The following is a 109,218-nucleotide window of genomic DNA, read 5'->3' on the forward strand; positions in this document are numbered from 1 at the left end:
ATTGCCGGGCCTCGGCGGCAGCGCCGCGACGCCGCCCTCGGCCCTGCCGGCGATGAGCGGCAGCACGCAGGACAGTATCGAGCTTTCGGTGCAGGCGCGGCTGCTGCTCGGATTGATCCAGACGCTGAATGGCGGACAGCCACCGGGGACGGGGCCGCAGATCTATGGGCCGCCGGGGATCCGGCTGACCGCGCCGGGGGCGGGCAGCCTGACCGGACCGGGCAATCTCGTCGCCGTCTCGGGCCCTGACGGATCGCCCGCTGTCGCCGGGGTGGAGGTCGATCCGGACTCCACCGGCACGGCCAGCGCGACCACCGCCATCACCCCATCGGGCGGGGCGAGCACGGAGGTCAGCGCGGCAACGGGGGACAACCGGATCAACGCCTATGCGCTGGTTGCCGACCGGGCGCGCTCGGCCTCGCTGCGCGTCGCGACGGGCGGGGGCCGGGACCTGATCGCGGCGGAGACCACGGGGCGGCTCAGCCTGGAGGCCGGGGCGGGGGATGACCAGGTTGCCGCCCGCTTCGGTGATGCCAGCGAGATCGATCTCGGCGAGGGCGACAACCTGGCCACCCTGACCGGGCATTTCGGCACGGTGCGCAGCGGCAAGGGCCATGACGTGATCGCGGTGCAGGGCATGGGGACCACGGTCGATGCCGGCGCCGGGAACGACACGGTCAGCGGCGCGCAATGGGTGAATGCGGGAGCGGGCCGGGACAGCATCACCCTCGGCAATGCCGATCTCTCGATGCTGGTTTATCGGCGCGGCGACGGGGCGGACGAAATCACCCTCGCCCCGGTCGAGAGCGGGGTGCGGCCGGGGAGCGCGCGGCCGGTGATCGGTGACGAGTCAGGCGCGATCGAGGCTCGGGCGATCGGGATGGGATCCTGGGACGGCTTCCGCATGGACCTGCCCGCGCCGGACGAGCCGGGCCATGGCAGCGCGCATGCGGCGCTGGTGCTGCGGGACGTGACGGAGGCGGAGGTCACCGCCCGGCTGGATGGAACCGACCTCACCCTCACCCTGCCGACCAAGGGGGATTCGATCACCATCCACAACTACACGCCGGGCCGGGTGAGCTTCATCTTCGATGACCGCGCGAATGGCGGCGGGATCACCGGCCGGCGGATGCTTGCGGGGATCGGCTAAAGTGGACGGCAGGCCCCTTCCAGCCAGGACCGCGTCGCCGGGTCGCAATCCGGCCCGACCTCCGCCAGCACCCGCGCCTGATAGGCATCCACCCAGTCCCGTTCGGCGGGCGTCAGCAGCGCCGGTTCGATCAGGGCGCGGTCATAGGGGGCGAGCGTCAGCGTTTCGAATTCCAGGAAAGGCTTCACCCCATCCGGCTGCGGCTCCGCCTCCCGCACCAGCAACAGGTTCTCGATGCGGATGCCGTATTGGCCGGGCAGGTAGTAGCCGGGCTCGTCCGAGAGGATCATGCCCGGCGCCAGCGGCACCGGCTTGGCGGCGCGGCTGATCGAGACCGGCCCCTCATGCACCGAGAGGAAGCTGCCGACGCCATGCCCGGTCCCATGGTCGAAATCGAGCCCCGCCTGCCACAGCGCCCGCCGGGCGATGGCATCGATATGCGGACCGGCAACGCCCTTCGGGAAGCGCAGCGTGGCGAGGCCGATATGGCCCTGCAGTACCCGGGTGTAGCGGGCGCGCAGCCCCTCCGGTGCCGGGCCGGGCCCGGTCCAGAGGGTGCGGGTCACGTCGGTGGTGCCGTTGAGGAATTGGCCGCCGCTATCGACCAGGTAGCACTCATCGGCACGGATCGGCCGGTTGCTCTCCGGCGTCACGCGGTAATGGACGATGGCGCCATTCTCACCCGCGCCGCTGATGGCGGGGAAGCTCTCCGCCTGGAAGAGCGGGACTTCGCGGCGGAAGGCGAGCAGGCGCTCGGCGGCGCTGAGCTCGCTCTCCCGCCCCGTCGGCGCCGCGGCGGCGAACCAGGCCAGGAAGCGGGCGAGCGCCACCGCATCGCGGCGATGCGCGGACCGTGCCCCCTCCTGCTCCACGGCATTCTTGCAGGCGCGCGGCAGGCGGCAGGGATCCTCGCCGGGGACAAGGGTGGCGCCGCCCTCGCGCAGCCGGGCGGCGAACCAGGCGGGCGTCGCCTCCGGGTCGAGCCGGACGCGGCGGCCGGCGAGCCCGGCCAGCGCCGCCGGCAGCTCGGCCCGCGGCCGCACCACCACATCATTGCCGAGATGGGCGCGGGTCTCGGACGGAACCTTGCCCGGCTCCATATAGAGCTCGGCCGAGGCATCGGCGCGCAGCAGGGCGAAGCCGAGGGCGAGCGGAGTATGGCCGAGGTCGCCGCCGCGGATGTTCAGCAGCCAGGCGAGCGAATGCGGGTCGGCCAGCACGGCGGCATCCTCGCCGGCGGCGCGCAGCGCCTCGGCCGCCTTGGCGCGTTTCTCGGCGGCAGAGAGGCCGGCATAGCGGAGCGGGTGCGGCCGGGCCGGGGCCATGGGCGGGGCCGGCCGGTCGGCCCAGACGGCATCCAGCGGATTGGCCGGGAGCGGCACGAAGGTGAGGCCGGGCTTCTCCAGCCGGCCCAGCGCCGCCTCGGAATGCAGCCAGGGGTCGTAGCCGATCCGCTTGCCCGCGGCATGCTCGGCCAGCCAGTCGGCGGCCGGCTGTTCGGTGATATGCCGCTGTTCCCACAGCGCCGGGTCGGTCTGCTGCGCCGCCTGGGTGGTGTAGCGGCCATCGGTGAAGAGGGCGGCGCGGTCCATCAGCACCACGGCCAGACCGGCGCTGCCGGTGAAGCCCGTCAGCCAAGCCAGCCGCTCGCCGGAAGGTGGGACATATTCGCCCAGGTATTCGTCGGCGCGGGGGATCAGGAAGCCATCCACCCCGGCTCGGGCGAGTTCGGCACGCAGGGCGGAGAGGCGTTCGGCGGGGGTCATCGGCTGATCTCGCGAAGTGGTAAACCAAAAATGCAGGGGCTCACGAAAAGCCCCGCGCTGAATGCATAGCAAGCCCGTAAGCTTCGCACGGGAAACAATGCTGATGCGGGCCTAATTGCTGCACTGCGAAGCGCGACGGCCAAACTCGCCGCGCAAGAACAGATTGGAACCCAGAACATGGATGCCCGCATGACCAAGGCGGAGGCCGCGCTGCTCCTCCCCCTTCCCCGCAACCCCGCCGCCGAGCAGATCGCCGCGCTGCGTGAGGCGGCCGGTCGCGCGAACCAGGCGAAGCTGCTGCAGGGCCTGGCCCGCATCGCCGATGTCGTCTTCGGCTGGCCCGCCCGCGCCCGGGTGCGCGCCGAGCTGGCCTCGCTCTCCGACCGTGAGCTGACCGATATCGGCCTGACCCGCGGCGATCTCGACGCCGTCTCCAAGGGCGACCTGGCCCGCTAACCGCGGCGGCGCAGGACCAGCGTGGTCCAGGCGCCGATATTGATCCGCCGCTCCAGCACCAGCCCCTGGCGGCGATGCGCCGCCAGCACCATCCTCGCTTGGCTGCCCAGCAGCCCGGCGAGGATGGCGGTGCCGCCCGGCGCCAGATGCCCCGCCAGCTGATGCGCCATGGCGCAGAGCGGCCGGGCCAGGATATTGGCGAAGATCAGGTCGTAGCACTGGCCGCGTAGCGCCCGGCTGCGCCAGCCATTCGCCAGCAGCGGCCGGACCAGGCGCTGCACCGCATTCAGCGCCGCATTCTCCCGCGCCACCCGCACCGACCAGGGGTCGATATCACTCGCCAGCACCGGCCGCTTCAGCCCGCGGGCCGCGGCCAGCGCCAGGATGGCCGAGCCGGTGCCGAGATCGAGGATCCGGCCCGGATGTCGATGCGCCATCCCCTCGAAAGCCATCAGGCAGCCCTGGGTCGAGGCATGCTCGCCGCTGCCGAAGGCCATGCCGGCATCCAGCCGCAGCACGATCCGGCCGTATTCCGGCGGGTTCGGCAGATGGGTCGGGCGGATCAGGAAGCGCCGGCCGATCGGCGTCTCGGGGAAGCTCTCGATGGTCCGGGCCAGCCAGCCCTCGGCCTCGATCGGGCCGGCCTGCACCGCCGGCTGGTCGATGCCGGAGATCAGGGCGGCGAGCGCAAGGGCGCCGGCCAGTTCCTCCTCGCCCGCCCCCATCTCGCGGATACCTTCGATCCGCCAAGTCTCGGCCGGCTCCTCACGGAAATAGGCGACGGTGGCGCAGACGGTCTGCAAAGCCGATTCGAAGGCGGGCACGGCCTCCTCGGGCAGGCCCTCGATCGCCAGGACCTCCAGCGGCTCGGTGCGGCGGCGGGAAAGCATCAGACGCGCTCCAGGAAGCTGTCGAGCACCCGCTTCGGGTCCGATTTCTCGAAATCCACCTCCACCCGGTTGTCCTCCACCGCCGTGACCCGGCCATAGCCGAATTTCTTGTGGAAGACCCGCTCGCCCACCTTTAGCGGCTGGGCATGGGCGGGACGGGCCTGCACTTCCCAGGCGCCGGCCTCGATGACGCGGGGCTTGCGCGATTGCAGCCCGCCGGTGCCGGTGAAGACCGAGGGCATCTCGGCCATCCGCTGGCGCGCCATGCTGGCGCTGCCCTCGCGCTGGATATGCGCTGCCGGCAATTCCTCGAGGAAGCGGCTGGGGACGGAGGCGGACCAATTGCCATAGATCCGGCGATTGGCGGCGCAGGAGATGATGGCCAGCTTCCGCGCCCTTGTGATGCCGACATAGGCAAGGCGCCGCTCCTCCTCGAGCCCTTTCTCGCCACCTTCCTCCATGGCGCGGGCATGGGGGAAGAGGCCTTCCTCCCAGCCGGGCAGGAAGACGGTGTCGAATTCCAGCCCTTTCGCGGCATGCAGCGTCATCAGCGAGAGCCGGTCGCCCTCGGCGCTCTCGTCATTCTCCATCACCAGCGCGACATGTTCGAGGAAGCCGGTAAGGCTTTCGAATTCCCCGAGGGCGCGGATGAACTCCTTCAGGTTCTCCAGCCGGCCCGGTGCTTCGGGCGACTTGTCCTGCTTCCACATCTCCGTATAGCCGCTCTCGTCGAGCAGCGTGGCAGCCATGACCACATGGCCCTCCCGCGCCAGCCCCTCGCGCCAGCGAGCGAAGCCCTGCAGCAGCTCGCCCAGCGCGCCGCGTGGCCGGGCGGTGAGCGTCGGCAGCAGGCGCCCGGCGGCGACGACCAGCGGGATGCTCTCGGCCCGGGCGATCTCGTGCATGCGGCGCATGGCGGTATCGCCCAGGCCCCGCTTCGGGGTGTTCACGATCCGCTCGAAAGCCAAGTCATCGGCCGGCTGAGCGAGGACGCGGAGATAGGCGAGCGCGTCGCGGATTTCCGCCCGCTCGTAGAATTTCAGCCCGCCGACGACGCGATAGGGCAGGCCGAGGGTGATCATCCGCTCCTCGAAGGCGCGGGTCTGGAAGCCGGCGCGGACCAGGATGGCGATCTCGGCCAGCTTGTGGCCGCTGCGGCGGAAGGCCTCGATCCGCTCGCCCACCATCCGCGCCTCCTCGTCGGAGTCCCAGAGGGAGACGACACGGACCTTCTCGCCATCCGCATCGTTGCGGCCGGCGCGCAGCGTCTTGCCGAGCCGGCCGCTGTTATGCGCGATCAGATGCGAGGCGGCGGCGAGGATCGGCTTGGTGGAGCGGTAGTTGCTCTCGAGCCGGACCACCTTGGCGTTCGGGAAATCCTTCTCAAAGCGGAGGATGTTCTCGATCTCGGCGCCGCGCCAGGAATAGATCGACTGGTCGTCGTCGCCGACGCAGCAGATGTTGCGATGCGTCTGCGCCAGCAGCCGCAGCCAATAATACTGAACCAGGTTGGTATCCTGATACTCGTCCACCAGGATGTAGCGTAGCCGCCGGTGCCAATCCGCCAACACCTCGGGATGGGTGCGGAAGATCTCCGTCATGTGCAGCATCAGGTCGCCGAAGTCGCAGCAATTCAGGTCGCGCAGCCGCGCCTGATAGGCGGCATAGAGGGCGCGCGCCTTGCCGCCGGCATAATCGGTGTCCTCCACCGGCGTGATGCGCCCGGGCGCGAGGCCGCGATCCTTCCAGCGCTGGATCTGGCCCATCAGCCCCTGGGCCGGCCAGCGCTTGAGGTCAATCCCCCCGGCTTCCATCAGCTGCTTCAGCAGCCGCATCTGGTCGTCCGAATCGAGGATGGTGAAGCCGCTCGTCAGCCCGACCAGCTCGGCATGGCGGCGCAGCATCCGGGCGCAGAGCGCATGGAAGGTGCCGAGCCAGAGCCCTTCGGCCGGCTGGCCGAGGATGGCGGAGACGCGTTCTCGCATCTCCCGCGCCGCCTTGTTGGTAAAGGTCACGGCCAGGACCTGGCCGGGCCAGGCGCGGCCGCTCTTCAGCAGATGCGCGAAGCGGGTCGTCAGCACCCGGGTCTTGCCGGTGCCGGCGCCCGCCAGGATCAGGACGGGACCGTCGAGCGTCTCGACCGCCTCGCGCTGCTCGGGGTTGAGGCGCGCGAGGTAGTCGTCGCCCGAGGGAGAGCCAGGAGGGGTGGGGAGTGGTGCGGACACCCCCCTGCCTATAGAACTTCTGGCGAACCTCTCCAACCGGCTGGACGGCCTGTCCCTCCCCTTGGCCCTTCTTCGCTTCCTCGACTGGTCGGCCCGGCATGGCACAGCGCTGCTGGCGGCCAGCATCTTCGCCGGCGTCGCCTATGCTCCGCTCGCCGCCGCGACCCGGGGGCTGGTGAGCCCGGCGGTCGCGCTGCTGATGACGCTGGTGCTGCTGCGGATCGACCCCGCGCAGATCCTCGCCTGGATTCGGCGACCGCTGCTGGTGGCGGGGCTCTCGGCCTGGGTGCTGCTGGCCTGCCCGCTGATCGCCTGGGGCGCGGCGCGGGCGGCGGGGCTCGACGGGCCGCTCGGCGCCGGGCTGGTGCTGATGGCGGCGAGTTGTTCGGCGACCACGGCGCCGGCCATCGCCCGGCTGAACGGGCTGGATGCCGAGATCAGCCTGCTGGTCGCGCTGGTGACGACGGCGCTGGTGCCGCTGACCGCGCCGCCGCTGGCGCTTGGCCTGCTCGGGCTCGACCTCGCCATTTCCATCCCTGGGCTGATGCTCCGGCTGGGGCTGGTGGTGGGGGTGCCGGCACTGCTGGCGCTGCTGCTGCGGCGCTGGATCGGCCCGGCGCGGCTGGAAGCGGCGGGACGCGGGGTGGATGGGCTGGTCGTGCTGGTGCTGGTGGTCTTCGGCTTCGGGGTGATGGATGGCGTGCAGGCCCGGCTGCTGGCCGAGCCGCTTTGGGTGCTGGGCGGAACGATCCTCGCCCTGGCCGGCAATCTTGGCCTCAATGCGCTGACCGCACTGCTATGGCGGCCCGGAGGGCTGCGGCTGGCCCTGGCGGCAGGGCTGCTGGCCGGCAACCGCAACCAGGCGCTGCTCCTGGCGGTGCTGCCGGCCGCGGCCGATCCGGGCGTGCTGATGTTCTTTGCGCTCGGCCAGGTGCCGATCTTCGTCAGCCCCTTCCTGCTGCGGCCGGCCTATCGGCGGCTGATGCGAGACGCCTAGAGGTCCGGGTCGCCCCGGCCGCTCGGGTCCATGTTCGGGTCATGGGCGATGCCGCCGCCGCTGCCCTGGCTATGCGCGGCCGTGCCCCCTGCCCCGCCGCCGCTCGGCGCCATGCTGCCGCCGCCATGGATATTGCCGCTGGCGCCGCCCTCCATGGGCGAGATGCCGGTGCGGTCGGGGCGGGCGATGCCCTCATCGCTCTGCGCGCTGCCCTCCTCCATCGCCTCCGGCGACATCCCGCCCACCGCCATGGCGCGGGCCTGCTGCGCCGGGACGGTGAGCCAGACCCGGTCGCCCTCAATCATGCGGATGGCCGAGAGCGGGATGTGGTGATGGTGCCTCCCGCTGCCGTCGGGATCGTCGCGGCGGGTCAGCTTGATCGCGCCGCGATCCATGCCGTCCACCGTGCCGACATGCTCGCCATCGGCGCCGACCACTTCCATATGCGGGCGAATCTCACCGGACCCGGACATCGCTGCCTCCTCTGTCGATGGAAGCAGCAACGGCCGAGCGCCCGGACGGATGCCTATTCGGCCGCCTGCTTCCAGCGGCGGGCGTAGTCGGTCAGCGCCTCGGCCGGCACCGGGTCGATCGGGGTGAAGTCCCGATGCGCGATCCAGTCCGGCCGGGTCGGGCTGCGGATGTGGTTCGAGACCGCGTTGAGCGTCAGATAGACGATCTTCCGCGGATAGGGGGTGATGTTCGGCGCCGAGCCATGCACGAGGTTGCCGTGGAACATCAGCACCCCGCCCGGCTTGCCGGTCGGGGCGACGATCCCGCCCTCCTGCACGAGCCGCGTCACCGTCGCATCATCGAGGGTCCAGAGCGGGTAGGAAGTGGTGCTGGTGTCGTGCCCGGCCTCCAGCGTGCCGTGCTGCTGGCTGCGCGGGATCAGCATCAGCGGGCCGTTGATCGGCATCACCTCATCGAGGAAGACGGCGATGTTCATGGCGCGCGGCTCCGGCATGCCGTCGTCGCGGGCCCAGGTGCCGTAATCCTGGTGCCACTGCCAGACATCGCCGGTGAAGGCGGCCTTCGCGTTGATCTTGTACTGATGCATGTAGAGCCGTTCGCCGAAGATCTGCTCCACCGGGCCGATCAGCCGCGGATGGGCGCCGAGCAGGCGGAAGGCCTCATTGAAGGTATGGGCGGCGAAGGCGGTGCGCGGGGCGCCGGATTTCTCGCGCCAGATCTCGGGACGGTTCTCGGCATAGATCGCCTCCGCCTCGCGGGCCAGGACGGCGACTTCCTCGGCGCTGAAGGTCTCGGGGAGGAAGAGCCAGCCCTCCTCCTCGAATTGGCGGAGCTGTTCCGCCCTCAGCGGGCCCTGCTGCTGCATCGCCGTTTCCTCCCTGGCGTTGCGCCAAGTCTAGGCCTGCCGCCAGGCCCGCCTCAAAGCCTTTCCGACCGGGTCCGGATAGCGGCAGGATGGCGGCAAACGTCCCAGGGAGATACGCCATGCCGCACCGCATCCCCCGCCGCCCCCTCCTGGCCGCGGCGCTCGCCCTGCCCGGCCTGGCCCGCGCCGAGGCCTGGCCGACGCGGCCGGTGCGCGTCGTCATCTCCTGGCCGCCCGGCGGCGGGGCCGATATCCCGATGCGGCTGGCGGCACCCGCCATGCAGGCGGTGCTCGGCCAGCCCCTGGTGCTGGAGAACCGGGCCGGGGCCAGCGGCTCGGTCGGGGCGGGCGTCGTCGCCCAGGCGGCGCCGGATGGCTACACCACCCTCGCCGATACCGCGGCCGGGGCGGTGAACAACCTGCTGATCCCGGGCCTGCCCTATGATTTCGCCGCGACCCTGGCGCCGGTGAGCCAGATGGTGAAGTCGCCCCTGCTCTGCGTGGTCCGGCCGGATCATCCGGCGAAGGATCTGCAAGGTCTGCTGGCGCGGATCAAGGCGGCGCCGGGGCAGATCCCCTACGCCTCCTCGGGCACCGGGACGGCGACGCATCTGGCGCCGGCCCTGCTGCTGCGCCAGGCGGGGGTGACGGCGAACCATGTCTCCTACCGGGGCGGGGCGGCCTCGGTAGCGGGCATCCTGGCCGGCGATGCCGAATTCGTCTTCTCCACCCTGCCCCAGGCGGCCCCGCTGGTGATGGAGGGGCGGCTGCGCGGCATCGCCGTCACCACCAAGGAACGGCTCGGCAACCTGCCCGCCGTGCCCACCGTGGCCGAGCAGGGCTTCCCCGGCTTCGATGTCTATGACTGGCTCGGCTTCTATGTCCCGCGCGGCACGCCGGAGCCGGTGATCGCCCGGCTGGCCGAGGCGGCCGCGGCCGGGATGCGCGACCCGCAGGCGGTGAAGCGGCTGGGCGAGATCGGCATGATCCCGGTCGGCAGCAGCCCGGCCGAATTCGCCGCCTTCTTCGCCGATCAACGCCAGCGGATGGGCGAGCTGATCAAGGCGGAGGGGATCAGGGTGGAGTGACCGGGGCCGGCCGGGCGCCCAGGATATGAGCGATGGCATAGACCAGGTCCGGCCGGTTCAGCGTGTAGAAGTGGAATTCATCCACGCCATTGGCCTGGAGCAGCCGCACCTGCTCGGCCGCCAGCACGACCGAGACCATCCGCCGCGTCTCCGGGTCGTCATCCAGCCCCTCGAACAGCCGGCCCATCCAATCCGGCACGCCGGCGCCGCACATGGCCGAGAATTTCTTCATCTGGTTGAAATTTGAGACCGGCATGATGCCGGGGACGATCGGCAGGGTGATGCCGGCCGCGGCGCAGCGGTCGAGGAAGCGGAGGAAGACCTCGCTGTCGAAGAAATACTGGGTGATGGCACGGGTCGCCCCGGCATCGATCTTCCGCTTCAGGTTGTCGAGGTCGTGGTCATGGGAGAGCGCGGTCGGATGCGTCTCCGGATAGGCGGCGACGCTGATCTCGAAGGGGGCGATCCGGGCGAGGCCGGCGACCAGATCGGCCGCATAGGCATAGCCATCCGGATGCGGCTCGTAGCGTTCGGCGCCGCTCGGCGCATCGCCGCGCAGCGCGACGATGTGGCGAACGCCTGCCTCCCAATAGCCGCGCGCGACCTCATCCACCTCGGCGCGGGAGGCGCCGACGCAGGTGAGATGCGCGGCCGGGGTCAGGCTCGTCTCCTTGACGATCCGGGCGACGGTCGCATGGGTGCGGGCCTGGGTGGTGCCGCCGGCGCCATAGGTGACGGAGACGAAGCGCGGCCGCAGCGGCTCCAGCCGGCGGATGCAGGACCAGAGCTGCGTCTCCAGCGCCTCGGTCTTCGGCGGGAAGAACTCGAAGGAGAGTTGCGGCGGCGGCAATTCCGCGAGGTTCGGCAGGCCGCCGAACCGGGGGCTGGTCAGCCAGCGTTGCAGGGTCCCCTGCGGCGGCGTTTCGGGAAGAGCATGATCCATGCGCCCTATCTGCCCATCCGGGGTCACGATCGCAAGCGTTCCAGGGGCCTAGGGTTTCGGACGTTATCAATTACAGCGAATCAATGCTATGGCGCCATCAACCAGGGGTGACGAAATGCGGCCAGGCAGTGACAGCCGGCGCAGCCTGCCCCACTTAAGCGTCGACGTGATCGCAGAGGGCCATGCAGTGATGCGCCAGGCAAGGATACCCCTCACTCCCTTGGGCAGGCTTTGGGCCGTGCCGTTGCTGGCCGGGCTGTTGCTCGCGGGCTGCGCCACGAGGCCGCCTGCCTCCGACCCGGATTCGGTGGCGGAATACCAGCAGAACAACGACCCGGCGGAGCCGACCAACCGCCGGCTCTATGCCGTGCATCAGGTGATCGACCAGTACGCGCTGCGCCCGGTGGCGGTTGGCTACCGCGCGGTGGTGCCGCAGCCGGTCCGCTCCGGCATCCGCAACGTGCTCGGCAATCTGCGCACGCCGGTGATCCTGGTGAATGACATGCTCCAGGGCGAGCCGCGGCGGGCGGGCGATACGCTTGGCCGCTTCGTCATCAACAGCACGCTCGGCGTCGGCGGCATCTTCGATGTGGCGCGCAGCCAGTTCGGCGTCGCCGGCCATGCCGAGGATTACGGCCAGACCCTGGCACGCTGGGGCGTGGGCGAGGGTCCCTACCTGTTCATCCCGGTGCTCGGCCCGTCCAACCCGCGCGACCTGGTCGGCTTCGGCCTCGGCATCCTCTCCGACCCGCTGACCTGGTTCGGGCAGGGTGCGGTGGTGAATGGGCTGACCTGGGGCCGTTCCGGCGCCACCGTCGTCGATACGCGGGAGAGCCTGATCGAGGCGATCGACAACGTGAACGCCACCTCGCTCGATAGCTATTCCACCCTGCGCAGCGCCTATCGTCAGCGCCGCAATGCCGAAATCAGGAACGAGGGAGATGTCGGCTCCCCAGCCGCCGGTGGGACCGGCTTCGGCGTTGGAACCGGCGCCTACGAACGGCGCTAAGCGTGATCGTCGGAGGCCGGAACGGCCGGAGGCGTGAATCACGCGCAAGACCAATTTGCCGGGCCGGACGCCGCGTTGGCTGACGCGCGGCGTCCGGCCCGGCCGGCGATCCCGGAGAATTACAGAATGAACGCGATCGAACGCCGCGGCCTGATCGGGGCCGCCCTCACCCTCACCGCCATCGCCGGCCTGGCGCGCCCCGCCCTGGCCCAGGCCGATATCGGCCGCGCCGCCAATTTCATCCAGACCACCGGCCAGGAAATGGTGGCGGCCGTCAACGACCAGAGCCGCGACGTCGCGGCGCGCCGGCAGCGGGTGGCGGCCATCCTGCGCCGGGCGGTGGATGTGGACGGCGTCGGCCGCTTCATCATCGGCCGCTGGTGGCGCCAGGCCTCCGCGCAGGAGCAGCAGGAATACCAGAAGCTCTTCGAGGAGACGCTGATCCGCAATCTCTCCTCCCGCTTCGGGGAATATCAGGGCGTGCGCTTCTCGCTCGGCCGGAGCCAGCAGCGGACCGAGGATGACGTGCTGGTGAACACCGTCATCGAGCGGCCGAACATGGCGCCCTTCTCGCTCGACTGGCGCGTCGCCGAGATCGGCGGCCAGCCGAAGATCGTGGACGTGATCGCCGAGGGCACCTCGCTGCGGCTGACCCAGCGCAGCGAGTATTCCAGCGTGATCCAGCGCAACAACGGCTCGGTCGGCGCGCTGCTGCAGGCGATGCGCGGGCAGATCCAGCAGATGGCGGCGCGCGAGGGCCGCTAGAAGCCCGGCGGCGGCGGGCCCGGCTGGTCCGGCGGGGCCTCTCCCGCCGGCAGCAACAGGTCGGCGATGGCGGTGCGGACCGCGTCCAGACCTTGGGTGTTCCGCATCAGCGCGATCTCGCCGCGCTGGCCATGGCGGATGGCATGGGCCATCAGCCGCAACCGCGGATCCGCGGCGCGCAGCAGCGCCTCATCCGCCATGGCGACCGCGCCCTGATGGTGGTGGCTCATTGCGGCCATGAAGGCGGCATCGAACCCCTCGACCGGGGTGGCGCGCACGGCCGCCATGGTCGCGGGCGGCAGCATGCCAGGCATCATCGCATGGTCCTCCGCGCTGGCCGGCGGCAACTCGCCCGGGAACCAGCTCCGCCACCATTGGGCGAAGATGGCGATCTCGCCCCTCTGCTCGGCCGCCATCAGCCCGGCCAGGGCGCGCAGCCGCCGATCCTGCGCCCGTTCTGCGCCGAGCAGCGCCAACTCCACCCCCTGGGCGTGATGCGCAGCCATCCGCCGCATATAGGGCGCATCGAATTCGGCCCCGCCCCAATGCGGCAGCTCCCGGCCCTGGCTGCCGAGGAAGGCCAGGAGGCCGAGCCCGGCCAACCCCACCACCGCCGCCCCGCCCCAGAGCCGGGCGAAACGCCGGCGGCCGGGCGATGAGCGCCGCCCCGCCACCCGGTCCCGCAGCCAGGGAAAGAGCGGATAGAGCGAGGCGGAGCTGAGATGCACCAGCAGGCCGATCCACCAGGCCTGGTTCAACGGGAAGACCGGCTGCCAGAAGGGAAAAAGCGGCACCAGAACCAGCCATTCCAGGGCTGAGGTGAAAACCGCCCAGGGCAGGCAGAGCAGCAGGATCGCCCCCGGCCCGAGCCGCGCCGTCCAGCGCCCGAACAGGCCGAAAAACACCAGCGCCCAGGAAAAATCCGCCCATTGGTGGAACAGGATGCCGCCAAGGATGGTGCCCCAGCCCGGCTCCGGCTGCAGCACGCCGTCGCGCAGCGGGATCGCCGCAACGACCATCCAGTCAATGACCGCATCCCGCCCGATCCGGGTGGCGAAGAGCTGCGCCGCCAGCGTCGAGAAGCTGCTGGTGAGAAGGCCAAGCAGCGCCGCGGCGCCCCAATCCGATTTGGCGGCGCCGAGGAAGCGCATCAGGTCTCCATGCGGCTCTCATAGACCAGCATCCGCCGGCCGCGATTGTCGAAGGCGTCGCATTCCGCCATGCCGATATCGCGCAACACCTGGCGCGAGGCATGGTTCTCCTCCCAGGCGACGGCGATGATGCGCGCGAGGCCGGCGCGGTGACCGAATTCCAACCCGGCCCGTGCCGCCTCCCGCGCATAGCCATGGCCGCGGCATTCCGGCCAGAGGGCGAAGCGCAGCGCCGTGCCGCGCCCGTCCGGCCGTTCCATCAGCCCGGCGATGCCGAGGAACTCGCCGGTCTCGGTCAGGAAGACGCACCAGGTGCCGTAGCCGCGCACGGCCCAGAAATCGATATCGTCCTCCAGCTCCTCGCGCGTGCGCTCCGGGCTGCGGATGCCATGCAGCATCAGCTCGAAGACGCGCGGATCCGATTTCAGCCGGATCAGGTCGGGCAGGTTCTCCCGCCCCGGCGGCACCAAGGTCAGCCGGGGGGTACGGACCAGCCGCGCCGGTAGCGGCACGGGATGCGCATGGCCCATGCGCTACCTCGTCAGCGGGCGGTACTTGATCCGGTGCGGCTGGTCGGCCGCGGCGCCGAGGCGGCGTCGCTTGTCGGCCTCATAGGCCTGGAAGTTGCCCTCGAACCACTCGACATGGCTGTCGCCCTCGAAGGCGAGGATGTGCGTCGCGAGACGGTCGAGGAACCAGCGGTCGTGGCTGATGATGACGGCGCAGCCGGCGAAGTCGGCCAGCGCCTCCTCCAGCGCGCGGAGCGTGTCGACGTCGAGGTCGTTGGTCGGCTCGTCGAGCAGCAGCACGTTGTGCGGGTTCTTCAGCATCTTCGCCAGATGCACGCGGTTGCGCTCGCCGCCCGAGAGCACGCCGACCGGCTTCTGCTGGTCGCCACCCTTGAAGTTGAAGGCGGCGCAATAGGCCCGGCTCGGCACCGTGCGCTTGCCCATGGTGATCTGGTCCTGGCCGTTCGAGATCTCCTGCCAGACGGTCTTCTTGTCGTCGAGGCTGTCGCGGCTCTGGTCGACATAGCCGAGCTGGACGCTCTCGCCGACGGTCATCGTGCCGCTGTCGGGCTTGTCGACGCCGGTGATCATCTTGAACAGCGTGGTCTTGCCGGCGCCGTTCGGGCCGATGACGCCGACGATGCCGCCCGGCGGCAGCTTGAAGGACAGGTCGTCGATCAGCAGCCGGTTGCCGAAGCCCTTGCGGATGGCGTCCGCCACGATGACGGTGTTGCCGAGGCGCGGGGCGGGCGGGATCTGGATCTCGGTCGGGTCCGGCGCGCGATCCTGGCTGCGGAGCAGCAGCTCCTCATAGGCCTGGATGCGGGCCTTCGACTTGGCCTGCCGGGCGGAGGGGCTACGGCCGATCCATTCCTGCTCCTCAGCGAGCTGGCGCTGGCGGGTGCTCTCCTCCTTCTCCTCCTGGGCGAGGCGCTTGCGCTTCTGCTCCAGATAGGCGGAGTAGTTGCCCTGGTAGGGGATACCCCGGCCGCGATCGACCTCGAGAATCCAGTTGGTGACGTTGTCGAGGAAGTAGCGGTCGTGGGTGACGATCAGCACGGCGCCGGTATAGTCGCGCAGCGTCTTCTCAAGCCAGGAGACGCTCTCGGCATCGAGGTGGTTGGTCGGCTCGTCGAGCAGCAGCATCTCCGGCTTCTCGAGCAGCAGCTTGCAGAGCGCGACGCGGCGGCGCTCGCCGCCCGAGAGGGTGGTCACCGGGCTCTCGGCGGGGGGGCAGCGCAGCGCGTCGAGGGCGATCTCGACGGTGCGGTCGATCTCCCAGCCGCCGCCGGCGTCGATCTTCTCCTGCAGGTCGGCCTGCTCGGCCAGCAGGTTGTTCATCTTCTCCTCCGACATCTCCTCGCCGAAGGCGAGGGAGATCTCGTTGAAGCGGTCGAGATGGGCCTTCATCTCCTTGAAGGCGAGCATGACGTTCTCGCCGACGGTGAGGTCCGGGTCGAGATGCGGCTCCTGCGGCAGGTAGCCGACGCGGACGCCCTCGGCCGCCCAGGCCTCGCCGCCGAATTCCTTGTCCTGCCCGGCCATGATGCGCATCAGGGTCGACTTGCCGGCGCCGTTCGGGCCGAGCACGCCGATCTTCACATCCGGCAGGAAGGAGAGGGTGATGCCTTTGAAGACCTCGCGCCCGCCCGGATAGGACTTGGTCAGGTCTTTCATCACATAGGCGTACTGGTAGGAGGCCATGGCTTCGGTCCTGACGGGGGGGGCTGTTGGCCCGGTTTCTAGCGCCCGGGGCCGCCGAGGGAAAGCGGCGGGCTGGCATCGCTACGGTGCGGCCCGCGTTCACCGCGCTTCCAGCAGAAAGGAACCCCCGCATGCGCCTTCCCCTGATCAAGCCCGAGGCCCTGAGCGAGGAGCAGCGCCCGCTCTATGACGATATGCGGGCCGGAATCGAAAAGAACTTCAAGGGCTTCGCCACCATCGACCGGAATGGCGCCCTGCTCGGCCCGTGGAATCCCTGGCTGCACGAGCCGAAATTCGGCGGCCCGATCTGGGAGCTCACCAAGGCCATGTCGGTGGCGCCCAGCCTGCCGAAGCCGGTGCGGGAGGTCGCCATCCTCGTCACCGGTGCGCATTTCCGCTCGGCCTATGAACTCTATGCCCATGTCATCGCCGCAGAGCAGCGCGGCCTCTCGGACGATACGCTGGCGACCATCGTCGCCGGGCAGCGGCCGGGCGACCTGCCGCGCGACCAAGCCATCGCCTATGACATCGCCTCGGCGCTGGTGAATGGCGGCGTGCTGCCGGAGCTGAGCTATCGCCAGGCGGTGAAGGAATTCGGGGCCCATGGCGCGGCGGAGCTGATCTACCTGGTCGGTCTCTACTGCATGGTCTCGGTCACGCTGAACGGCTTCGACGTGCCGATCCCGGAGGAAGAGCGAGGGTAGCGCCAGGAACGGCCCCTCACCCCCGGCGTTGCGGCGCGGTCTGGGCGGAGGGGTGCATGGCAAGATGGCTGCCGGGCCGGCGGGAATGGGCTTTCTCCGCCGTTACCTTCGCGGCTGCCACCCTCGCCCTCCTCATCGCCTTCTGGACCGGGCTGGAACGACCCTATTGGGCCGCGGCCACCGTCTATATCACCGCCCAGCCCTCGGCCGGGGCGCTGCGGGCCAAGGGCATCGGGCGGCTCTGCGGCACCTTCGCCGGTGCCGCCTTCGCCGTGCTGGCGGTGCCGAACCTGGTCGCCGCGCCGCCGCTGCTGGTGCTTGTCATGGCGCTCTGGGTCGGGCTCTGCCTGACCTGCGCCCTGCTCGACCCGACGCCGCGCAGCTACGGCTTCATGCTGGCCGGCTATACCGCCGCGATCATCGGCTTCCCGGCCGTCGATGCGCCGGAGGAGATCTTCACCACCGCCATCCTGCGGGTGGAGGAGATCGGCCTCGGCATCGCCTGCACCTGGGTGCTGCACGGCATCCTGCTGCCCCGCCCGGCCGCGCCCGACCTGCTGCGCCGGCTGGAAGCCTGGACGGCCGATATCGCCCGCCTCGCCGCCGATGCGCTGGGCGGCGGGATGGAGGGGCTGGCCGAGGACCGGCGCCGGCTGGCGCGCGATGGCAGCGCGCTCGATGCATTGTTCCAGCAGGCCCGTTACGAAGCCGGCAGCCGCGCCGCGCTGCGCCGCCTGCCGGTGCTGCGCGGCCAGGCGCGGCGGATGCCGGTGCTGGCCAGCGCCGCGGCCGACCGGATCCTTGCCCTCCGCGCCGCCGACCCGGCAGCCGCGACTGCCCTCGCCCCACTGCTCGACGCCATCGCCGCGCGGATCGGCGGCAGCCCGGGCGATGATCCGGGGCTGGAAGCCAGGCTCGCCGCCGCGGAAGCCGAGGCCTCGGCGGCCGGCGGCTGGTCCGGCCTGATGCGGGAGGGGCTGCTGGCCCGCCTGCGCGAGCTGCTGAGTACCGCCGAGGCCTGCCGCGGCCAGGCCGGGCGCATTGCCGGCGCGGCCCGGGGCGATCTCGGCGCCGGGCCGATGCCGGGCCATGTCGATCCGCTGCTGGTCGGGCTTTCCGGGCTTTCGGCCGTGGTCTCGGTCTGCCTCTGCTGCGCCTTCTGGATCCTGGCCGGCTGGCCGGGCGGGGCGACAGCGGCGATGATGTCGGCAGTCGGCGCCAGCCTCTTTGCCGCGCTCGACGACCCCACGCCGGCCATCCTCCGCTTTATGGAGGGCACCGTCCTCGCCGCCGCCGCGGCCGCGCTCTACCTCTTCGCCATCCTGCCGGCGTTGGACGGCTTCATCCCACTCATCATCGCGCTCGGCCTGCTCTATCTGCCGCTCGGGGCGCTGCTGGCGGTGCCGGCGCTGACGCCACGGATGGCGCCCATTGCCCTCAACGCCCTCGCCCTCATGGCCATCCAGGCCAGCTACGGCGCCGATCCGGCCGGCTTCCTCGAAAGCGCGATCGGCATGCTGGTCGGCTTCGCCATGGCGCTGGTGGTGACACGGGTGCTGCGCGGCGCCGGCGTCGCCTGGCGGGTGGCGCGGCTGGTCGAGGCCGATCGCCGCGACCTGGCGCGGCTGGCCGAGGGTCGGCGGCCAGCCGATCTCCGCCGCATCGCCGCCGCCATGCTCGACCGGTTCGAGGCGCTCTCGGCCCGGCTCGGCGCCGCCGATGCCGCGACGCTGGGCCGGCGCGAGCTGGCGGAGCTGCGCGCCGCCTTCAACCTGCTGCGGCTGCGGGAGGTGGCGGCCGGCCTGCCCGCCGCGCTCCGCCCCGCGATCGAGGCGGCGGTGGCCGCGACCGGCGCACTGGCCCGTGGGCGGCTGGCGCCGGAGGCGGCGCTCGCCCGGATCGATGCCGCCCTCGCCGCCGCATTGCCGGAGCCGGCAGCGCGGCCGGCGGCGCTGGCACTCTCGGGGCTCCGCATGGCGCTCTTCCCCGGCATCCAGGCCCCGCCCCCGGCGCTCGCGGCATGATCGCCGAGATCGACATCTTCGGCATCTTCGTCCCGGCGCTGTTGGTCTGGGTGCTGATCGCCCTGCTGCTGAAGGGGCTGGTCTGGCGTCTGGCCGGGCGGCTCGGCCTGCCGCGCCATGTCTGGCATCCGCCGCTCTTCGAGGCAGCCCTCTTCCTCCTGCTGCTCGGCGGCGTGGTCGCCGTCGCCCATTGGATCGCGCCATGAAACGCCTGGCCCTGACCGCCCTTGCCCTCCTCGTCGCCGGTTTCGTCGGCTGGCGGCTCTGGGACTACTACATGCTGGCCCCCTGGACGCGGGATGGGCGGGTGCGGGCGGATGTGGTCGGCATCGCGCCGGATGTCTCCGGCCTCGTCGCCAGCATCGCCGTGCGCGACAACCAGGAGGTGCAGCGCGGCGACCTGCTCTTCGAGATCGACCGCGCCCGCTTCGACCTGGCGCTGCGCCAGGCCGAGGCCGCGGCGCAATCCCGCTGGGAGGCGCTGCAACAGGCCCAGCGCGATGCGGTGCGGGTGACGCGGCTGGACCAGAGCGCAGTTTCGGTCCAGGCGCAGGAACGTGCCGTCTCCGAGGCGAACCAGGCGGCGGCGGCCTATAGCCAGGCGCTGGCCGACCGCGACCTGGCGCGGCTGAACCTGGAGCGGACGCGCGTGACGGCGCCGGTCGGCGGCACCGTCACCAATTTCGACCTGCGGCCGGGCGACTATGTGACCGGCGGCCATGCGGTCTTCGCCCTGGTGGACCGGGACACGCTGCGGGTGGAGGGGTATTTCGAGGAGACCCGCCTGCCCCGCATCACCCCCGGTGCCCCGGTGCGCATCCGGCTGATGGGCGAATCCGCCATCCTGCGCGGCCATGTCGAAAGCATCGCCGCCGGCATCGAGGACCGCGACCGCGCCGCCGGGCCGAACCTGCTGGCCAATGTGAACCCGACCTTCAGCTGGGTGCGGCTGGCGCAGCGGGTGCCGGTGCGGATCACCCTCGATGACCGGCCGCCGGCGCTGCGGCTGCTGCCGGGGCGGACGGCGACGGTCAGCATCGGCGATTAGCAGGGCGTGCTGGTGGGCCCGGCAGGACTCGAACCTGCAACCAAACCGTTATGAGCGGTCCGCTCTGACCATTGAGCTACAGGCCCGCCAGCGCCGCAGGAATGCCGGGGGCGCGAGCGGAAGTCCAGCGCCGCCGCAGCGAGGACCAGCGCCGCAGCCGCCCAGGCCAGGGATTGCAGGTTGGCCGGCCCCTCCAGCCCGGCGCCGAGCAGCGCCCCAGCGACGAGGGGCACCGCGAGCCAAGGGCGCCAGCCGGCGCGCGTCCCCGCCAGGACGGCCACCAGCGGCACGGCGAAGGCGGCGGTCGGGAAGTCGCGGTAGCGCGGGTCGAGCACCAGCAGCCATTGCAGCACCAGCGCGGCCAGCAGGAAGGGCAGCAGCAGCGCCCCCGCCGCGCGGGACCGGCGCAGCAGCAGCAGGGCGAGCAGCGCCTGGCCGGGCAGGTTCACCGCCGCCGCCAGCCAGCGCCAGGACCCGTAGAGCGCCGGCCAGGTGCCACACAGGGCGAAGACCAGGGCATTGCCGAGCGCGAAGGCCAGCAGCGGCCGCCCCGAGACGGCCCAGAACAGCAGGCCGAGCAGCGCCGCCGCCGCGGCCTCCAGCCCCCAGGCGGGATCCTCGCGCAGCGGGCCAGCGCGGGGGAATTGCGGCCCCCGCCCGGCATCCCACAGACCCCAGCCGGTGCCGACCGTGCCCTCCAGCCGGTATTTCCAGCCCTGGTCGAAAGCCTCGATCAGGTTGAGGTCCAGCCCCTCCTCCGCCGCCAGGGCGAGGATGCGGCGGGTAAAGACCGCCTGATCGACGCGGGAGGGCACAGCGCCGGCCCGCCAGCGGCCACGGCTCGGCCAGCCGGCCTCGCCGATCGCGATCGGCTTGCCGGGGAAGGCGGCGCGCAGCCGGGCCAGCACGCCCCGGATATGCCCGATCGCCGCCTCGACCGGAATCGGCCGGTCCTCCCAATAAGGGAGGAAGTGGACGGTCACGATATCGACATGCGCGGCCAGTTCCGGGTGGCGCTCCCAGTATTCCCAGACATCGGCATAGGTGACGGGTTGCGCGACCGCGGCGCGCACCCGGTCGAGCGCCGCCATCAGCGCGGCCGGGCGCAGGTCGCGGCGCAGCAGCACCTCATTGCCGACGATCACGCGGGTGATCGTCTCCGGATGGGCGTGGGCCTGGGCGATGAGCGCGGCGAGTTCCGCCTCGTTCTGCCGCGCCTCGCGCCCGAGCCAGGCGCCCGCCTGCAACTTCAATCCGTGCCGCGCCGCCAGCGCCGGCAGATCGTACTCGCCGCCCAGCGCAGCATAGCTGCGGATCGCCCGGACCTGCGGCGCCAGCAGCGCCAGGTCGGCCTCGACCTCCGCTGGGCTCGGAAAGCGGTCCTCGAGCGGCGACTGGCCGGGGCGGAAGGGCGCGAAGGAGACGGAGGGGATGGGGCCGGCAGGCGCGGGAACCTCCCCCGCCTGCTCGCGGTTCGGCCACCACCAGAGCAGCGCGGTGAGCGCCAGCAGGACCGGCAGGGCGCGCCAGCCGCGATAGGCGGGGCGGTCCGGCAGGGCTAGCCTCATGCCGAAGGAGACCCAATGCCATGACCGAGGACGCCATCCGCGAGATCCTGCTGAGCACCCGCCGCATCGCGGTGGTGGGCGCCTCGGCCAAGCCCGAACGGCCGAGCTTTGGCGTCGCCGCCTTCCTGGTGGAGCGCGGCTATGCGGTGACGCCGGTCAATCCCGGCCTCGCCGGCCAGCGAATCCATGGCGCCGAGGTGGCACCGGGGCTGGAGGCCGCCGGGCCGCTCGACATGGTCGATGTCTTCCGCCGCAGCGAGGAAGCCGGCGCGGTGGTGGATGAGGCGATCCGCCTCGGCGCCCGGACGGTCTGGCTCCAGCTCGGAGTCCGCGACGATGCGGCCGGCGAGCGGGCGCGGGCGGCCGGGCTGCGCTTCGTGCAGGATCGCTGCCCGGTGATCGAATGGCGGCGGCTCGGCCTGCCGGGGCGCATCGGCTAGCCACCGCCCCCGCTTGAAACGGTTCGGAAGCCGGGCCACTTCGCCAGGGTGGCGCGTCGCCTGCCTTGGGCAGGGGCCGGACCAGCCCGGAAACAGGGCGGCCGGTCGCCGGGACGATGACCAGGGAGACATGAGGACCATGAACGACGAAGAACGCCGGATCATCACCCAGTTCGTGGAGCGGATCGCCGGTGCTTCGCCAGGCGCTCCAAGCTCCGGCCCTTGGGGTGGCAGCGTGCCTGCCACCCAGCCGCGGCCGAACCTGCCGCCGGTGGACCGCGACGCGGATGCGCTGATCAACGACCTCTTCGCCCGCTATCCCGAGGCGCGCTACCGCATCACCCAGACCGCCTTCGTGCAGGAGGCCGCGCTGGTCGAGGCGCAGAACCGCATCCGCCAGCTGGAATGGGAGGTGCAGAACGCCCACAACCAGGCCCAGGCGGCGCAGCAGCCCCGCAGCGGCGGGCTGTTCGGCGGCATGTTCGGTGGCGGCCAGAGCCGCCAGCAGCCCCCGATGGCCCCGCCCCCGCAGCCGGTCTATCCGCCGAACTACAATCCCGGGATGCTTCAGCCGCAACGCGGCGGCTCGGGCTTCCTCGGCACCGCGCTGACCACGGCGGCGGGCGTCGCCGGCGGCATGGTCCTCGGCAACATGCTGATGAACAGCTTCGGCCATCACGGCTCGGCGGCTGCGGCCTCCACGGCCTCCGACGCCTCGGGCGGTGGCGGTGCCTTCGGGCAGGAAGCGGTGCCGGCCAGCTCGCCCTGGACCGATCCGGGCACGGCGGCGGCCGACCAGGGCTGGGGCAGCGGCGGCGGGCAGGACTATGCCTCGTCGACCAGCGATGCCACGGGCGGCGGCTATGACGACAACAACTACGATACCGGCGGCACCGACGATGCCGGCGGCGGCTACGACGAGGAGGTCTAGCGGGCGGCGCATGGCGTAAGGCTGGCCCTGCGCCATGCGCATCCCCGATCTCGACCTCGACCTGCTGCGCTGCTTCGTCACCGTGGCCGAGCGCGGCGGTTTCACCGCTGCCGGCCAGGCGCTGGGGCTCACGCAATCCGCCGTGAGCCTGAAGGTGAAGCGGCTGGAGGAGGTGGTGCAGCGCCGCGTGCTGGACCGCACCAGCCGCGCCGTGGTGCTGACCCGCGACGGCGAGACGCTGCTCGCCTATGCCCGCCGCATCCTGGCGCTGAATGACGAGGCGGTGCGGCGGATGGTCGCGCCGCCGGTCGCAGGGCGGCTGCGACTCGGCGTTGCCGACCATTTCGTGCCGCGCAACCTGGCGCCGCTGCTGGCCCGCTTCGCCCAGACCTATCCCGAGGTGCGGCTGGAGGTGGAGGTCGGGCGCAGCCATGAGCTGCGGGCGGCGCAGGAGCGCGGGGCGCTCGACCTCGTGCTCGGCAAGCGGCGGGATGGCGAGACCGCGGGCCGGCCGATCTGGACGGAAGCGGTGATCTGGGTCGCGGCGCCGGACTGGGTGGCACCGAGCGGCCGGCCCCTGCCCCTGGCGATGCTGCCGCCCGGCTGCATGTTCCGCGACCGGGCGCTGGCGGCCCTGGCCCGGGCGGGGATGGGGTTCGAGGTGGTCTATGTCTCGGCCAGCCTGCTCGGCGTCGCGGCAGCGGCGCAGGCGGGCTTCGCGCTGACTGTGCTCGGCCGCAGCGGGCTGCCGCCGGGCCTCGTGGAGGTGCCGGGTCTGCCGCCGCTCGGGACCGCGGAGATGTGCGTCTTCGGCGATGCGGCGGGGCAGAACCCGCTGGCCGAGCCGCTGATGCGCTTCATTCGCGAGAGCCTGGACGGGCCCGAGCTGGCGAGCGCGGCTTGAGACCGGGCTCCCTCTCCAACGCTTCAGCTCAGGGCGTCATCGCCGCCGCATTCAGCAGCCCGACCGCCACGGCCACCGCCGCCTTCAACACCGCCGTCGCCATCTCGCCGCGCTCGATCGCCGCCCGCCAGTCCGGCAGCAGCCGCGCGGTCAGCAGGAAGGCGCCGAGTTGCGCCAGCAGCGCCACCACCGCCCAAACCACCGCATCCAGCAGCCCCGCCGAATGCGAGACAGCGGAGGCAATGGCGAGCGCCGCGCCGAGCACCGACCCACCCAGCGCCACCGCCGCCGGCAGGTTGCCGGCGCGCACCAGCGCCATCTCGTCATGCGGGGTCATCCGGGTGAAGACCAGGAAGGCCGCCCCCAGCAGGGCCAGGCCCGCCAGGAAATGCGCCAGGAAAGCCGGCAGGGCGGCGAGGCTGGTCATGCAGAACCCTCGGGCTGGAACCAGTGGGGGACGAAGCGGCTGGTGTCGCGGGTGATCGGCGTCGCATCCTCGCGGATGCCGAGCCCGGCCGGGCTGCCCCCGATCACCCAGCTGCCGAGCACGGGGTAGCGGCCGGCGAAGCAGGGCAGCTCGGCATAGCGCTGCCAGACCCTGGGCTGGCCGGCATAGGGGCCGGGCGTCTCGGCCCCCGGCGCGGTGATATTGGCGCCCTCCCGCCCCCAGAAGGGCTTGGCGATCTCCGGCCCGCCGCAGCGCCCGGACTCCAGATAGGCCGGCAACAGGTTCGGGTGGTCGGGGAAGAGCGCCCAGAGCAGGGCGAGGAAGGCCTTGCTGCTGGGCATCAGGCGCCAGGCCGGCTCGATCCAGCGGGTCGGGGCGCCGGCGACATGGGCGCCGAAATCCTCGGCCAGCAACCAGTCCCAGGGATAGAGCTTGAAGATCGCCTCGATCGGCTGCTCCTCCAGGTCGCGGAAACGGCGTCCGTCCCAGCCGATCTGGTCCATGGTCAGCGCCGGCGCCGCCAGCCCGGCCTGCATCGCTGTGTCGCGCAGATAGTCGAGCGTGCCCTGGTCCTCGACCGAATCCCGGGCGCAGGCGAAATGCACCCGGCGCGGCAGGCCGAGCCCAGGCCAGGCGGCGATCAGCGCCTCATGCAGCCCGTTGAATTGGTCGAGCGCCGGGTCGGTGCATTGCAGCCATTCCCACTGCACCACCGCGGCCTCGAACAGGGCAGTTGGGGTATCGGCATTGTATTCCAGCAGCTTGGGTGGACCGCTGCCGTCCCAGCACAGATCCATCCGGCCATAGAGGCTCGGCTCGCCCCGGAGCCAGGATCGCCGGGCCAGGGCCCAGGCCGCCTCCGAGAGGCCGAGTGCCCGGCCGGTATCCTCCCGCACCAGATGCGCACAGGCGAGGCGCGTCAGCCGCTCCAGCTCCGCGGTCGCCGCCTCCAGCACATCGACCTCGGCGGCGGTGAAGGCGTAGCAGGCGGTCTCGTCCCAATAGGGCTCGCCCTCGATCTCGGCGAAGGCGAAGCCCATGCGGCGGGCGCGCTCCAGCCGGTCCGGCCGTGGCGCCTGGGTGATCCGCCGCATCAGCCGCCCCCGCTCATATGGCTGGCGAAGCTGCCGAAGCCGGACCGCGTGCTGGCGCTGGCATGCGAGGAGGAGGAGGACGAGGAGGAAGAGCTGTGCCCGCTGGAGGAAGAGCTTCGGCACAATTGCTCGGCATCCGGCCGCCCCTGGGCCCGGGCCTCGCGGCATTCCTCCGAACCGCCGTCGCAGGTCGAGAGGCCGAAGGCCAGGCCACCGCCGAGCAGGACGAGGCCGATGCCAGTTGCGCGCCGCATCCGGCGAGGCTAACCGGAAGGGGCCGGACACTGCCAGCGCCCAAGGGGGCGCCGCGACCACGATCGAGGCCTCCGCATGTCATTGTCGCCTGCACCTGCCGCCGAGGGCCCTGTCTCGGGCCGGGACATGCGCATCGTCGCGCTGATCGGCACCGGGCATTTCCTGTCGCATTTCTACATGCTTTGCCTGCCGCCGCTCTTCCTGCTCTGGCGGGCGGAATTCGATGTCTCCTACAGCATGCTCGGCCTGTCGGTCGCGCTGATGAGCGGGACGACGGCGGTGCTGCAGACCCCGGTGGGATTCTGGGTGGATCGCTGGGGAGCGCGGCCCTTCCTGGTCGGCGGCACGCTGCTGATGGCCCTCTCGGTCTCTGCCATGGCCGCAGCGCCGGCCTTCTGGATGATCCTGCCGCTGGCGGTGCTGTCCGGCATCGGCAACAGCGTCATCCATCCGGCCGACTACGCGATCATGACCGGCAGCGTGAACAAGTCCTTCATGGGCCGGGCCTTCGCGTTGCACACCTTCACCGGCAATCTCGGCTTCGCCCTGGCGCCGCCGGTCATCGCCCTGCTGGTCGGCGTGATGGGGAGCTGGCGCGGTGCGCTGCTGACCGTCGGGTTGCTCGGCGTGCCGGTCGTCATCGCTATCCTGCTGCAGAGCAGTGTGCTGCGCGACCAGGCCAAGCCTGCCAAGGCAGCGGAGAAGACCTCGAGCCGCGAGGTCCTGCTCTCCCGCCCCATGCTGCTGTTCTTCGCCTTCTTCCTGCTCTCCTCCATGGCCGGCTCCGGCGTGCAGGCCTGGCTCGTGACGGTGCTCGGCAAGCTCTGGGGCACGCCGGTGCTGGTCGCCTCGGGCGTGCTGACCGGCTACATGGTGGGCGCCACCGCCGGCACGCTGGTCGGCGGCTGGATCGCCGACAAGTCGAAGCGCAACCTGCTCGGCATGGTGACGGTCCTGACGCTCGTCGCCATGACGCTGCTGCTTTCGCTCGGCCTGGTGCCGATGCCGGAAGTGCTGCTGCCGGTGGTCGCGGTGGCGGCGGGCCTGGCGCTCGGCACCTCCCGCACCCCGCGCGACGTGATGCTGAAGGATGCCTGCCCGCCGGGGCAGATCGGCAAGGTCTTCGGCTTCGTCTCCGCTGGCCTGCCGCTGGGCTCCGCCATCACCCCGGTGCCAATGGGGATGCTGATCGATTTCGGCCATCCCGGCCTGGTGCTGCCGGTGGTTGCCGGGCTGCTCGGCCTCTCGCTGCTGTGCGCCGGCAGCGCGAAGGAGAGCGCGGCGGCGGCCCGGCGGGTCGACGTGGTCCCCGCCGAGTAGCCGATGCGGCGGCTGCATCGCTGGCTCGGCCTTGGGCTCGGAGCCTGGTTTGCGCTGGTCGGGCTGACCGGCGCGATCATCACCTTCCTCCCCGAGATCGAGACCTGGCGGATGGCCGCGCCGGGACCGGGCGAGGCACGGCCGCTACCGGAGATTCTCGCCGCCGCCCGCGCCGCCAGGCCCGACATCCCGGAAGGGCCGCTGCGGCTCTGGCCTGGCCGGCCCTTGCGGATGGATTTCCGCATCCCCTCCGGCCAGCGCGTCACGCTGTATCTGGACCCGACCTCAGGCGAGGTGCTGGGCGAAGTGGGGCAGGGCACCAAGCTCGTCCATCTGGTGCATGACCTGCATCGCAGCCTGCTGCTCGGCCGGCCGGGCGATGTGCTGGTGGGGCTGCTCGCCCTGCCGACCTTGCTGCTGCTCGGCGCCGGCTTCTGGCTCTGGCGGGAGCCCGGACCGCTGCCCTGGCGGGAAAGGCTGGCCTCGGTGCGCGGCCTGCGCGGCAGGCGGCGGCTGGCGAATTGGCACCGGGTGCTCGGGCTGCGCCTGCTGCCGCTGCTGCTGATCGCCGCGATCACCGGCTTCGGCATGGCCTTTCCGCGCACCGTCGAGCGGGCGCTCTACCGGCTGGTGCCGGCCGGGACACCGCCCACAACCGCGTCCGGGACGGGACCGGTCGATCTGGCCGGTGCCCTAGCCCTGGCCCAGGCGCAGCGGCCGGACTGGGCAATCCGCTGGATCGACCTGCCGCAACCGGGCGGCCCGGCACGCTACCGCATCGCCCTCGCCCCCACGGATGGCTGGCCAGGGCACGAGGCGGGCGTCACCGTCGATGCCACGACCGGCGCCCTGAGCGAGATTGCCGATACCGATCCGGTCACCCGCATCTCCGCCTGGATCGAGGCGCTGCATTACGGCACCGCCTTCGGCCTGCCGCACCGGCTGCTGGTGCTGGCGACCGGGCTGGGGCCGGTGGCGCTCGGCCTGCTCGGCTTCTTGCTCTGGCGGCGCGGGCGGGGGCGTGTCCGGCGGCGGCGCCCTGACGAGGTCTTGAGCCGGTCCTGAAGCTCGGCCACTCTTCCCGCCAAGAAAGATGGAGGACATGTCATGCGACGCCGCAGCCTGCCTGCGCTCGGAGCCGCCCTGCTGGCCGCACCTGCCCTCGCCCAGACCAGCTATCCCGACCGGCCGATCCGCTTCGTGGTGCCCTTCCCGGCCGGCGGCGCCACCGATGTCTGGGCCCGGCTGATCGCCGAGGCGATGAGCGCCGATCTCGGCCAGCCCATCGTCATCGAGAATCGCAGCGGCGCCGGCGGCATGCTGGGCTCGGACTATGTCGCCAAGGGTCCGGCCGATGGCTACACGCTGCTCTACACGATCAGCCCACTGATCCAGTCGCCGGTGGTGTTCCGCCGCTGGCCCTACCAGCCGCTCGAGGATTTCGCGCCGATCGGCAAGGTCGGCACGACGCCCCTGCCCTTCTGCATCCGGCCGGAGATTCCGGCGAAGACGCTCGCCGAATTCGTCGCCTATGCGCGCGGGCGGGACCTCTCCTTCGGTTCCTACGCCACCGGCTCCTCCGGCCACGCCTTCGCCCAGCTTTTCTCGGACGTCGAGAAGCTGAACATGACGCATATCGCCTATCGCGGCGAAGCGCCGATGCTGACCGACATCCTCGGCGGGCGCATCCAATGCGGCTTCCACAGCATGACCGCGGCGGGGGACTATATCCGCTCCGGCCGGCTGCGGCCGCTGGCGACGCTCGGGAAACGCCGCATCCCCTCCATGCCCGACCTGCCGAACTTCCTGGAGCTCGGCTATCCCGATGCCTTCGGCATGGCCGGCTTCATCGGATTGTTCGCGCCCGTGCGTGTCCCGCCGCCCATCCTGGCGCGGCTGGAGGCGAGCTTCGCCGGCGCCATGCGGAACGAGGCGGTGCTGCGCCGGCTGCAGGATATGGACACCCTGGCCGGCTACCTGCCGCCGGCCGAGTTCAAGGCGGAGATGGCCGTCCAGCTCCGGCAATGGACCGAGCTGGCGGAGTCCATGAACCTGTCGGTGGATGGCTGAGATGCGCCGTCGCTCACTCCTCGCCGGCCTCGCCCTGCCGGCCATCGCCCATGCCCAAAGCGGCTATCCCGATCGGCCGATCCGCTTCCTGGTGCCCTTCCCGCCCGGCGGCGGCACCGATACCTGGGCGCGGATCGCTGCCGAGGGCATGCAGCCGGAGCTCGGCCAGCCGATCGTCATCGAGAATCGCGGCGGCGGCGGCGGGCTGATCGGAACCGAGGCCGCGGCCAAGGTAGCACCCGACGGCTATACGCTGCTCTTCACCATCACCACCCATGTCCAGACGCCGGTGGTGATGCGGCGCTTCCCCTATGACCCGGTCGCGGACTTCGCCCCGATCGGCCGGCTCGGCACCACCTCCATCCTGTTCTGCGTCGGGCCGCGGGTGCCGGCCTCGGTCACCAGCATGCCAGCATTCACCGAATGGGCGCGCGGGCGGGACCTCTCGCTCGGCTCCTATGCGCCGGGCAGCACGGGGCACGCCTTCGCGCTGATGCTGGCCGAGGAGGCGAAGCTGCAGATGACGCATGTCGCCTATCGGGGCGAGACGCCGATGCTGCAGGACATCCTCGGCGGCTCCATCCATGGCGGCTTCCACAGCATGGCCGCGGCCGGGGAGATGATGAAGGCCGGCCGCGTTCGGGCGCTGGCCGCGAGCGGAGACCGGCGCGTACCCTCCATGCCGGATGTGCCGAACCTGCGGGAGCTGGGCTTCTCCGACCGGTTCAGCTTCAGCGGCTTCTCCGGCCTGATGGCCCCGGCGCGGACGCCGCAACCGGTGCTGGACCGGCTGGTCGCCGCCTTCCGCGTCGCCGCGGCGAAGCCGGAGACGCATCAGCGCCTGCTGGCGATCGACACCATCCCGAGCTACCAGGATCCGGCCACCTTCCGCGCCCAGATCGAGCGCAACCTGCGGGAATGGACCGAGATCGCGGAGCGGCTGAACCTCAGCACGGAGGGCTGACTACTCCGCGGCCACCGCCCGCGCCGTCGCCTCGCCCCGCACGGAATCGAGGAAGGCGCGGAGCGCGCTGGAGGCATAGGCATCGCGCCGCCGGACGAAGAGGGTCTCGACCCGGCCCTCCTCGCCCGGCAGCGCCTCCACCGCCAGGCGGCCGGGTGCGACCACCGGCCCGACCAGCGCCCGCGGCAGCAGGGTGATGCCGAGCCCGGCGGCGACGCTGGCGAAGATCGCTTCCAGCGTGCCGAATTCCAGCACCCGCGGCGCCGGGATGCCGCGGCGGACCAGCATCTCCTCCAGCCGCTGGCGATAGGAGCAGCCGGCGCGCAGCACGATGATCCGGCAGGCGCCGCCCGCCGCGCGCAGCTGCTCCAGCGGCCGCGTCCCCGGCGCCGAGAGCAGCACCAGCTCCTCCTCCCAGATCGGCAGCGCCTCCAGTTCCTCATGGGCGAGCGGGCCGCAGAGGAAGGCGCCCTCCACCTCCTGCGCCAGGGCCTGGGCCAGCAGCTCGCAGGTCGTGCCGGTGCGCAGCGTGAGATCCACCGCCGGATGCGCCGCGGCGAAGCCGATCAGCGCCGGGGCGAGGCGGATGGCGGCCGTCGTCTCCAGCGTACCGAGGCAGAGCGCCCCCTGCGGGCGCCCATCATCCAGCACCGCGCGCCGCGCATCCTCCACCACCCGCAACGCCCGCCGCGCATGCGGCAGCAGCCGCGCGCCCGCCGGGGTGAGCTGCACGCCGCGCCCGCCGCGCAGGAAGAGCGCGGTGCCGAGCCGCGCCTCAAGCTGGCGGATATGCGCGGTGACGTTGGACTGCACGGTATGCAGCCCCTCCGCCGCCCGGCTCATGCTGCCGAGCCGCGCCACGGCCTCGAACATCCGGAGATCGGCCAGGTCCATGCGGCGCCCTCCCTTGCTGGCGGCAGTAAGGCGGGTTGCGGGGCCGGCGGCAAGCGACGGCCATCTGTGCGGGCGATGGCCGGGATCACCGATCATCGCTTGCGCCGGCGCCCGGGCGGCGGGAGTCTCGGCGCCGACAACGGCACGGAGATGCCCCATGACCACGGCCCTGGCGCGCAGCGCGGCCTTCTGCGAGCGGTTCGGCCTCCGGCTGCCGATCCTCCTCGCCCCCATGGCGGGGGCCTGTCCGCCCTCGCTCTCCATCGCCGTCGCCAATGCCGGCGGCCTGGGCGCCTGCGGCGCGCTGCTGATGCAGCCGAAGGCGATCCTGGACTGGGCGGCGGAGGTGCGCGGGGCAACCAACGGCCCCTTCAGCCTCAATCTCTGGATTCCCGATTCGTCACCGCGGCGCGACCCGGTGGCGGAGGCGGCGGTGCGGCACTTCCTGGGCGCCTGGGGGCCGGAAGTGCCGGAGGCGGCAGGCGATGCCACCCCACCCGATTTCGCCGCGCAATGCGAGGCATTGCTGGAGGCGGCGCCGGCCGCCGTCTCCTCCGTCATGGGCCTCTTCCCGGCCGAATTCGTGGCGCGGCTGAAGGCCCGCGGCATCGCCTGGATCGCCAATATTTCGACCGTCGCCGAGGCGCGGGCGGCCGAGGCGGCGGGGGCCGATGTGGTCGTCGCACAGGGGATGGAGGCGGGCGGCCATCGCGGCTGCTTCGATGCAGCCCGGGGCGAGGCGGAGATGGTCGGGCTCTTCGCCCTGATCCCCGCGGTGGTGGATGCGGTGCGGATCCCGGTGGTGGCGACGGGCGGCATCGCCGATGCACGTGGCGTGGCGGCAGCGCTGACCCTCGGCGCCTCGGCGGCGCAGATCGGCACCGGGCTGCTGCGCACGCCGGAGGCGAAGCTGGCCCCGGCCTGGGCCGCGGCCCTGGCCCGGACGCCGCCCGAGGGCACGCGGGTCAGCCGCGTCTTCAGCGGCCGGCCAGGGCGCAGCATCGCCACCGCCTATGTGCAGGCGGCGACCGCGCCGGATGCGCCGCTGCCCGCCCCCTATCCGGTGCAGCGCGGGTTGACCGGGCCGATGCGGGACCAGGGTACGAAGGCCGACGATATCGACCGGCTGCAGGCCTGGGCCGGGCAATCCGCGGCCCTGGCGCGCGCCGAGCCGGCGGGCGAGATCGTGCGCAGCGTCTGGGAGGGCGCGCGGGCGCTGCTCGGCTAAAGCGTCGGCGGCTTGCGCAGCTCCGGCTCCACCAGCCGGGCGAAGGCGACATCGCCGGCCGCCTCGATCCGCGCCTCGCCCAGGGCGGCACGCGGGTCCTCGGCGTTGCGCATCGCCTTGTAGCCATCCTCGGCGGCCCAGCCGGCGCTCTCGGCCAACAGGTGGACCCAGTTCAGCACCCGAAGCGGACGGCCACGCTCCAGCGCCACCAGCTCCCGGTGGCAGGAATGGAAGATGGTGCAGAGCGTGTCGGCGCCGGTCTCCGCCATGGCCGCCAGCGTCGCCGCCTCGGCATCGGCCAGGGCGCCCGGCACGGCGGCGAGGGAGGAGCACATATGGCCCGGCACGCGGATCGGGTGCTCCACCAGCTCCAGCCCCGGGACCAGGCGCAGCAGGTCGGAGACCAGCCCGTTCACCGGCACCCGGGTGTTGAAGCCGAGATGTGCATGCAGCAGCACCCGCGCCCGCACCGGCCGCGCCAGCAGCGGGCGGAGCCGGTCCTGGCGGCTGTGCAGGAGTTCGGTCACATGCACCGTCTCGAAATTCGTCGGCGTCACCGGCGCCATGCTGTCCTGCATGTTCATGTGGCAGGAGGGGCACCAGGTGGCGACCACCGGCCGGCCGGTGGCGTTGAATTGCTGGATCGTCCGGCGCGCCATGCCTTCGTTGATCCGGGCATTGGCATCCTTCGGGCTGCCGCAGCAGCTGCCCGGCCCGCCGGTGGTCACGGCATCGATGCCGACCGCTTCCAGCAACCGGGCGGTGGCGCGAATGACCTCGCCATGGCGGGTCATGTTGCAGCCATACCAGAAGACGGCGCGGTCCCCTGCCCCTGCTACAGCCATGCGCGCTGCTCCTCCTCGGTCATGGTCAGGCGGGCGAAGGCCTTCACCCGGGCGGGCAGCTGCGGATCCTCCTTCACCGGGATCAGCGGTGCGGCGCCGAGCGCGCCCTTGGCCCGCCAGGTGGCCAGGCGGAGCATGAAGGCCGGGTCGATCCGCTCCGGGCAGGCGGGGGTGCAGACGCCGCTGCGGGTGCAGGCGGCGATCCAGGCGCGGGCCGCCTCCGTGCCCGGCCCGTCGCGCAGCACATCGACCAGACCAGCCGCCACGGCCTCGGGCCCGGACTCGGCGACGCCCGGGGCATAGGGCACCATCGGGCAGGCGCGCACGCATTCGCCGCAGGCGGTGCAGAGCGCGGCGAGGCGGGCGCTCTCGGTCCGGATATGGTCGGCGAGGCTCATGCGGCCGAGCCTAGCTCTGGAACAAGGCCGGCGGCTACTCCGCCGGCTGCGCATCCTCCAGCGCATGGGTGGTCGGGCCGCGAGCCAGTTCGGCCTGGAGGCGGGCGGTGTCCAGCTCCCCCTCCCAGCGACTGACCGCGACGCAGGCGACGCCATTGCCGACGAGGTTGGTCAGCGCCCGGCACTCGCTCATGAATTTGTCGATGCCGACCAGGACGGCGAGCGCCGTGATCGGGATGTCCGGGATGACCGAGAGCGTCGCCGCCAGCGTCACGAACCCCGCCCCCGTCACGCCCGAGGCGCCCTTCGAGGTCAGCATGGCGACCAGCAGGATCGTCAGCTCCTGCCCCAACGTCAGATGCGTGTTCGTCGCATAGGCGAGGAACATCGTGGACAGCGTCATGTAGATATTGGTGCCGTCGAGGTTGAAGCTGTAGCCGAGCGGCACCGTCAGCCCGACCACATTGGGCGAGCAGCCGAGCCGCCGGAGCTTCTGCATGATCTGCGGCAGCACGCTCTCGCTGCTGGAAGTGCCGAGGACGATCAGCAGCTCCTCGCGGATATAGGCGACGAAACGGATGATGGAGAAGCCGCAGAAGCGGGCGATGCTGCCGAGCACCAGCAGCACGAAGAGGATGGAGGTGAGGTAGAAGGTCGCCACCAGCTCCCCGAGGCGGATCAGCGAGCCGAAGCCATAGGCGCCGATGGTGAAGGCCATGGCGCCGAAAGCCCCGATCGGCGCCGCCCGCACAACGATCTTGACCACGCCGAAGAAGATGGCGCTGAGGCTGTCGACGGCATGGCTCGCCGCGTCCCGCGCGCGCTCGGGCAGGGCATTGATGGCGAAGCCGGTCAGCACGGCGAGGAACAGCACCTGCAGCAGGTCGCCGCCGGCGAAGGCGCCGATGAAGGTGTCCGGGATGATGTGCATGAAGTGGTCGATCACGCTGTCCGACTGCGCGCGCTGGGCGTAGCCTTGCACCGCCTTCGCATCGAGCTGGCTCGGATCGATGTTGAAGCCCGACCCGGTCTGGAAGACCTTGGCGACGATCAGCCCGATGGCGAGGGCGAAGGTGGAGACCACCTCGAAATAGAGGATCGCCTTCACGCCGACGCGGCCGATCCGGCCGGCATCCTTCACGCTGGCGATGCCGTGGACCACGGTGAGGAAGACGACCGGGGCGATGACCATCTTGATCAGCTTGATGAAGCCGTCGCCGAGCGGCTTCAGCGCCGCCCCCGTCTCCGGCCAGAGGGCGCCGAGCGCGACACCTATTACGATGGCGATCAGCACCTGGACATAAAGCAAGGACAGCCAGCGCCGCGCCATACTGAGTATTCCCCGTTCGTCCTACCAGCCGTTGACCCGGTCCCAGACCGCGATCACCTCCTCGCCGCCATCGACCACGTAGTACCGATCATGCGCCGCCGCAGTCAGGCAGCAATGATTGGGCGCCACCCGCAGCCGCGCGCCGACCGGTAACGCGGGCAACGGCGCCCCGTTCTGGACCTCGCCGTGCTCCTGATAGGCACGGGTGATGATGGCCCGGCCGAGGCTCGGGCGGCCGAGCCGGTCCAGCACCAGGCCGAAGCCGTAATCGACCGGCGCCGCCGCCGTGCTGCGATCCTTCGACAAGGCCAGCGCCCCGGCATCCAGCAGCAGCGTGTTGCGCGCCGCGCTCCGCCCGATGACCGAACCGAGCACGGTCAGCGCGATATCCTCCGTCGCATGGGTGCCGAGCTGGGCCTGGAACAGGTCGCCGAACATATAGACGCCGGCCCGGACATCGGTGACGCCATCCATCCGCCGCGCATAGAGCGCGGTGGGGGAGGAACCGAGCGAGACGATCCGCACCGGCAGCCCCGCCGCCCGCAGCCGGGCGGCGGCCGTGGTGATGCCGGCCCGCTCGGCCTCGGCGACCGCGGCCATGTCCTCCGGGCTGCGGCCGTTATAGCTGTGGCCGGAATGGCTGAGCACGCCGGCGAGGCGCGGGCCGAGCGCGGCGCCGATCGCCTCCAGCAGCGGATCCTCGGGCGGGATGCCGCCGCGGCCCTCGCCCACATCCACCTCGATCAGCGCCTCGATCGGGCCGGGATGGAGCGCGATGGCGCGGGCGACGTCGAGATCGTCGGTGATGACCTTCACCGCGGCGCCGGCCTCGTTCAGCGCCGCCACCGCATCGAGCTTCGCGGGGGTGATGCCGACGGCATAGATCTGGTCGCGCCAGCCGGCCTCGGCGAAGTAGCGCGCTTCGGCCAGGGTGCTGACCGTGACCGGGCCGAAATCCGGCGAGGCGAGGCGGGCCACCTCGCGGCTCTTCGCCGTTTTCAGATGCGGTCGCAGCACTAGGCCGGGATGGCGATCCACCGCCGCCTGCATCGCCGCCAGGTTGCGCTTCAGCAGGCCGAGATCGAGGACGAGGCAGGGGGTGGGCAGGTCGTCGAGGGTCACAGCGCCACTCCCATCAGTTCCGCAATGCGCGGCGTCGCCTTCAGCCCTGTGCCGGTCAGCACCACCACCGTCCGTTCCTCGGGGCGGATCGTCCCCGTCTCCAGCAGCTTGGCGAAGGCCGCCGCCGCCTGGGCGCAGGTCGGCTCGACATAGATGCCGGTGCGGGCGAGGTCGAGCGTCGCGGTGACGATGGCCTCCTCGCTCAGCATCACCGCGCCACCCTGGGTCTGACGCAGCACGCCGATGCATTCCGGCAGGCGGAGCGGCTGGGCGATGGCCGTGCCCTCGGCAATGGTGGCGCGCGCTGGCTCCGGGTCGAGGTCCAGGAAGGCGCGGGCGATGGGGGCGCAGTTCGCTGGTTGCGCCGCGAAGATGCGGGGCAGCCGGTCGATGCTGCCGGCGCGCATCAACTCGCTGAATCCGATGGCACAGCCGAGCACGTTGGAGCCGGCGCCGCAGGGGATGATGACGTTGTCCGGTGCCCGGAAGCCGAGATCCTCCCAGAGCTCATAGGCCAGCGTCTTGGTGCCCTGGAGGAAATAGGGGTGCCAGTTGTGGCTGGCATAGAAGATGTTCGCCGCCTCGCGCAGGGCCGCGTCGGCGCAATCCTGCCGGCTGCCTGGCACCAGCTCGATCTCGGCCCCGCTCGCCCGGCTCTGCACGGTCTTCGCCGGGGAGGTGCTGGCCGGCACCATGATCTTCGCCCGCATGCCCCCGGCCGCGGCATAGGCGGCAATGGCGGCGCCGCCATTGCCGCTGCTGTCCTCCAGCACCGCGGTCACGCCCTCGGCCCGCAGCAGGGAGAGCATGACAGAGGCGCCGCGGTCCTTGAAGCTGCCGGTCGGCATGAACCATTCGCATTTCAGCAGCGCGGTCGCCCCGGCGATGCGGCGTGGCACCAGCGGGGTGCAGCCCTCGCCCATGGTGATCGGCTCGCCGGCCAAGGGCGGCAGGGCAGCGCGATACCGCCAGAGGCTACGGGTCGTGCGGTCGATCGCATCCGGGCCGATGCCAGGCTGTTCGGTCAGCAGCAGCGGTTCCTGATTGTCGCCACACCAGCGGGGAGCACCGAGCGGCCAGGTGCGGCCGGTGCGCGGGTCGAGATAGGCCAGCATTTCCATCCGCGGAGACTTGCCCTTTCGCCCGGCCGCGGCAAGGCTTGGCGGCATGAGCCCCGTCCTGACCCTCGCCCGCGACCTGATCGCCATCGACAGCCGCTCCTCCCGCTCCAACCTCCCCGTCGCCGAGCGGATCGAGGCGGAGCTGGCGGGCTTTGAGGTCGAGCGGCTGGACTACACCGATGCGGCCGGGGTGGCGAAGCGGGCGCTGGTCGCGCATCGCGGCCCGCCGGGCGGCTATGCCCTTTCGGGCCATATGGACACGGTGCCGGAGACCGGCTGGACCGAGGATCCCTGGACGCCGCGGCTCGATGCCGAGGGGGGGCTGCACGGGCTCGGCAGCGTCGACATGAAGGGCGCGGTCGCCGCCTGCGTCATGGCCGCGAAATCCGTCCCGGACGGGGTGCCGGCGACCCTCCTCATCACCACTGATGAGGAAACGACCAAGGCGGGCGCCCGGGCGGTAGCCGGCAGCGCGCTCGCGCAGTCCCTCGGCCTGCGTGGGATCGTCGTCGCCGAGCCGACCGGGCTGGTGCCGATCCGCGGCCACCGCTCCTCGGTCAACATCGTCGCCCGCGCGCATGGGGTGCAGGCGCATTCCTCCGGCGCGCTGGGGCGCAATGCCAATTGGGTGCTGATCCCCTTCCTGGCGGAGATGCGCGCCATCCATCTGCGGCTGCGCGAGGATCCGGCGCTGCACGACCCCGCCTATAACCCGCCCTTCACCGATTTCAACCTGGTCATCGACAACCACGGCACGGCGGTGAACGTCACCGTCCCGCTCGCCACCTGCCGCATCAAGTTCCGCGCCAGCCGCAGCCTGGACCGCGCGCCGATCCTCGAGGAGATCCGCGCCGCCGCGGCCCGAGCCGGGGTCGAGCTGGAGATCGCCGCGGAGGGCACGCCGCCGGAGCTGCCGGCCGAGCATCCGCTGATCCGCCATGCGGCGATGCTCTCGGGCCAGGCATCGCGCACCGCGGCCTTCGGCACCGATGCCTCGGAGCTGCAATCCCTCGCACCCTGCGTCATCCTCGGCCCGGGCGGGATCGAGACGGCGCATACGCCGCATGAATGCATCCCCGTTGCGGCGCTGGAGGCGGCGGTGCCGCTCTTTGCCCGGCTGCTGACGGAAGCCTCACGTGCCGCTTAATGGTCTGACATGTAACGATATTGGAAAGGCTGCCGGCGTGCCCCATATCCTCGGCACCCTGGCCACACCGCACAGAGACCGATTCCCGATGCCGACCGCCCGTGCCAGCCTTGCATTGATCCTCCCCTTGGCCCTGGCCGCCTGCGCCGTGGCCCCGCCCACCGGCCCCTCCGTCTTCGCTCTGCCGTCCAAGGGCAAGGACATGGCCCATTTCCAGGGCGAGGACCTGAACTGCCGCAACTACGCCCAGGCGCAGATCGGCGGCACCACGCCGGCCCAGGCCGCGAATCAGTCGGCGGTCGGCAGCGCCGCGGTCGGCACCGCTGTCGGTGCGGCAGCGGGTGCCCTGCTGGGGGCGGCTGGCGGCGCGGCGGGGACGGGCGCCGCGGTCGGCGCCGGGGCGGGGCTGCTGACCGGCTCGGCGATCGGCGCCAACAACGCCAATGCCTCATCCGGGTCGCTGCAGCAGCGCTACGACATGGCCTATGCCCAGTGCATGACCAGCGCGGGGAACACCATCAGCGCGCCGCAGCCACCGGCCTATGCCTATGCGCCACCGGCCTATGCGGTGCCCTATGGCTATCCCTATCCCTATTACTGGGGGCCGAGCGTCTCCTTCGGCGTCTATGGCGGGCGTTACTGGGGCCGCCCCTGGGGACATCCCTATGGCTGGCGCCGTTGGTAGGCAGCGTCACTCCAGCTTCAGGTCCAGTTCCTTCACCTTCCGCGCCCAGAAGGCGCTCTCGCTCCGCACCGCCTCGGCGAAGGCGGCGCGGGGCTGCTCCGGGGCGGGCTCCAGCCCGTCATGCTCCAGCCGCTCGCGGAATTTCGGCGTGGCGGCAGCACGGCGCGCCGTGGCCTCCATCCTGTCCATCAGCTCGGCCGGCACGCCGGCGGGGGCGAACAGCCCATGCCAGCCGGTGATGACCGCGCCGGGCAGCCCGGCCTCGGTCAGGGTCGGCACATCCGGCAGGGCGGCAATACGGTGGTCGCCGGTCACGGCGATGGCGCGCAGCTTCCCCTCTCGCACCAGGGTCAGCGCCGGCGGGGGCGAGGAGAAATTCATCGTCACCCGCCCGGCCACCACATCCAGCAGCGCCGGCGCGGTGCCGCGATAGGGCACATGCTCCATCTCGACCTTCGCGGCTTCGGAGAAGAGCACGCCGGCCAGGTGGTTCGCATTGCCGACGCCGCCCGAGGAATAGGTCAGGTCCCCCTTCGGCCGGCTGCGGATATAGGCGAGCAGCTCCGGCAGGGTCTTCGCCGGGACGTCCGGATGCACCACCAGCACGTATTGGTAGGAGGAGACCTGCGCCACCGGCTGCAGGGCGGTGGCGAGGTCGAGCCGCTCGCTTTTCTGCAGATGCGGGTTGACGATGATATTGGTCGAGACGGCGAAGAGCAGCGTGGTGCCGTCCGGCCGCGACCGCGCCACGCTGACCGAGCCGACCTGCCCCGCCGCGCCGCCGCGATTGTCAACGACGACGGTCTGGCCCAACTCGGGCGCGAAGACCTGGGCGAATTCGCGCCCGGTGATGTCGGTGCCGCCGCCCGCCGCATAGGGCACGACGATGGTCACGGCACGGGCGGATTGCGCCAGGGCCGGGCCGCCCAGCCCGGCGGCGGCAAGGCCGAGCAGCAGGTCGCGGCGGGCGGGATCGGGCCGAGACATCGCATCCTCCATCATCTTGTCCCGAGCGGTATACCCCGGTGGCGGCTACGGCAATGCCGGCGCGTCCTCATTCCCGCTTGAACCTTGGGCCGAAACCGCGTTGACCTAGCGTTGGGAGACTTCAACGGGAGGACGAGCATGGCACGGGTTGCATTGGTCACCGGTGGGCAGCGCGGAATCGGCGCTGCGATCAGTGAGGGGTTGAAGGCCGCCGGCCGGACCGTGGTCGCCAGCTATGCCGGCAACGAGGCCGCTGCGCAGGCCTTCACCGAACAGACTGGCATCCCCTGCTACAAATTCGACGTCTCCAACTTCACCGCCTGCACGGAAGCGGTGGAGCGGATCGAGGCCGAGGTCGGTCCGATCGAGGTGCTGGTGAACAATGCCGGCATCACCCGCGACGCGATGCTGCGCAAGATGAACCGCACCATGTGGGATGAGGTGATCGATACCAACCTCGGCTCCTGCTACAACATGTGCAAGGCGGTCTGGGACGGGATGAATGCCCGGAAATTCGGCCGCATCGTCAATATCGGCTCGATCAACGGCCAGGCCGGCCAGCTCGGCCAGGTGAATTATGCCGCGGCGAAGTCGGGCATCCATGGCTTCACCAAGGCGCTCGCCCAGGAAGGCGCCCGCAACCAGGTGACGGTGAATGCCGTAGCACCCGGCTATGTCGATACCGAGATGGTGCGTGCCGTCCCCCCCGATGTGCTGCAGAAGATCATCGCGCGCATCCCGATCGGCCGGCTCGGTCGCGCCGAGGATATCGCGCGCGGCGTGGTCTTCCTGACCGCTGACGAAGCCGATTTCATCACCGGCTCCACCCTCTCGATCAATGGCGGCCAGCATATGTATTGAGGTTGGCGGCGCGGCGGCGGGAACACCCGCCGCCGCCATCCGTTCTGGCGACTCTCCAACCGGGACAAGGGACGCCATGAGCAACAAGCACAATACCGGCCCCGACAATCGCGGCGATGGCCGCAGCGTCGATACCCCCCGCCCGCCGGACGATCTGGAGCGCAATCCGGGCATCGGCAGCTCGAAGGGCGTCTATTCCCGCACCGGCGTCGATCCGGAGACGATCGAGGGCGACAACACCGCCGAGGGCGATGTCATGAACGACGTCTCGCCTTCCGGCGCCGTCACCGGCAATCAGGGCCGCACCAACAAATAGATCGGCTGGCCTTCGCCCCTTCCGCACGGCATCCTGCGGCGCGGGAGGGCTTTGGCATGGGCTACGCGATCCTGGCATTCGACGGCGAGGATGAGGGCGCCTTGCAGCGCCGCATGGCGGTGCGCGACCGCCACATCGAGGTTCTCAACGCCTGGGCCGCGGATGGGCGGCTGGCGCTCGGCGTGCCGCTGTTTTCCGCCGCGGGGCGAATCCTCGGTTCGCTGATGGTGCTGGAGGTGCCGGACCAGGCGGGGCTCGATGCCTATCTCGCCGCCGAGCCTTTCAATCAGGGCGAGGTGTGGCAGCGGGTCGAGACCTTCCCCTTCCGCATCGCCCCCCTGCCCTACCGGCCGCTGCCACAGCCGGGCGCGCCCATCGCCAGCGCGCCGACGCATACGGTGATCTTCGCCTGGGACGGCACGGATGCCGAAGCCGAGCAGCGGCGGCTCGCGGTCCGCGGCCAGCATATGGCGCGCGTGCGGCCGATGGCGGAGGACGGCACGCTCGCCATGGGCGGCGCAATCCTCGATGCGCCGGGCGGCCGCATGACCGGCTCCATCGCCGTCATCGCCCGGCCGGACGAGGCCGGGGCGCGGGCCTGGCTGGCGGAGGACCCCTATGTGACCGGCGGCGTCTGGCAGCGCACCACGCTCTACCACACCCGCTTCGCGCCGCTGCCCTACCGGCCGCTGCCGGGCGCGACATGACGCACGACCTGCGCTTCTGCTGCGTCGGCGACAGCTTCACCGCCGGCGCCGGCGACGAGACGGCGCTCGGCTGGGTCGGACGCATCACCGCGGCCGCCTGGCATCGCGGCGTCGCGGCCACCGCCTACAATCTCGGCATCCGGCGCGACACCAGCGCCGATATCCGCCGCCGCACGGAAGCGGAAGTGCTGGCCCGGCTGCTCGCCACCGGCGGCGACACCCATGCAGTGATCTTCTGCTTCGGCGCCAATGACACGGTGCTGGAGGATGGGCTGCCGCGGGTGCCGCTGGAGGCGACGCTCGACAATGCGGCGGAGGTGTTGAGCTGGTCGGCCGCGCGCTGGCCGACGCTGATGTTGGGCCCGCCGCCGCTGCTGCATGAGGCGGAGCATGATGCCCGCGTCGCGGCGCTTTCGCCCGAACTGGCGGCGGTGGCGGCGGCGATGCAGGTGCCCTTCCTGCCGCTGCACGCGCCGCTTTCGGCCAGTGCCGCCTGGCGGCATGGCGCCGCGCGCGGCGACGGCATCCATCCGGATGCCGCCGGCTATGCCGCCATGGCAGCGCTGATCGAGGCCTGGGCGCCCTGGCGGGCGCTGTCCGGCGGGTAGCTCAGGGTCCGGTGAAGATCCGATTCGCCGCCCAGCTCACCAGCGAGACGACGATCGCGCCCCAGAAGGCCGGGCCGAAACCCTCGACCGCGAAGCCCGGCAGCAACGCCGCGGTCAGGCCGAGCATCGCCGCATTGATCACCAGCAGGAACAGGCCGAGCGTCACGATCGTCAGCGGGAAGGAGAGCAGGACCAGCACCGGCCGCACCACCGCATTCACCAGGCCGAAGATCAGCGCCGCCAGCAACAGGCTCGGCAGGCCCCGCACCAGGATGCCGGGCACGAGCTGGGTCGCGGCCCAAAGGGCGAAGGCGGTGATGAAGAGGCGGGCAAGGAATCCCATCGAGGCGTCTCCGCAAATGCTGCGCCGCCGCATATGGTGCGGCCTGCGCCTTTGGACCCTATCATTTTGTCGAACACTGCCACCCTGGCCGGATGCGCGGCGCTCGCGCTCTGGGCTTTCCTCGCACCGCTGGCCCGAATGGCGCAGCCCCTTCCGCCGCTGCTGCTGACGGCGCTCGGCTTCGCCGCCGGCGGGCTGCTCGGCCTCGGTGTCGTCGCGGCACGCGGGCGACTCGGGGCGCTGCGGCAAGGGCCGGTGGCCTGGGCGCATGGTGTCGGCGGGCTGGCCGGATTCCATGCCCTCTATTTCGCCGCCCTGGCCCTCGCCCCGCCGGTCGAGGCCAATCTGCTGAACTACACCTGGCCGCTGCTGATCGTGCTGCTCTCGGCGCCGCTGCGCGGATTGCCGCTCGGGCCACGGCGGCTGCTGGGCGTGGCGCTGGGCGCGGCCGGGGCGGCACTGCTGCTGGCCGGTGGCGCGCATTTCCCGGCCGAGGCGCTGGCCGGCTTCGCCTGCGCCATCGGCGCCGCCATGACCTGGGCGCTCTATTCCGTCCTGTCGGGGCGGCTGGCCTCCGTGCCGACCGAGGCGGTGGCCGGCTTCTGCCTCGCTTCCGCCGCGCTGGCCTTCGCCGCACATCTCGGGCTGGAGGCGCCAGCGATGCCGGGGCCACGGCAATGGCTGGCGGTGCTGCTGCTTGGCCTCGGCCCGATGGGGGCGGCCTTCTTCCTCTGGGATATCGGGATGAAGCGGGGCGACCCGCGGCTGCTGGGCACCCTCGGCTATGCGACGCCGGTCGCCTCCACCCTGCTGCTGGTGGCGCTCGGCGAGGGTGCGCTGAGTTGGCAGGTGCTGGCCGCCACCGCCCTGGTCGCGGGCGGCGGCGTGCTGGCGGCGCGAGCCTAGCTGCCGACCTTCAGCGTGCTGGTCAGCCCGCGCAGGCAGGCGAGGATCGAGAGCGGGGTGATCTTGCCGGTGCGGGGGTTCTCCTCGCTCGGCACATTCTCGATCGTCATGGTCAGCCGCGCCGCCGCGGCCTCGACCCGGATGGTATGGGTGTTGCGGGTGACCGTCGGATCGCCCCAGATCTCGACCATGGTGCGCTCCGGCCCGATGCCGGCGAGCGCCAGCGCCGCGGCGACATTCACATTGGCCGGGAAGCCGCGCGCCGCATCGAAGGCATTGCCCTTGAAGACCAGCCGCGGCGTGGTGATGCCGAGCACGTCGATCCCGTTCTCGATCAGATAGGGCGCGCCCTCCAGCCCGCGCGGGGGCTTGCGCGTCTCGATGGTAACGCTGGAGACATCGCCCTCGGCCGCGGCGCGGACCGCATCCAGCCCGAGCAGCGCGCCGGTCGGCACCACGATGCGGGCGCCTGTCTCGCGCGCACGATCCACCAGATGCATCCGCGGCAGCAGCGCGCCGACGCTGGAGGGCACGAAGATGCGGCCGCGGGCGATGGCGGATTCGGCGATGGACTCGAAGACCGCGGCGGGCGCCGCCTCCACCACGACATCCGCCGCCTCGGCGAGTTCGGGCAGAGCGACCAGCGCCGGCGCGCTGCGGAAGCCGGCGATGGTGCGGCGCGCCTTCTCCTGGTCCCGCGCCGCGACGGCGGTGAGGCGAAGGCCCTGCACACCCGCATCCAGGGCCCGGGCCAGATGGGCGCCGATGGCCCCGAGCCCGCCGATCGCCACGCGCAATTCGCCTGCCATGCCTGCCTCCCTCTGGCCGCCCATCACAAGGCTGTAGCCGAATCGACCGCAGCACGGAACCCGCACGGCGTTCGGGCTTTAGGTGGAACGATGCAACCACAAGGAGCCAGTCGAATGACCCGCCACATCCTGCACGGCATCGCCGCCGCTGCCCTGCTGACCGGCCTCGCTGCCTGTGGCGGCCCGCGCGACGGCACGGCCGGCAACCCGCCGAGCACCGCCACGCAGCGCGCCTATGACCGCGCGACCGACAGCCCGCGCACCTCGGCCGATGGCCGCGGCAACAACCCTTCCGGCACCGCCGCCGAGCGGGCCCTGGACCGCGCTGCCGGCACCAACACCTCCGGCGCCTATCCGTCCCAGTCGGATGGCCGTGCGGGCAACCCGCCGGGCACGGCGGCCGAACGCGCCTATGACCGCACGACCGGCTCCAACACCTCCGGCGCCTATCCGCGCAACCGCTAGACTACGGGGCTGCGGCCGCCATCCACGTTGATGGCGGTCCCGGTCACGTAGCCGCCGTATTGGCTGCAGAGATACAGGGCGAGGCCGGCGAATTCCTCCGGCTTCCCCAGCCGGCCAACCGGCACGGGCTTGCCCATCTCCGCCTTCCACTCCTCCCAGGTGATGTTCCGCTGCTCCGAGGCGTGGCGGCGGACCCATTGGTCGCTCTCGATGATGCCGACCAGCATGGCATTCACCAGGATGCCGTGCCTGGCACCCTCATTGGCCTGCACCTTGGTGAGCGCCATGCCGGCGGCGCGCGTCACCGCGGTCGGCGCGCCCTCGGCCGGCGGCGCCTTGGCGCCGATATTCAGCACGTTGATGATCCGCCCCCAATGCCGCGCCTGCATCCCCGGCCAGGCCAGCCGCGCCAGGCGGATGGCGGCGAAGAGCTTGAGGTCGAGGTCACTCTGCCACAGCTCGTCGGTGACGCTGGGGAAAGGGCCACGCTGGCTAGTCCCGGCATTGTTCACCAGGATGTCCACCTGCCCGAGCGCCGCCTCGGCGGCGGAAAAGGCGGCGTTGCAGCCCTCGGCGGTGGCGATATCGGCGGCGATGGCGGCCACCTTGGCCTCCGGCGCGGCGGCGCGGATCTCGGCCTCGGCCTTGGCCAGCGAGTCCTGCCCGCGGGCGACGATCGCCACATGGCCACCCGCCTCGGCGAAAGCCTTGGCCATGGCGAGGCCGAGGCCCTTGGAGCCGCCGGTGATCAGCGCGGCACGGCCATCGAGTCTGAGTTGCATGGATGCTTCCCCCCGGTTTGCGGTCGGGGCGCATCCTGCGCCAGCGGCGGGAGGGGGAAAAGGGATGGGCGACCTACGGGACTCGAACCCGTGACATCCAAGACCACAACCTGGCGCTCTACCAACTGAGCTAAGGCCGCCATCGTGCCGGGGCGGCAAGCCCCGGCGCGGGGGTGATAGGGCTAGCCGGCCACCGCCGTCAACTGCCGGCCGCCACGCGAGGCCAGCCAGGCCCGCATCCGCTCCAGCGCCGCATCGATCACTGCCTCGCCCTTGCAGAAGGCGAAGCGGGCATAGTGGCTGGGCGCGTCCGGGCTGGCATAGAAGGCGGTGACCGGGATGGCGGTCACCTTCGCCTCCTCGGTCAGCAGCCGGCAGAAGGCCACGTCGTCGCCGTTGAAGCCGAGCGGGCGGAAATCCGTGGTGATGAAGTAGCTGCCCTGGGTTGGCAGCACCCCGAAGCCGAGCTCCGCCAGACCCTTCGCCAGCCGGTCGCGCCGCGCCTCGAGGCTGGCCGAGAGGCCCGCGAAATAGGCATCGTCCTTCATCAGCCCGACCGCCACGCCCCGCTGCAGGTTGGGCGGGGTGGTGAAGGTGAGGTTCTGATGCGCCTTCGCCACATTCGGGGCGAGAGTGCGGTCGCAGGTGATGTAGCCCACCTTCCAGCCGGTCAGGCTGAAGGTCTTGCCGGCCGAGCCGATCCGCATGCAGCGCTCCCGCATGCCCGGCAGGGTCATCAGCGGGATATGCTTCCAGCCATCGAAGGTCAGGTGCTCATAGACCTCGTCGCAGATGGCGTAGCAGTCGTGGCGCTGGATCAGATCGGCGATGAAAGCGAGCTCGGCGCTCGTAAAAACCTTGCCGGTCGGGTTCATCGGCGTGTTGAACAGGATGGCCTTGGTCTTCGGCCCGAAGGCGGCGGCCAGCTCGGCCCGCGGCAGCTCCCATTTCGGCGGCGAGAGGCGGACCATTCGGGGGATCGCCCCCAGCATCCGCACCACCGGCAGGTAGGTGTCGTACAGCGGCTCGATCAGGACGCATTCGTCGCCCGGGTTCAGCACCGCCATGAGGCAGGCGGTGATCGCCTCGGTGGCGCCGGAGGTGACGACGACCTCGGCATTGGGATCGACCTCGATCCCGTAGAAGCGCCGGTTATGGGCAGCGACGGCCTCGCGCAGTTCCGGCACGCCGGTCAGCGGCGGGTATTGGTTGCGACCATCCTTCAGCGCCGCCGCCGCGGCCTCGATGACATCCTCCGGCCCGTCATAGTCGGGGAAGCCCTGGCCGAGATTGATGGCGCCGTGCTGGACGGCCAGCGCGGACATCACCGTGAAGATGGTGGTGCCGGTGGCCGATAGCAGATCGTTCTGGGGCTTCATCCGCCCTGCCTTTCCCTGGTCCTGTATGAGGAGGCCCGGCGCCGGGCCAATCCGCCCATCATACGCATCCGGGGCCCGCGGTCACCTGGGGCCGACCACCAGACAGAGTTTGCCGCTTTTATGGGCCATCTGCCGCCTGATGAGGCGCATTCGCCACCGATGGGGCCGGAATCCCTGGACACGCCCGATTGAACGGGTGGCATGCGGCGTGCAAAACAGCGTCGCGCGGCGATGGCGCAACGGGAAACGTCAGGCCGAACAGCTTCGGGATCGGTTCCCGAATTCGGGACCAAACACGCTGGACGCAAAGCGGAGCCGATGAAAAAGATCGAGGCCATCATCAAGCCCTTCAAGCTCGACGAGGTGAAGGATGCCCTGCACGAGATCGGTCTGCAGGGTCTGACCGTCGTCGAAGCCAAGGGCTTCGGGCGCCAGAAAGGCCATACGGAACTCTACCGTGGGGCCGAATACGTCGTGGACTTCCTGCCGAAGGTGAAGATCGAGGTGGTCTGCACCGACGACCTGGTGGACCGCGCCGTCGAGGCGATCTCCCAGGCCGCGCGAACCGGCCGCATCGGCGACGGCAAGATTTTCATCTCCGACATCCAGGAGGTGATCCGCATCCGCACCGGAGAACGGGGCGACGACGCCGTATAGCCCCGGTCGCACCGCCGAATTCCGGATTTTGCGAAATCCCGGAATGGTGCATCAGGGTCAGGGCATCAGCCGCCGCCAGCCTCGCCCGGGGCCGGCAGCGGGCAGACCCGGCCGGCGTGCCGCCCCATAGAGGGCAGGGCGCGGGCCGGTTCGCGGCCGAGGGCTTCAGGCCCCTGCCGCGGCAAAGGGCATCGTGGGCCCCGCAAGGGGTTTCGGGACCAGCTAGGATACAGGACAGAAGCGCATGACGGACAAGGCAGCCGCCGTCTCCAAGGTCATGGAGATGATCAAGGAGCACAGCGTCGAATACGTGGACTTCCGCTTCACGGATCCGCGCGGCAAGTGGCAGCACACCGCCCAGCACGTCTCCACCGTCGAGCCGGAGGTGTTCGAGGACGGCATCATGTTCGACGGCTCCTCGATCGCCGGCTGGAAGGCGATCAACGAGTCCGACATGATCCTCATGCCGGATCCCGAGAATGCCTGCATGGATCCCTTCTCGGCCAAGCCGCAGCTGATCCTGTTCTGCGACATCATCGAGCCTTCGACCGGCCAGATGTACTCCCGCGACCCGCGCTCGACCGCGAAGCGCGCCGAGGCCTACCTGAAGTCGACCGGCATCGGCGACACCGCCTTCTTCGGCCCCGAGGCCGAGTTCTTCGTGTTCGACAGCGTGAAGTTCGGCACGGGCGGCAATTTCGGCCACTTCTCGCTGGAGTCCATCGAAGGCCCCGGCGCCAACATGAAGGACTACCCGGAAGGCAATATGGGCCACCGGCCCGGCGTGAAGGGCGGCTACTTCCCAGTCAACCCGGTCGATAGCGAAGTCGACCTGCGCGCCGAGATGCTCTCGACCATGATCGAGATGGGCGTCCCCGGCGAGAAGCACCACCACGAGGTGGCGCAGTCGCAGCACGAGCTCGGCACCAAGTTCGGCCCGCTGGTGCAGCAGGCCGACTTCATGCAGATCTACAAGTACTGCATCCACAACGTCGCCCACAGCTACGGCAAGACCGCCACCTTCATGCCGAAGCCGGTCTATGGCGACAACGGCTCGGGCATGCATGTCCACCAGTCGATCTGGCGGGATGGCAAGCCGCTCTTCGCCGGCAATGGCTATGCCGACCTGTCGATGGAAGCGCTGTATTACATCGGCGGCATCATCAAGCACGCCAAGGCGCTGAACGCCTTCACCAACCCGCTGACCAACAGCTACAAGCGGCTGATCCCGGGCTTCGAGGCCCCCGTACTGCTGGCCTATTCGGCCCGCAACCGGTCGGCGTCCTGCCGCATCCCCTACGCGACGAGCCCGAAGGCGAAGCGCGTCGAGGTCCGCTTCCCCGATCCGGGCGCGAACCCCTACCTCGCCTTCGCCGCGATGCTGATGGCCGGCCTCGACGGCATCAAGAACAAGATCCATCCGGGCGACCCGATGGACAAGGACCTCTACGACCTGCCGCCGGAGGAGCTGAAGGGCATCCCGACGGTGTGCGGCTCGCTCCGCGAGGCGCTCGGCGCGCTCGAGGCCGACCACGACTTCCTGCTGGCCGGCGATGTCTTCACCAAGGACCAGATCGAGAGCTACATCGAGCTGAAGTGGGGCGAGGTCTACCGCTTCGAGCACACCCCGCATCCGGTCGAGTTCGAGATGTACTACTCGGTCTGATCAGGACCGAAGCCGAAGGGGGCCGCACCGCGAGGTGCGGCCCTTTTCAATTCAGCGCGGCTTGAACACCGGATAAGGCGGGCCGCCCTCCGCGGTCGGCCGCCAGGCGATCTGCACCGCCTGGCCGATCGCCAGGCTGTCGTAGTCGCATTCGACGATGTTGGTCATCATCGTCGGCCCCTCCTCCAGCGTCACATAGGCGACCGCATAGACCTCCGGCGCGCGCTTCATGACGCTGAGGCTGTAGATTGTGCCGCGGCCCGGGCTCTCGACCCATTCCGTCGCCTCGCTCATGCAATGCGGGCAGCAGGCGCGGGGATACCAATGCGCCTTGCCGCATGCGGTGCAGCGCTTGATGAGGAAGCGTCCCTCGCGCGCCGCCGCCCAGAAGGGCTCGGTCTCCGGATTCGCCATCGGCGCTGGGATGCTGCGTTCCTTCGCCATGGCCTCTACTCCCGTTCCATGATGAGCGTCGCCGCGCCGTGCCGGCTGCCGAGCAGCCCGCCGGTGCCATGCGCCAGGGCCAGCCGGCAATCCTTCACCTGCACCGCCGGATGCGCCTCCCCGCGCAGCTGCCGCACCGCCTCGATCACCTTGGTGATGCCGCCACGATTGGCCGGGTGGTTGTTGCAGAGCCCGCCGCCATCGGTGTTCCAGGGCAGCTTGCCGACGCCCGAGATCAGGTTGCCATCGGCGACGAACCTCCCGCCCTGGCCCTTCTCGCAGAAGCCGAGATCCTCCAGCTGCACGACGACGGTGATGGTGAAGCTGTCATAGACCGAGGCGTATTGGATGTCGGCCGGCTTCACCCCGGCCTCGGCGAAGGCCGCCGGCCCGCTGCGGACGCCGGCCGAATAGGTCAGGTCCACATCGCCGCCCATCTGGCCCTTCATGGATTCGCCGGCGCCCAGCACCTTCACCAGCGGCCGCTTGAGGCTGCGGGCGATCTCGGGCGCCACCACCACCAGCGCCCCGCCGCCATCCGAGACGACGCAGCAATCGAGGCGATGCAGCGGCGTCGCGATCAGCGGGCTGCCGACCACCTGCTCCACCGTCACCACATCGCGCAGCATCGCATGCGGGTTGTGCTGTGCGTGGTGGCTGGCCGCGACCTTCACCCAGGCCAGCTGCTCGGGCGTGGTGCCGAACTGGTACATGTGCCGGGCGGCGACCATCGCATAGGCATTCACCGTCGCCACGCCGGTCGGGAATTCCCATTGCGTGTCGGGCGCATCGGCGCCGCGGATGCGGGGCGTCGCGCCCGAATGCCCCTCGGACCGCGGCCGGCCCGCGAGCGTGATCAGCGCGACGGAGCAGCGCCCGGCCGCGATCGCCTCCGCCGCATGGGCGACATGGGCGATGTAGGAACAGCCGCCGAGATCGGTGCTGTCCAGGTGGCGGAGCGTCAGGTTCATGTAGTCGGCCATGGCCAGCGGGCCGAGGCCGGGCGCGTCGCCGGCGCAGAAATACCCGTCCACATCGGCCTTGGTCAGCCCCGCATCCCGCAGCGCGCCGAGCGCCGATTCGGCATGCAGCTGGGCCACCGACTTGTCCTTGGCCAGCCGCGTCGGGTGCTCATAGGCCCCCGCGATATAGGCCTTGCCCTTGATGGTCATTCCGCCCCTCCCTCCGTGGCCGGGACAGTGTCGCGCCGCCGGGCGGCATGGGCAAATCCCCAGACGCCGCCTATCCTGCCGCGGCTTGCCTTGGGGAAACGGTCCATGTCCGAAGCCACCGGCCCGCTGAAGGGCCTCCGCGTGCTCGATCTCACCGCGGTGGTGCTCGGCCCCTTCTGCACCCAGATGCTGGGGGATTGGGGCGCCGACATCATCAAGATCGAACCGCCGAGCGGCGACATCGTCCGCAATTCCGGCGTCTACCGGAACCGCGGCATGGCCTCGGTCTTCCTCGGCATCAACCGCAACAAGCGCGACCTCGCCATCGACCTGAAATCGCCGGAGGGGGCGGAGGTGCTGCGCCGGCTGATCCCCCAGATGGACGTGCTGGTGACCAATATCCGCCCCGCCGGCATGGCCCGCCTCGGCTTCGGGCCGGAGGAGTGCCGGGCGCTCAACCCCCGCCTGGTCTTCGCCGTCGCCACCGGCTTCGGCCAGGACGGCCCCTACCGCGCGCGCCCGGCCTTTGACGAGATCATCCAGGCCTCCTCCGGCTTCGCCGACATCGTCGGCGGGGAGAATGGCAACCCGCCGGCTTTCGTCCCCTCCCTCATCGGCGACAAGGTCACCGGCATGGCGCTGCTCTCGGGCGTGCTCGCCGCCCTCTACCACCGCGAGCGGACCGGCGAGGGCCAGCTGGTGGAGGTGCCTATGCTGGAGACGCTGACCGCCTTCCTCAGCGTCGAGCATCTGGGCGGCCTCGGCTTCGAGCCGCGGAATGGCGATGCTGGCTACAAGCGGCTGCGCTACCGCAAGCCGGCACCGACCAAGGACGGGCACATCACGCTGCTGCCCTATTCCACCGCCAACTGGATCGCCTTCTTCACCATGGCCGGCCGGCCGGAGCTGATCGACAGGCTCTCGGTGCGGGACCCGGTGCAGCGCAACGCCAATATCGACGCGGTCTATGCCGCCATGGCGGAGATCGCCGTGACGCGCACCACCGCCGAATGGCTGGCGCTCTGCGAGGAGCACGACATCCCGGCGACCGGCTTCACCCGGCTGGAGGAGCTGACCGAGCACCCGCACCTGAAGGCCGTCGGCATGTTCGAGATGCATGACCACCCGACGGAGGGGCGCATCCGCATGGCCAAGCCGCCGACCCGGTTCGAGAAGACGCCGGCCAATATCCGCCGCCTCGCCCCGCGCCTCGGCGAGCATACGCGGGAGGTGCTGGGCGAGCTTGGCTTCTCTGAGGCGGAGATCGCGGAGATGGAAGCCCGCAAGGTGGCGCGCCAGGCATGAGCAGCCCCAGCCTCTCCCCCCGCATCCAGGCCACCGCAGCGCCGGCCATCCCCACCGCCCGCGCCTGGGCGGCGCGCTATGCCGGCGCGGCGGGGCCGGTGATCGACCTGACCCAGGCCGTGCCCGGCTATCCGCCGCATGCCGACCTGCTGGCGAAGCTGGCCGAGATGGCCGGCAGCCGCGCTGCGGCCGGCTATGGCCCGATCGATGGCGACCCGGCGCTGCGCGAGGCGCTGGCGGCCGATATGGCCGGCTTCTACGGCGCCCCGATCGGCGCCGGCGACATCGCCATCACCGCCGGCTGCAACCTCGCCTTCGCCATGACCATGGCGGTGCTGGGCGGGCCGGTGATCCTGCCGGTGCCCTGGTATTTCAACCATCGCATGGCGCTGGAGATGGCGGGCATCCCGGCCATTCCCCTGCCCTGCCGCGCCGAGGACGGCTTCGTCCCCGATCCCGACCGCGTTGCCGAGGCGCTGCGCGCCGGCGGGCGCGTGCTGGTCCTCGTCACGCCGAACAATCCGACCGGCGCGGTCTATCCGGCGGCGGTCATCGAGCGCTGCGCCGCGCTCTGCCGGCAGCACGGCGCCTGGCTGGTGCTGGATGAGACCTATCGCGACTTCCTCCCCGCCGAGGCCTCGCCGCCGCACGGCCTGTTCGGCGATCCGTCCTGGCGGGAGGGGCTGGTTCATCTCTACAGCTTCTCGAAATCCTATTGCGTGCCCGGCCACCGGGTCGGCGCCATCGCCGGCGGTCCTGTCTTCCGCACCGCGCTGCTGAAGGCGCTCGACACGCAGCAGATCTGCCCGCCGCGCGCCGCCCAGGCGGCGCTGGCCTGGGCGGTGCCGGCGCTGGCCGAATGGCGGGCGGGCAACCGCGCCATCATGGCGGAGCGCGGCGCGGCCTTCCGCGCCGCCGCGACGCAGCTGCCCGGCTGGCGGCTCGATGCGCTCGGGGCCTATTTCGCCTATCTGCGGGTGCCGGAAGACGGACCGGACTCCATGGCCGCGGCCGAAGCGCTGGCGGCCGAGCGCGGGCTGCTCGGCCTTCCTGGACCCTTCTTCGGCCCTGGCCAGGATCGGCATCTCCGCCTCGCCTTCGCCAATGTCGAATTGGCCGAGATCGGCGCCATTCCCGGCCGGCTCGTGGGTGGCAACGACCCGCTCGCAAGGGCGTGAAGTTTTTGTGTGCGGTCTGAACAGTCGCCTGCCTGCCCCGTTCTCCCGCCACCTCACCGCACAGGGAGACAGGGCGTGGCAGGCAAGCAGGACAACCGGCACGGCGATCATGGCCAGGGCGATGTGAAGCATCCCGAAACCGATCGTCGCCTGAAGGAAAACCGTGGCAGCGAGGCCGGGCAGTCCGGTGGCCAGCAGGCCGACCATACCGGCCAGCGCGGCCAGGTGAAGGACCCGGAGCATGACGGCCGCCTGAAGGAGAACCGCGACCAGGGCATCTCCAAGCACACCACGGATGGGCGCCAGGATGTCCAGCATGGCGGCCAGGGCCGGGTGAAGGACCCCGAGCATGACGGGCGCCTGAAGGAAAACCGCTGAGCCTTGCCGGACCGGCGCCCTGCGGGGCGCCAGTCACCTTCCAGCCGGCCTTCGATGGACTTTCCGCCCCCCTCGGCTAGTCTTTCCCGGCCAGAGAAAAAACATGGGGGAACATCCAATGATTGCACGGCGCAGCTTCGCGGCCCTCGCCGCAATGGCGTCCCTGCTCACCGTCGGCACGGCGCGGGCACAATCGGCCGATCAGGCGGCCCTGACCCAGGCGGTCGACGCCCTGAACAAGGCCATGGTCGATGTCGACCAGGCGAAGCTCGATGCGCTGACCGCGGATGAGCTCAGCTACGGCCACTCCGCCGGCCGCATCGAGACCAAGCGGCAATTCATCGACTACCTGGTGTCCCGCCAAAGCGCCTTCCGCTTCATCAACACCAGCGACCAGACGATCTCGGTCGTCGGGACCGACGCGATCGTGCGCCACATCTTCGTGGCGGAAACCACCGATCCGGCCGGCAAGGTGACGCCCGTGCGCATCGGCATCCTCCAGGTCTGGACCCGGCGCGGCAGCGACTGGCGCCTGCTGGCGCGGCAGGCCTACCGCCTTTAGAGCAAACTCCAATCAGGCGATCCCGCCTGATTGGAGTAATTTGCTCGCCAAAAAAGCTTAGAGCGACTTCCGTGAGCCCCAGGCGAACGGAAGCCGCTCTAATCGGCAGTGATCTTGGCGGCCTGGGCGAGCTGCCGCTGCGCGGTGAGTTCGGTGCGGGTCTGTTCGGCCAGCGCCTCCGGCGTGCCGCCCATCACCTCCAGCCCCTGGCGGCGCAGTTCCGCCAGGGTCGCCGGCGCGGCGAGCGCGGCATTGGTCAGCGCGTTGAGCCGCGCCAGGATCGGTGCCGGCGTCCCGGCCGGGGCATAGATCGCCCACCATCCCTCGACCACCACGCCGGGCTGCCCGGCCTCCGCCATGGTCGGCACATCGGGGAAGAGGAAATGCCGTGCCGCGCCGGTGACGGCGAGCGGCCGGATCGCGCCCGACTGGATATGCGGCAGGAAGCCGAGCGGGTGATAGACCATCGCATCCAGCGTGCCGTTCAGCAGGTCGGTCACCGCCCGGGCGCCGTCGCGGTAGGGCACATGGGTGGTCGGCACGCCGCTCCGCAGTTCGAGCAGCGCCTGGGTCAGATGGCCCGTGGTCCCGGTGCCGGCCGAGCCGACCGAGAGCGGCCGCCGCCGCGCCAGGGCCAGGAATTCACCGAGCGTCGCCACGCCGAGTTGCGGCCGCACGCCGAGCACGACCGAGGTGCGGCAGAAGCTGGCGATGGGCGCGAAATCCCGCAGCGGATCATAGGGAATGCCCGGCATGATGGCCGGATTGGTCGCCATGGTGCCGCTGGTGCCGAAGAGCAGGGTGGTGCCATCCGGCGCCGCCTGGGCCACCGCCGCAGCGCCGACCGTGCCGCCGGCCCCGCTGCGGTTGTCCACCACCACCGGCTGGCCGATCCCCGACGCGATGGCGCTGCCGGCGATGCGGCCGAGGATGTCGGTCGTCGTCCCGGCCGCGAAGGGCACCACCAGCCGGACCGGCCGGTCCGGCCAGGCCTGCGCCCGGGCGGCGGCGGGAAGGGCGAGACCAAGGGCCAGCAGGTGACGGCGCTTCATGGCGCGGGATCCTCCGAGACATAGTTGGCAAAGCCGGGCATCGGTTGCCCGGCCCGCAGCGGCACGCATTCCGCGGGCGGCTCCGCGAGGAAAACCGCACCGCGATCCGCCAGCAGGCCGAGCACCCGGTCGAGATGCCGCATGGCGCCATTCGGCAGGTCGTGCAACACCATCAGCAGGGGCGAGGTCGCGGCCCCGGCCATGGCGAGCGCCGTCTCCGGCCAGCCATCCGGGTCGGCGAAGTCACGCGGCACCGCATTCCACAGCACCACCGTATGGCCGCCGGCCTGGAGATGCGCCGCGGCGGAGGTGTTCAGCAGATGCGGCCCGATCGCGCCGCCGCCGCCATTGGGGCGGAAATACCGCTCCGGCTCCCGCAGCGGGCCGAGCAGCGCATCGGCCTCCGCAATCTCGCGCACCGCCTCCGCCCCGCCGCGGCGGCCGAGCGGCGCGCCATGCGTCAGGGTGTGGTTGCCGACCCGGTGGCCTTCCGCCCGCGCCCGTTCAGCCAGCGCCCGCGCCGCCGGGTCGCGCAGCCGTTCCACCACGACGAAGAAGATCGCGGGGATGCGGCGGCGGGCGAGCACCGCCAGGACCTCCTCCGTCACGCCGGGTGTCGGTCCATTATCGAAGGTCAGTCCGATCGGCTGCATCGCGCTAGGCCAGGGCGAATTTAGCGATGCAGAGCGCGGCAATCAGCCAGACCGCGCCGCTCACTTCGGCCGCCCGCCCGGCCAGCACCTTCAGCGCCGCATGGGTGATGAAGCCGATGCCGATGCCGGTCGCAATGGAGAAGGTGAAGGGCATGGCGAGCGCGGTGATGATCGCCGGGACGTATTCCGTCATCTCGTCCCAGTCCAGAGACCGCAGCGACTGCGCCATCAGGCAGGCGACGAAGACCAGCGCCGGCGCGGTGGCGAAGCCCGGGATGGCGGTGGCGAGCGGCGCGAGAAACAGTGTCAGCAGGAATAGCGCGGCGACGGTCAGCGCCGTCAGCCCCGTCCGCCCGCCGGCCTGGATGCCCGCCGCGCTCTCGATATAGCTGACCGTCGTGCTGGTCCCGAGCACCGCGCCAAGGATGGCGCCGCCGCTATCGGCCGTCAGCGCCCGCCCCAGATTCGGCACCGTGCCATCCGGTCGCATCAGCCCGGCGCGATGCGTGGTGGCGATCAGCGTGCCGGTATTGTCGAGCAGATCGGCGAGGAAGAAGGTGAAGACGATGCCGAGCACGCCGAGCCCGAGCGCGCCGGCGATATCCATCTGCAGGAAGGTCGGCGCGAGCGAAGGCGGCATGCTGGCAATGCCGGCGAAGCGGGTCAGGCCGAAGGGCAGGCCGAGCAGCGCCGTCACCAGGATGCCGATCACCAGCGCCCCCGGCACCCGCCGTGCCGACAGCCCGGCGATCAGGATGAAGCCGAGACAGGCGATCAGGGTCGAGGGCTCCGACAGATTGCCGAGCGTCACCAGCGTCGCCGGATGCGCGACGACCAGCCCCATCCCCTTCAGCCCGATCAGGCCGAGGAAGAAGCCGATGCCCGCGGCGATGCCAAGCTTGAGGCCGAGCGGGATGCCATTCACCAGCCACTCGCGCACCCGCAGCAGCGAGACGGCGAGGAAGATGAGGCCCGAGAGGAAGACCGCACCCAGCGCCACCTGCCAGGAGATGCCCATGCCGCCCACCACAGCGAAGGCGAAATAGGCGTTCAGCCCCATGCCCGGGGCGAGGGCGATCGGGAAATTCGCCAGCAGCCCCATCAGCGCCGAGCCGATGGCGGCGGCAAGGCAGGTGGCGACGAAGGCGGCGCCCGGATCGAGCCCGGCAGCGGCCATGATCTGCGGATTGACGATGGCGATATAGGCCATGGTGAGGAAGGTGGTGGCGCCCGCCAGCACCTCCCGCCGCGGCGTGCTGCCGCGCGCGCCGATCTCGAAGACCCGTTCCAGCATTCCTATCCCTCGTTGGCCTGGATCATCTCCCGCACCCGGGGATAGATCGCCTGGGCATAACGCCGCCCGCTGAAGACGCCGTAATGGCCGACGCCGGTCTGCAGATGGTGCCGCCGCATCGTCACCGGCACGCTGCGGCAAAGATCGAGCGCCGCCATGGTCTGGCCGATGCCGCAGATATCGTCCCGCTCGCCCTCCACCGTCATCACCGCGGTGCGGCGGATCGCCTCCGGCCGCACCGGCCGGCCGCGCCAGGCGAGCCGACCCAGCGGCAACGCATGCTCCTGGAAGATGGTGGCGACGGTTTCGAGGAAGAATTCCGCCGGCAGGTCCATCACTGCGAAATACTCGTCGTAGAAGCGCCGGTGCATCGCCGCCCGGGCGACCTGCCCATCCGCCAGGTTCCAGACCTGCTCGTGATGAGCCTTCATATGGCGGCCGAGATTCATGGTCATGAAGGCCGCGAGTTGCAGCATCCCGGGATAGACCCGCCGCCCGGCGCCACGGTGCCGCCAGGGCACGGTGTCGATCAGGCTCCGCTCGAACCAGGCGATGGGCTGGGTCTGGGCCAGCCGGTTCACCTCGGTCGGGTGCTGGCGGGTGTCGATGGGGCCGGCCATCAGCGTCATCGAACGGGGCGAGGCGCGGTCATGGTCCTCGGCCATCAGCGCGACCGCCGCCAGCACCGCGGCCACCGGCTGGCAGACCGCCAGCACATGCCCGCCGGGACCAATGGCGCGGAGGAAGCCCATCACATGCGCGATGAACTCATCGAGGCCGAAGCGCCCGGCTTCGGGCGGCACGTCGCGGGCATTGTGCCAGTCGGTGATGTAGACATCATGGTCCTGCAGCAGCACCTGCACCGTGCCGCGCAGCAAGGTGGAGAAGTGGCCCGACATCGGCGCCACCACCAGCACCCGCGGCAGGCGGAGCGGCGTGTCCTTGCGGAAATGCAGCAGGCTGGCGAAGGGGGTCCGGGCCACGACCTCCTCCTCCACCTCCACGAGCTGGTTGCCGACGCGCACCGGCCCGATCTCGAATTCCGGCCGGCGATGGGTGATGCCGGCATGGCCGAAGGTCTCGAGCGTGCCGCGCAGCACCCGGATGCCGTCGAGGGCCGGATGTCGCGCCTCCAGCCCCGAGAGGATGCCGGCCCAGCCCCGGGCCTGGAGCCGCGCGGGCGAGAGCAGGTCCTGCCCGGCCTGCAGCATCTGGTAGATCATGCGGTCCCCGTCGCTCAGCACGCCGCCGCGCAGCACGCCCGGCGCATGGTGACAGCAGAGCACGGTTTCGCAACAGCGAAGCCGCTGCTACCCTGCCCCCGCAAGCAAGGAGAGCGCGATGTCGGAATCGAGGCGCCGCCGGCCAGCCACCGCCAAGGCCGCCGCAGCCTCGCCTGTCCTTGCGCATGCGCCCGCCCTGTTGCGGATCAGCAGCCGCAATTACTCCTCCTGGTCGATGCGGGGCTGGCTGATCCTCCGCCTCTCCGGACTGCCCTTCACCACCGAGGTGGTCTCGCCCGATGATCCCGCGACCCGGGCGGAGCTGCTGCTGCAATCCTCCTCCATCCTGCTGCCCTGCCTCGTGCATGATGGCGCCGAGCTCTGGGACACGCTCGCCATCGCCGAATACCTGCATGAGCTGCTGCCGGAGGCAGGGCTGATGCCGGCCGACCGCATTGCCCGCGCCCGCAGCCGCTCCATCTGCGGGGAGATGCATGCCGGCTTCCATGCGCTGCGCTCCTCCCTGCCGATGAACCTCCGGGCGCATGTGCCGGGCTTCACCGTCTGGTCGGCGGCGCGGGCGGATCTGGAACGCATCTTCAACCTCTGGCGCGGCTGCCTTTCGGCCTGGGGCGGGCCATGGCTGTTCGGCGACCGGCCGACGCTCGCCGATGCCATGTATGCCCCGGTGGTGCTGCGCTGCCGCAGCTACGACGTGGCGCTGGACGAGACCTGCGAGGCCTATGCCCGGACCGTGCTCGGCTGGCCGGCGGTGCAGGAATGGATCGCCGCGGCACGGGAGGAGCCGGAGCCGCGGATCACGGAATTGGAGTTTGAATCGGAGTTTTAGGCACTTAGCGCTCGTCATAGCTTGACTGACACCCTGCCGGATCATTACGCCCAATTCCTGGTTGCGAGCAGGCAGGACAGCAGGGGCCATGTCCTTCGGACGGATTCCGGTCATGCCGCCCCAACTCGGGGAAAGCCAGGTGCTCCTCCGCGCCTGGCGCCTGCTCCTGCCCTTGGCGGTCCTCCTGCCGCTGCTGGTGGCCGGTGCCGGGGCCTGGCTGGCCTGGCGCCAGGCCTGGCGGGAGGCCGAGCAGGGTGTCACCCATGCCGCCGATGCCTCGGCCGAATATGCGCGGCGGGTCTTCGACGGCCTCGTCCTCCGGATCGAGCGGGCGAACGACCTGCTGGCCGGATTGCGCGACGAGGAGATCCGGGCCCGGGAGGATGAGCTGCATCAGCTCCTCCGCCATGTCGCCGAGGCTGGGCCGGCGAGCGACGAGCGCCCACCCTACCTCTATGTCTATGACCGGGAGGCGCGGGCCCTGGTCTCCGGCACCATCCTGCCGGTGCCGAGCGCGGTCCCCCTGCCCCAGCGCGACTTCAACCAGGCGCTGCGCGGCCCGAACTCGCCGCCGGTCTTCCTCAGCCGCAGCTATGTCGGGGTGGTAACCGGGAAGGCCTATTTCGCCCTCACCCGGCGTCGGGAGAGGAGCGGCAACGGGGTGCCGCCCGGCGCCTATGACGGCGTGATCAACGCCTCCGTCTATGTCGAGGACGCGACCAAGGCGCTGCGCCGCCTCGCCACCGAGACGACCGGCGACGTCATCTCACTGGTGCGCGCCGATGGCGAGATCCTCGCCCGCTCCCTGCCGATCCCGCCCGGCAGCCGGATTGGGGACAACAGCCCGATCCTGCCGCTGATCCGGCAGGACGTGGAGCGGGCGACCTTCAACGGCCGATCGACCCTCGATGGGGCCGAACGGCTGGTCGCCTATCGGAAGGTGCCCGGCTATCCCGCCTATATCTCGGCGGCGCGTCCGCATACGGCCATCCTGGACCGCTGGAGCAGGGCGCTGGTGCCGCTGTTCGGCACCGGCCTGCCGGCGACCCTGGCGCTGCTGGGGCTGGCCCTGCTGGTCCGCCGCAGCCAGCGGGAACTCGCCGCGGCGAATGCCGGGCTGGAACGCCGCGTCGCCGCCCGCACCCTCGCCCTGAGCGAGAGCGAGGCCCGGTTCCGCGCCGCCATCGAGGGCGCGCCGATTCCGATGATGCTCCATGCCGCGGATGGCGCGGTGCTGGCGCTCAGCCGAAGCTGGAGCAGCTTGACCGGCTATGCGGCGGCGGAGCTGTCGACCCATGCCGAATGGACCCGCCGTGCCTTCCCGCCCGCGGAGGCCGCGTCCCGCGAGGCGCAGCGCATCCTGGCCTTCGCCGCCGGCACGCCGACCGGCCCCGAGGAGCTGGCGGTCCTGACGCGCGATGGCGCCACCCGTATCTGGGAGGTCCATGACGCGCCGGTCGGGGCGCTGCCCGATGGAAGGCGGCTCCGCGTCAGCGCGGCGATCGACGTGACCGAGCGGCGGGCGGCCGAGGAGCGGCAGGCGCTGCTGGCGCGGGAGGTCGATCACCGGGCGAAGAACGCCCTCGCCGTGGTGCAGGCGGCACTGCGGCTGACCCCGCGGGACGATCCCGAGCGCTTCTTCCGCACGGTGGAGGCGCGCATCGCCGCGCTGGCCCGCGCCCAGGGCATGCTGGCCGAGACCCGCTGGCGCGGCGCCGATCTGCGCGCACTGGCCGAGGGGTCGCTCGCCGCCTTCCTTTCGCCGGCGCCAGGCGCGCCGCGGGCCGAATTGTCCGGCCCGCCGGTGATGCTGGCCGCGACCGCGGTGCAGCCGGTCTCGCTCATCCTGCATGAGCTGGCGACCAATGCGGTGAAATACGGCGCGCTCTCGGTGCCGGGCGGGGTGGTGACCCTGGCCTGGGCGGTCGAGCCGGAGGCCGGCCTGCTGCGCCTCCACTGGACCGAACGCGGCGGGCCGTCCCTGGCCACCGCGCCCGGACGGCGCGGCTTCGGCTCCCGCATCATCGAGACAACGGCGCAGGTGCAACTCGGCGGCCGGATCGAGAAGCGCTGGCTGCCGGAGGGATTGAGCTGCGAGCTCGCCATGCCGCTCGACCGTACCATTGCCGCCCCGCGGGTGGCGGCGGAATAGCCAGCCGTCGCGGCAGTTTCGCTATCGGCCGGTCGCTCCCGCTGGCAGTCTCCGCGCCATGCCCCTGCCCCGCGCCTTCGCGCCCTTGCGCCATTCGGTCTTCCGCACCCTCTGGCTGGCGACCCTCGCCAGCAATATCGGCGGCTGGATGCAGAACACCGGCGCCGGCTGGCTGATGACCAGCCTCTCGCCTTCGCCCCTCATGGTTGGGCTGGTACAGGCCGCGACCATGCTGCCGGTCTTCCTGCTCGCCCTGCCGGCGGGGGCGCTGGCGGATATCGTGGACCGGCGGCTCTTCCTGCTCGGCGCCCAGGCCTGGATCCTGCTGATGGCACTGATCCTCTCGGCGCTGACCGCCACGGATTCGATCGGCCCCTGGGGGCTGCTGGCGCTGACCTTCGCCATTGGCGCCGGCAGCGCGATGAATTTCCCCGCCTGGGCCGCCACCACCAACGAACTGGTCCCACGCGAGGATCTGGTCGGCGCCATCGCCCTGAACGGCATCGGCTTCAACCTGGCCCGTGCGGTCGGGCCGGCGCTGGGCGGCTTCGCCATTGCCGCCGCCGGGCCGGAGGCGGCCTTCGCGCTGAACGCGATCGCCTTCCTCATCCTGATCATGGCCCTGATCTTCTGGCGGCGGAGCGAGCCGCCGAACCGGATGCCGAAGGAGCACCTGCTTTCGGCCATGCGGGCCGGGCTGCGCTTCGTCTCGGCCAGCCCGGGGATGCGGGCGGCGATCCTCCGCGCCTGCGCCTTCTTCCTCTTCACCGCCGCGGTCTGGGGGCTGCTGCCGCTGTTCGTCCGGCAGCAATTGGGGCTCGGGCCGCAGGCCTTCGGGATGATGCTCGGCATCATGGGCATCTCTGCCGTCGGTGCCGGCTTCGCCCTGCCGGCGCTCCGCGGGTGGCTGGACCGCAGCGGGACGGTGTTCTGGGCCTCCCTGCTGGCCGCTGCCGCCATGGGCATCCTGGCCGTCTCGCATCACTGGGCGCCGGCGGCGATCGGCATGCTCTGCTATGGCGCCGCCTGGATCGCTGCCGGCAGCACCCTCTCCGCTGCCGCCCAACTTGCCGCGCCGGCCTGGGTGCGGGCGCGGGCGATCGCGATCTACCAGCTCAGCTTCTTCGGCGTCATGGCGCTGGGCTCGGCGCTGGCCGGATGGCTCGGCGGCAGCTTCAGCGTGCCGCTCGCGCTTGGCCTCGCCGCCGCGGGCTGCGCCATCGCCGCCTTCCTGGTCCGCGGCTGGCGGATCGACAGCCTGGCCCTCGCCGAGGCACCGGCCGCCGCAGCCAGCATGCCGCAACCGGAAGCCCCGGCCGATGAGCTGCGGGGCATGCTGGGCGAGGCCTCCGGCCGGGTGATGGAGGTGGTGCGCTACCGGATCGACCCTGCCGAGCGGAGCCGCTTCCTCGCCCTCATGCAGGAGGTGCGGCGGGTCCGGCTGCGCGCCGGCGCCGGGAGCTGGCAGCTCTGGGAGGATGTCGCCCATCCCGATCGCTGGGTCGAGCTCTGGACCATGGGGAGCTGGACCGAGCATCTGCGGGAGGAGACGCGGCTGACCGAGGCCGACCGGGCCGCCCTCGCCCGCGCCGCCGCCCTGCATCGGGGCGAGGCCGAGGCAGGGCCGGAGGCGGCGCGTTTCCTGAACGTCAATCCATGAGCGGGGCTTGGCATCCCGCCGCGCACGGGGTTGTCATGGCGGGTGCGGGCGTCCCGGGCCGGGCTTCTGCGCTGCGGCAGGATGATGCGTGCTGCCGGTGCGCGGGGGGATGACCTCCGGCGCGGACATGCCACATCCTGAGGACCACTGAGGAGAGGAGTAGCCCATGGCGAAAGCCAGCAAGACCCACGCCACCCGCAACGACGTCCCGAGCAATGCCAAGCAGGTCTCGATCGGCGTTCTGCAGGCCTGCATGGTGGATACGATCGACCTCTACAACGCCACCCGCCAGGCGCATTGGAACGTGAAGGGCCCGCATTTCGGCGAGCTGCACAAGCTGTTCGAGGAATTCTACCGGGCGCTGCAGGAATCGACCGACGACTTGGCCGAGCGCATCGTCCAGCTCGGCGGCACGGCGAATGGCATCACCCAGACCCTCGCCGCCAGCACCCGCCTGCCGCCCTACCCGACCGACATCTATGCCGGCATGGACCATGTGGTGCAGCTCGCGGACCGCTATGCCATGGTCGGCAAGGCGCTGCGCGAGGGGATCGACTCCACCGACGAGGCGGGCGATGCCGATACGGCCGACCTGCTGACCGAGCAGTCCCGCGCTGCCGACAAGATGCTCTGGATGATCGAGGCGCATCTGCCCCAGGACAAGGCGCCCTGAGCTTCTTCGGGAATGCGCCTTAGGGCGCATTCCTGTGTGGCGGCACCGGCTCGCCCCCCCCGGCTACCCACGACAGTATGCTGATGGACGGCCGGGTGCGGGCCGGTGCCGGGCCTGATTTCGATACGGGCGGCGGGGCGACTCGCCGCCCGCATTGTATCTGCGGCCCCTGCCCGCTATCTTGGGGGGAACAGGGGAACAAGACATGAACGATCTCTTCGGCGGCCGCCGCCCCCCCGCCCGGGGCGCGGCGCCCGAGGCCTCCTATACCGCCCGCGACATCGAGGTGCTGGAGGGGCTGGAGCCCGTCCGCCGCCGGCCCGGCATGTATATCGGCGGCACCGACGAGAATGCCCTGCACCACTTGGCGGCCGAGATCATCGACAACGCCATGGATGAGGCCGTGGCGGGCCATGCCGACCGGATCGAGGTGACGCTGGAGCCCGGCAATTGGCTGACGGTGCGCGACAACGGGCGCGGCATCCCGACCGACCCGCATCCGAAATTCCCCAAGCTCTCGGCGCTGGAGGTGATCTTCACCACCCTGCATTCGGGCGGCAAATTCTCCGGCAAGGCCTATGACACCTCGGGCGGCCTGCACGGCGTCGGCTCCTCGGTGGTGAATGCCCTGTCGGAGCGGCTGGAGGTGGAGGTGGCGCGCGACCGCACCCTCTTCACCCAGGCCTATGCCCGCGGCAAGCCGCTGGGCAAGCTGAAGAATGCCGGCGCCATCCACAACCGGCGCGGCACCACCATCCGCTTCAGGCCGGACCCCGAGATCTTCGGCAAGCTGGAATTCCAGGCGGCGCGGCTCTACCGGCTCTGCCGGTCCAAGGCCTATCTCTATCGCGGCGTCGAGATCCGCTGGGCCTGCGACCCCGCGCTCGCCACCGGCGACACCCCGGCGAGTGCGACACTGCATTTCCCGGGCGGCCTGGCCGACTTCCTCGCCGCCGCGACCGAAGGCCGCAGCCAGGTCGTCCCCGCCCCCTATGTCGGCGAGGCGAGCTTCCCGGAGGGCGCCGGCCGCTGCGAATGGGCCGTGACCTGGCTGGAACAGGGCGACGGCTTCCTCTCGACCTATGCCAACACCATCCCGACCCCGCAGGGCGGCACGCATGAGGCGGGGCTGCGCGGCGCGCTGGTGAAGGGCCTGCGCGCCTATGGCGACATGAAGAAGGAGAAGCGCGCCGCGACCGTCACCGCCGAGGACCTGTTCGGCGGCCTCGCCGGGATGCTCAGCGTATTTGTCCGAGACCCGCAATTCCAGGGTCAGACCAAGGAGAAGCTGACCAGCCCCGAGGCGACGAGGCTGGTCGAGACGGCGCTGCGCGACCATTTCGACCACTGGCTGGCCGGCGCCCCCGCCACCGCCGACAACCTGCTCGCCTGGGCGATCGAGCGCGCCGAGGAGCGCATCCGCCGGCGCGAGCAGAAGGACACGCCGCGCAAATCGGCGACGCGCAAGCTTCGCCTCCCCGGCAAGCTCGCCGATTGCTCGCGCGAGAGCGCCGAGGGCACGGAGCTTTTTCTGGTCGAGGGCGACAGCGCCGGCGGCTCCGCCAAGCAGGCGCGCGACCGGGAGACCCAGGCGGTGCTGCCGCTGCGCGGCAAGATCCTGAACGTCGCCAGCGCCTCCGCCGACAAGCTGCGGCAGAACCAGGAGCTGCGCGACCTGATCGAGGCCTTGGGCTGCGGCGCCGGCGAGCGCTTCGATATCGGCAAGCTGCGCTACGGCCGCATCGTCATCATGACCGATGCCGATGTGGACGGCGCCCATATCGCCGCCCTGCTGATGACCTTCTTCTACAAGGAGCTGCGGGAACTGGTGGCGCAGGGCCGGGTCCATCTGGCGCAGCCGCCGCTGTATCGGCTGCAGCATGGCGGCAAGTCGGTCTATGCGATGAACGATGCCGACCGCGAGCGCATCCTGAAGCGGGAATTCAAGCCGAGCCAGAAGGTCGAGGTCAGCCGCTTCAAGGGCCTCGGCGAGATGCCGCCGGCGGCGCTGAAGGAGACCACCATGGACCCGAAGCGCCGCACCCTGCTGAAGGTGGTGCTGCCGCCCGAGGATCGCGCCCAGACCGCCGAGCTGATGGAGGCGCTGATGGGCCGCAAGCCGGAGCTGCGCTTCAAATTCATCCAGGAGAATGCCGCGAAGCTCGACGAGGCCGAGGTGGATGTCTGATCCGCTCTGGCCGATACGGGGCCTGCATGGGACAAGGAACGATGCAGCCGATCCCCCGTGCCCTGCTGGGCTTCCTCGCCGCCGTGCTCGCGGTCCTGACCTTCCATCAGGGGATGTGGGGCATCCTGCATCTCCTCGGCATGATGCCGCGGCCGCCCTATCCGATGAACCCGGTGCCGCCCCTCGGCGTGCCGCTGCTGGTCAATCTCTGCTTCTGGGGCGGGCTCTACGGCCTGGTCTATGGGCTGGTCCTGCCGCGGCTGCCGCGGGCGCCAGGCTGGCTGCTGGGCCTCGGTCTCGGCCTGCTGGCGGCGCTGGTCGGCTGGTTCGTGGTGGCGCCGCTGAAGGGCCAGCCGATCGCTGCCGGCTGGGTGCCGGCGCGGATGCTGCTCTCGGTGCTGATCAACGGCGCCTGGGGCATCGGGGTCGGTATCATCCTGCCGATGCTGCTGCCGCGCCCCGGCCTGCTACGCGGCTAGCGGCGCCGAGGCCGGCAGGCTGACCGGCAGTTCGACCCAGAACAGGCTGCCCGGCCGGCCATCCGACCGATCGGCATGGCCGATGCGGCCGCCCAGATGCGCCGCCATCCGGGCCGAAACGGAAAGGCCGAGCCCGACCCCTTCGCTGTCCCGCCCGGTCGGATCGAGATGAACGAAATCCTGGAACAGCCGGCCCCGCAGCGCCGCGGGCGCACCCGGCCCGGTATCCAGCACCTCGGCCCGCAGCACCCCGCCCCCCTGCGCCCCGGGCCGCATCTCGAGCCGCAGGCGCACCTCGCCGGCAGGGGTGAACTTCACAGCATTGTCGAGCAGGTTGATCAGGATCTGCTTCATCCGCGTCCCGTCCAGCCGCAGCCGGGGCGGCAATGGCCCCGGCACGTCCAGGAGGAGCGCGAGCCCCGCCCGTTCCGCCGCCGGCCGCATCAGGGCCACGCAGTCCCGTGCCAGGGCCAAGGGATCGGCCTCGGCCTGTTCCGGCGCGCCGAGCCGACCCGTCTCGATCCGGGCGATATCGAGCAGGCGGGAGACGATGGTCGCCAAGTGCTGGGCGGAGCTGCGGATCGTCTCCACCCCCTCGCGCAACTCGGCCGGCAGGCGGCGGTCGTGCAGCAAGGCCTGGGCCCAGCCCAGCACCCCGTTCAGCGGGGTCCGCAGCTCATGGCTCGCAGCGCCGAGGAACCAGGTTTTGGCCTCGCTCGCCGCCGTCGCCGCATCCCGCGCCTCGATCAGGGCCCGCTCCTCGGCCGCCAGCCGCTCCGCCATCACCGAGACCTGCTCGGCCAGCGCCACCAGCTCCGGCGCGGAGGCCTGGCCGAGCCGGGCCCGCGCCGTGAGATCGCCCTCGGCAAGCTGCCCGATGGTCCGCCGCAACGCCTCGATGGGACGAATCAGCAGCACCTCGCCGCCGATCAGCCCGGCCAGCAGCAGCAGGCTGCCCACCACCGCCAGCAGGATGAAGGAGGAGCGCCGCTCGCTGTCGATGGCATCGAGCAGCCTCGGCACATCGAGCCCGACCAGGATGCGGGCGCCGCTATTGCCGAGCGGGGCATAGCCGAACACCGCCTCGCCGCCATCGAGGCTGGCCGAACGGGTATGGCCGGCGGCCGTGCTGAGCGCGAGCCCTGTCAGCGGGAAATTGAGCAGGCTGCGGCCGATCGCCTCCGGCATCGGCGGATAGCGGGCCATCAGCACGCCGCGGCTGTCGATGATGCCAACACGGCGGTCGGTGCCGAGCCGGTCGACGATGGACAGCAGCAGGGAGACCGGGTCGAGAGCGATGGCGACCACGACCTGCACCCGGCCATCCGGACGCAGCAGCGGCTCCGCCGCATAGATCGATCGGCTGCCGGGCCGGGTGCGCGAGGTGGTGAGGTCCGAGAGGACGAAGCCGTGGGTAACGATGGCCTGGCGGATGTGCGGCCGGTCGCTGATATCGAGGCCCGCGGCCTGCGGGTTGGTGCTGCAGGCCACGATGCCGTCCGGCCGGACGACGGAAATGGTCTCGATCCAGGAGGTGGTGGCGCGGACCCGGCGCAGCGAGACCTCGCACTCCCCACCGCGGCCCTCGACCACCTCCGGCACCAGGGTCAGGGTCCGCATCAGCGTGCGGGACTGCAGGACCAGCGCGTCCAGCTCACGCGCCACGGATTGCGCCTCGGCCCGCGCCTGCTCACCCGCGGCTGCCAGCCGGGCATCGGCGCGCCCGGCGAAGTAGTCCCCGACCAGCACTCCCGGCACGACGATGCAGATCAAGGCCAGGGCGAAGACCCGGGCACGGATGCCATTGAGACGCCAGGAAACGGAGCCTGGGCCTATCCTGTGAGGCACAGTCCTGGGCGAGCCGGAAGCGGCCTCGGCCGTCATGATATCTCCCACGGCAGGAGATCAGGATATTGCCTGCCGTATTGTTACGCTATCGATAAACCAGCCCGGTCCGGCATACTAGCTGAGAACGGCAGCGGCGTCGGCATTATCCGCGCGAGGGTTGTGTTGTAACGGGATCGTCATGCTGACCATGACACCCGCCTCCGACCAGTCACGGGTGATTCGGCCGCCCAGTTGGGTGCCGATGGTGCCGTCCAGCACCCGGGTGCCGAAGCCGCGCCGGGCGGGGCTGCCGGATACCGGCGGCCCGCCGCGCTCAGCCCAGTCCAGCAGCAGCCGTCCCGGCGGCTCGACCTGCCACCGCACCGCGACCTCGCCACCGGGTTGGCCAAGCGCGCCATGCTTCACCGCATTGGTCGCCAGCTCATGCACCGCCATGGCCAGGGCCTGCGCGCCGGCCGGCCAGAGCAAAACCGGCGGGCCGTCCAGCCGCACCCGCGGCGCGCCCTGGCCCTCGGCCAGGAAGGGGGCAAGTTCCTCCTCCAGCAGCGTCCGCAGCGCGGCGCCGGACCATTGGCCGCGGGCCAGCAGGGTCTGCGCCCGGGCCAGTGCCGCAACCCGCCCCTCGACCGCGCGCATATAGGCGGTTGGATCGTCCCGCGCCGTGAGCCGCAGCGCCGCCTGCACGACCGCCAGCGCATTCTTCGCCCGGTGGTCCACCTCCCGCATCAGCAGCCGCTGCCGTTCCTCGGCCTGCTTCCGCTCCGTCACGTCGCTGCTGACGCCGACCAGCCGCAGCGGCAGGCCGGTGGCCGGATCGGGATCGGCCGCGACGCCATGGGATTCGATCCAGCGGTAGCCGCCATCCCGCGCTTGGCTGCGATACTCGATCCGGTAGCTGTCCGCCCGGCCCTCGGCGACCGCTGCGATGCTGGCCTCGACCTGCGCCCGGTCCTCCGGATGGAGCAGCGTGACGAGCTGGTCGAGCGGGCAATCCAGCAGCGGCAGGTCCTGCCGCGCCGGAACCGTCTGGCCCGACCGCCGCACCACCCGCCGGCGCAGGTCGATCTCCCAGGAGCCGAGCCGGGCGGCGCTGATTGCCAGGCGCAACCGTGCCTCGCTCTCGGCCAGCGCCGCCTCGGTGGTGCGCTGGGCGGTGACGTCGGCCAGCCCTTCCAGCACCGCGACCGGGCGCCCGTCTTCCCCACGCCGGAGCACCTTGCGGACGGCGACTACCAGCCGCCGGCCGTCGCGGGCCTGCTGGTGCAGGTCGCCGGTCCATTCGCCATCCTGCTCCAGCACGGCCTCGATCTCGGCCAGGGGTAAGGGGAAGACGGTCCGCAGCAGGGCATGGGCCGGCTGGCCGAGCGCCTCCGCCGCCGTCCAGCCATAGAGAAGGCTGCAGCCCTCCGACCAGAAGCGGATGATACCGTCCATGTCCCGCGTCATGGCGGTGCCGAGGTTGAGCGTCGCCAGCAGGTCGCGCAGCCGCTCCTCGCTGGCCCGCAGTGCCTCCTCCGCCCGATGCTCCGCAGTGCGGTCACGGAAGACGACGCCGAGGCCCTCCGCGGTGGGGAAGACGGTGACCTCGACCCAGCGATGCGGCCGAACCACCCCGGCGATCTCGGTGCGCAGCGGGCGGCGCTGGTCCATCACGCCGCGCAACAGCCGCTCCAGGGGGCTGTCGAGTGCCTGGGGGAAGACCTCCCAGATGGCCCGGCCGAGCACCTCCTCCGGCGGCCGACCGTAGTAGCTTGCACAACCGGTATTGAAATCGGTGAAGCGAAAGGCGCGATCCAGGGAATAGGCATTGTCGCCGAGGGCCCGGAACAGATCCTCGGTGCCCAGGACAGGGGTGACCGGGGCCGGGTCGTCAGCCGTCATGGCCGCATGGTTCCTTACCCTGAGACGCTGCCAGCGATCCTAATCCACCGCAGTGGCCGGCCCCCGCGGCCGGCTCTGGTTCCAGGCCCGGCGGATCGCCTCGCTCACCCCGACCGGATCGGGTACTCCCTTGAGCAACTGCACCTCTTCCGGGCCGCGTCCTTCCACGGCCTTTACCACGATATCGCCAATGCCCAACAATCGTTGCCATAGGGATTGGGTCGAAACCACGTCGCGGATTCGGAATACTTCGATATCGTCCCGCCGCTTGGTCAGGAACCCGGCTTCGATGATCAGCCGCTCATCGGTGATGGTGATGCGCTGCCGGCCGAGGAAGGGCAGGCCGAGCAGCAGCAGGGCCAGCGCCCCGCGCCAGAGCCCATAGGATCGCTTGGTTTCATGCGTGGTCAGCAGGATCGTTTCGGCCATCGCCTCCCCCTTGGCTTGCGCAGGCCGGATGGTGCCGGCAGTGCGGATCGGCGGCAATCGGGGCGATCCCGGTACGGAAGTATACAGAATAAATCACGTTCCCGCGAGAGAGGCCCGGAAAACCCCACATCGCGAAAGTGTCGCTGATAATTCAGGGAACCAACCTGACCCCTTTGACCCGGCACCCTCCTGCCGCCGGGTTCAGGAGCCGCCATGGTCGCCTCGACCACTCGCCCGGTCCCGCCCCTGCATCGCGCCGTCGCCTGGCTGCTGGTGGCGGCCCTCACGCTGCCCGCGGCCGTCCTGGCGGTCGGCGCCTGGCTCGCCTGGGAGGCGACCTGGCGCGAGGCGCGCATCGAATTGTCGCGCGAGGCGGATGCCGCGGCCGAATACGCGGCCCGGCTGGTGCTGGGCTATGGCATGGCCATGCGCCGGATGGAGGATCTGCTGCGCAGCCCCGCCGCGGCCGCAATCGGCGCCGATCCCGCGGGCCTGCATGGCGCGCTGGAGGTGCTGGTGGCCGAGTTGCCGCAGACGGCGGCCGCCTATGTCCTGGCCTCCGATGGCGCGCTCCAGCTCGCGGCCAGGGATTCGATGCCATCGGCCGAGCTGCTGGCGGCGATGCAGGCCGCCGCGGCGGCGGAGCTGCGGCCCGGCCAGGTCCGGCTGAGCCGCATCGGCGGGCAGTTGCTTTTCGCGGCCGGCCGGCGGGATGCCAGCGATCCGCAGGTCTTCCTCTCGATCGATCCCGAGGCGCTGGGCCAGGGGCTGCAGCGGGTGCTGGCCGCACCCGGGGACGGGGTCCGGCTGATCGGCGCCGATGGCAGCCTGCTGGCCCGGTCCGGCGGCTCGCTGGGCCGGCTGCCGGCGTCCAATCACTTCTATGGCGTCGTCGCGAACGGGCTGGATCAGGCGGTGCTGGAGGATCGCGCGCCGGGCGGCGTGGCCCGGCTGATGGCACTGCGCCGGATCGAGGAATTCCCGGGCTATGCCGCCTCGATCCGGCCGCGCGCCGCGATCATCGCTGCCTGGCGCCAGGCGGTGCTGCCGCAAGCGGCGATCGGCCTGCCGGCCCTGCTCGCCATGCTCGCCCTGGCCCTGCTGGTGCGCCAGAGCCAGCGCCGGCTGCTCACCGCCAATGACGGGCTGGAGGCCCGGGTCGCCGAGCGCACCGCCGAGCTGGCGGAGCTGTCGGAGGCGCTGGAGCTGACGCCCTGCATGATCACCGACCTCGACGGCCACATCACCCATTGGTCGGAAGGCTGCGTCCGCCTCTATGGCTATAGCCGGGAGGAGGCGCAGGGCCGCCAGGCGGCGGAGCTGCTGGAGACCGAATTCTGCGGCAGCAGCCGCGAGGAGCTGCATCTCATGCTGCGGCGGGACGGACAGTGGCAGGGCGAGCTGCGCCAGCGCCGCCGCGACGGCAGCATGATCATCGCCAGCGCCTTCTGGACCCTGCGCTGCGACCCGCGCACCGGCGAGCCGCGCTCCATCGTCAGCACCCGCACCGATCTCAGCGCGCTGCGCCAGGCGGAACGCGCGCTGCGCCGCAGCGAGGCGCGGCTGCGCCGGGCGCAGGAAGCGAGCGGCGCCGTGGCCTTCGAGCTGACCGAGGACGGCACCGTGCTGGCCGATCCGGCGCTCGCCGCGCTGTTCGGCCTGCCGAGCAATCTCGAACTCACCCGGCCGCTGCTGGCGGCGCGGGTGCATCCCGATGACCGCCGCGCCGCCGAGGCAGCCTACCGCCAGCTCGGCCGCCAGGGCGGCGCCTTCAGCATCGAGACGCGGGTGGTCCGGCCGGACGGGACCGAGCGCTGGCTGCTGGTCCGCGGCGAGGGCGTGGCGCCGCCCGGCGGCGGCCGGGCGCCGCGGCTGGTCACCGGCATCGTCCTCGACGTCACCCAGCGCCGCGCCGCCGAGGCGGCGCTGGCCGAGAGCGGGGAGCGGCTGCGCCTGGCGCAGGAGGCCGCCGGCTTCGGCATCTACGACCATGATTTCCGCACCGGCGCGGTGACCTGGGACGCCCGGATGCGCGCCTTCTGGGCCCTGCCCGATGGCGAATCGGTGACCGGCCGTTCCTTTCTGGGCGGGCTGCACCCCGAGGACCGGCCGCTGCGGCGCGCTGCCATGCGGCTGGCGATGGACCCCGAAGGTCCTGGCACCTACCAGGTGGAATTCCGGGTCCTCGGCCTCACCGACGGGCAGGAGCGCTGGCTCTCGACCACCGGCCAGGTCTCCTTCTCCCATGGCAGGCCGGTGCGGCTGACCGGCCTCGCCATGGACATCACCGCCCGCAAGCGCGGCGAGCAGCGGAACGAGCTGCTGATGCGCGAGGTGGATCACCGCGCCAAGAACGCGCTCGCGGTGGTGCAGGCGGCGCTGCGGCTCAGCCGGGCCGAAAGCCCGGCCGAGCTGGTGCGGATCATCGAGGGCCGGGTCGCGGCGCTCGCCCGGGCGCAGACCATCCTCGCCAAGCGCCGCTGGGAGGGGGCTGAGCTGCATGCGCTGCTGGAGGGCGAGCTGGCGCCCTTCCTGACGGGCCTCCGGCGCGACGCGCCACGCGCCGAGCTGATCGGCCCGCCGGTGACGGTCGCCGCCCATGCCGCCCAGCCGCTGTCGATGGCGGTGCATGAGCTGGCGACGAATGCGATGAAATACGGCGCGCTGGCGCATCCCGGCGGGCTACTGCAGGTGAGCTGGCGGCTGGACCAGGCGAACCGGGTGCTGGTGCTGGTCTGGCGGGAACGGGGTGCGCCCGAGCTGGGCCCGGTGCCGGCGCGCCGCGGCTTCGGCTCCCGCGTCATCGAGCAGACGGTGCAGGGCCAGCTCGGCGGCACGCTGAACCGGCGCTGGCTGCCGGGTGGGCTGCTCTGCGAGATCACCGTGCCGCTGTCCCGGCGCGAGGGCGGAGCGGGTCCGATGCTGGATGGCGAGGTGCCGCCGAGCGCCGCGGCGGCCTGAGGCGTCGGGACCGCGAATGGGGCGGAAAATCGCGCCTTCGGCTTGATTTTCGCCCTCTTCTGGCGCATATGCGCGGCGGACCTGGAACGGCAGCCTTCGAAAATGGGCGAGCCGGGCGTCGGTTTTCGGCCATGTGGGCCGCCATGCCGCCGCTGTCCCGGCGAAGGAACCGACCGCACTTGACCGAGACCCCTGACCGGCCCGCATCCGACGCGGCCGAGCACATGCATAACACTCAGCCGGGCGAGACCGAGAGCCCGACCGTCGCGGCCATGGCCGCGGAACCGGCGCCCGAGCCGCTGCCCGAGGACGCGCCCGAGGCCACCATGCCAGGCGAGGCCGCCGAAGTCCTCGAAGCCGCCGGCGACGAGGCCCCGGCCGACCTGCCGCCCCCCGCCATCGAGGCTGCGGCCGAATCCGACGAGGACGAGGCCGAGGAGAGCCAGGCGGAGACCGAGGAGGAAGACGACTCCGAGGATGAGGAAGAGGAGGAGGAAGACAGCGCCCCGCGCGTCACCTTCGCCGATCTCGGCCTCTCCGAGCCGATCGTCCAGGCCGTGGCTGAGGCCGGCTATGTCTCCCCCACGCCGATCCAGGAAGCCGCCATCCCCATCGTGCTGATGGGTCGCGACGTGCTGGGCTGCGCCCAGACAGGCACCGGCAAGACCGCCGGCTTCACCCTGCCGATGCTCGACATCCTCGCCTCCGGCCGGGCCAAGGCGCGCATGCCGCGCAGCCTGATCCTGGAGCCGACGCGCGAGCTCGCGCTGCAGGTCGCCGAGAATTTCGTGAAGTACGGCAAGCACCTGAACCTGGTGCATGCCCTGCTGATCGGCGGCGAGAGCATGAACGACCAGCGCGCCGTGCTCGAGAAGGGCGTGGACGTGCTGATCGCGACGCCTGGCCGGCTGCTCGACCTCTTCGACCGCGGCCGCATCCTGCTCGCCGACTGCAAGGTCCTCGTCATCGACGAGGCCGATCGCATGCTCGACATGGGCTTCATCCCGGATGTCGAGCGCATCGTCTCGATGCTCCCGCCGATGCGGCAGACGCTGTTCTTCTCGGCGACCATGGCGCCAGAGATTCGCAAGCTGGCGGATGCCTTCCTGCAGAACCCGAAAGAGATCTCGGTCTCCGCCCCGGCGAGCGTGGCAACGACCATCACCGCCGGGCTGCTCTGGACCCGGGAGCTCGACAAGCGCGAGGCGCTGCGGCGGCTGATCCGGCGCGAGGATGTGCAGAACGCGCTGATCTTCTGCAACCGGAAGATCGATGTCGACATCCTCTACAAGTCGCTCAAGCGCCACGGCTTCTCGGTCGGCGCGCTGCATGGCGACATGGACCAGCCGAGCCGCTTCGCCACGCTGAACAAGTTCAAGGCGAACGAGCTGCAGCTGCTGGTCTGCTCGGATGTCGCGGCGCGCGGCATCGATATCGGCGGGCTCAGCCACGTCTTCAATTTCGACGTGCCCTACCATGCCGAGGATTATGTCCATCGCATCGGCCGCACCGGCCGGGCGGGCAAGCAGGGTGCCGCCTTCACCATCGCCACGCCGGACGAGGCGCGTAATGTCGCGGCGATCGAGACGCTGACCGGCAAGCCGATCCCCCGCATTGAGATCGAGGGGCTCGACCCGATCAGCAATGAGGAGATCGCCGAGGCTGCTGCCCGGCCGCGCAGCGGCCGTGGCCGCGGCGGCGCCCGCAGCGGCGGGCGGGAGCGCGAGCGTGACCGTGGGGGGCGCGACCGCCGCCCCGAGCGCGCGCCGCAGGCCGAGCGCCAGGGCCGTGGCGAGCGGCCCGAGCGGGGCGACCGCCCCGAGCGTCCCGCCCGGGAGCGCGATCGGGACCGTCCGGAGCGTAGCCGCGAGCGTGACCGCGATCGCGCGCCTGTCGCGGCCCGTGAGGAGCAGCGTCCGCCCCGCGAGGAGCGGGCCTCCCGTGACGACCGGCCGCCGCGCGAGGAGCGCCGTTGGGACCGCGAGGCACCGCGCCGGCGCGACCGGGACCGCGACGATCTCGGCCCGTCTGTCGTCGGCTTCGGCGATGCCGTTCCGGCCTTCATGCTGATCCCCATCCCCCGCCCACGGCGCGAGCAGCCGTCGGAGCAGGAAGCCGAGGCGGCCTGAGGCTTTGCCCGCGGGTATCGCCCGCGGGCAGCTCGCCACTGGTTGTTAGACCGCGCCCCAGGCGCCACTTATCCGCGGCAGAACAAGCCCGAGGAGCCCGCCATGAACGTCGTCACCCCCCATCCCAAGCGCATGGCCAGCTTCGCCTGGGAGGACGCCCTGCTCCTCGAGGATCAGCTCACCGAGGATGAGCGGATGATCCGCGAGTCGGCGCACCAGTTCTGCCAGGAGAAGCTGTTCCCCCGCGTCCTCATGGCCAACCGGCACGAGACCTTCGACCGGGAGATCATGAACGAATTCGGCGAGATGGGCTTCCTCGGCGCCACGCTCGATGGCTATGGCTGCGCCGGCGTTTCCTATGTCGCCTATGGGCTGATGGCCCGCGAGGTGGAGCGGGTCGATAGCGGCTACCGCTCGGCCTTCTCGGTGCAGTCCTCGCTGGTGATGTATCCGATCCACGCCTTCGGCTCGGAGGCGCAGCGGGAGAAGTATCTGCCGAAGCTCCGCACCGGCGAATGGGTGGGGTGCTTTGGCCTGACCGAGCCGGATGCCGGCTCCGACCCCTCCTCCATGCGGACGCGGGCGAAGAAGGTCGATGGCGGCTACCTGGTCTCCGGCTCCAAGACCTGGATCACCAACGCGCCGATCGCCGACCTCGCCGTGGTCTGGGCGAAGGACGACGAGGGGATCCTGCGCGGCTTCGTCCTTGAGAAGGGCATGAAGGGCCTCACCTTCCCGAAGATCGAGGGCAAGTTCTCCCTCCGTGCCTCCACCACCGGCATGATCATGATGGACGAGGTCTTCGTCCCCGAGGAGAACCGGCTGCCGGGCGTGAAGTCGCTGGCAGGCCCCTTCTCCTGCCTCAACCGCGCCCGCTACGGCATCGCCTGGGGCGCGCTCGGCGCCGCCGAGTTCTGCTTCCATGCCGCGCGCGACTACACGCTGAACCGCACCATGTTCGGCCGCCCGCTGGCGCAGACCCAGCTGGTGCAGAAGAAGCTCGCGGATATGGAGACCGAGATCAGCCTCGGCCTGCAGGCCGTGCTGCGCGTCGGCCGCCTCTTCGATGAGGGCAAGGTGGCGCCGGAGATGATCTCCCTGGTGAAGCGCAACAATTGCGGCAAGTCGCTCGACATCGCCCGGGTCGCGCGGGACATGCATGGCGGCAACGGGATCGTGGACGAGTACCACGTCATCCGTCACGTCATGAACCTCGAGACGGTCAACACCTATGAGGGCACGCATGACGTGCATGCCCTCATCCTCGGCCGGGCCATCACCGGCCTGAACGCCTTCGGTGGCGGCTGAACCGGCGACCAGCCTGGAACTGGTCGTCGAGGCAGTGGGGGCGGCGGGCGATGGAATCGCCCGCCATGCCGGCGGTCAGGTCTTCCTGCCCCAGACGCTGCCGGGCGAGCGAGTGCGCGCCCGCACGGGCGGCAAGCGGGCCGAGGTCGAGGCCTGGCTGGAGGAAAGTCCGGAGCGCGTCGCGCCACCCTGCCGCCATTTCCCCGCCTGTGGCGGCTGCGTCCTTCAGCACTGGGACCTCGCCGCCTATGCCGAGTGGAAGCGCGGCCGGCTGGTCGAGGCGCTGGCCCGCGCCGGTTATCCGGATGCCCCCGTCGCACCGCTGGTAATGACCCCGCCGGCGAGCCGCCAGCGCGCCGATCTCGGGCTGGAACGCCTGCCGGATGGCAGTGTGCAGATCGGTTTCCATCAGCGCGGCACCACCGCCCTGGTGCCGATGCAGGAATGCCATGTGCTGCTGCCGGCGCTGGTCGCCCTGGTTGCCCCGCTGGCCGAGGCGCTGCGCGGGTTGGAAGGGCTGCGCCGGCTCGGCTCGGCCGTCATCAACATGCTGACCAGCGGGCCTGACATCCTGCTCAGGACCGACGCACCGCTGACCATGCCCGACCGCCGGATGCTGGCCGCCTTCGCCACCCGCCACGGCATCCCGCGCATCGCCTGGGCCGGCAAGGGCGCGGGGGCGGAGGTGGCGGCGCAGCTCGCCCCGGTCCGCCACCTGCTCTCGGGCGCCGAGGTGGTGCCGGCGCCGGGCGCCTTCCTCCAGGCCAGCGCACCGGGCGAGGCAGCGATCGTCGCGGCCATGCTGGAGGCGCTGCCGCGCAAGCTGCCGCCGCGCGCCTCGCTGGCCGATCTTTACGCCGGGCTCGGCACGCTGAGCCTGCCGCTCTCCAGCCGCGGCCGGGTGACCGCCTTCGAGAGCGTGCCAGAGGCGGTCTCCGCCCTCTCCACTGCCGCGGGTAAGGCCGGGGCGCGGGTGAAGGCGGTGCGGCGCGACCTCGACCGCCAGCCCCTGCTGGGGCCGGAGCTCAAGGAGTTCGCCGCGGTGGTGCTCGACCCGCCCTATGCCGGCGCCGCCGACCAGGTCGCGCTGCTGGCCCGCGCGCGGGTACCGAACCTCGTCTATGTCTCCTGCAATCCGGTGGCGCTGGCACGCGATGCCCAGGCCCTGCGCGCGGCCGGCTATCGCGTCACCGCGGCGACGCCGATCGACCAGTTCCTCTGGTCGCCACATCTGGAAGCCGTAGTCGGATTCGGAATGGCTTGATCCCCGGCCCATCCTCCCCACCAATAGAATGATACCCCGGGGAGGGACCGCATCATGATCCTGCCATCCAGCCGCCGCCTGTTGCTCGGCGGCCTCGCCACCACGCTCGCTGCACCGGCCCTGCTGCGCGACGCCGCGGCCCAGACCGCACCCGCCGCCCCGGCCCCGGCCCCGGCCCCGGCCGCCAGCCAAGCGCCGGGCTTCTACCGCTTCAAGGTCGGCAGCTTCACCGTCACCACCGTCCATGACGGCTTCTTCGAGCGCCCGATCCAGGGCTTCGTGCGCAATGCGCCGCTCGAGGAGGTGCAGAAGGTGCTGGCGGACAGCTTCCTGCCGACCAGCAGCATCCGCATCCCCTTCACCGTCACCTTCCTCGATACCGGCAGCCGGCTGGTGGTCTTCGACAGCGGCAATGGCGTGCTGCCGCCCACCGCCACCCAGGGCAAGATGCTGCAGAACATGGCCGCCGCCGGCATCGACCCGGCCAAGGTCGACCTGGTGGTGATGAGCCATTTCCACGGCGACCATGTGAACGGCCTGCTCAACGCCGCCGGCGCCGCCGCCTTCCCGAATGCCGAGGTGGTGGTGCCCGCCACCGAATGGGCCTGGTGGAGCGATACCGGCAACGAGACCCGCAGCCCCGAGGGGCAGCGCGGCAATTTCGCCAACAGCGCCCGCCGCTTCGCGCCCTACAAGGACAAGATCCGTCAGATCCAAGCCGACGCCGAGGTCATCCCCGGCATCCGTGCCGTCGCCGCCCATGGCCATACGCCGGGCCATACCTGCTACCTGATCGCCGATGGCAATGCCCAGGCGATGTTCGTCGCCGATGTCACCAATCGGCCCGAACTGCTGGCCCGCCGGCCCGACTTCCACATCGTCTTCGACTTCGATGCCGAGATGGCCGAGGCGACGCGGCGGAAGATCTACGACCAGGTCGCCACCGACCGCATCCGGATCACCGGCTACCACTTCCCCTTCCCCGCCAATGGCTATCTGGCGAAGGAGGGCAATGGCTACCGCTTCGTTCCGGCCGACTGGTCGAGCGCGGTCTAGAGCAAACCCCGATCAGGTGGAATCACCTGATCGGAGTAATTTGCTCGCTCAAACAAGAAGCTAGAGCGGCTTCCGTGAGCCAAGGCGAACGCAAACGGCTCTAGGCACCGGGCCTCGGCCGGCAGCAGGAACCTCGCCGCGGCGGACCCGTTCGCGCCGCGGCAACCGGACGAGGCCCCGATGGACAAGCAAACCGCCCCGGCCGGGGCCGCCCGCCAGGGCAGCCGCGCGACGCTGGCCGAGGGACCGGTCGCCCGCGGCCTCGCCAGCGCCACCGCGCCGCTGGCCATCGCGCTGGTGGTCATGTTCGCCATCCAGCTCGCCGAGGCCTGGCTGACCGGGCTGCTCGGCCCGCATGCGCTGGCGGCGCTGGGCTTCGCCATGCCTGTGGTCATGACGGCGATGAGCTTCGGCATCGGCCTCGGCGCCGGTGCGACGGCGGTGGTCGCGCGGGCGCTGGGTGCGGGAGAGGCACAACCGGGCCGGCTCTCGCTGCATGCGCTGCTGCTGGCCGCCGCGGTCGCGGCCGGTATCGCCCTGCCCTGCTGGATCGGGGCCGACCATCTGCTCGGCTGGCTGGGGGCGGAGGGTGAGACCCGCGCCCTGGCGCATGCCTATCTCCGGCTCTGGCTGCTCGGCGCGGTGCCGCTGCTCATGGCGATGGTGGCGCTCGGCATCGCCCGGGCAGCGGGCGATATGCGCTTCGGCGGCTCGGCCCTGGCCGGGGCCGGCATCCTCGCCTTCCTCTTCGACTGGCCGCTGGTCTTCGGCCTGCCCGGGCTGGTGCCGGGGCTCGGCATGCCGGGCCTTGCCGCCGCTTCCGACCTAGCCTGGACGGTAATGCTGCTGGCCTCGCTCTGGCGGCTGCGGACGCTGGGCCTGCTGGAGACGGGCGGGCGGTGGTGGGCCGGCTTCCATGCCTCCACCCGACGGGTGCTGGAGGTCGGGCTGCCGGCGGCGGCGACCAATGCCATCATCCCGGTCGCCAACGGCATCTTCACCGCCCTACTGGCGGCCCAGGGCAGCGCGGCGGTGGCGGGCTTCGGCCTCGGCTCCCGCGTCGAGAGCTTGGCGCTGACGGCGCTGTTTGCCCTCTCGGCGGTCGCCAATCCCTTCGCGGCGCAGAATGCCGGGGCGGGACGGCTGGACCGGGTCCATGCGGGGATGCGGGCCTCCATGGCCTTCTGCCTGGCCTATGGGCTCTGCCTCGCCCTGCCGCTGTTCCTGGTGGCGCCCTGGCTGGGGCGGCTCTTCACCGCCGATCCGGCGGTGGCGGCCTCGGTCGCGCTCTACCTGCGCATCCTGCCCTGGGGGTTCGGCGCGATCGGCGCCATTTCCGTGGCGAATGCCGCCTTCAACGGGCTGCACCGACCGATGTCGGCCGTCGCCATCTCCCTGTTGCGGACCTTCCTGCTCGGCGTGCCGCTGGCCTGGCTGGGCGCGCGCTGGGGCGGCGAGGCGGGGACGCTGGCCGGGCTGCTGGCGGGCAATATCGCGGCCGGGCTGCTGGCCGCAGGCTGGGTGCTGCGGGCGACCAGCCCGCGGCCGGCGCGGCGGGCGGCCGAAGCGCCGGCCTAACCGCTAGACGTGGAAGCTCTCGCCGCAGCCGCAGCGGCCCTTCTCGTTCGGGTTGGTGAAGGTGAAGCCGGCCGACATCGCCTTCTGCTCGTAATCCATGGTGGTGCCGATCAGGAACAGGCTGGCCTTGCGGTCCACCAGCACCGTCACCTCCTTGTCCGTCACCCGCTCATCCGTCGGCTCCGGCGCGTCGACCCAGGAGAGGTCGTAGGACAGGCCGGAACAGCCCTTGGTCTTGACCGCGATGCGCAGCAGCCGCCCGCCCTCGCCTGTGGCGTAGAGGGCACGCAGCCGCTCCGCCGCAGCATCGGTCAGCTGCATCAGGGGCGGCAGGGCGCGGCGGGGCCGCTTGGTCTCGGTCGTGGTGCTCATCGCCGTCCTCAGAACATGTTCATGGCTAGGCGGGCGTCTTCACTCATCCGGCCCTGGTCCCAGGGCGGATCCCAGACGACCTCGACCTTCACATCGGTCACGCCGGGGACCATGCGGATCGATTCCTCCACCTGGCTCGGCAATTCCTGCGCCGAGGGGCAGGATGGTGTGGTGAGCGTCATCTCCACCTTCACCTGCCCGTCATCCTCGATCTCGACCGCGTAGATCAGGCCGAGTTCGTAGATATCCACGGGGATTTCCGGGTCGAAGACCGTCTTCAGCATGCTGATGACCGCATCCTCGCTGACCTTCGGCGCCGGCGGCGGAACTTCGCCCTCCGGGGTCCAGGCGCCATGGGTCACGGCGGCTTCCTCACTCACTCGTCGCCTCCTTGCCGCTGCCTTCGAGCGCGGCGTTCAGCGTGTGCCAGGCCAGCGTCGCGCACTTCACCCGGCTCGGGAATTCATGCACGCCGGAGAGGGGCTGCAGCCGCTCCATCTCCTCCTCCAGCGCCCCGCCGCAATCGGGGCAGGTGCCGGTCATGGCGAGGTTGCGGAAATGCTCGCCGAGCTCCCGCGCCGCCGCCGGGGACTTGCCCCGCACCGTCTCCGTCATCAGCGAGGCACTGGCCATGGAGATGGCGCAGCCGCGGCCCTGGAAGGCGGCATCTTCGATCGCACCATCCGGCGTGAGCTTCACGAACAGCTCCATCCGGTCGCCGCACATCGGGTTGTCGCCGCGCGCGGTGCGGTCGGCATCCTCCAGCCGGCGGAAATTCCGCGGCTTGCGGCCATGGTCGAGGATGACCTCCTGATAGAGGTCGCGCAGGTCGTCAAACATCGTGGTTTCTCCACGGCCGATTCACGTCTCCGCGGCCTGCGCCGCTCCGACGATCGGACGTCATGCGAAGAACTCCCTGGCTTTCGTCAGCGCCTCGGCGAGGTAGTCGATCTCCCCCTCGGTCGTGTAGAGGCCGAAGGAGGCGCGGCAGGTTCCGCCATCGAGGCCGAAGCGCGCATGCAGCGGCTCGGCGCAATGCCGCCCCGCCCGCACCGCGATCCCGGCCCGGTCGAGCAGCGTCGCCAGGTCATGCGCATGGGCATTGTCGAGCGCGAAGGCGAAGACGCCGCCGCGATCCTGCGCCCGGCCGAGCAGGGTCAGCCCCTCGACATCCGAGAGCCGCCGCATCGCATGATCCACCAGCGCCCGCTCATGCGCCTCGACCGCCGGCATGCCGATGGCCGAGACATAGTCGATCGCGGCATGCAGCCCGATGGCCTCAATAATCGGCGGCGTGCCGGCTTCGAACTTGGCGGGCGGCTCGGCCCAGGTGCTGCCCTCGAAGGTGACCGAGCTGATCATGTCGCCGCCGCCGAGGAAGGGCGGCATCCGCTCCTGATGCTCCAGCCGCGCCCAGAGCACGCCGATCCCGGTGGGCCCATACAGCTTGTGGCCGGTGAAGGCGTAGAAATCGGCGCCCAGCGCCTGCATGTCGACGCGCCGGTGGACCGCCGCCTGGCTGCCATCGAACAGCACCTTGGCGCCGGCCTCATGCGCCATGGCGACGATCCGCTCGGCCGGCGTCACCGTGCCGAGCACGTTCGACATATGCGTGATGGCGACCAGACCCACCTTGCCATCCGCCAGCTTGGCGGCGAGATCCTCGAGGTCGAGCTCGCCCGCATCGGTGACGCGCGCAACCCGCAGCTCAATCCCCTTGTCGTCCCGGAGTAGCTGCCAGGGGACGATATTGGCGTGGTGCTCCATCTCGGAGATCAGCACCGCCTGGCCGGGCCGCAGCACGCCGCGCCCCCAGCTATGGGCGACGAGGTTGATCGCCGCCGTGCTGTTGCTGGTGAAGATCACCTCGCGCGGGTCGGCCGCGTTGATGAAGCGGGCAACGGCAGCCCGCGCCGCCTCGTAATCGGCGGTCGAGGCCTCGCTCAGCCTGTAGGCGCCGCGATGGACATTGGCATAGCGCTCCTCCATGCAGCGGACCATCGCCTGGATGACCTGGCGCGGCTTCTGCGCCGAGGCCCCGCTGTCGAGGAAGACCAGCGGCTTGCCGCGATGCTGCTGCGCCAGGATCGGGAAATCCTGACGGATACGCTCGATATCGAAAACAGGTGCGCCAGAGGGGTTTACGATGGGGGCGTTCATGCGGCCTTCTCCTGCCACCAGCCGGTCACGGCCTCCTCCAGCGCGGCGCGGGCGGTCGGGTCGCCGACGCCCTCGATCGCCTCGGCCAGAAAGGCCTCCACCAGCATCGCCCGCGCCAACGCCTCGGGGATGCCGCGGGCGCGCAGGTAGAAGAGCTGGTCCGCATCCAGGGCGCCGACCGTCGCGCCATGGCTGCACTTCACGTCGTCCGCATAGATCTCGAGCTGCGGCTTGCTGTCGATCTCGGCTTCCGGGCTCAGCAGCAACGCCTGGTTCATCTGGTAGCCGTCGGTGCGCTGCGCCACCTGGTGGACGTGAATTTTGCCCTGGAAGACGCCGCGCGACTTGCCCTGGAGCACCGTCTTGTAGGTCTGCCGGCTGGCGCAGTCCGGCGCGGCATGGTCCAGCACCGTGGTGGTGTCGGCATGCTGGCCGTCGCGCAGCAGCTGCGCGCCGTTCATGTGGCAGGCCGCATGCGGCCCGGCGAGCACGGCGTGGATCTCGTTCCGCACCAGCTTGCCGCCGGCATTCAGAGTGAAATTGTCATAGACCCCGCCCGCCTCGATCCGGGCATAGATGGTGCCGAGCTGGAAGCCGCGGCCACCTTCCTGCTGCAGCCTCGCATGGGTCAGCCGCGCGCCCCGCTCCAGCACGATCTCAAAGACCGGGTTGTGCAGGTAGCGCGTATTCGCCGGCCCGCTGGCGCTCTCGATGATGGTGAGGCTGGCGCCCGCCTCCAGCCGGATCAGGTGGCGCGGATGGAAGGCCGAAGGGCGTTCGCTGCGGCTGGCGATGGAGCTGAGCTCGATCACCCCGCCATCGATCCCGGCCGGCACGCTCACCACCAGCCCGTCCTCGAACAGCATGGTGTTGAGCGCGACCAGCGGCTCCTCCGCCGGCCGCGCCAGCTCGCCCAGCCGGCTTTCCAGCTGCGGCAGGGCATCCGCCAGGCTGGCGATCGCGAAGGGGCTGCTGGCGAGCTGCGAGAGATCCTCGCGGAACCGGCCATCGACGAAGACGGCGCGGCGGTTGCAGCGCGCGGTCGGCAGGCCCTCCCCGTCATCGAGGGCAGTCAGCGGCTCCTCGAAGCCGGCTTCGGAGACCGGGCGCAGATCGGTGTACTTCCAGGCCTCGACCCGGCGGGTCGGGAAGCCGGCGGCACGGAAGCGCTCGGCCGCCTCGGCCCGCAGCGCCTGCACCCAGGGCAGGCGCTGGCCGGGCAGGCGCGCGCGCAGCCCCTCGAAGCGGTGGAGGAAGCCCTCCGCGCCGCTATGCGTCGCCGCCGTCATGCCGCTGCCTGCACCGAGGCATAGCCGGAGGCTTCGAGCTGCTTCGCCAGCTCCGGCCCGCCCGACTGCACGATCCGCCCGCCCATCAGCACATGCACCCGGTCCGGCACGATGTAGTCGAGCAGCCGCTGGTAGTGGGTGATGACGAGGGCGGCGAAGTCCGGCGCCCGCAGCGCGTTCACGCCATCCGCCACGATCTTCAGCGCATCGATGTCGAGGCCGCTATCGGTCTCGTCGAGGATGGCGAGGCTCGGGCGCAGCAGCGCCATCTGCAGCACCTCGTTCCGCTTCTTCTCGCCGCCGGAGAAGCCGACATTCACGCCGCGCTTCAGCATGTCCTCCGACATCTGCAGCTCCTTCAGCCGGGCACGGGCCAGCTTCAGGAATTGCATCGCGTCCAGCTCCGCCTCGCCCTTGCCGCGGCGGATGGCGTTCAGCGCGGTGCGGAGGAAATTGGCGTTGCCGACGCCGGGCAGCTCCACCGGATACTGGAAGGCGAGGAAGACGCCGGCCGCGGCGCGCTCCTCCGGCTCCAGCGCCAGCAGATCCACGCCGTTCAGCGTCGCGCTGCCGCCCGTCACCTCATAGCCCTCGCGGCCCGCGAGGACATAGGAGAGGGTGGACTTGCCCGAGCCGTTCGGGCCCATGATGGCATGCACCTCGCCGGTGGGCACTTCCAGGTCGATCCCCTTGAGGATCGGCTTGCCCTCGACCTCGGCGGTCAGTCCTTCGATACGCAGCATTTAACCAACGCTCCCTTCGAGCGAAATCTGGAGCAGCTTCTGGGCCTCGACGGCGAACTCCATCGGCAGCTCCTTCAGCACCTCACGGCAGAAGCCATTGACGATCAGCCCGACCGCATCTTCTTCCGACAGCCCGCGCTGCCGGCAGTAGAACAGCTGGTCCTCGGCGATGCGGCTGGTGGTCGCCTCATGCTCGACCTTCGCCGTCATGTTGCGGTTCTCGATGTAGGGCACGGTATGCGCCCCGCATTGGTCGCCGATCAGCAGGCTGTCGCACTGGGTGAAGTTGCGCGCACCCGAGGCCGTCGGCGCCACCCGCACCAGGCCGCGATAGGTGTTCTGCCCCTTGCCGGCCGAGATGCCCTTGGAGACTATGGTCGATGTCGTGCGCTTGCCGACATGGATCATCTTCGTACCCGTATCGGCCTGCTGGTGGTTGTTGGTGATGGCCACCGAGTAGAACTCGCCGACGCTGTCATCGCCGAGCAGCACACAGGACGGGTACTTCCAGGTGATGGCCGAGCCGGTCTCCACCTGCGTCCAGCTCACCTTGCTGCGCTTGCCGCGGCACTGCGCCCGCTTGGTGACGAAGTTGTAGATGCCGCCCCGGCCCTCGGCATCGCCGGGGTACCAGTTCTGCACCGTGCTGTACTTGATCTGGGAGTCATCGAGCGCGACCAGCTCGACCACCGCCGCATGCAGCTGGTTCTCGTCCCGCATCGGCGCCGTGCAGCCCTCGAGATAGGAGACGACCGCGCCCTCATCGGCGATGATCAGCGTCCGCTCGAACTGGCCGGTGCTCTTGGCATTGATGCGGAAATAGGTGCTCAGCTCCATCGGGCAGCGCACGCCCTTCGGGATGTAGACGAAGCTGCCATCCGTGAAGACCGCGCTGTTGAGCGCCGCATAGAAATTGTCGCCCGGCGGCACCACGGTGCCGAGGTACTGCTTCACCAGCTCGGGGTGCTCATGCACCGCCTCTGAGATGGCGCAGAAGATGATGCCGTCCTTCGCCAGGCGCTCCTTGTAGGAGGTGGCGACGGAGACGCTGTCGAACACCGCATCGACGGCGATCGGCATGCGACCGCCCTCGGAGGGGCTGTCGCCCGCGCCTTCGACGCCGGCCAGGATCGCCTGCTCCTTCAACGGGATGCCGAGCTTGGCATAGGTCTTCAGCAGCTCGGGATCGACCTCCTCGAGCGACTTCGGGCCCTGCTTCTTCTTCGGCGCCGCATAGTAATAGGCGTCCTGGTAGTCGATCGGCGGATACTTCACCGCCGGCCAGCGCGGCTCCTGCATCTTCTGCCAGGTGGCGAAGGCCTTCAGGCGCCATTCCAGCAGCCATTCCGGCTCTTTCTTCTGGGCGGAGATGAAGCGGACGGTGTCCTCGTTCAGCCCCTTGGGGGCGAAGTCCATCTCGATCTCGGTCTCGAAGCCCCACTTGTAGGTGCCTTCGGTGACGGACTGGACGGTGTCGAGGGTCTCGGCGACTGCGGGCATATGGGTGCTTCCTACTCGGCGACGAGCATGGTCGGGACGGCACAGCAGCTGGGGCCGGCCAGATCGGCGAGGGTGATGCCGGACAACGCCCGGCGGATGGCATCGTTGACCGGATCCCAGCGGCCGCGGACGGCGCAGATGCCCTGCGCCTCGCAGCCGCCCTGGCCGCCATCGACGCAGGCGGTGAGGGCGATCGGGCCGTCGATGGCGACGATGACGGCGGAGAGCGGCACGGCAGAGAGCGGCCGGGTCAGCCGGTAGCCGCCACGGGCCCCGCGCACTCCCTCCACCAGCCCGGCCTGGCCCAGGATCTTGAGGACCTTGGCGACGGTCGGCTCGGCGATGCCGGTGGCCTGGGCCAGGCCGGGCGCGGTCTGCACCTGGCCTTCCGGCAGGGCCCCGTCCCGGGCCAGCCGGGCCATGACGACCACGGCATAATCAGTCAGTTTCGAGAGCCTCAACACATCCTGTCCCTCACGGATGGTCAAATAGGACCATTTGGGTCCCCTTTGAAGCCCCCCCTCCCCGGAATCCCGGGGTCCGGCTAGCCTTCCCCGGTGCCAGGGAGACGGGGGACCGATGCCGAGCATCACGACCGATGACGGGGTAGAACTGCAGTATGAGGAGGCGGGCAGCGGCACGCCGCTGGTCTTCGTCCATGAATTCGCCGGCGACGCGCGAAGCTGGGAACCGCAGCTCCGCTTCTTCGCCCGGCGCTACCGCTGCATCGCCTTCAACGCCCGGGGCTACCCGCCCTCGGCCGTGCCGCATGACCCGGCCGCCTATTCTCAGGACCGCGCCACGGATGACATCGCGCAGGTGATCGAAAGGCTGGGGCTGGCGCCGGCGCATGTGGTCGGGCTCTCCATGGGCGCCTTCGCCACGCTGCATCTCGGCCTCCGCTACCCGCATCTGGCGCGCAGCCTGACCGCGGCTGGGGTCGGCTATGGCGCCGCGCCGGGCAAGCGTGACCAGTTCCGCGCCGAGGTGGACGCCACCGCCGACCGCATCGCCGCCGAGGGGATGTGGAAGATGTCCAGGACCTATGGCAGCGGCCCGACCCGCTTGGTCTTCGAGGAGAAGGATGCCCGCGGCTATGCCGAGTTCATGTCGCAGCTCGCCGAGCACGACACGGACGGTGCGGTGCTGACCATGCGCGGCGTCCAGCGCGAACGCCCGAGCCTGTTCGAGCTGGAGGCCGAGTTCCGCAAGCTGAAGCTGCCGACCTTCATCATCTGCGGCGATGAGGACGACCCGACGCTGGAGCCCGGCCTCTTCCTCAAGCGCACGATCGCCACCAGCGCTCTGATGGTGATGCCGCGCTGCGGCCACACGATGAATATCGAGGAGCCGGATGCCTTCAACCGGGCAGTGCTCGACTTCATCACCTGGGTCGATGCCGGCCGCTGGTGGGAACGCAACCCGGCCACGCTGGCCGGCGGGATCATCGCCGGCCAGCCGAAGGGCTGACCGGCGGGATCGTAGCCCGGACTGAAGCGGGCTCAGCCCAGCAGGACATCCGCGGCGGTCAGGGTGTGCAGGCCGGCGAGCTCGATCTCGCCGGTCGGGGTGCCCGAGCCGCCATGGGTGGTGAATTGCACCAGCGTATGGTCGCCCTCGACCAGGTAGCGGACCTGCAGGCCGGGCACTGCCTCGAACTCGCCGGTGCCGAGGAACCGCGGCGATGCGCCGGCACCGAAGCGCTCCTGATAGGCGCTCAGGTCGATCCGGTCGGCGCCGAGGCCGAAATCCAGGATGACATCGCGGTTGCCCTCGCCGACGGGGCTGTCGCTGGAGCTGCCGAAGGGATCCAGCGGCGCGAAGACGAACCGGTCGGCGCCGAGGCCCCCGGCCAGGATATCGGCGCCATAGCCGCCGACGAGATGGTCGCTGCCCGCGCCACCCAGCAGCGTATCCGCCGCGCCGCCGCCCAGCAGCGTATCCGCCCCGGCGCCCCCGACCAGCAGGTCCGCACCTTCGCCGCGCAGGAAGGCGTCGAACCCCGCGGGGCTGGGAAAGCCACCGCCATAACCGGTGATGAGGTCAGCGCCCGCGCCGCCGAACACGGTATCGGCGCCCCAGCCGGCGGTGATGCTGTCGGCCCCCGCGCCGCCGAGGATCAGGTTGTTGCCCGGCAATACAGTGCCGGTCTGGCCGGGCAGCGGCGGCGCCGGCCCGGTCGAGCTGTCGCCATAGACGGTGTCGGCGCCGTTCCCGGCGAGGATGATGTCCGACCCCGCCAGGCCGGAGATCAGGTCAGGGCCCCGGCCGCCGATCAGCAGGTCGTCGCCTGCGGTCGCCTGGCCGAGGCTCCCCGGAAAATGCAGATCGATCTGGGGCAGAGTAAGGTCCGATGGATGCCCGGACCCGGCATGGGCTATCCCATGGCGCATGACCAGCTTCCTCCTTTGGCGGGCCCGAAGGGCCAGCAATCCGGATGATTCTGCCGGTGCCCAGGGCGGGCGAGCCAAGAAGGCGTGATTTTTTCGGCGCAACGGCATGCCCCGTCCGCCTGCCTCGCGCGCCCCCCCGCTTCACGCCGCAACCGGACAGGGCTAGGAATAGATAGCAACCTATGGAGAGGGAAACGCCAGGATGGGCATGCTGGACGGTAAGGTGGCGGTCGTCACCGGCTCGGGCGGCGGCGTCGGCCGCGAGATTGCGCTGCACATGGCGCAGGCCGGGGCCAAGGTCATCATCAACGATATCGGCGCCAGCCTGACCGGCGAGGGCCAGTCGGCCACCCCGGCGCAGCAGACCAAGGCGATCATCGAGCAGCGCGGCGGCCAAGCCGAGATCAACACCGACAGCGTCGCCTCCTGGGAGAGCGCCGGGAAGATCGTCCAGTCGGCGCTCGACCATTTCGGCCGCATCGACATCGTCGTGAACAATGCCGGCATCCTGCGCGACCAGATCTTCCACCGCATGACGCAGGAGGAGTGGAGCGCCGTCATCGACGTCCACCTCAACGGCTCCTTCTACATGTCGCGGCATGCGGCGACGCATTTCCGCAAGCAGGAAAGCGGCGCCTTCGTCCACATCACCTCGACCTCCGGCCTTATCGGCAATTTCGGCCAGGCGAATTACTCGGCGGCGAAGCTCGGCATCGTGGCGCTGTCGAAGTCGATCGCGCTCGACATGAAGCGCTACAATGTGCGCTCCAACTGCCTCGCCCCCTTCGCCTGGAGCCGCATGACCAGCTCCATCCCGGCCGAGACGCCGGAGCAGAAGGCGCGCGTCGAGAAGATCATGCGCATGGGTCCGGAGAAGAACGCCCCGCTCGCGGTCTTCCTCGCCTCCGACGCGGCGAAGGAGGTCAATGGCCAGATCTTCGCCCCGCGCATGAACGAGCTGTTCCTGTTCAGCCAGAACCGCCCGATCCGCGGCATCCATAGCGGCGAGGGCTGGACGCCGGAGAGCCTGGCCGAGCACGCGCTGCCGGCGCTGAAGAGCTTCTTCGTCCCGCTGGAGCGTTCGGGCGAGGTCTTCTCCTGGGATCCGCTGTAACCCGCCGATGAGCGAGCTCGCCCGCGCCCTGCTGGCGCCCCGCCGCATCGCCCTCATCGGCGCCTCGGCGGATCCGACGCGGCTGACCGCGCGGGCGCAGCTCTATCTCAGGAAGCATGGCTTCACCGGGGACATCCTGCCGGTGCATCCGCGGGAGACCGAGGTTCTCGGCCTCCGCGCCTATCCCTCCGTCGCCGAGATCCCCGGCCCGGTCGATCTCGCCTATATCCTGCTGAACACCCAGCATGTCGAAGGCGTGGTGGATGCGGTGGCGGCCAAGGGCATCCCGGCCGCCTGCGTCCTGGCCGATGGCTTCGCCGAGGCGGGGCCGGAGGGTGCCGCCTTGCAGGCCCGGCTGCTGGCCACCGCGCGGACCGCCGGCCTTCGCATCCTCGGCCCGAATTCCATGGGCATCGTGAACCTCAACGCCCGCATCGCCTGTTCGGTGAATGCGGCGCTGGAGGCGGAGAGCCTGCCGGCCGGGCGGCTTGCCCTGGTCTCGCAATCCGGCTCCATGATGGGCGCACTGATGTCGCGCGGCGCGGCGCGGGGCATCGGCTTCTCCCACCTCATCGGCACCGGGAACGAGGCCGACCTGACCGCCGGCGAGGTCGCCGGCCTGCTGGTCGATGACCCCGATGTCGATGCGATCCTGCTCTTCCTCGAGGCGATTCGGGCGCCGGAGCATTATGCCGAGCTCGCCCGCCGGGCGCATGCGGCGGGCAAGCCGGTCATCGCCTACAAGCTCGGCCGCAGCCCCTATGGGGCGGAACTCGCCACCAGCCATACCGGCGCCCTCGCCGGCTCCGACGCCGCGGCCGAGGCCTTCTTCCGCGCCCATGGCATCGCCCGCGTCACCACGCTGGAGGCGCTGCTGGAATTGCCGCCGCTGCTGATCGGCCGGAAGCCTCTGACGCGCGCCCATCGCGCCGTCGGGGTGATGACGACCACGGGCGGCGGCGGCGCCATGGCGGTCGATTGCCTGGGCGTCGCCGGGATCGAGGCCCGCGCGCCGGACGCCACCGCCCACGCGGCGCTGGAGGCAGCCGGCTTCCACCCGCATGGAAGGCTGCTGGATGTGACACTGGCGGGGACCAAGCCGGACCGCGTCGCCGCCGCGCTCGGCGCCCTGCAACAGGCGACGGATACCGACCTGGTGCTGTCCGTCATCGGCTCTTCGGCCCAGTTCCGGCCGCAGGATTCAGTCGCCGGCATCCTCCGTGCGCGGGAGGCAGGGGGCGGGACGCCGATCGCCGCCTTCCTGGTGCCGCAGGCCGATGCCTCGCTGCGGCTGCTGGCCGAGGCCGGCATCCCCGCCTTCCGGACGCCGGAATCCGCCGCCGACTGCATCCGCGCCTGGTGCGACTGGCGCACCCCTCGCGCCACCCCGCCGGCGCCCGCCATCGCCCATGCCCTGCCGGCGCGGCCGGACGAAGCCGATGCCCGCCGCCTTTTCGCCGCCCTCGGCCTCGACAGTCCCTTCGCGGTGCTGGCGGCGCCCGAGGATGATCCGGGCGGGATCGCCTTCCCCGTCGCGCTGAAGATCCTCTCGCCCGACCTCGCTCATAAGACCGAGCTCGGCGGCGTCCGTCTCGCCATCCCCGATGCCGCGACGCTGCGGCAGGAAGCGGCGGCGATGCAGACCCGCGTGGCCGCGGCCGCTCCGGGCGCCCGCCTCACCGGCTTCCTGGTGCAGCCCATGGCGCGCGGCCTGGGCGAGGCGATCCTCGGCTTCCGCCGCGACCCGGAAGTGGGGCCTGTGGTCCTGCTCGGCACCGGCGGCGTCACGGCGGAGCTGTTCCGCGACGTCACCCTCCGCCTCGCCCCGGTCGATGAGGCGGAGGCGATGGAGATGATCGGCGAAGTGCGCGGCTTGCAGCCGCTGGCCGGCTGGCGCGGCCTGCCGCGCGGCGACCTCGCCGCCCTGGCCCGCGCCGTCGTCGCCGTCTCGCAACTGGCGGCACGGTCGGATATCGCCGAGGCCGAGATCAACCCGCTCATCATCGGGCCGGATGGCGTGACCGTCGCCGATGCCTGGGTGGTGCCGGTGAAGGAGGGGTCGTGACGCCCGAAAGCCTGATCCGCGGCCGCTACGGCCTCGGGCCCGACACCCCCCTGCCCTTCGCCCCGGCGAATGAGGTGCCACCGGCGCTGGCCGCCCTGCTCGACCGTCGGGTGACCCGCCGCTACGCGCCCGATCCGGTGCCGGAGCCGCTGCTGCACACGGTCCTCGCCGCCGCCCAATCGGCGCCGAGCAAGTCCGACCTGCAGCAATATTCCATCATCCTGATCCAGGACCCGGCCAAGATCGCGCGCATCGCCGACTGGATCACCGGCATGGACTGGATCAAGGGGGCGCCGGTCTTCCTGCTCTTCTGCGGCGATATCCGCCGCGGCCGGCGGATCGCCGCGCTGCATGGCCGCGCCCATGCCAACGACAATGTCGATACCTTCCTGAACGCCACCGCGGATGCGGCGCTCGCCCTCGGCTTCACGGTGATGGCCGCCGAGGCCGCGGGGCTTGGCACCTGCCCCATCTCCTATGTACGGAACCATGTGGAGAAGATCGGGCCGCTGTGCGGCCTGCCGCCGGGCGTCTTCCCGGTCGCCGGCCTCACCCTCGGCTGGCCGGCGGGCGAGCGCAATTGGCTCTCCCCCCGCCTGCCCCAGGCGCTGGTCGTCCACCGGGAGACCTATGACGATAGCGGGCTGGAGGCGGCGCTGCCCACCTATGACGCCGCCCGCCCGCCGGCCAAGCCGCGCTATTCCGAGATCCACGGCCCGAAGCCCGAGGGCTGCGCCTGGAGTGAGAATGCCGCCCGCCAGCTCTCGGTGCCGGAACGCTTCGGCCTTCGCACCTGGCTGAAGCTGCAGGGCCTCTCGCTTGACTGAGGCCCCGACCGCCGACAACCCGGGCGGCGCCGAGGAAGCGAAGCGCGCCGCCACCCGCTCCGTCACGCCACGGCATGCCGCGAGCCTGATCCTCTGGCGCGAGGGTTCGGCGGGAGTGGAGGTGCTGATGGGTCTCCGCCACGCCTCCCACCGCTTCATGCCGAATGTGCTGGTCTTCCCCGGCGGACGGGTGGACCGGGCCGATCACCGCGCCCCGGCCACCAGCGAGTTGCCGGGCTTCACCCGCACCTGCCTCGAACGCCAAGCACCGCCCTCGCTGGCGCGGGCCATCGGCATCGCTGCGGCGCGCGAACTGCATGAGGAAACGGGCCTCATCCTCGGCCGGATGGAGGGGCTGCGGCTGCTGCCCGATCTTGGCGCGCTGGACTATCTCTGCCGCGCGGTGACGCCGCCCAATCGCTTCCGCCGCTTCAACGCCCGCTTCCTGATCGCTCGCGCCGAGGCCGCGCATGGCGCACTCCGCGGCAGCGGCGAGCTGGAGGAGCTGCGCTTCTTCGGGATCGAGGAGGCCTTCCGGCACAAGATCGCCAGCATCACCAGCAAGGTGCTGCGCGAATTCGTCGCCTGGCTGGGCCTCAGCCCGGCGGAGCGGGAGGCGCGGGAGCTGATCTGCTTCCGCGGGATGGATAATCGCGAGCGTGATCGTCAGAGGCTGGCACGGCCGGCGGCGTGAATCACGCGATTAAACAAAAGGCTAGACCATGATCCGCGATCCTATGATCGTGGATCATGGTCTAGCCGAGCGGTGACCAGGCCTCGCCCTCCCGCCGCGCCTGCCCCTCGCCCTCCAGCTTGATCAGGTGGCTCAGCAGGCTCCGCCCCGCCGGCCCCACCAGCCGCGGATCGAGCGGTCCATAGACCGGCGGGACCAGCTCGGCCGGCGTCGCCCGTCCGGCCGCGCGCAGCGCCGCCAGCACCTTCGCCTCCCGCTCCTCCCGATGCGATTTCAGCGCAGCGAGGAAGGGCTTCGGATCCGCGAGCGGCGCGCCATGCCCGGGCAGCAGCAGCCGGTCGTCCCGCGCCATCACGCGATCGAGGCTGCGCATATAGTCGGCCATGTCGCCATCCGGCGGGCTGACCACGCTGGTGGACCAGCTCATCACATGGTCGGCGCTGAACAGGATGCCCGTCCCCTCCAGGGCGAAGCAGAGATGGTTGGCGCAATGGCCGGGCGTGTGCAGCGCGGTCAGGCGCCAGCCATCCCCCTCCAGCACCTCGCCATCGGCCAGCCGCACATCCGGCTGGAAGCCGTGGTCGCCGCCTTCGCCCCCGGCATCCGGCGGCGTCACATGCGGGCCGAAGCCATAGGTCATCGCCCCGGTCTCCGCGACCAGCGGCCGCGCGCCCGGCGAATGGTCCCGATGGGTGTGGCTGACCAGGACGCGGGTGATGGTCTCCCCCTCCGTCGCCCGCAGGATCGCCGCCAGATGCGCCGCATCCTCCGGCCCGGGGTCCAGCACCGCCACCTGCCCGTCCCCAATCAGGTAGGTATTGGTCCCGCGGAAGGTGAAGGCGGAGGGGTTGTTGCAGACCAGCCGCCGCACCCCGGGCGCGATGCGCTCCACTGCGCCATGCGCCAGATGGTCCTTGGTCAGGAAGGGGATGCTCATGACTGGGCCTCCTTGGGCCGCGTTTCCTCGAGGCCGGTCTTCTCGCGTCGCCGCACCAGCTCCCGGTGCAGGATGTACAGCCCCGCCGCCACGATCAATACGCCGCCCGCCAGCATCGAGGGCCCGGGCAGGTCGCCGAAGGCGATGAAGCCGAACAGCACGGACCAGAGCAGTCCGGAATAGGTATAGGGCGCCAGCGCCGAAACCTGCGCGCTGGCCCAGGCCTCGGTCAGCAGCCATTGCGCCGCGCCGCCGATCAGCCCCATCACCACCAGCAGCAGCAATTCCCAGGCCGTCGGCGCGACATAGAAGAAGGGCAGCAGCGCCAGCGCGAAGCTGCCCATCAGCAGCGACTGCCAGAGGGTGATGGTGGTCGAGCTCTCGGTCGCCGAGAGCTGGCGCACCAGCAGCGTGGTCAGCGCCGAGAACATCCCCTGCGCCACGGCGGCGCCGATGCCGGCCACCGGCGCCCCGGCCATGCCGCCCAGCGCCCCCTGCCCCGCCGCGATCACCAGCACGCCGCAGAAGCCCACCACCACCGCCGACCAGCGATGAATCCCGACCCGTTCGCCGAGAAGGGGGATGGCCAGGATGGTGACAAACAATGGCTGGGTGAAACCGAGCGCCGTCTGTTCCGCCAGCGGCAGCAGGGTGAGCGCGAAGAAGCCGCAGGATTGCGCCGCGATGCCGGTGCCCGCCCGCAGCGCATGGCCGCCGAAGCGCCGCGTCCTGAGGCTGGACAGGCCGAGGCCGGAGCGCAGCAGGATCACCAGCAGCACCGGCAGGGCGAAGACGCTGCGGAAGACCATCATCTCGGCGACCGGGATGCGGTCGCCGAGATCCTTCACCAGCACATTCATCAGGGTGAAGAGCGCATAGGAGGCGAGCATGCAGAGCGCGCCGCGCTTGATATCGTGACGGAAGGCCATCAGACTCGCCCGGCCGCGCGTTCCGCCGCCCGCCGTACCCTCTCGCGGTGGACATTATAGAGCCCGGCCCCGATCACCACCGCGGCGCCGCCGAGCGTCGTCCAGGCCGGCACCTCGCCCCAAATCAGGTAGCCGATGCCGATGCCCCAGAGCAGCGGCGTGTATTCGAAGGGCGCGATGGCCGAAATGGGCGCGAGCGCGAAGCCGCGGGCAAACAGCATCTGCGCCACGCCATTGGCGATGCCGAAGCCGATCAGCGCCAGCAGGCCGACCGTGCTCGGCAGCAGCGGCGGCGGGCCGGAGGCGGGCCAGAGGCCAGGGAAGGGCAGCAGCAGCAGCCCCACCGGCACATGCGTCAGCAGCAGCCAGAAGGCGATGGTATTGGGCTGGTCGGTCCGGGTCAGCACCCGGGTCCAGATGCGGGTCAGCGCCATCGCCGCGACGGCGACCAGCAGCATGGCCGATTCCCAGCGCCAGAGCTCCCCGCCCGGCTGCAGCATGAAGAGCACGCCGCAGAAGCCGACGCCGGTGCTGGTCCAGCGCCGCCAGCCCACCTTCTCGCCCAGCAGCGGGATCGCCATCAGCGTCATCAGCAGCGGCGCCGCGCTGGCCACCGCATAGCTGTCCGCCAGCGAAACGCCGAGCGACCAGGCGAAATACCAGGTCACCGAGATGCAGCAATGCAGCAGGCTCCGCACCGCCAGCAGCCGCCGGTTCACCGGGATCAGGCCCCGGCCGCGCGAGAAGCAGAAGACCAGCAGCGCCCCGATCGCGCCGCGCCAGACCAGCGCCGCGGCGGGACCGATTTCCGGCATCACCCATTTCACCGCCGCATCGGCGGCCGAGATCACGCCATAGCCGAAGCCAACCAGGGCGAGGCCGCGCATCGCCTCCTCCCCGGTCGGGGCGGCGCGATAGCTGAGGGAGGCGGCAGGAGCGGAGGAAGGGTCGGCGGCGGCGCGGATCATGGCCGCGGCACCGGGCCGGGAATGGGGTAGGGCAAGTCGGACTCCTTGGCGGCGAGGTCAGGCCGCGCGGCATAGGCCGGCTTCGATAACCGAAGGTTCATGCCTCTTCCCCGCACACAACGCAGGATCGTGATCGCGCGAAGCTGCGGCGAAAAGATGGACGTTCCTCAAGATTCCGCGTCCATACTCTCCATTGCGTGGGCGCGTCTTGTTTTTGCAGGTGCGAAGATGCCAGATGCCCGGCGTGGAACTCGCAGAATACGACAAAATGGATGCGGTCGAGCAGGAGCTGTGGTGGTACCGCGCCCTGCATACGCATATTCTCGACCTGGTGCGGCAGCGCCCGGCCGGAACGCGACTGCTCGATGCCGGCTGCGGCACGGGCGGATTGCTGACCCGGCTGCGGGAGGATCTGCCGGATCTCGACGCAATCGGGCTGGATTATGCCCATGCCGCGGCCAGCCGGGCCCAGGCCAAGGCCGGCCTGCCGGTCGTGGCCGGGACAGTGCTCGACCTGCCCTTCGCCGATCGCAGCTTCGGCATGGTCGTCAGCCTCGACGTACTCTGCCATGCAGCGGTGGAGCCGGAGCCGGCGCTGCGGGAGATGGTGCGGGTGCTGCAACCGGGCGGGAAGCTGGTGCTGAACCTGCCTGCCTATGACTGGTTGCGCTCGGCACATGACATCCGGGTGCGCAACAGCCGCCGCTTCACCGCCCGCGGCATCCGGCGGTTGCTGACGGAGGCCGGGCTTTCACCTATCCGCATTTGTTACTGGAATGCCCTGCTGCTTCCCCTGATGGTGGTGCAGCGCAAGATCCTGGCCCGCGCCCCCGATAGCAGCTCGGACGTCACCCCGTTGCACCCCTGGCTCAATCGCGGCCTCCTCGCCGCGACGCGGATGGAACGACGTTTGATGGCGGCGGGGTTGCCCTTCCCCGCCGGCGGGTCGGTGCTGGCCATGGCTAGGAAGGAATGAGGTTACCCCATGGGATTCGAGGACCGCAGCATGGCCCTGACGCTGCCTGACCGGGCCCTGCCCGATCCGACCGACCGGAGCCTGCCCGGCGCCTCCGTCACGGAGCATCGCCACCCGGTCGGGCTTTCGGTCGTGGTGCCGGTCTATCGCGGCGCCGCCACGGTCGGCCTGCTGGTCGATGCGCTGTCGGCCCTGAAGCCCGAGGGCGGGATCGAGATCGTGCTGGTGAACGATGGCAGCCCGGACAATTCCGGCGATGTCTGCCGGGCGCTGGCGGCCAGCGCCACCGTGCCGCTCACCTATATCGAGCATGCGCGCAACTTCGGCGAGCACAACGCGGTCATGACCGGCCTCCGCCATGCCCGCGGCGCCTATGTCATCACCATGGATGACGACCTCCAGAACCCGCCGGAGGAGGTCCTCAAGCTTTATGACCATGCCCGGCTGGGCAATTGGGACGTGGTCTACACCCGCTATGCCGAGAAGAAGCACGAAGGCTGGCGCAATCTCGGCAGCCGCTTCGCCAATGGCGTCGCCGACATGCTGCTCGACAAGCCGAAGGGGCTCTATCTCTGCTCCTTCCGCTGCATGAGCGCCCTCGTCGTCGCCGAGATCGCCAAGTATCGCGGCCCCTACCCCTATGTGGACGGGCTGATCATGCAGGTGACGCAGCGGATCGACTCGATCGAGGTGCTGCATCTTGCCCGCGCCGAGGGACGGTCGAATTACACCCTCAAGCGGCTCATCATGCTGTGGATGAACCTGGCCACGAATTTCTCGATCCTGCCGCTGCGGCTGGCGATCTTCGCCGGCGCCGCGATGGGCCTGTTCGGCCTGATCGGCGCCTTCGTGGTGGTGATCGAAGCCATGCTGAGCGGCACGCCTTCCGGCTGGGCCTCCTCCATGACCACCACCCTGCTGGTCGCGGGCGTGCAATTCCTCATCCTCGGCGTGCTCGGGGAATATGTCGGCCGCGCCTTCCTTTCGGCCAATGGCAAGCCCCAGGGCGTGGTGCGGCAGGTGATCCCGGCCCGGCCGACGGAGGATGGCCACTCGTGAATCTCTACTGGCTGGCGCTCGTCGCCGCGATCTGCACCTCGCTCGGTGGCCAGGTGCTGCTGAAGGCGGGCGCGGTGGGCGAGGGTGCCTTTATCACCCAGCTCTTCCGCCCCAGCACCGTCATCGGCCTCGGCGCCTATGGCGGCGCGGCGCTGCTCTACATCATCGCGCTGCGCCAGATTCCGATGAGCGTCGCGCTGCCCTGCACTGCCGCCAGCTATGTGGCGGTGGCGATCATCGGGCATTTCATGTTCGACGAGAGCCTCGGCACCCAGAAGCTCGCGGCGATTGGCCTGATCTGCGGCGGCGTCATCCTGCTGGCCAGCGCCCATAGTTGACCGGCGCCGGACGGCGCAGGACCATGCGCGGGCTGAAGGATGGAGCCCGCGCATGACCGAACTCTGGCGTCTGCCCGCCACCGACCTCGCCCGGCGGGTGCGCGGGCGTGAGGTTTCGGCGCGCGAGGCAGCCGCCGCCGCCCTGGCGCGGCTGGAGGCGGTGAATCCCCGGATCAACGCCGTCATCGCCCATGACCCGGCCGAGGTGCTGGCCGCCGCCGATGCGGTGGATGCGGCGATCGCCCGCGGCGAGGATCCCGGGATGCTCGCCGGCGTGCCGGTCACCATCAAGGTCAATGCCGACCAGCAGGGCTGGCCGACCACCAACGGGCTGCGCATCCAGGCAGAGAACCGGGCGGCGGGGGACAATCCGGTCGTCGCCAATCTCCGCCGTGCCGGGGCGGTCATCCTCGGCCGGACCAATACGCCGGCCTTCTCGCTGCGCTGGTTCACCCGCAATTCCCTGCATGGCGCGACGCGCAATCCGCGTGACCCCGGCATCACCCCGGGCGGCTCCTCCGGCGGCGCGGCGGCGGCGACCGCTTCCGGCATCGGCGCCATCGGCCATGGGACGGATATCGGCGGCTCCATCCGCTACCCCGCCTATGCCTGCGGCATCCATGGCCTGCGCCCGACCCTCGGCCGCATTCCCGCCTGGAATGCCAGCGGGCCGGACCGGCATATCGGCGCCCAGCTCATGGCCGTCTCCGGCCCCCTCGCCCGGACGGTCGGCGATCTCCGCCTCGGCCTCGCGGCGCTGAGCCAGCCCGATCACCGAGACCCCTGGTGGACTCCGGCGCCGCTCGATGGCCCGGCCTATCCGAAGCGCGCCGCCCTCTGCATCGCGCCGGAAGGGATGCCGGTCGTGCCCGAGGTGGCCGCGGCCTTGCAGGACGCCGCCGCCCGGCTGCGCGGCGCCGGCTGGACGGTGGAGGAGGTGGACGCCCTGCCACCGCTCGGCGAATGCGCCCAGTTGCAGGCGATGCTCTGGTTGGCCGAGACCCGCCGTGGCGGCAGCGCCGCCATCGCGCGGGAGGCCGATCCGGATGCGCTCGCGGTCTATGGCTTCATGGAGCAGCTCTGCCCCGCCCCCGACCTCGCCACTTTCCAAGACGGGCTGCAACGCCGCCTCGCCCTGCTGCGGGAATGGCTGACCTTCTTCGAGCGCTATCCGGCCGTGCTGATGCCCGTCTCCGGCGCCCTGCCCTTCCCCGACCACAGCGATGTCGAGAGTGCCGAGGGCTTCGCCCGCATCGTGGCCACCCAGCTCACCCAGGTCGGGCTGCCCTTGCTTGGCCTGCCGGGGCTTGCGGTCAGCACCGGCCTGGTCGGGACGGTGCCGGTCGGCGTCCAGCTCGTCGCCGGCCGCTACCGGGAGGATGTGCTGCTCGCCGCCGCCGAGGCGATCGAGGCCGGCGGCACCCCGCCTTCGCCCATCGACCCGGCCTGATGCGCCTGGCTGCCTGCGCCTTGCTGCTCGCCCTGGCCGCCTGCGCCGGGCGGGGCGGCTGCGGTGCCGATGGCGCCGTGGTGGAGAATGCCTCCGCCCTGGCGGTGGAGCAGCTCCACCTCGCCCCGGCCGGGACCGAGGGCTGGGGCACCGACCTGCTCGCCCAGGCCGACCTGCCGAGCGGCGGCCGCCTGCCGATTCGCCTCACCGGTCCCGGCCGGCAGGCGCTGCGAGTCGTCTGGGTCAATGGCCGCGCGGCGGAGATGCGGGATATCGATGCCTGCACGACCCGGCGCATCACCATCCTCGATGGCAGCCTCCGTGGCGATTAGCGCCACGCGGCTCCTGGTCGGACTTGGCTTGGCGCTGGCGGCCTGCGCCGCGCCGCCACCCGCACCGCTGGCCGAGGCACGGCGCTGCGACGGCCGCATTCGGGTGGTGAATGCCTCGCCGCTGACGGTCGAGCAGCTCTATGTCAGCCACGCCGCGCAGGGCGGCTGGGGCGTGGACCGGCTCGGCCAGGGCGTGCTGCGGCCGGGTGCCGCGACCGAGCTCCCGGCGCCAGAGGCCGGGGCGCAGGATGCACGGGTGGTGTGGGCCGATGGCCGGGCGATGGAACTGCGGCGGACCGATCTCTGCGCCGCCGGCACCCTCCGTATCGGCCAATCGGGGCTGAGCGCCCCCTGATGCGGCCCTATTCGGCCGCCATCGCCTGCCCGGCCGGCAGCACCGACTGCAGCGCCACCACCAGCCCGGCGATCATCGCATCGGTATGGAAGGGCGTGGCGCAGAGCCGCAGCCTCTCCGTGCCGCGCGGCACGGTCGGGTAGTTGATCGGCGTCGCATAGATGCCGTGTTCCTCCAGCAGCCGCCGCGCCACCTGCCGGCAGAGCTCGGCCTCGCCGATCCAGACCGGGACGATATGGCTCGGCCCCGGGATGCGCGGCAGGCCGGCGGCATCCAGCGCCGCTTTCAGCGTCGCGGCCCGCTCGGCCAGCGCCGCCCGGCGGTCCGCGTCCCGCTTCAGCACCAGCACGCTCTCCAGCGCCGCGGCGGCGACGGCGGGCGGCAGGGCGGTGGTGAAGATCAGCCCGCCCGCGGTGCTGCGGATGTAGTCGACCATCGCTGCATCGCCGGCGAGATAGCCGCCGAAGACGCCGAAGCCCTTGGCAAGCGTCCCCTCGATCAGGTCGACCCGCCCGGCGACGCCGTCGCGCTCCGAGATGCCGCCGCCGGTCGCGCCATAGAGGCCGACCGCATGCACCTCGTCGAGATAGGTCATGGCGCCATAACGCTCGGCCAGGTCGCAGATGGCGCCGATCGGGGCGATGTCGCCATCCATGGAATAGACGCTCTCGAAGGCGATCAGCTTCGGCGCCGCGGCCGGGGCGGCGGCCAGCTTCGCCTCGAGGTCGGCGAGGTCGTTATGCTGCCAGATCACCCGCTGCGCGCCCTTAGCGCCGCGCATGCCGGCGATCATGGAGGCGTGGTTCTTGGCGTCCGAGAAGACGATGAAGCCCGGCAGCGCCTCCAGCACCGCGGCGATGCCGGCCTGGTTGGCGATATAGCCGCTGCCGAAGAGCAGCGCCGCCGGCTTGCCATGCAGCGAGGCCAGCTCCGCCTCCAGCGCCGCATGCAGGGGGGAGGTGCCGGAGATGTTGCGGGTGCCGCCGGCGCCGGCGCCATGCTCCTCGACCGCCCGGCCGGCGGCTGCCAGCACCGCCGGATGCGCGCCCATGCCGAGATAATCGTTGGAGGACCAGACGGTGACCTCCCGCACGCCCGCCGGCCCGTGCCAGCGATAGGTCGGGAAGCGGCCGGCCAGCTTCTCCAGATGGGCGAATTCCCGGTAGCGGCCTTCCTGCCGCAGGGCGGCAAGGTTCGACTGGCAATGGCTCAGGAAGGCTTGGCGCGTGTCCATCGGATCCGGCTTCGGCGGTGTGACCCGCCATATGTCGGCATCGGCTGCAAATGCCAATTGATACTGCGCAATCCTGCCATTCATGGACAGGGTTTCAGCCATTCAGAAGTCGTTCAGTAGCCGATCGATCTCGGCCTGGGCGAGGTCGGGCCCAGCCGTCTCCGGCTCGGTGACCGTATGCATCACCGTCTCGACCGTCACCGTCTCCACCGGCATGGCGCCGCCCGGGATCATCCCCTCCAGCATCTGCTCCACCTGCTGCAGGTGCTGGATCGCCCGGCGGATGCGCTGGCCCGTCACGTCCTGGAAGCTGCAGGCCTCGAAGATCGAGCTCACTTTCTCCGAGACAAGGCGCAGCGAGGCGGCGTCCTGCTGGCCCCCTTCCAGCCAGGACTGGATCGCCTCGGCCGCCTCCATGATGGTATTGGCTGCCACCTCCGTCGCCTGCACCACCGCCTCCAGCTCGACCCCACTGTTGCGGGTGGAGGCGGCCGGGATGGCGACCAGGCCGAGGATCTGCTCATGGATGCGGGCAAGCTGGCCGGACAGGTTCTCCTCGGAGAAATCCATCAGCTGGGAGGTCGCATGGACTTCGGCGCTCAGCTCGGCAACGCGGCGATCGATGAAGGCCCGGAGCTCGGCGAACATCCCGCCCATTTCGGCACGGAGCGTCTGCACCTCCTCCGCACTCGCCGCCCCCATCGCGCCGCCTCCACAGCCTCAGCCGGGTGCGATCATGCGCGTCCGACTATGAAGACGGCGTTGATGGCGCTACCACCACCGCCATGACGGTCAGCATCGATCTGGGCCAGACTTCGGCCGGCACTCCGGCGCTGCTCGACCTCGAGGAACTCCTCGCCACCCGGCTGCTGGTGCAGGGCAATTCCGGCTCCGGCAAGTCGCACCTGCTGCGCCGCCTGCTGGAAGGCAGCGCCCCCTGGGTGCAGCAGGCGGTGATCGACCCCGAGGGCGATTTCGTGACGCTCGCCGACCGCTACGGCCATCTCGTCATCGACGCCTCGGCGCATTCCGAGGCCGGGCTGGTCCTGGCCGCCGAGCGCGTGCGGCGCCACCGCGTCTCCGTCATCCTCAACCTCGAGGGGCTGGACGCCGAGGCGCAGCTCCGCCGCGCCGCCGCCTTCCTCGGCGGGCTGTTCGATGCCGAGCGGGAATTCTGGACCCCGATGCTGGTGGTGGTCGATGAGGCGCAGCTCTTCGCCCCCATGGCCGCCGGGGAGGTGGGGGAGGAGGCGCGCCGCGCCTCGCTCGGCGCCATGACCAACCTGATGTGCCGCGGCCGCAAGCGTGGCCTCGCCGGCATTATCGCCACCCAGCGTCTGGCCAAGCTGGCCAAGAACGTGGCGGCCGAGGCGAGCAATTTCCTGATGGGCCGCACCTTCCTCGATATCGACATGGCCCGCGCCGCCGACCTGCTGGGGATGGAGCGGCGCCAGGCGGAGATGTTCCGCGACCTGCGGCAGGGGCATTTCATGGCGCTCGGCCCTGCCCTGTCGCGTCGGCCGCTGCCAGTGAAGATCGGCGCGGTCGAGACCGAATCGCGCGGCGGCGCCCCGAAGCTCACCCCCCTGCCCAGCCGGCCGCTGGAGGATGCGCGCGCCGTCATCCTGGAACCACCGCCGCCCGAGGCGCCGCGGCCGCGCCGTGCCCCGCCCCCGCCGCCGCCCGACATCCTCGCCCAGCTCGCCGCCGCCCGGCCGGCCGCCGCCCCTGCCCTGCCGCCCCCGGCGCCGGAGGCCGAGGCGGCGCATCGCCGGCGGCTGGAGGCGGTGCTGCGCCAAGTCCTGGCCGATCCCGAGAGCGCCTGGCGCCAGCCCGGCCAGCTCCATCAGGATTTCCTGCTGCGCTGCCGGATCGAACAGCTCGGCAGCCGCCTGCCCGACCTGGCCGGCTTCCGCCGCATGCTGGCGGTCGCCAAGGCGGAGGTGCCCGAGGAGATGGCCGCGACGCCGGACTGGGCCGAGGCCGTGGCCAGCGCCGCCGCCCTGCCCGAGGATCTGCAGCCGGTCTTCCTGCTGCTCGCCCGCGCCGCTCTGGGGGGCGAGCCCTGCCCTTCGGATGCGGCGATTGCCCGCGCCTATGGCACCCGCTCCGTCGGCCGGGCCCGGCGGGCGCTGGCCTTCATCGAGGAGCAGGGGGCGATCCAGTGCCGCCCCGACCTCACCGGCCAGCGGATCGTCACCATCGCCGGGCCGGGCTGGGAGACGGCGCCGGGCAACCCGGCCGAGGACGCGGCCTGAGACGGCGCTACGCCTCGGGCCATTCCGGCAGATCCAGCCAGAAGCGGCTGCCCTGCCCCGGCGCCGGGACGACGCCGCAGGCTCCGCCCAGCCGCTCCGCCACGCGCCGGACGATCGCCAGCCCGACGCCGCTGCCGGGATAGGCTTCCCGGCCATGCAGCCGCTCGAAGGGGCGGAAGATGCGGTCCTGGTCGGCCGGGGCGATGCCGATGCCCCGATCCTCCACCCAGAGCCGGACCAACCCTTCCTCGGCCGGCTCGGCGCGGATCGTCACCTCAGGCGCCTGGCCGGGGGCGGTGAATTTCAGGGCGTTGCCGAGGAGATTGGTCACCGCCAGGTGCAGCGCCCCGGCATGGCCGCGCACCGCAGGCAACGGTCCGCGGAGCGCGATCCGCGCCCCGGCCGCTTCCTCCCGCAACTGGTCGAGCACCGCCTCCACCACCTGCTCCAGCTCGACACGGCCGAGCGGCAGGTCCTGCCGCGCCAAGCGGCTATAGCCGAGGATGTCGTCGATCAGCCCGTCCATCCGCTCCGCCGCGCCGGCGATGCGGGCCAGATAGCCCCGCTCCACCGGCGCTAGGCGGGGGCCGGCATCCTCCTCCAGCGCCTCGGCATAGCCGCCGATGGCGCGGGCCGGGGCGCGCAGGTCGTGCGAAATTGTGGCGGCGAAGGCTTCCAGCTCGGCATTCGCCTCCTCCAGCGTCGCCGTCCGCTCCTCCACCTCCCGCTCCAGCCGCGCGTTCTGCTCCTCCAGCCGGCGGTTGTCGCGGCGGCGGAGGACGCCGAGGGCGCTGATCCCGGCCGCGAGCAGGGCCAGTGCCCCGCAGGCGACCGCCAGCATGGTGCTGGCCTGGGTGCGGCGGTCCCGCTGCCGGCTGCGCTCCCGCAGGACCTGCTGCCCGGTCGATTCGAAGGCGGTGAGGATCGCCCTGATCCCCTCCATCAGCCGCAGCCCCTCATCGGTGCGGACCAGGGCGAGCGCAGCCCCCGACGAGCGCTGGTGCAGCACGATGGTGCGGTCGAGCTCATCCAGCTTGGCCTCGATCAGTGGCCTGAGGGCATCCAGCCGGCGGCGCTGGTCGGGCCGCTGGACCAGCCGGTCGAGCTGGGCGAAATGCTTCCAGATCCGCTGGACCGAGGCCTCATAGGGCTCGAGGTAGCGTTCCTCTCCGGTCAGCAGGTAGCCGCGCTGCCCGGTCTCGGCATCGAGCATATCGGCAACCACCTCCTGGGCCTGTTCCAGGATCGCCACGGCGCGGTCCACCGCGCGCCGCTCCTCGCCGAGCCGGGACAGGTTGTAGCTGAGGATGAAGCCGCCGAGGGCCAGCAGCATCAGCGCCGCCAGGGCGGCCAGTGCGGCGACGGCCGAGAGGTCCTGCGGCCAGCGCAGCCCCACCCTGCCATTCCGTGCCCGGCCTTTAGCCATCGCTCCGTCCCGCCATCACTGGCTGGAATGGCGCATCCGGCATCGGGGTTCCCGCGAATGCGACCCGATAGCGCCGCTGCCGCACCAATCCTGAGGGCAGTTCGCCGGTTCATCGGCCATGCGGATTCTGATTGCCGATGACGACCCGGATTTTCGCGGCCTGGCCAGCCGGGCCCTGCGCCGCGAATTCGTTGATTGCACCATCACCGAGATCGGCGACCGCGCCGGGCTGGAGACGGCGCTCGCCGAGCCGCCGCCCGATCTCCTGGTCTCCGACCTCAACCTCAACTGGATCGATGGCTTCGGCATCCTGGCCGCGGTGCAGACCCGGGCGCCGCGCTGCCCGGCCATCATGTTCACCGGCACCGGCAACGAGGAGGTGGCGGTCCGGGCCATCAAGGAAGGCTTCGACGACTATGTGGTGAAGTCGCCGAAGCAGCTCCGGCGCCTGGCCGCGGCGGCGCGGGCGGCCGTGACCCGGGCCGAGACCCGGCGCCATCTGGAGGAGAACCGCGACCTGCTGACGCAGGAGCTCTACCACCGGCTGCACAACAACCTTCAGCTCGTGGTCGGGCTGATCGCCTTCACCGCCCGGGAGATCGGCGATCCGGAGGCGCGCTGGAAGCTGGAGACGCTGGGGCGGCGGGTGCAGTCGCTCTCGCTGCTGCAGGAGAGCCTCTATCGCGGCGGCGATTTCCGCCGGGTCGAATTCCATCTCTTCCTCCGCCGCATGGCCGAGGATCTGCTGGGCCTCGAAGGGCAGCGGGTGGAGGCGCGGCTGGAGCTGATGCCGGTCGTCCTGCCGGTGGACCTCGCCGTTCCGCTGGCGCTGATCGCCAATGAATGGATCACCGCCGGCTTGCTGCATGCTGCGCCCCCGCCCCGGATCGCCGTCGTGCTGCACGAGACCGAGGGGCTGATCACGCTGGAGGTCACCGCCGGGGGCGGAGCGGCGGCGGATGGGGGCGGGCTCGGAACCCGGCTGGTCGATCGCCTTGCCCGCCAGATCGGCGGTGTGGTTGAAGCAAAGCCCGAGAGCGACAAGAAAACATGCCGGATCATAGTGCGGGCGCCCTCCCCGCTGGCCTGAGGGTGCTGATCGTCGAGGATGAGTTCCTCATCGCGGATTACCTCGCGATGCTGCTGGAAGAGGCTGGGCACCAGGTCGTCGGCACCGCCGCGACCGGGGAGGAGGCGCTGGCGCTGCTCGGTGGCGGGGTCGCCGCCGATATCGTCAGCCTGGATGTGAAGCTTCCCGGCGGGATGGATGGCATCGGCGTCGCTGCCTGGCTGCGCGACCGGGCCGGGCCGCCCTTCCTCTTCGTCACCGGCTCCGGCGACCCGGCCTCCCGCGCCCGATGCGAGGCGGCGGGTCCGCTGGCGATCCTGCAGAAGCCGGTCGATCCCGTAGCGCTGGAGCGGGTGCTGGCCGGGGTGCGGCGGGGTTAGAGCATTTTCAAGTCCGGCGTGTCCGCCCGACGACTCGGAAAATGCGACCAAACAACACGCTAGACCGCTTTCACTTGTGCGCAGCGCAGGTGAAAGCGGTCTAGCCAAAGGCCCCGACCTCATGGGTGATCGCCGCGCCGCATTCGCGGACCAGGGCGAAATACCGTGCCATGGGCTGGAACAGCGCGGCATGTTCCGAGGCATAGCTCAGCCCCTCCCGCGGCGGCGCCGGCTCGCCGAATTCCAGGCCGATCACCGGGCCCGGCGCGGCCGGGAAGACCTCCTCCAGCAGCTTCAGCGCCGGCTCGACATCGAGCTGGAGGATGCGCAGCACCAGCGCCTCCCGCGTCGCGCCATGGCGGGGGGAGAAGTCGGGCACCCGCACCGCCAGCAGCCAGATGCGATGGATCAGGGCAAGGCGCAGCGCATGCAGCAGCACCAGCCGGTCCCCCATCGCCGGCAGGTCCGGCCAGGCATGGCGCAGCGCCAGATGATCCGCCTGGAGCCGGCGGAACAGCCGCCGCACCGGCGCGTCGAGATCGAGCACCTCCACCGCCGTGGCGACGCCGAGCAGCTCCTCCCGCCGGCCCGGGCGGCGGGTGAAGCCGGCGCGGTCCAGCCAGGGGCCGGGATCGAGCGTATCCACCACCGCCCGCAGCACCCCGATATCCGAGCAGGCCGCCGCCCGTGCCGCCATGGCCAGGGCGCGCGCGAAGCGGGGCGAGCGGGCGCGCAGATCGGCGAAGGCGTCCGGGTTGGCGGTGGCGGCGGCGCCCAGCCCGTGCAGCGTATTCGCCATCCAGCCAAGCTGCTGGAGGATGGCGTTGTTAGGGATGGCACGGAGCTGGGAGGGATGGCTGATCCGGATCGGCCCCGCCAGCCCATCCGCCTGCCGCACCGCGGGGCGGGAGCCGGTGCGGTCGAGCAATCCCGGCCCGAAGGCGCCGAGCAGCGCGGCATAGCCGGGATCGGCGACCAGCGCCTGCATCTCCCGCCGGACGGTGGCGAAGAAATCCGCCACGTAATCGGCCTCGGCATAGACCGGGTCGGCGACCTTGCCGGGGGGCGCGAAGGCGTGGCGGGCGATGCCGGCAATGGTCGCGCGCGCCAGCGCCGGGGTGCCGAAGAGCAGGTAGCCATCGCCCCCCTGGAAGGCCGTCTCCTCCCGCAGCCGGAGCCCGGCGCGGTCGAGCGCGGCGCGCGCCTGGGGCGGCGAGAGATAGGCGAGCCGGTCAGCCAGGCTGTCCGGATGGCCGCCGCGGCCGACGCTCTCGCCATGGGTGTCGAACAGCACCACCTCGATGCCGTCCAGCTTGTGGCGGCGGAGCAGTTCCACCAGCCGCAGCTTCAGCCGCTCCGCCAGGTAGCTGCCGGCGAGCTGGCCGACATAGCGGCCACTGTCCGAGTAGCCGAATTGGAGGCAGAGCCGGCCATGGGCGCGCAGGTAGTCGCGGTAGTGCGGACTGCGCAGCGCCTCCTCCAGCACCCGCTCGCCGCGATCCAGCGCCTCGGCGGTCTCGAACAGGGGCGAGAGCTCCACCGCCATCTCGGCGCCGAAGCGCCGCGCCAGCCAGAGGGCGGCGAGCAGGGTGTAGCCGGTCTCGGTCTCGGCGAT

Annotated in this window: 107 protein-coding genes and 2 tRNA genes (2 of these 109 running past the window's edge); 59 read left to right on the top strand and 50 right to left on the bottom strand. The window is 71.0% G+C overall.

Translation table 11 applies throughout. The features are described 5' to 3' along the window. Positions 1-1,150, top strand: partial view of a hypothetical protein gene (locus JMJ55_RS12485; protein ID WP_202825877.1) — the 3' portion only. 56 nt of this gene lie to the left of the window's left edge; only the last 1,150 of its 1,206 coding nucleotides appear in the window; the start codon falls outside the window, past its left edge; it ends in the stop codon at positions 1,148-1,150. Here the strand turns inward: JMJ55_RS12485 and JMJ55_RS12490 are convergent. After that, positions 1,147-2,916, bottom strand: a complete 1,770-nt coding sequence (locus JMJ55_RS12490; RefSeq protein ID WP_202825878.1) for an aminopeptidase P family protein — start codon at positions 2,914-2,916, stop codon at positions 1,147-1,149. The two genes, JMJ55_RS12485 and JMJ55_RS12490, sit on opposite strands and share 4 nt — an antisense overlap. A 189-nt stretch (positions 2,917-3,105) precedes the next feature. Between JMJ55_RS12490 and JMJ55_RS12495 the strand changes: the two genes are divergently transcribed. Beyond that, a complete protein-coding gene (locus JMJ55_RS12495; RefSeq protein WP_202825879.1) occupies positions 3,106-3,372 on the top strand; it encodes a DUF1127 domain-containing protein in 267 nt (88 codons plus the stop codon). Here the strand turns inward: JMJ55_RS12495 and JMJ55_RS12500 are convergent. Together JMJ55_RS12500 and JMJ55_RS12505 are read right to left on the bottom strand one after the other, a co-directional pair. Continuing rightward, a complete protein-coding gene (locus tag JMJ55_RS12500; protein WP_202825880.1) occupies positions 3,369-4,262 on the bottom strand; it encodes a 50S ribosomal protein L11 methyltransferase in 894 nt (297 codons plus the stop codon). The two genes, JMJ55_RS12495 and JMJ55_RS12500, sit on opposite strands and share 4 nt — an antisense overlap. Next, entirely contained in the window at positions 4,262-6,487 is a 2,226-nt protein-coding gene (locus JMJ55_RS12505) for an ATP-dependent helicase (protein WP_202826089.1), read from the bottom strand. Before JMJ55_RS12505 ends, JMJ55_RS12500 begins: the two co-directional genes overlap by 1 nt. 61 nt (positions 6,488-6,548) lie before the next feature. Here JMJ55_RS12505 and JMJ55_RS12510 point away from each other — a divergent pair, with 61 nt between their 5' ends. Then, positions 6,549-7,484 carry a hypothetical protein gene (locus tag JMJ55_RS12510; RefSeq protein WP_236033651.1) on the top strand — a complete coding sequence of 312 codons (936 nt, stop codon included), beginning with the start codon at positions 6,549-6,551 and terminating at the stop codon, positions 7,482-7,484. Here the strand turns inward: JMJ55_RS12510 and JMJ55_RS12515 are convergent. After that, the gene (locus tag JMJ55_RS12515; protein WP_202825882.1) at positions 7,481-7,957 is read right to left on the bottom strand and encodes a DUF2171 domain-containing protein; all 477 of its coding nucleotides are present in this window, start codon (positions 7,955-7,957) and stop codon (positions 7,481-7,483) included. The two genes, JMJ55_RS12510 and JMJ55_RS12515, sit on opposite strands and share 4 nt — an antisense overlap. Positions 7,958-8,010: 53 nt before the next feature. Continuing rightward, positions 8,011-8,823 carry a phytanoyl-CoA dioxygenase family protein gene (locus JMJ55_RS12520; protein ID WP_202825883.1) on the bottom strand — a complete coding sequence of 271 codons (813 nt, stop codon included), beginning with the start codon at positions 8,821-8,823 and terminating at the stop codon, positions 8,011-8,013. A gap of 119 nt (positions 8,824-8,942) precedes the next feature. Here JMJ55_RS12520 and JMJ55_RS12525 point away from each other — a divergent pair, with 119 nt between their 5' ends. Continuing rightward, positions 8,943-9,911 carry a Bug family tripartite tricarboxylate transporter substrate binding protein gene (locus tag JMJ55_RS12525; RefSeq protein WP_202825884.1) on the top strand — a complete coding sequence of 323 codons (969 nt, stop codon included), beginning with the start codon at positions 8,943-8,945 and terminating at the stop codon, positions 9,909-9,911. Here the strand turns inward: JMJ55_RS12525 and metF are convergent. Continuing rightward, positions 9,898-10,854 (bottom strand): methylenetetrahydrofolate reductase [NAD(P)H], encoded by a 957-nt coding sequence (gene metF / locus JMJ55_RS12530; RefSeq protein WP_202825885.1) that lies wholly within the window; start codon positions 10,852-10,854, stop codon positions 9,898-9,900. The two genes, JMJ55_RS12525 and metF, sit on opposite strands and share 14 nt — an antisense overlap. Before the next feature lie 220 nt (positions 10,855-11,074). On the opposite strand from metF, the gene JMJ55_RS12535 reads away from it, so the two are divergent. Together JMJ55_RS12535 and JMJ55_RS12540 are read left to right on the top strand one after the other, a co-directional pair. Next, positions 11,075-11,863, top strand: coding sequence for an MlaA family lipoprotein (locus JMJ55_RS12535; RefSeq protein ID WP_236033652.1), 789 nt, complete (start codon positions 11,075-11,077; stop codon positions 11,861-11,863). 126 nt (positions 11,864-11,989) lie between these two features. Next, positions 11,990-12,628: an MlaC/ttg2D family ABC transporter substrate-binding protein gene (locus JMJ55_RS12540; protein ID WP_202825887.1), complete on the top strand. Its 639-nt coding sequence runs from the start codon at positions 11,990-11,992 to the stop codon at positions 12,626-12,628. Here JMJ55_RS12540 and JMJ55_RS12545 read toward each other — a convergent pair. Genes JMJ55_RS12545 through ettA form a run of 3 tightly spaced genes read right to left on the bottom strand, consistent with a single transcriptional unit; the run spans position 12,625 to position 15,992 of the window. Further along, complete coding sequence (locus tag JMJ55_RS12545) at positions 12,625-13,779, bottom strand: DUF305 domain-containing protein (protein WP_202825888.1); 1,155 nt, start codon at positions 13,777-13,779, stop codon at positions 12,625-12,627. The genes JMJ55_RS12540 and JMJ55_RS12545 overlap by 4 nt on opposite strands. Beyond that, positions 13,779-14,309, bottom strand: coding sequence for a GNAT family N-acetyltransferase (locus tag JMJ55_RS12550; protein WP_202825889.1), 531 nt, complete (start codon positions 14,307-14,309; stop codon positions 13,779-13,781). The genes JMJ55_RS12545 and JMJ55_RS12550 overlap by 1 nt, the downstream gene beginning before the upstream one ends. Before the next feature lie 3 nt (positions 14,310-14,312). Further along, positions 14,313-15,992 carry an energy-dependent translational throttle protein EttA gene (ettA, locus tag JMJ55_RS12555; protein ID WP_202825890.1) on the bottom strand — a complete coding sequence of 560 codons (1,680 nt, stop codon included), beginning with the start codon at positions 15,990-15,992 and terminating at the stop codon, positions 14,313-14,315. 131 nt (positions 15,993-16,123) lie between these two features. Here ettA and JMJ55_RS12560 point away from each other — a divergent pair, with 131 nt between their 5' ends. The 4 genes from JMJ55_RS12560 to JMJ55_RS12575 are packed head-to-tail and all read left to right on the top strand — an operon-like array spanning position 16,124 to position 19,768. Next, the gene (locus JMJ55_RS12560) at positions 16,124-16,696 is read left to right on the top strand and encodes a carboxymuconolactone decarboxylase family protein (RefSeq protein ID WP_236033653.1); all 573 of its coding nucleotides are present in this window, start codon (positions 16,124-16,126) and stop codon (positions 16,694-16,696) included. A 56-nt stretch (positions 16,697-16,752) separates the two neighbouring features. After that, a complete protein-coding gene (locus tag JMJ55_RS12565; RefSeq protein ID WP_202825891.1) occupies positions 16,753-18,720 on the top strand; it encodes an FUSC family protein in 1,968 nt (655 codons plus the stop codon). Further along, positions 18,717-18,926, top strand: coding sequence for a DUF1656 domain-containing protein (locus JMJ55_RS12570; RefSeq protein ID WP_202825892.1), 210 nt, complete (start codon positions 18,717-18,719; stop codon positions 18,924-18,926). Before JMJ55_RS12565 ends, JMJ55_RS12570 begins: the two co-directional genes overlap by 4 nt. Next, positions 18,923-19,768, top strand: a complete 846-nt coding sequence (locus tag JMJ55_RS12575; protein WP_202825893.1) for an efflux RND transporter periplasmic adaptor subunit — start codon at positions 18,923-18,925, stop codon at positions 19,766-19,768. Before JMJ55_RS12570 ends, JMJ55_RS12575 begins: the two co-directional genes overlap by 4 nt. 10 nt (positions 19,769-19,778) lie before the next feature. Here JMJ55_RS12575 and JMJ55_RS12580 read toward each other — a convergent pair. Beyond that, a tRNA-Ile gene (locus tag JMJ55_RS12580) sits at positions 19,779-19,854 on the bottom strand. A 258-nt stretch (positions 19,855-20,112) separates the two neighbouring features. On the opposite strand from JMJ55_RS12580, the gene JMJ55_RS12585 reads away from it, so the two are divergent. The 4 genes from JMJ55_RS12585 (at position 20,113) to JMJ55_RS12600 (ending at position 23,611) form a co-directional block, all read left to right on the top strand. Beyond that, positions 20,113-21,330 carry a hypothetical protein gene (locus JMJ55_RS12585; protein WP_202825894.1) on the top strand — a complete coding sequence of 406 codons (1,218 nt, stop codon included), beginning with the start codon at positions 20,113-20,115 and terminating at the stop codon, positions 21,328-21,330. Between the two features lie 26 nt (positions 21,331-21,356). Further along, positions 21,357-21,776, top strand: coding sequence for a CoA-binding protein (locus tag JMJ55_RS12590; protein WP_202825895.1), 420 nt, complete (start codon positions 21,357-21,359; stop codon positions 21,774-21,776). Positions 21,777-21,915: 139 nt separating this feature from the next. Further along, positions 21,916-22,707 (top strand): DUF2076 domain-containing protein, encoded by a 792-nt coding sequence (locus JMJ55_RS12595; protein WP_202825896.1) that lies wholly within the window; start codon positions 21,916-21,918, stop codon positions 22,705-22,707. Between the two features lie 34 nt (positions 22,708-22,741). Next, positions 22,742-23,611 carry a LysR family transcriptional regulator gene (locus tag JMJ55_RS12600; RefSeq protein WP_202825897.1) on the top strand — a complete coding sequence of 290 codons (870 nt, stop codon included), beginning with the start codon at positions 22,742-22,744 and terminating at the stop codon, positions 23,609-23,611. Positions 23,612-23,639: 28 nt separating this feature from the next. Here the strand turns inward: JMJ55_RS12600 and JMJ55_RS12605 are convergent, their stop codons facing one another. The 3 genes from JMJ55_RS12605 to JMJ55_RS12615 are packed head-to-tail and all read right to left on the bottom strand — an operon-like array spanning position 23,640 to position 25,407. Next, entirely contained in the window at positions 23,640-24,038 is a 399-nt protein-coding gene (locus tag JMJ55_RS12605; RefSeq protein WP_202825898.1) for a DUF350 domain-containing protein, read from the bottom strand. Then, the gene (locus tag JMJ55_RS12610) at positions 24,035-25,153 is read right to left on the bottom strand and encodes a glutathionylspermidine synthase family protein (RefSeq protein WP_202825899.1); all 1,119 of its coding nucleotides are present in this window, start codon (positions 25,151-25,153) and stop codon (positions 24,035-24,037) included. The genes JMJ55_RS12605 and JMJ55_RS12610 overlap by 4 nt, the downstream gene beginning before the upstream one ends. Beyond that, positions 25,153-25,407: a hypothetical protein gene (locus JMJ55_RS12615; RefSeq protein WP_202825900.1), complete on the bottom strand. Its 255-nt coding sequence runs from the start codon at positions 25,405-25,407 to the stop codon at positions 25,153-25,155. Before JMJ55_RS12615 ends, JMJ55_RS12610 begins: the two co-directional genes overlap by 1 nt. A gap of 76 nt (positions 25,408-25,483) precedes the next feature. Between JMJ55_RS12615 and JMJ55_RS12620 the strand changes: the two genes are divergently transcribed. From JMJ55_RS12620 to JMJ55_RS12635, 4 genes are read left to right on the top strand one after another with little or no spacing between them, the layout of a single operon-like run. Then, positions 25,484-26,728 carry an MFS transporter gene (locus JMJ55_RS12620; protein ID WP_202825901.1) on the top strand — a complete coding sequence of 415 codons (1,245 nt, stop codon included), beginning with the start codon at positions 25,484-25,486 and terminating at the stop codon, positions 26,726-26,728. A gap of 3 nt (positions 26,729-26,731) precedes the next feature. Continuing rightward, positions 26,732-27,793 (top strand): PepSY-associated TM helix domain-containing protein, encoded by a 1,062-nt coding sequence (locus tag JMJ55_RS12625; RefSeq protein WP_202825902.1) that lies wholly within the window; start codon positions 26,732-26,734, stop codon positions 27,791-27,793. 42 nt (positions 27,794-27,835) lie between these two features. Continuing rightward, positions 27,836-28,798 (top strand): Bug family tripartite tricarboxylate transporter substrate binding protein, encoded by a 963-nt coding sequence (locus JMJ55_RS12630; protein ID WP_202825903.1) that lies wholly within the window; start codon positions 27,836-27,838, stop codon positions 28,796-28,798. 1 nt (position 28,799) lies between these two features. Continuing rightward, a complete protein-coding gene (locus JMJ55_RS12635) occupies positions 28,800-29,762 on the top strand; it encodes a Bug family tripartite tricarboxylate transporter substrate binding protein (RefSeq protein ID WP_202825904.1) in 963 nt (320 codons plus the stop codon). Here the strand turns inward: JMJ55_RS12635 and JMJ55_RS12640 are convergent, their stop codons facing one another. Beyond that, on the bottom strand, positions 29,763-30,656 hold the full coding sequence (locus JMJ55_RS12640) for a LysR family transcriptional regulator (RefSeq protein ID WP_202825905.1): 894 nt from the start codon (positions 30,654-30,656) through the stop codon (positions 29,763-29,765). Between the two features lie 157 nt (positions 30,657-30,813). On the opposite strand from JMJ55_RS12640, the gene JMJ55_RS12645 reads away from it, so the two are divergent. Then, positions 30,814-31,884, top strand: a complete 1,071-nt coding sequence (locus tag JMJ55_RS12645; protein WP_202825906.1) for an NAD(P)H-dependent flavin oxidoreductase — start codon at positions 30,814-30,816, stop codon at positions 31,882-31,884. Here JMJ55_RS12645 and JMJ55_RS12650 read toward each other — a convergent pair. Genes JMJ55_RS12650 through JMJ55_RS12670 form a run of 5 tightly spaced genes read right to left on the bottom strand, consistent with a single transcriptional unit; the run spans position 31,881 to position 36,748 of the window. After that, positions 31,881-32,729: a heterodisulfide reductase-related iron-sulfur binding cluster gene (locus JMJ55_RS12650; protein WP_202825907.1), complete on the bottom strand. Its 849-nt coding sequence runs from the start codon at positions 32,727-32,729 to the stop codon at positions 31,881-31,883. The genes JMJ55_RS12645 and JMJ55_RS12650 overlap by 4 nt on opposite strands. Further along, complete coding sequence (locus JMJ55_RS12655; protein ID WP_202825908.1) at positions 32,720-33,127, bottom strand: (Fe-S)-binding protein; 408 nt, start codon at positions 33,125-33,127, stop codon at positions 32,720-32,722. Before JMJ55_RS12655 ends, JMJ55_RS12650 begins: the two co-directional genes overlap by 10 nt. A 34-nt stretch (positions 33,128-33,161) precedes the next feature. After that, complete coding sequence (locus tag JMJ55_RS12660; protein WP_202825909.1) at positions 33,162-34,457, bottom strand: dicarboxylate/amino acid:cation symporter; 1,296 nt, start codon at positions 34,455-34,457, stop codon at positions 33,162-33,164. Positions 34,458-34,478: 21 nt separating this feature from the next. Then, complete coding sequence (locus JMJ55_RS12665; protein ID WP_202825910.1) at positions 34,479-35,579, bottom strand: alanine racemase; 1,101 nt, start codon at positions 35,577-35,579, stop codon at positions 34,479-34,481. Next, a complete protein-coding gene (locus JMJ55_RS12670; RefSeq protein WP_236033654.1) occupies positions 35,576-36,748 on the bottom strand; it encodes a pyridoxal-phosphate dependent enzyme in 1,173 nt (390 codons plus the stop codon). Before JMJ55_RS12670 ends, JMJ55_RS12665 begins: the two co-directional genes overlap by 4 nt. Here JMJ55_RS12670 and JMJ55_RS12675 point away from each other — a divergent pair. Next, positions 36,747-37,847: a M20/M25/M40 family metallo-hydrolase gene (locus tag JMJ55_RS12675; protein ID WP_202825911.1), complete on the top strand. Its 1,101-nt coding sequence runs from the start codon at positions 36,747-36,749 to the stop codon at positions 37,845-37,847. The genes JMJ55_RS12670 and JMJ55_RS12675 overlap by 2 nt on opposite strands. 88 nt (positions 37,848-37,935) lie before the next feature. Further along, positions 37,936-38,532, top strand: coding sequence for a glycine zipper family protein (locus tag JMJ55_RS12680; RefSeq protein ID WP_202825912.1), 597 nt, complete (start codon positions 37,936-37,938; stop codon positions 38,530-38,532). Between the two features lie 6 nt (positions 38,533-38,538). Here the strand turns inward: JMJ55_RS12680 and JMJ55_RS12685 are convergent, their stop codons facing one another. Further along, on the bottom strand, positions 38,539-39,519 hold the full coding sequence (locus tag JMJ55_RS12685; RefSeq protein WP_202825913.1) for a Bug family tripartite tricarboxylate transporter substrate binding protein: 981 nt from the start codon (positions 39,517-39,519) through the stop codon (positions 38,539-38,541). 138 nt (positions 39,520-39,657) lie between these two features. On the opposite strand from JMJ55_RS12685, the gene phbB reads away from it, so the two are divergent. The 4 genes from phbB to JMJ55_RS12710 all read left to right on the top strand — a co-directional run bounded on the left by phbB (position 39,658) and on the right by JMJ55_RS12710 (position 42,011). Next, positions 39,658-40,380: an acetoacetyl-CoA reductase gene (phbB, locus tag JMJ55_RS12690; protein WP_202825914.1), complete on the top strand. Its 723-nt coding sequence runs from the start codon at positions 39,658-39,660 to the stop codon at positions 40,378-40,380. Positions 40,381-40,456: 76 nt separating this feature from the next. Further along, positions 40,457-40,696 carry a hypothetical protein gene (locus tag JMJ55_RS12695; RefSeq protein WP_202825915.1) on the top strand — a complete coding sequence of 80 codons (240 nt, stop codon included), beginning with the start codon at positions 40,457-40,459 and terminating at the stop codon, positions 40,694-40,696. 56 nt (positions 40,697-40,752) lie between these two features. After that, a complete protein-coding gene (locus tag JMJ55_RS30980; RefSeq protein ID WP_236033655.1) occupies positions 40,753-41,403 on the top strand; it encodes a YciI family protein in 651 nt (216 codons plus the stop codon). Beyond that, the gene (locus JMJ55_RS12710) at positions 41,400-42,011 is read left to right on the top strand and encodes a GDSL-type esterase/lipase family protein (RefSeq protein ID WP_202825916.1); all 612 of its coding nucleotides are present in this window, start codon (positions 41,400-41,402) and stop codon (positions 42,009-42,011) included. Before JMJ55_RS30980 ends, JMJ55_RS12710 begins: the two co-directional genes overlap by 4 nt. 1 nt (position 42,012) lies before the next feature. Here the strand turns inward: JMJ55_RS12710 and JMJ55_RS12715 are convergent, their stop codons facing one another. After that, complete coding sequence (locus JMJ55_RS12715; protein WP_202825917.1) at positions 42,013-42,354, bottom strand: phage holin family protein; 342 nt, start codon at positions 42,352-42,354, stop codon at positions 42,013-42,015. 33 nt (positions 42,355-42,387) lie between these two features. On the opposite strand from JMJ55_RS12715, the gene yddG reads away from it, so the two are divergent. After that, a complete protein-coding gene (gene yddG / locus JMJ55_RS12720; protein WP_202825918.1) occupies positions 42,388-43,260 on the top strand; it encodes an aromatic amino acid exporter YddG in 873 nt (290 codons plus the stop codon). On the opposite strand, the gene JMJ55_RS12725 is transcribed toward yddG, so the two are convergent. Further along, positions 43,257-44,069: an aspartate dehydrogenase gene (locus tag JMJ55_RS12725; RefSeq protein ID WP_202825919.1), complete on the bottom strand. Its 813-nt coding sequence runs from the start codon at positions 44,067-44,069 to the stop codon at positions 43,257-43,259. The genes yddG and JMJ55_RS12725 overlap by 4 nt on opposite strands. A gap of 114 nt (positions 44,070-44,183) precedes the next feature. Between JMJ55_RS12725 and JMJ55_RS12730 the strand changes: the two genes are divergently transcribed. Next, on the top strand, positions 44,184-44,534 hold the full coding sequence (locus JMJ55_RS12730; RefSeq protein WP_202825920.1) for a hypothetical protein: 351 nt from the start codon (positions 44,184-44,186) through the stop codon (positions 44,532-44,534). On the opposite strand, the gene JMJ55_RS12735 is transcribed toward JMJ55_RS12730, so the two are convergent. The 3 genes from JMJ55_RS12735 to JMJ55_RS12745 all read right to left on the bottom strand — a co-directional run bounded on the left by JMJ55_RS12735 (position 44,531) and on the right by JMJ55_RS12745 (position 46,695). Then, entirely contained in the window at positions 44,531-45,316 is a 786-nt protein-coding gene (locus JMJ55_RS12735; protein WP_202825921.1) for an SDR family oxidoreductase, read from the bottom strand. The two genes, JMJ55_RS12730 and JMJ55_RS12735, sit on opposite strands and share 4 nt — an antisense overlap. A gap of 67 nt (positions 45,317-45,383) precedes the next feature. Next, positions 45,384-45,456: transfer RNA gene (locus JMJ55_RS12740), tRNA-His, on the bottom strand. 42 nt (positions 45,457-45,498) lie between these two features. Beyond that, a complete protein-coding gene (locus JMJ55_RS12745) occupies positions 45,499-46,695 on the bottom strand; it encodes an aminotransferase (protein WP_202825922.1) in 1,197 nt (398 codons plus the stop codon). A 318-nt stretch (positions 46,696-47,013) separates the two neighbouring features. Between JMJ55_RS12745 and JMJ55_RS12750 the strand changes: the two genes are divergently transcribed. Together JMJ55_RS12750 and glnA are read left to right on the top strand one after the other, a co-directional pair. Beyond that, positions 47,014-47,352 carry a P-II family nitrogen regulator gene (locus JMJ55_RS12750; RefSeq protein WP_202825923.1) on the top strand — a complete coding sequence of 113 codons (339 nt, stop codon included), beginning with the start codon at positions 47,014-47,016 and terminating at the stop codon, positions 47,350-47,352. A 244-nt stretch (positions 47,353-47,596) separates the two neighbouring features. After that, positions 47,597-49,018, top strand: coding sequence for a type I glutamate--ammonia ligase (glnA, locus tag JMJ55_RS12755; RefSeq protein ID WP_202825924.1), 1,422 nt, complete (start codon positions 47,597-47,599; stop codon positions 49,016-49,018). Between the two features lie 51 nt (positions 49,019-49,069). Here glnA and JMJ55_RS12760 read toward each other — a convergent pair whose 3' ends face one another. Further along, the gene (locus tag JMJ55_RS12760) at positions 49,070-49,462 is read right to left on the bottom strand and encodes a Zn-ribbon domain-containing OB-fold protein (protein WP_202825925.1); all 393 of its coding nucleotides are present in this window, start codon (positions 49,460-49,462) and stop codon (positions 49,070-49,072) included. 5 nt (positions 49,463-49,467) lie between these two features. Next, positions 49,468-50,634: a thiolase domain-containing protein gene (locus JMJ55_RS12765; protein WP_202825926.1), complete on the bottom strand. Its 1,167-nt coding sequence runs from the start codon at positions 50,632-50,634 to the stop codon at positions 49,468-49,470. A 105-nt stretch (positions 50,635-50,739) separates the two neighbouring features. On the opposite strand from JMJ55_RS12765, the gene JMJ55_RS12770 reads away from it, so the two are divergent. From JMJ55_RS12770 to JMJ55_RS12785, 4 genes are all read left to right on the top strand, one after another. Beyond that, positions 50,740-51,939, top strand: coding sequence for a CaiB/BaiF CoA transferase family protein (locus JMJ55_RS12770; RefSeq protein WP_202825927.1), 1,200 nt, complete (start codon positions 50,740-50,742; stop codon positions 51,937-51,939). Then, entirely contained in the window at positions 51,936-53,117 is a 1,182-nt protein-coding gene (locus JMJ55_RS12775) for an aminotransferase (protein ID WP_202825928.1), read from the top strand. The genes JMJ55_RS12770 and JMJ55_RS12775 overlap by 4 nt, the downstream gene beginning before the upstream one ends. Before the next feature lie 75 nt (positions 53,118-53,192). Next, entirely contained in the window at positions 53,193-53,495 is a 303-nt protein-coding gene (locus JMJ55_RS12780) for a hypothetical protein (protein WP_202825929.1), read from the top strand. 118 nt (positions 53,496-53,613) lie between these two features. Continuing rightward, complete coding sequence (locus JMJ55_RS12785; RefSeq protein WP_202825930.1) at positions 53,614-54,057, top strand: nuclear transport factor 2 family protein; 444 nt, start codon at positions 53,614-53,616, stop codon at positions 54,055-54,057. A gap of 98 nt (positions 54,058-54,155) precedes the next feature. Here the strand turns inward: JMJ55_RS12785 and JMJ55_RS12790 are convergent, their stop codons facing one another. From JMJ55_RS12790 to phaZ, 4 genes are read right to left on the bottom strand one after another with little or no spacing between them, the layout of a single operon-like run. Then, entirely contained in the window at positions 54,156-55,109 is a 954-nt protein-coding gene (locus JMJ55_RS12790; RefSeq protein WP_202825931.1) for a Bug family tripartite tricarboxylate transporter substrate binding protein, read from the bottom strand. Further along, the gene (locus tag JMJ55_RS12795) at positions 55,106-55,762 is read right to left on the bottom strand and encodes a polysaccharide deacetylase family protein (protein WP_202825932.1); all 657 of its coding nucleotides are present in this window, start codon (positions 55,760-55,762) and stop codon (positions 55,106-55,108) included. Before JMJ55_RS12795 ends, JMJ55_RS12790 begins: the two co-directional genes overlap by 4 nt. A 4-nt stretch (positions 55,763-55,766) precedes the next feature. Then, the gene (locus JMJ55_RS12800; RefSeq protein ID WP_202825933.1) at positions 55,767-57,056 is read right to left on the bottom strand and encodes an NCS2 family permease; all 1,290 of its coding nucleotides are present in this window, start codon (positions 57,054-57,056) and stop codon (positions 55,767-55,769) included. A 2-nt stretch (positions 57,057-57,058) separates the two neighbouring features. Then, complete coding sequence (phaZ, locus tag JMJ55_RS12805) at positions 57,059-58,342, bottom strand: polyhydroxyalkanoate depolymerase (protein ID WP_328702617.1); 1,284 nt, start codon at positions 58,340-58,342, stop codon at positions 57,059-57,061. Between the two features lie 55 nt (positions 58,343-58,397). On the opposite strand from phaZ, the gene JMJ55_RS12810 reads away from it, so the two are divergent. The 6 genes from JMJ55_RS12810 to JMJ55_RS12835 all read left to right on the top strand — a co-directional run bounded on the left by JMJ55_RS12810 (position 58,398) and on the right by JMJ55_RS12835 (position 66,281). Next, positions 58,398-59,129 (top strand): glutathione S-transferase, encoded by a 732-nt coding sequence (locus JMJ55_RS12810; protein WP_202825934.1) that lies wholly within the window; start codon positions 58,398-58,400, stop codon positions 59,127-59,129. An 88-nt stretch (positions 59,130-59,217) separates the two neighbouring features. Continuing rightward, positions 59,218-61,281: an HWE histidine kinase domain-containing protein gene (locus JMJ55_RS31590; protein ID WP_202825935.1), complete on the top strand. Its 2,064-nt coding sequence runs from the start codon at positions 59,218-59,220 to the stop codon at positions 61,279-61,281. Positions 61,282-61,339: 58 nt separating this feature from the next. Beyond that, complete coding sequence (locus JMJ55_RS12820; RefSeq protein ID WP_202825936.1) at positions 61,340-62,941, top strand: MFS transporter; 1,602 nt, start codon at positions 61,340-61,342, stop codon at positions 62,939-62,941. Positions 62,942-63,107: 166 nt separating this feature from the next. After that, positions 63,108-63,614, top strand: a complete 507-nt coding sequence (gene dps, locus JMJ55_RS12825) for a DNA starvation/stationary phase protection protein Dps (protein WP_202825937.1) — start codon at positions 63,108-63,110, stop codon at positions 63,612-63,614. A gap of 205 nt (positions 63,615-63,819) precedes the next feature. Further along, on the top strand, positions 63,820-65,802 hold the full coding sequence (gene parE, locus JMJ55_RS12830; RefSeq protein WP_202825938.1) for a DNA topoisomerase IV subunit B: 1,983 nt from the start codon (positions 63,820-63,822) through the stop codon (positions 65,800-65,802). Between the two features lie 41 nt (positions 65,803-65,843). Beyond that, positions 65,844-66,281, top strand: coding sequence for a hypothetical protein (locus JMJ55_RS12835; RefSeq protein WP_202825939.1), 438 nt, complete (start codon positions 65,844-65,846; stop codon positions 66,279-66,281). Here JMJ55_RS12835 and JMJ55_RS12840 read toward each other — a convergent pair. The 3 genes from JMJ55_RS12840 to JMJ55_RS12850 all read right to left on the bottom strand — a co-directional run bounded on the left by JMJ55_RS12840 (position 66,270) and on the right by JMJ55_RS12850 (position 70,439). Continuing rightward, a complete protein-coding gene (locus JMJ55_RS12840; protein ID WP_202825940.1) occupies positions 66,270-68,165 on the bottom strand; it encodes a sensor histidine kinase in 1,896 nt (631 codons plus the stop codon). The two genes, JMJ55_RS12835 and JMJ55_RS12840, sit on opposite strands and share 12 nt — an antisense overlap. A 78-nt stretch (positions 68,166-68,243) precedes the next feature. Further along, entirely contained in the window at positions 68,244-70,010 is a 1,767-nt protein-coding gene (locus JMJ55_RS12845; RefSeq protein WP_202825941.1) for a sensor histidine kinase, read from the bottom strand. Positions 70,011-70,049: 39 nt separating this feature from the next. After that, entirely contained in the window at positions 70,050-70,439 is a 390-nt protein-coding gene (locus JMJ55_RS12850) for a PH domain-containing protein (protein WP_202825942.1), read from the bottom strand. A gap of 213 nt (positions 70,440-70,652) precedes the next feature. Between JMJ55_RS12850 and JMJ55_RS12855 the strand changes: the two genes are divergently transcribed. The 6 genes from JMJ55_RS12855 to JMJ55_RS12880 all read left to right on the top strand — a co-directional run bounded on the left by JMJ55_RS12855 (position 70,653) and on the right by JMJ55_RS12880 (position 80,735). After that, the gene (locus tag JMJ55_RS12855) at positions 70,653-73,400 is read left to right on the top strand and encodes a PAS domain S-box protein (protein ID WP_202825943.1); all 2,748 of its coding nucleotides are present in this window, start codon (positions 70,653-70,655) and stop codon (positions 73,398-73,400) included. 272 nt (positions 73,401-73,672) lie between these two features. Then, the gene (locus JMJ55_RS12860; protein WP_456237075.1) at positions 73,673-75,529 is read left to right on the top strand and encodes a DEAD/DEAH box helicase; all 1,857 of its coding nucleotides are present in this window, start codon (positions 73,673-73,675) and stop codon (positions 75,527-75,529) included. A 102-nt stretch (positions 75,530-75,631) separates the two neighbouring features. Continuing rightward, positions 75,632-76,837, top strand: coding sequence for an acyl-CoA dehydrogenase (locus tag JMJ55_RS12865; protein ID WP_202825945.1), 1,206 nt, complete (start codon positions 75,632-75,634; stop codon positions 76,835-76,837). Beyond that, a complete protein-coding gene (locus JMJ55_RS12870) occupies positions 76,827-78,101 on the top strand; it encodes a class I SAM-dependent RNA methyltransferase (protein ID WP_328702619.1) in 1,275 nt (424 codons plus the stop codon). Before JMJ55_RS12865 ends, JMJ55_RS12870 begins: the two co-directional genes overlap by 11 nt. A 54-nt stretch (positions 78,102-78,155) precedes the next feature. Continuing rightward, positions 78,156-79,157: an MBL fold metallo-hydrolase gene (locus tag JMJ55_RS12875; RefSeq protein ID WP_202825946.1), complete on the top strand. Its 1,002-nt coding sequence runs from the start codon at positions 78,156-78,158 to the stop codon at positions 79,155-79,157. A 180-nt stretch (positions 79,158-79,337) separates the two neighbouring features. Next, entirely contained in the window at positions 79,338-80,735 is a 1,398-nt protein-coding gene (locus JMJ55_RS12880) for an MATE family efflux transporter (RefSeq protein ID WP_202825947.1), read from the top strand. Positions 80,736-80,738: 3 nt separating this feature from the next. Here JMJ55_RS12880 and JMJ55_RS12885 read toward each other — a convergent pair whose 3' ends face one another. From JMJ55_RS12885 to JMJ55_RS12920, 8 genes are read right to left on the bottom strand one after another with little or no spacing between them, the layout of a single operon-like run. Continuing rightward, the gene (locus JMJ55_RS12885; RefSeq protein ID WP_202825948.1) at positions 80,739-81,107 is read right to left on the bottom strand and encodes a HesB/IscA family protein; all 369 of its coding nucleotides are present in this window, start codon (positions 81,105-81,107) and stop codon (positions 80,739-80,741) included. A gap of 8 nt (positions 81,108-81,115) precedes the next feature. After that, entirely contained in the window at positions 81,116-81,487 is a 372-nt protein-coding gene (locus JMJ55_RS12890; protein ID WP_202825949.1) for an SUF system Fe-S cluster assembly protein, read from the bottom strand. Beyond that, entirely contained in the window at positions 81,480-81,947 is a 468-nt protein-coding gene (gene sufU, locus JMJ55_RS12895) for a Fe-S cluster assembly sulfur transfer protein SufU (protein ID WP_202825950.1), read from the bottom strand. Before sufU ends, JMJ55_RS12890 begins: the two co-directional genes overlap by 8 nt. A 60-nt stretch (positions 81,948-82,007) precedes the next feature. Continuing rightward, positions 82,008-83,267, bottom strand: coding sequence for an aminotransferase class V-fold PLP-dependent enzyme (locus JMJ55_RS12900; RefSeq protein ID WP_202825951.1), 1,260 nt, complete (start codon positions 83,265-83,267; stop codon positions 82,008-82,010). Then, the gene (sufD, locus tag JMJ55_RS12905; protein ID WP_202825952.1) at positions 83,264-84,556 is read right to left on the bottom strand and encodes a Fe-S cluster assembly protein SufD; all 1,293 of its coding nucleotides are present in this window, start codon (positions 84,554-84,556) and stop codon (positions 83,264-83,266) included. Before sufD ends, JMJ55_RS12900 begins: the two co-directional genes overlap by 4 nt. Continuing rightward, positions 84,553-85,299 (bottom strand): Fe-S cluster assembly ATPase SufC, encoded by a 747-nt coding sequence (gene sufC, locus JMJ55_RS12910; protein WP_202825953.1) that lies wholly within the window; start codon positions 85,297-85,299, stop codon positions 84,553-84,555. The genes sufD and sufC overlap by 4 nt, the downstream gene beginning before the upstream one ends. After that, the gene (sufB, locus tag JMJ55_RS12915; RefSeq protein WP_202825954.1) at positions 85,300-86,799 is read right to left on the bottom strand and encodes a Fe-S cluster assembly protein SufB; all 1,500 of its coding nucleotides are present in this window, start codon (positions 86,797-86,799) and stop codon (positions 85,300-85,302) included. It abuts the gene before it with no gap. 11 nt (positions 86,800-86,810) lie between these two features. After that, positions 86,811-87,263: an SUF system Fe-S cluster assembly regulator gene (locus JMJ55_RS12920; protein ID WP_202825955.1), complete on the bottom strand. Its 453-nt coding sequence runs from the start codon at positions 87,261-87,263 to the stop codon at positions 86,811-86,813. A gap of 115 nt (positions 87,264-87,378) precedes the next feature. On the opposite strand from JMJ55_RS12920, the gene JMJ55_RS12925 reads away from it, so the two are divergent. After that, on the top strand, positions 87,379-88,269 hold the full coding sequence (locus tag JMJ55_RS12925) for an alpha/beta fold hydrolase (RefSeq protein ID WP_202825956.1): 891 nt from the start codon (positions 87,379-87,381) through the stop codon (positions 88,267-88,269). Between the two features lie 32 nt (positions 88,270-88,301). On the opposite strand, the gene JMJ55_RS12930 is transcribed toward JMJ55_RS12925, so the two are convergent. Then, positions 88,302-89,192 carry a calcium-binding protein gene (locus tag JMJ55_RS12930; RefSeq protein ID WP_202825957.1) on the bottom strand — a complete coding sequence of 297 codons (891 nt, stop codon included), beginning with the start codon at positions 89,190-89,192 and terminating at the stop codon, positions 88,302-88,304. Positions 89,193-89,394: 202 nt separating this feature from the next. Between JMJ55_RS12930 and JMJ55_RS12935 the strand changes: the two genes are divergently transcribed. Genes JMJ55_RS12935 through JMJ55_RS12950 form a run of 4 tightly spaced genes read left to right on the top strand, consistent with a single transcriptional unit; the run spans position 89,395 to position 93,892 of the window. Beyond that, positions 89,395-90,306, top strand: a complete 912-nt coding sequence (locus tag JMJ55_RS12935) for an SDR family NAD(P)-dependent oxidoreductase (RefSeq protein WP_328702621.1) — start codon at positions 89,395-89,397, stop codon at positions 90,304-90,306. Positions 90,307-90,313: 7 nt separating this feature from the next. Beyond that, the gene (locus tag JMJ55_RS12940) at positions 90,314-92,371 is read left to right on the top strand and encodes an acetate--CoA ligase family protein (RefSeq protein WP_202825959.1); all 2,058 of its coding nucleotides are present in this window, start codon (positions 90,314-90,316) and stop codon (positions 92,369-92,371) included. Further along, positions 92,368-93,198: a nitroreductase family protein gene (locus JMJ55_RS12945; RefSeq protein ID WP_202825960.1), complete on the top strand. Its 831-nt coding sequence runs from the start codon at positions 92,368-92,370 to the stop codon at positions 93,196-93,198. Before JMJ55_RS12940 ends, JMJ55_RS12945 begins: the two co-directional genes overlap by 4 nt. Next, positions 93,191-93,892, top strand: coding sequence for an NUDIX hydrolase (locus tag JMJ55_RS12950; protein ID WP_202825961.1), 702 nt, complete (start codon positions 93,191-93,193; stop codon positions 93,890-93,892). The genes JMJ55_RS12945 and JMJ55_RS12950 overlap by 8 nt, the downstream gene beginning before the upstream one ends. 61 nt (positions 93,893-93,953) lie before the next feature. Here JMJ55_RS12950 and JMJ55_RS12955 read toward each other — a convergent pair whose 3' ends face one another. The 3 genes from JMJ55_RS12955 to JMJ55_RS12965 are packed head-to-tail and all read right to left on the bottom strand — an operon-like array spanning position 93,954 to position 96,726. Then, entirely contained in the window at positions 93,954-94,829 is an 876-nt protein-coding gene (locus JMJ55_RS12955) for an MBL fold metallo-hydrolase (RefSeq protein WP_202825962.1), read from the bottom strand. Continuing rightward, complete coding sequence (locus JMJ55_RS12960) at positions 94,826-95,758, bottom strand: DMT family transporter (protein WP_202825963.1); 933 nt, start codon at positions 95,756-95,758, stop codon at positions 94,826-94,828. The genes JMJ55_RS12955 and JMJ55_RS12960 overlap by 4 nt, the downstream gene beginning before the upstream one ends. After that, positions 95,758-96,726: a DMT family transporter gene (locus JMJ55_RS12965; protein ID WP_236033657.1), complete on the bottom strand. Its 969-nt coding sequence runs from the start codon at positions 96,724-96,726 to the stop codon at positions 95,758-95,760. Before JMJ55_RS12965 ends, JMJ55_RS12960 begins: the two co-directional genes overlap by 1 nt. A gap of 235 nt (positions 96,727-96,961) precedes the next feature. Between JMJ55_RS12965 and JMJ55_RS12970 the strand changes: the two genes are divergently transcribed. Genes JMJ55_RS12970 through JMJ55_RS12995 form a run of 6 tightly spaced genes read left to right on the top strand, consistent with a single transcriptional unit; the run spans position 96,962 to position 101,236 of the window. Beyond that, positions 96,962-97,702 (top strand): class I SAM-dependent methyltransferase, encoded by a 741-nt coding sequence (locus JMJ55_RS12970; protein ID WP_236033658.1) that lies wholly within the window; start codon positions 96,962-96,964, stop codon positions 97,700-97,702. 9 nt (positions 97,703-97,711) lie between these two features. Further along, the gene (locus tag JMJ55_RS12975) at positions 97,712-98,761 is read left to right on the top strand and encodes a glycosyltransferase family 2 protein (RefSeq protein ID WP_236033659.1); all 1,050 of its coding nucleotides are present in this window, start codon (positions 97,712-97,714) and stop codon (positions 98,759-98,761) included. Further along, positions 98,758-99,099: a DMT family transporter gene (locus JMJ55_RS12980; protein WP_202825964.1), complete on the top strand. Its 342-nt coding sequence runs from the start codon at positions 98,758-98,760 to the stop codon at positions 99,097-99,099. Before JMJ55_RS12975 ends, JMJ55_RS12980 begins: the two co-directional genes overlap by 4 nt. A 52-nt stretch (positions 99,100-99,151) precedes the next feature. Further along, the gene (locus JMJ55_RS12985) at positions 99,152-100,549 is read left to right on the top strand and encodes an amidase family protein (protein ID WP_202825965.1); all 1,398 of its coding nucleotides are present in this window, start codon (positions 99,152-99,154) and stop codon (positions 100,547-100,549) included. Beyond that, a complete protein-coding gene (locus JMJ55_RS12990; protein WP_202825966.1) occupies positions 100,549-100,881 on the top strand; it encodes a hypothetical protein in 333 nt (110 codons plus the stop codon). Before JMJ55_RS12985 ends, JMJ55_RS12990 begins: the two co-directional genes overlap by 1 nt. Beyond that, complete coding sequence (locus tag JMJ55_RS12995; RefSeq protein WP_202825967.1) at positions 100,871-101,236, top strand: hypothetical protein; 366 nt, start codon at positions 100,871-100,873, stop codon at positions 101,234-101,236. The genes JMJ55_RS12990 and JMJ55_RS12995 overlap by 11 nt, the downstream gene beginning before the upstream one ends. 7 nt (positions 101,237-101,243) lie before the next feature. Here JMJ55_RS12995 and hemA read toward each other — a convergent pair whose 3' ends face one another. Beyond that, positions 101,244-102,470, bottom strand: coding sequence for a 5-aminolevulinate synthase (gene hemA, locus JMJ55_RS13000; protein WP_202825968.1), 1,227 nt, complete (start codon positions 102,468-102,470; stop codon positions 101,244-101,246). A 102-nt stretch (positions 102,471-102,572) separates the two neighbouring features. Then, the gene (locus JMJ55_RS13005; protein ID WP_202825969.1) at positions 102,573-103,172 is read right to left on the bottom strand and encodes a hypothetical protein; all 600 of its coding nucleotides are present in this window, start codon (positions 103,170-103,172) and stop codon (positions 102,573-102,575) included. A gap of 83 nt (positions 103,173-103,255) precedes the next feature. Between JMJ55_RS13005 and JMJ55_RS13010 the strand changes: the two genes are divergently transcribed. After that, positions 103,256-104,728: an ATP-binding protein gene (locus tag JMJ55_RS13010; RefSeq protein WP_202825970.1), complete on the top strand. Its 1,473-nt coding sequence runs from the start codon at positions 103,256-103,258 to the stop codon at positions 104,726-104,728. 7 nt (positions 104,729-104,735) lie between these two features. On the opposite strand, the gene JMJ55_RS13015 is transcribed toward JMJ55_RS13010, so the two are convergent. Then, positions 104,736-106,154, bottom strand: a complete 1,419-nt coding sequence (locus JMJ55_RS13015) for a sensor histidine kinase (protein ID WP_202825971.1) — start codon at positions 106,152-106,154, stop codon at positions 104,736-104,738. A 118-nt stretch (positions 106,155-106,272) separates the two neighbouring features. On the opposite strand from JMJ55_RS13015, the gene JMJ55_RS13020 reads away from it, so the two are divergent. Then, a complete protein-coding gene (locus tag JMJ55_RS13020; protein ID WP_202825972.1) occupies positions 106,273-107,244 on the top strand; it encodes a sensor histidine kinase in 972 nt (323 codons plus the stop codon). Further along, complete coding sequence (locus JMJ55_RS13025; protein WP_202825973.1) at positions 107,205-107,603, top strand: response regulator; 399 nt, start codon at positions 107,205-107,207, stop codon at positions 107,601-107,603. The genes JMJ55_RS13020 and JMJ55_RS13025 overlap by 40 nt, the downstream gene beginning before the upstream one ends. Positions 107,604-107,703: 100 nt before the next feature. On the opposite strand, the gene JMJ55_RS13030 is transcribed toward JMJ55_RS13025, so the two are convergent. Continuing rightward, on the bottom strand, positions 107,704-109,218 hold the 3' portion of the coding sequence (locus tag JMJ55_RS13030) for a phosphoenolpyruvate carboxylase (protein ID WP_202825974.1). It continues 1,263 nt past the right edge of the window; only the last 1,515 of its 2,778 coding nucleotides appear in the window; its start codon lies off the right edge, out of view; the stop codon is at positions 107,704-107,706.

This window comes from Belnapia mucosa, assembly GCF_016775475.1.
Taxonomy (GTDB): Bacteria; Pseudomonadota; Alphaproteobacteria; order Acetobacterales; family Acetobacteraceae; genus Belnapia; species Belnapia mucosa.

Excerpts from the sequence above, each read along its gene's own strand:
- JMJ55_RS12490 (WP_202825878.1), bottom strand. The coding sequence starts at position 2,916 with ATGACCCCCGCCGAACGCCTCTCCGCCCTGCGTGCCGAACTCGCCCGA.
- JMJ55_RS12495 (WP_202825879.1), top strand. The coding sequence starts at position 3,106 with ATGACCAAGGCGGAGGCCGCGCTGCTCCTCCCCCTTCCCCGCAACCCC.
- JMJ55_RS12500 (WP_202825880.1), bottom strand. The coding sequence starts at position 4,262 with ATGCTTTCCCGCCGCCGCACCGAGCCGCTGGAGGTCCTGGCGATCGAG.
- JMJ55_RS12515 (WP_202825882.1), bottom strand. The coding sequence starts at position 7,957 with ATGTCCGGGTCCGGTGAGATTCGCCCGCATATGGAAGTGGTCGGCGCC.
- JMJ55_RS12520 (WP_202825883.1), bottom strand. The coding sequence starts at position 8,823 with ATGCAGCAGCAGGGCCCGCTGAGGGCGGAACAGCTCCGCCAATTCGAG.
- JMJ55_RS12525 (WP_202825884.1), top strand. The coding sequence starts at position 8,943 with ATGCCGCACCGCATCCCCCGCCGCCCCCTCCTGGCCGCGGCGCTCGCC.
- metF (WP_202825885.1), bottom strand. The coding sequence starts at position 10,854 with ATGGATCATGCTCTTCCCGAAACGCCGCCGCAGGGGACCCTGCAACGC.
- JMJ55_RS12540 (WP_202825887.1), top strand. The coding sequence starts at position 11,990 with ATGAACGCGATCGAACGCCGCGGCCTGATCGGGGCCGCCCTCACCCTC.
- JMJ55_RS12545 (WP_202825888.1), bottom strand. The coding sequence starts at position 13,779 with ATGCGCTTCCTCGGCGCCGCCAAATCGGATTGGGGCGCCGCGGCGCTG.
- JMJ55_RS12550 (WP_202825889.1), bottom strand. The coding sequence starts at position 14,309 with ATGGGCCATGCGCATCCCGTGCCGCTACCGGCGCGGCTGGTCCGTACC.
- ettA (WP_202825890.1), bottom strand. The coding sequence starts at position 15,992 with ATGGCCTCCTACCAGTACGCCTATGTGATGAAAGACCTGACCAAGTCC.
- JMJ55_RS12560 (WP_236033653.1), top strand. The coding sequence starts at position 16,124 with ATGCGCCTTCCCCTGATCAAGCCCGAGGCCCTGAGCGAGGAGCAGCGC.
- JMJ55_RS12565 (WP_202825891.1), top strand. The coding sequence starts at position 16,753 with ATGGCAAGATGGCTGCCGGGCCGGCGGGAATGGGCTTTCTCCGCCGTT.
- JMJ55_RS12570 (WP_202825892.1), top strand. The coding sequence starts at position 18,717 with ATGATCGCCGAGATCGACATCTTCGGCATCTTCGTCCCGGCGCTGTTG.
- JMJ55_RS12575 (WP_202825893.1), top strand. The coding sequence starts at position 18,923 with ATGAAACGCCTGGCCCTGACCGCCCTTGCCCTCCTCGTCGCCGGTTTC.
- JMJ55_RS12590 (WP_202825895.1), top strand. The coding sequence starts at position 21,357 with ATGACCGAGGACGCCATCCGCGAGATCCTGCTGAGCACCCGCCGCATC.
- JMJ55_RS12595 (WP_202825896.1), top strand. The coding sequence starts at position 21,916 with ATGAACGACGAAGAACGCCGGATCATCACCCAGTTCGTGGAGCGGATC.
- JMJ55_RS12600 (WP_202825897.1), top strand. The coding sequence starts at position 22,742 with ATGCGCATCCCCGATCTCGACCTCGACCTGCTGCGCTGCTTCGTCACC.
- JMJ55_RS12605 (WP_202825898.1), bottom strand. The coding sequence starts at position 24,038 with ATGACCAGCCTCGCCGCCCTGCCGGCTTTCCTGGCGCATTTCCTGGCG.
- JMJ55_RS12610 (WP_202825899.1), bottom strand. The coding sequence starts at position 25,153 with ATGCGGCGGATCACCCAGGCGCCACGGCCGGACCGGCTGGAGCGCGCC.
- JMJ55_RS12615 (WP_202825900.1), bottom strand. The coding sequence starts at position 25,407 with ATGCGGCGCGCAACTGGCATCGGCCTCGTCCTGCTCGGCGGTGGCCTG.
- JMJ55_RS12620 (WP_202825901.1), top strand. The coding sequence starts at position 25,484 with ATGTCATTGTCGCCTGCACCTGCCGCCGAGGGCCCTGTCTCGGGCCGG.
- JMJ55_RS12625 (WP_202825902.1), top strand. The coding sequence starts at position 26,732 with ATGCGGCGGCTGCATCGCTGGCTCGGCCTTGGGCTCGGAGCCTGGTTT.
- JMJ55_RS12630 (WP_202825903.1), top strand. The coding sequence starts at position 27,836 with ATGCGACGCCGCAGCCTGCCTGCGCTCGGAGCCGCCCTGCTGGCCGCA.
- JMJ55_RS12635 (WP_202825904.1), top strand. The coding sequence starts at position 28,800 with ATGCGCCGTCGCTCACTCCTCGCCGGCCTCGCCCTGCCGGCCATCGCC.
- JMJ55_RS12640 (WP_202825905.1), bottom strand. The coding sequence starts at position 30,656 with ATGGACCTGGCCGATCTCCGGATGTTCGAGGCCGTGGCGCGGCTCGGC.
- JMJ55_RS12645 (WP_202825906.1), top strand. The coding sequence starts at position 30,814 with ATGACCACGGCCCTGGCGCGCAGCGCGGCCTTCTGCGAGCGGTTCGGC.
- JMJ55_RS12650 (WP_202825907.1), bottom strand. The coding sequence starts at position 32,729 with ATGGCTGTAGCAGGGGCAGGGGACCGCGCCGTCTTCTGGTATGGCTGC.
- JMJ55_RS12655 (WP_202825908.1), bottom strand. The coding sequence starts at position 33,127 with ATGAGCCTCGCCGACCATATCCGGACCGAGAGCGCCCGCCTCGCCGCG.
- JMJ55_RS12660 (WP_202825909.1), bottom strand. The coding sequence starts at position 34,457 with ATGGCGCGGCGCTGGCTGTCCTTGCTTTATGTCCAGGTGCTGATCGCC.
- JMJ55_RS12675 (WP_202825911.1), top strand. The coding sequence starts at position 36,747 with ATGAGCCCCGTCCTGACCCTCGCCCGCGACCTGATCGCCATCGACAGC.
- JMJ55_RS12670 (WP_236033654.1), bottom strand. The coding sequence starts at position 36,748 with ATGCCGCCAAGCCTTGCCGCGGCCGGGCGAAAGGGCAAGTCTCCGCGG.
- JMJ55_RS12680 (WP_202825912.1), top strand. The coding sequence starts at position 37,936 with ATGCCGACCGCCCGTGCCAGCCTTGCATTGATCCTCCCCTTGGCCCTG.
- JMJ55_RS12685 (WP_202825913.1), bottom strand. The coding sequence starts at position 39,519 with ATGTCTCGGCCCGATCCCGCCCGCCGCGACCTGCTGCTCGGCCTTGCC.
- phbB (WP_202825914.1), top strand. The coding sequence starts at position 39,658 with ATGGCACGGGTTGCATTGGTCACCGGTGGGCAGCGCGGAATCGGCGCT.
- JMJ55_RS12695 (WP_202825915.1), top strand. The coding sequence starts at position 40,457 with ATGAGCAACAAGCACAATACCGGCCCCGACAATCGCGGCGATGGCCGC.
- JMJ55_RS30980 (WP_236033655.1), top strand. The coding sequence starts at position 40,753 with ATGGGCTACGCGATCCTGGCATTCGACGGCGAGGATGAGGGCGCCTTG.
- JMJ55_RS12710 (WP_202825916.1), top strand. The coding sequence starts at position 41,400 with ATGACGCACGACCTGCGCTTCTGCTGCGTCGGCGACAGCTTCACCGCC.
- JMJ55_RS12715 (WP_202825917.1), bottom strand. The coding sequence starts at position 42,354 with ATGGGATTCCTTGCCCGCCTCTTCATCACCGCCTTCGCCCTTTGGGCC.
- yddG (WP_202825918.1), top strand. The coding sequence starts at position 42,388 with ATGGTGCGGCCTGCGCCTTTGGACCCTATCATTTTGTCGAACACTGCC.
- JMJ55_RS12725 (WP_202825919.1), bottom strand. The coding sequence starts at position 44,069 with ATGGCAGGCGAATTGCGCGTGGCGATCGGCGGGCTCGGGGCCATCGGC.
- JMJ55_RS12730 (WP_202825920.1), top strand. The coding sequence starts at position 44,184 with ATGACCCGCCACATCCTGCACGGCATCGCCGCCGCTGCCCTGCTGACC.
- JMJ55_RS12735 (WP_202825921.1), bottom strand. The coding sequence starts at position 45,316 with ATGCAACTCAGACTCGATGGCCGTGCCGCGCTGATCACCGGCGGCTCC.
- JMJ55_RS12745 (WP_202825922.1), bottom strand. The coding sequence starts at position 46,695 with ATGAAGCCCCAGAACGATCTGCTATCGGCCACCGGCACCACCATCTTC.
- JMJ55_RS12750 (WP_202825923.1), top strand. The coding sequence starts at position 47,014 with ATGAAAAAGATCGAGGCCATCATCAAGCCCTTCAAGCTCGACGAGGTG.
- glnA (WP_202825924.1), top strand. The coding sequence starts at position 47,597 with ATGACGGACAAGGCAGCCGCCGTCTCCAAGGTCATGGAGATGATCAAG.
- JMJ55_RS12760 (WP_202825925.1), bottom strand. The coding sequence starts at position 49,462 with ATGGCGAAGGAACGCAGCATCCCAGCGCCGATGGCGAATCCGGAGACC.
- JMJ55_RS12765 (WP_202825926.1), bottom strand. The coding sequence starts at position 50,634 with ATGACCATCAAGGGCAAGGCCTATATCGCGGGGGCCTATGAGCACCCG.
- JMJ55_RS12770 (WP_202825927.1), top strand. The coding sequence starts at position 50,740 with ATGTCCGAAGCCACCGGCCCGCTGAAGGGCCTCCGCGTGCTCGATCTC.
- JMJ55_RS12775 (WP_202825928.1), top strand. The coding sequence starts at position 51,936 with ATGAGCAGCCCCAGCCTCTCCCCCCGCATCCAGGCCACCGCAGCGCCG.
- JMJ55_RS12785 (WP_202825930.1), top strand. The coding sequence starts at position 53,614 with ATGATTGCACGGCGCAGCTTCGCGGCCCTCGCCGCAATGGCGTCCCTG.
- JMJ55_RS12790 (WP_202825931.1), bottom strand. The coding sequence starts at position 55,109 with ATGAAGCGCCGTCACCTGCTGGCCCTTGGTCTCGCCCTTCCCGCCGCC.
- JMJ55_RS12795 (WP_202825932.1), bottom strand. The coding sequence starts at position 55,762 with ATGCAGCCGATCGGACTGACCTTCGATAATGGACCGACACCCGGCGTG.
- JMJ55_RS12800 (WP_202825933.1), bottom strand. The coding sequence starts at position 57,056 with ATGCTGGAACGGGTCTTCGAGATCGGCGCGCGCGGCAGCACGCCGCGG.
- JMJ55_RS12810 (WP_202825934.1), top strand. The coding sequence starts at position 58,398 with ATGTCGGAATCGAGGCGCCGCCGGCCAGCCACCGCCAAGGCCGCCGCA.
- JMJ55_RS31590 (WP_202825935.1), top strand. The coding sequence starts at position 59,218 with ATGTCCTTCGGACGGATTCCGGTCATGCCGCCCCAACTCGGGGAAAGC.
- JMJ55_RS12820 (WP_202825936.1), top strand. The coding sequence starts at position 61,340 with ATGCCCCTGCCCCGCGCCTTCGCGCCCTTGCGCCATTCGGTCTTCCGC.
- dps (WP_202825937.1), top strand. The coding sequence starts at position 63,108 with ATGGCGAAAGCCAGCAAGACCCACGCCACCCGCAACGACGTCCCGAGC.
- parE (WP_202825938.1), top strand. The coding sequence starts at position 63,820 with ATGAACGATCTCTTCGGCGGCCGCCGCCCCCCCGCCCGGGGCGCGGCG.
- JMJ55_RS12835 (WP_202825939.1), top strand. The coding sequence starts at position 65,844 with ATGCAGCCGATCCCCCGTGCCCTGCTGGGCTTCCTCGCCGCCGTGCTC.
- JMJ55_RS12840 (WP_202825940.1), bottom strand. The coding sequence starts at position 68,165 with ATGACGGCCGAGGCCGCTTCCGGCTCGCCCAGGACTGTGCCTCACAGG.
- JMJ55_RS12845 (WP_202825941.1), bottom strand. The coding sequence starts at position 70,010 with ATGACGGCTGACGACCCGGCCCCGGTCACCCCTGTCCTGGGCACCGAG.
- JMJ55_RS12850 (WP_202825942.1), bottom strand. The coding sequence starts at position 70,439 with ATGGCCGAAACGATCCTGCTGACCACGCATGAAACCAAGCGATCCTAT.
- JMJ55_RS12855 (WP_202825943.1), top strand. The coding sequence starts at position 70,653 with ATGGTCGCCTCGACCACTCGCCCGGTCCCGCCCCTGCATCGCGCCGTC.
- JMJ55_RS12860 (WP_456237075.1), top strand. The coding sequence starts at position 73,673 with ATGGCCGCGGAACCGGCGCCCGAGCCGCTGCCCGAGGACGCGCCCGAG.
- JMJ55_RS12865 (WP_202825945.1), top strand. The coding sequence starts at position 75,632 with ATGAACGTCGTCACCCCCCATCCCAAGCGCATGGCCAGCTTCGCCTGG.
- JMJ55_RS12875 (WP_202825946.1), top strand. The coding sequence starts at position 78,156 with ATGATCCTGCCATCCAGCCGCCGCCTGTTGCTCGGCGGCCTCGCCACC.
- JMJ55_RS12880 (WP_202825947.1), top strand. The coding sequence starts at position 79,338 with ATGGACAAGCAAACCGCCCCGGCCGGGGCCGCCCGCCAGGGCAGCCGC.
- JMJ55_RS12885 (WP_202825948.1), bottom strand. The coding sequence starts at position 81,107 with ATGAGCACCACGACCGAGACCAAGCGGCCCCGCCGCGCCCTGCCGCCC.
- sufU (WP_202825950.1), bottom strand. The coding sequence starts at position 81,947 with ATGTTTGACGACCTGCGCGACCTCTATCAGGAGGTCATCCTCGACCAT.
- JMJ55_RS12900 (WP_202825951.1), bottom strand. The coding sequence starts at position 83,267 with ATGAACGCCCCCATCGTAAACCCCTCTGGCGCACCTGTTTTCGATATC.
- sufD (WP_202825952.1), bottom strand. The coding sequence starts at position 84,556 with ATGACGGCGGCGACGCATAGCGGCGCGGAGGGCTTCCTCCACCGCTTC.
- sufC (WP_202825953.1), bottom strand. The coding sequence starts at position 85,299 with ATGCTGCGTATCGAAGGACTGACCGCCGAGGTCGAGGGCAAGCCGATC.
- sufB (WP_202825954.1), bottom strand. The coding sequence starts at position 86,799 with ATGCCCGCAGTCGCCGAGACCCTCGACACCGTCCAGTCCGTCACCGAA.
- JMJ55_RS12925 (WP_202825956.1), top strand. The coding sequence starts at position 87,379 with ATGCCGAGCATCACGACCGATGACGGGGTAGAACTGCAGTATGAGGAG.
- JMJ55_RS12930 (WP_202825957.1), bottom strand. The coding sequence starts at position 89,192 with ATGCGCCATGGGATAGCCCATGCCGGGTCCGGGCATCCATCGGACCTT.
- JMJ55_RS12935 (WP_328702621.1), top strand. The coding sequence starts at position 89,395 with ATGGGCATGCTGGACGGTAAGGTGGCGGTCGTCACCGGCTCGGGCGGC.
- JMJ55_RS12940 (WP_202825959.1), top strand. The coding sequence starts at position 90,314 with ATGAGCGAGCTCGCCCGCGCCCTGCTGGCGCCCCGCCGCATCGCCCTC.
- JMJ55_RS12955 (WP_202825962.1), bottom strand. The coding sequence starts at position 94,829 with ATGAGCATCCCCTTCCTGACCAAGGACCATCTGGCGCATGGCGCAGTG.
- JMJ55_RS12960 (WP_202825963.1), bottom strand. The coding sequence starts at position 95,758 with ATGGCCTTCCGTCACGATATCAAGCGCGGCGCGCTCTGCATGCTCGCC.
- JMJ55_RS12965 (WP_236033657.1), bottom strand. The coding sequence starts at position 96,726 with ATGATCCGCGCCGCCGCCGACCCTTCCTCCGCTCCTGCCGCCTCCCTC.
- JMJ55_RS12970 (WP_236033658.1), top strand. The coding sequence starts at position 96,962 with ATGCCCGGCGTGGAACTCGCAGAATACGACAAAATGGATGCGGTCGAG.
- JMJ55_RS12975 (WP_236033659.1), top strand. The coding sequence starts at position 97,712 with ATGGGATTCGAGGACCGCAGCATGGCCCTGACGCTGCCTGACCGGGCC.
- JMJ55_RS12985 (WP_202825965.1), top strand. The coding sequence starts at position 99,152 with ATGACCGAACTCTGGCGTCTGCCCGCCACCGACCTCGCCCGGCGGGTG.
- JMJ55_RS12990 (WP_202825966.1), top strand. The coding sequence starts at position 100,549 with ATGCGCCTGGCTGCCTGCGCCTTGCTGCTCGCCCTGGCCGCCTGCGCC.
- hemA (WP_202825968.1), bottom strand. The coding sequence starts at position 102,470 with ATGGACACGCGCCAAGCCTTCCTGAGCCATTGCCAGTCGAACCTTGCC.
- JMJ55_RS13005 (WP_202825969.1), bottom strand. The coding sequence starts at position 103,172 with ATGGGGGCGGCGAGTGCGGAGGAGGTGCAGACGCTCCGTGCCGAAATG.
- JMJ55_RS13010 (WP_202825970.1), top strand. The coding sequence starts at position 103,256 with ATGACGGTCAGCATCGATCTGGGCCAGACTTCGGCCGGCACTCCGGCG.
- JMJ55_RS13015 (WP_202825971.1), bottom strand. The coding sequence starts at position 106,154 with ATGGCTAAAGGCCGGGCACGGAATGGCAGGGTGGGGCTGCGCTGGCCG.
- JMJ55_RS13020 (WP_202825972.1), top strand. The coding sequence starts at position 106,273 with ATGCGGATTCTGATTGCCGATGACGACCCGGATTTTCGCGGCCTGGCC.
- JMJ55_RS13025 (WP_202825973.1), top strand. The coding sequence starts at position 107,205 with ATGCCGGATCATAGTGCGGGCGCCCTCCCCGCTGGCCTGAGGGTGCTG.